The 111,315-nt window shown below is 63.8% G+C and carries 112 protein-coding genes, 1 tRNA gene and 8 pseudogenes (1 of these 121 only partly in view); 58 read left to right on the plus strand and 63 right to left on the minus strand.

All coding sequences use genetic code 11. The annotated features are described in order from the left end of the window. Nucleotides 1–299, minus strand: a pseudogene (gene rnhB, locus C486_RS14190) (ribonuclease HII); the annotation flags it as partial. A gap of 238 nt (nt 300–537) precedes the next feature. Beyond that, on the minus strand, nt 538–1,887 hold the full coding sequence (locus tag C486_RS14195; RefSeq protein WP_008457265.1) for a tRNA pseudouridine(54/55) synthase Pus10: 1,350 nt from the start codon (nt 1,885–1,887) through the stop codon (nt 538–540). A 146-nt stretch (nt 1,888–2,033) separates the two neighbouring features. Here C486_RS14195 and C486_RS14200 point away from each other — a divergent pair, with 146 nt between their 5' ends. From C486_RS14200 to C486_RS14210, 3 genes are all read left to right on the plus strand, one after another. Beyond that, nucleotides 2,034–3,149 (plus strand): S1C family serine protease, encoded by a 1,116-nt coding sequence (locus tag C486_RS14200; RefSeq protein WP_008457267.1) that lies wholly within the window; start codon nt 2,034–2,036, stop codon nt 3,147–3,149. Between the two features lie 292 nt (nt 3,150–3,441). Continuing rightward, complete coding sequence (locus C486_RS14205) at nt 3,442–3,633, plus strand: DUF7511 domain-containing protein (RefSeq protein WP_008457269.1); 192 nt, start codon at nt 3,442–3,444, stop codon at nt 3,631–3,633. A gap of 7 nt (nt 3,634–3,640) precedes the next feature. After that, entirely contained in the window at nt 3,641–3,829 is a 189-nt protein-coding gene (locus tag C486_RS14210; protein ID WP_008457271.1) for a hypothetical protein, read from the plus strand. 363 nt (nt 3,830–4,192) lie between these two features. Here C486_RS14210 and C486_RS14215 read toward each other — a convergent pair whose 3' ends face one another. Further along, complete coding sequence (locus C486_RS14215; RefSeq protein WP_008457277.1) at nt 4,193–4,378, minus strand: HVO_A0556 family zinc finger protein; 186 nt, start codon at nt 4,376–4,378, stop codon at nt 4,193–4,195. A 109-nt stretch (nt 4,379–4,487) separates the two neighbouring features. Between C486_RS14215 and C486_RS14220 the strand changes: the two genes are divergently transcribed. Further along, complete coding sequence (locus tag C486_RS14220; protein WP_049888580.1) at nt 4,488–5,039, plus strand: metal-dependent hydrolase; 552 nt, start codon at nt 4,488–4,490, stop codon at nt 5,037–5,039. 31 nt (nt 5,040–5,070) lie between these two features. On the opposite strand, the gene C486_RS14225 is transcribed toward C486_RS14220, so the two are convergent. Beyond that, complete coding sequence (locus C486_RS14225) at nt 5,071–5,388, minus strand: HalOD1 output domain-containing protein (protein WP_008457279.1); 318 nt, start codon at nt 5,386–5,388, stop codon at nt 5,071–5,073. Between the two features lie 127 nt (nt 5,389–5,515). Between C486_RS14225 and trmY the strand changes: the two genes are divergently transcribed. The 4 genes from trmY (at nt 5,516) to C486_RS14245 (ending at nt 8,381) form a co-directional block, all read left to right on the plus strand. Continuing rightward, nucleotides 5,516–6,118: a tRNA (pseudouridine(54)-N(1))-methyltransferase TrmY gene (gene trmY, locus C486_RS14230; protein WP_008457280.1), complete on the plus strand. Its 603-nt coding sequence runs from the start codon at nt 5,516–5,518 to the stop codon at nt 6,116–6,118. Between the two features lie 103 nt (nt 6,119–6,221). Continuing rightward, nucleotides 6,222–6,294, plus strand: a tRNA-Pro gene (locus C486_RS14235). A gap of 337 nt (nt 6,295–6,631) precedes the next feature. Next, on the plus strand, nt 6,632–7,879 hold the full coding sequence (locus C486_RS14240; protein WP_008457281.1) for a C39 family peptidase: 1,248 nt from the start codon (nt 6,632–6,634) through the stop codon (nt 7,877–7,879). A 55-nt stretch (nt 7,880–7,934) separates the two neighbouring features. Continuing rightward, nucleotides 7,935–8,381 (plus strand): hypothetical protein, encoded by a 447-nt coding sequence (locus tag C486_RS14245; protein ID WP_049910591.1) that lies wholly within the window; start codon nt 7,935–7,937, stop codon nt 8,379–8,381. Between the two features lie 155 nt (nt 8,382–8,536). Here the strand turns inward: C486_RS14245 and C486_RS14250 are convergent, their stop codons facing one another. The 3 genes from C486_RS14250 to C486_RS14260 form a co-directional block, all read right to left on the minus strand. Next, entirely contained in the window at nt 8,537–8,746 is a 210-nt protein-coding gene (locus C486_RS14250; protein ID WP_008457284.1) for a hypothetical protein, read from the minus strand. Between the two features lie 138 nt (nt 8,747–8,884). Continuing rightward, a complete protein-coding gene (locus C486_RS14255; protein ID WP_008457290.1) occupies nt 8,885–10,999 on the minus strand; it encodes a hypothetical protein in 2,115 nt (704 codons plus the stop codon). Between the two features lie 483 nt (nt 11,000–11,482). Beyond that, entirely contained in the window at nt 11,483–11,872 is a 390-nt protein-coding gene (locus C486_RS14260; RefSeq protein ID WP_008457291.1) for a PPOX class F420-dependent oxidoreductase, read from the minus strand. Between the two features lie 179 nt (nt 11,873–12,051). Between C486_RS14260 and C486_RS14265 the strand changes: the two genes are divergently transcribed. The 3 genes from C486_RS14265 (at nt 12,052) to C486_RS14275 (ending at nt 13,552) form a co-directional block, all read left to right on the plus strand. Next, nucleotides 12,052–12,336 (plus strand): hypothetical protein, encoded by a 285-nt coding sequence (locus C486_RS14265; RefSeq protein ID WP_049910592.1) that lies wholly within the window; start codon nt 12,052–12,054, stop codon nt 12,334–12,336. Between the two features lie 71 nt (nt 12,337–12,407). Further along, nucleotides 12,408–13,136: a hypothetical protein gene (locus tag C486_RS14270; RefSeq protein ID WP_008457293.1), complete on the plus strand. Its 729-nt coding sequence runs from the start codon at nt 12,408–12,410 to the stop codon at nt 13,134–13,136. A 161-nt stretch (nt 13,137–13,297) separates the two neighbouring features. Next, a complete protein-coding gene (locus C486_RS14275; protein ID WP_007107924.1) occupies nt 13,298–13,552 on the plus strand; it encodes a DUF7511 domain-containing protein in 255 nt (84 codons plus the stop codon). Between the two features lie 79 nt (nt 13,553–13,631). Here the strand turns inward: C486_RS14275 and C486_RS14280 are convergent, their stop codons facing one another. After that, complete coding sequence (locus tag C486_RS14280; protein WP_006187123.1) at nt 13,632–13,907, minus strand: PadR family transcriptional regulator; 276 nt, start codon at nt 13,905–13,907, stop codon at nt 13,632–13,634. Between the two features lie 186 nt (nt 13,908–14,093). Here C486_RS14280 and C486_RS14285 point away from each other — a divergent pair, with 186 nt between their 5' ends. Next, entirely contained in the window at nt 14,094–14,657 is a 564-nt protein-coding gene (locus C486_RS14285; protein WP_008457294.1) for an NUDIX hydrolase, read from the plus strand. 63 nt (nt 14,658–14,720) lie between these two features. On the opposite strand, the gene C486_RS14290 is transcribed toward C486_RS14285, so the two are convergent. After that, nucleotides 14,721–16,025, minus strand: a complete 1,305-nt coding sequence (locus C486_RS14290) for a hypothetical protein (RefSeq protein ID WP_008457295.1) — start codon at nt 16,023–16,025, stop codon at nt 14,721–14,723. A 388-nt stretch (nt 16,026–16,413) separates the two neighbouring features. Then, the gene (locus C486_RS14300) at nt 16,414–16,605 is read right to left on the minus strand and encodes an HVO_0649 family zinc finger protein (RefSeq protein ID WP_008457297.1); all 192 of its coding nucleotides are present in this window, start codon (nt 16,603–16,605) and stop codon (nt 16,414–16,416) included. Between the two features lie 104 nt (nt 16,606–16,709). Here C486_RS14300 and C486_RS14305 point away from each other — a divergent pair, with 104 nt between their 5' ends. The 4 genes from C486_RS14305 (at nt 16,710) to C486_RS14320 (ending at nt 21,883) form a co-directional block, all read left to right on the plus strand. Beyond that, nucleotides 16,710–18,602 (plus strand): bacterio-opsin activator domain-containing protein, encoded by a 1,893-nt coding sequence (locus C486_RS14305; RefSeq protein WP_008457298.1) that lies wholly within the window; start codon nt 16,710–16,712, stop codon nt 18,600–18,602. Between the two features lie 110 nt (nt 18,603–18,712). Next, nucleotides 18,713–18,898, plus strand: coding sequence for a DUF1328 family protein (locus C486_RS14310; RefSeq protein WP_008457300.1), 186 nt, complete (start codon nt 18,713–18,715; stop codon nt 18,896–18,898). 215 nt (nt 18,899–19,113) lie between these two features. After that, on the plus strand, nt 19,114–21,039 hold the full coding sequence (locus C486_RS14315; RefSeq protein WP_008457302.1) for an aldehyde ferredoxin oxidoreductase family protein: 1,926 nt from the start codon (nt 19,114–19,116) through the stop codon (nt 21,037–21,039). A gap of 247 nt (nt 21,040–21,286) precedes the next feature. Further along, nucleotides 21,287–21,883 carry a type IV pilin N-terminal domain-containing protein gene (locus tag C486_RS14320; protein ID WP_049910593.1) on the plus strand — a complete coding sequence of 199 codons (597 nt, stop codon included), beginning with the start codon at nt 21,287–21,289 and terminating at the stop codon, nt 21,881–21,883. Nucleotides 21,884–22,026: 143 nt separating this feature from the next. Here the strand turns inward: C486_RS14320 and C486_RS14325 are convergent, their stop codons facing one another. Then, nucleotides 22,027–22,413: a winged helix-turn-helix domain-containing protein gene (locus tag C486_RS14325; RefSeq protein ID WP_008457306.1), complete on the minus strand. Its 387-nt coding sequence runs from the start codon at nt 22,411–22,413 to the stop codon at nt 22,027–22,029. A 244-nt stretch (nt 22,414–22,657) separates the two neighbouring features. Here C486_RS14325 and C486_RS14330 point away from each other — a divergent pair, with 244 nt between their 5' ends. Further along, nucleotides 22,658–23,317, plus strand: a complete 660-nt coding sequence (locus C486_RS14330; protein WP_008457308.1) for a helix-turn-helix domain-containing protein — start codon at nt 22,658–22,660, stop codon at nt 23,315–23,317. 155 nt (nt 23,318–23,472) lie between these two features. Further along, complete coding sequence (locus C486_RS14335) at nt 23,473–23,622, plus strand: DUF7560 family zinc ribbon protein (RefSeq protein ID WP_008457311.1); 150 nt, start codon at nt 23,473–23,475, stop codon at nt 23,620–23,622. A 47-nt stretch (nt 23,623–23,669) separates the two neighbouring features. Here C486_RS14335 and C486_RS14340 read toward each other — a convergent pair whose 3' ends face one another. From C486_RS14340 to C486_RS20300, 8 genes and pseudogenes are all read right to left on the minus strand, one after another. After that, complete coding sequence (locus tag C486_RS14340; RefSeq protein ID WP_008457312.1) at nt 23,670–24,122, minus strand: pyridoxamine 5'-phosphate oxidase family protein; 453 nt, start codon at nt 24,120–24,122, stop codon at nt 23,670–23,672. 109 nt (nt 24,123–24,231) lie between these two features. After that, nucleotides 24,232–24,620, minus strand: a pseudogene (locus C486_RS14345) (hypothetical protein). Beyond that, complete coding sequence (locus tag C486_RS14350) at nt 24,621–24,881, minus strand: hypothetical protein (RefSeq protein WP_008457314.1); 261 nt, start codon at nt 24,879–24,881, stop codon at nt 24,621–24,623. A 61-nt stretch (nt 24,882–24,942) separates the two neighbouring features. Continuing rightward, entirely contained in the window at nt 24,943–25,263 is a 321-nt protein-coding gene (locus tag C486_RS14355) for an AzlD family protein (protein WP_014865618.1), read from the minus strand. Further along, nucleotides 25,253–26,047: an AzlC family ABC transporter permease gene (locus C486_RS14360; RefSeq protein ID WP_394295335.1), complete on the minus strand. Its 795-nt coding sequence runs from the start codon at nt 26,045–26,047 to the stop codon at nt 25,253–25,255. Before C486_RS14360 ends, C486_RS14355 begins: the two co-directional genes overlap by 11 nt. Before the next feature lie 90 nt (nt 26,048–26,137). After that, nucleotides 26,138–26,347, minus strand: a complete 210-nt coding sequence (locus C486_RS14365; RefSeq protein WP_008457317.1) for a hypothetical protein — start codon at nt 26,345–26,347, stop codon at nt 26,138–26,140. Nucleotides 26,348–26,414: 67 nt separating this feature from the next. Next, complete coding sequence (locus C486_RS14370; protein ID WP_008457318.1) at nt 26,415–26,693, minus strand: ubiquitin-like small modifier protein 1; 279 nt, start codon at nt 26,691–26,693, stop codon at nt 26,415–26,417. Nucleotides 26,694–26,856: 163 nt separating this feature from the next. Beyond that, a complete protein-coding gene (locus C486_RS20300; protein WP_081704378.1) occupies nt 26,857–27,063 on the minus strand; it encodes a hypothetical protein in 207 nt (68 codons plus the stop codon). Nucleotides 27,064–27,270: 207 nt separating this feature from the next. Here C486_RS20300 and C486_RS21375 point away from each other — a divergent pair, with 207 nt between their 5' ends. Further along, entirely contained in the window at nt 27,271–27,429 is a 159-nt protein-coding gene (locus tag C486_RS21375) for a hypothetical protein (RefSeq protein WP_155945791.1), read from the plus strand. On the opposite strand, the gene C486_RS21380 is transcribed toward C486_RS21375, so the two are convergent. The 6 genes from C486_RS21380 to C486_RS14400 form a co-directional block, all read right to left on the minus strand. Next, on the minus strand, nt 27,420–27,608 hold the full coding sequence (locus tag C486_RS21380; RefSeq protein WP_008457320.1) for a hypothetical protein: 189 nt from the start codon (nt 27,606–27,608) through the stop codon (nt 27,420–27,422). The genes C486_RS21375 and C486_RS21380 overlap by 10 nt on opposite strands. 8 nt (nt 27,609–27,616) lie before the next feature. Continuing rightward, nucleotides 27,617–28,030: a hypothetical protein gene (locus C486_RS21385; protein WP_049910594.1), complete on the minus strand. Its 414-nt coding sequence runs from the start codon at nt 28,028–28,030 to the stop codon at nt 27,617–27,619. A 65-nt stretch (nt 28,031–28,095) separates the two neighbouring features. Then, a complete protein-coding gene (locus C486_RS14385; protein WP_008457322.1) occupies nt 28,096–28,446 on the minus strand; it encodes a hypothetical protein in 351 nt (116 codons plus the stop codon). 74 nt (nt 28,447–28,520) lie between these two features. Further along, a complete protein-coding gene (locus C486_RS14390) occupies nt 28,521–28,907 on the minus strand; it encodes a hypothetical protein (RefSeq protein ID WP_008457323.1) in 387 nt (128 codons plus the stop codon). Nucleotides 28,908–29,118: 211 nt separating this feature from the next. After that, the gene (locus C486_RS14395) at nt 29,119–29,976 is read right to left on the minus strand and encodes a GNAT family N-acetyltransferase (RefSeq protein WP_008457324.1); all 858 of its coding nucleotides are present in this window, start codon (nt 29,974–29,976) and stop codon (nt 29,119–29,121) included. A gap of 240 nt (nt 29,977–30,216) precedes the next feature. Beyond that, entirely contained in the window at nt 30,217–30,651 is a 435-nt protein-coding gene (locus tag C486_RS14400; RefSeq protein WP_008457325.1) for a hypothetical protein, read from the minus strand. A gap of 211 nt (nt 30,652–30,862) precedes the next feature. Here C486_RS14400 and C486_RS22370 point away from each other — a divergent pair. Next, nucleotides 30,863–31,030, plus strand: a pseudogene (locus C486_RS22370) (cell division control protein Cdc6); the annotation flags it as partial. A gap of 84 nt (nt 31,031–31,114) precedes the next feature. On the opposite strand, the gene C486_RS14405 reads toward C486_RS22370, so the two are convergent. Beyond that, the gene (locus tag C486_RS14405; RefSeq protein ID WP_008457326.1) at nt 31,115–31,324 is read right to left on the minus strand and encodes a hypothetical protein; all 210 of its coding nucleotides are present in this window, start codon (nt 31,322–31,324) and stop codon (nt 31,115–31,117) included. Nucleotides 31,325–31,808: 484 nt separating this feature from the next. Here C486_RS14405 and C486_RS20315 point away from each other — a divergent pair. After that, nucleotides 31,809–32,349: pseudogene (locus C486_RS20315) on the plus strand (IS6 family transposase); the annotation flags it as partial. Between the two features lie 651 nt (nt 32,350–33,000). On the opposite strand, the gene C486_RS14410 reads toward C486_RS20315, so the two are convergent. From C486_RS14410 to C486_RS14420, 3 genes are all read right to left on the minus strand, one after another. Next, nucleotides 33,001–33,276, minus strand: a complete 276-nt coding sequence (locus C486_RS14410; protein ID WP_008457328.1) for a MarR family transcriptional regulator — start codon at nt 33,274–33,276, stop codon at nt 33,001–33,003. 395 nt (nt 33,277–33,671) lie between these two features. Then, complete coding sequence (locus C486_RS14415) at nt 33,672–34,643, minus strand: electron transfer flavoprotein subunit alpha/FixB family protein (protein WP_008457329.1); 972 nt, start codon at nt 34,641–34,643, stop codon at nt 33,672–33,674. Further along, nucleotides 34,640–35,440, minus strand: a complete 801-nt coding sequence (locus tag C486_RS14420) for an electron transfer flavoprotein subunit beta/FixA family protein (protein WP_008457330.1) — start codon at nt 35,438–35,440, stop codon at nt 34,640–34,642. Before C486_RS14420 ends, C486_RS14415 begins: the two co-directional genes overlap by 4 nt. Nucleotides 35,441–35,629: 189 nt before the next feature. Here C486_RS14420 and C486_RS14425 point away from each other — a divergent pair, with 189 nt between their 5' ends. Further along, a complete protein-coding gene (locus C486_RS14425; RefSeq protein ID WP_049910595.1) occupies nt 35,630–36,418 on the plus strand; it encodes a 2-amino-3,7-dideoxy-D-threo-hept-6-ulosonate synthase in 789 nt (262 codons plus the stop codon). 144 nt (nt 36,419–36,562) lie between these two features. Here C486_RS14425 and C486_RS14430 read toward each other — a convergent pair whose 3' ends face one another. Then, nucleotides 36,563–36,907 (minus strand): cupin domain-containing protein, encoded by a 345-nt coding sequence (locus C486_RS14430; protein WP_008457332.1) that lies wholly within the window; start codon nt 36,905–36,907, stop codon nt 36,563–36,565. A gap of 198 nt (nt 36,908–37,105) precedes the next feature. On the opposite strand from C486_RS14430, the gene C486_RS14435 reads away from it, so the two are divergent. Continuing rightward, nucleotides 37,106–38,260, plus strand: coding sequence for an NAD(P)/FAD-dependent oxidoreductase (locus C486_RS14435; RefSeq protein ID WP_049910596.1), 1,155 nt, complete (start codon nt 37,106–37,108; stop codon nt 38,258–38,260). 656 nt (nt 38,261–38,916) lie between these two features. Here the strand turns inward: C486_RS14435 and C486_RS14440 are convergent. Beyond that, a complete protein-coding gene (locus tag C486_RS14440; RefSeq protein ID WP_008457334.1) occupies nt 38,917–40,410 on the minus strand; it encodes a sodium/proline symporter in 1,494 nt (497 codons plus the stop codon). 338 nt (nt 40,411–40,748) lie between these two features. After that, entirely contained in the window at nt 40,749–42,431 is a 1,683-nt protein-coding gene (locus C486_RS14445; RefSeq protein ID WP_206536975.1) for an aldehyde dehydrogenase family protein, read from the minus strand. Nucleotides 42,432–42,474: 43 nt separating this feature from the next. Here C486_RS14445 and C486_RS14450 point away from each other — a divergent pair, with 43 nt between their 5' ends. From C486_RS14450 to C486_RS14460, 3 genes are all read left to right on the plus strand, one after another. After that, the gene (locus C486_RS14450) at nt 42,475–43,401 is read left to right on the plus strand and encodes a DUF1152 domain-containing protein (protein ID WP_008457336.1); all 927 of its coding nucleotides are present in this window, start codon (nt 42,475–42,477) and stop codon (nt 43,399–43,401) included. A 123-nt stretch (nt 43,402–43,524) separates the two neighbouring features. Then, the gene (locus C486_RS14455) at nt 43,525–44,658 is read left to right on the plus strand and encodes a pyridoxal phosphate-dependent aminotransferase (RefSeq protein ID WP_152419178.1); all 1,134 of its coding nucleotides are present in this window, start codon (nt 43,525–43,527) and stop codon (nt 44,656–44,658) included. 177 nt (nt 44,659–44,835) lie between these two features. Next, complete coding sequence (locus C486_RS14460; RefSeq protein ID WP_008457338.1) at nt 44,836–45,627, plus strand: SDR family oxidoreductase; 792 nt, start codon at nt 44,836–44,838, stop codon at nt 45,625–45,627. A gap of 819 nt (nt 45,628–46,446) precedes the next feature. On the opposite strand, the gene C486_RS14465 is transcribed toward C486_RS14460, so the two are convergent. Continuing rightward, the gene (locus C486_RS14465; protein WP_008457339.1) at nt 46,447–47,232 is read right to left on the minus strand and encodes an IclR family transcriptional regulator; all 786 of its coding nucleotides are present in this window, start codon (nt 47,230–47,232) and stop codon (nt 46,447–46,449) included. 127 nt (nt 47,233–47,359) lie between these two features. On the opposite strand from C486_RS14465, the pseudogene C486_RS22375 reads away from it, so the two are divergent. Beyond that, nucleotides 47,360–47,838, plus strand: a pseudogene (locus C486_RS22375) (IS6 family transposase); the annotation flags it as partial. 80 nt (nt 47,839–47,918) lie between these two features. Here C486_RS22375 and C486_RS20325 read toward each other — a convergent pair. Next, a pseudogene (locus tag C486_RS20325) lies at nt 47,919–48,453 on the minus strand (IS6 family transposase). A gap of 2,519 nt (nt 48,454–50,972) precedes the next feature. On the opposite strand from C486_RS20325, the gene C486_RS14475 reads away from it, so the two are divergent. Both C486_RS14475 and C486_RS14480 read left to right on the plus strand, forming a co-directional pair. Then, complete coding sequence (locus C486_RS14475; protein ID WP_008457342.1) at nt 50,973–51,437, plus strand: response regulator; 465 nt, start codon at nt 50,973–50,975, stop codon at nt 51,435–51,437. Then, nucleotides 51,434–53,125 (plus strand): bacterio-opsin activator domain-containing protein, encoded by a 1,692-nt coding sequence (locus C486_RS14480; protein ID WP_008457343.1) that lies wholly within the window; start codon nt 51,434–51,436, stop codon nt 53,123–53,125. The genes C486_RS14475 and C486_RS14480 overlap by 4 nt, the downstream gene beginning before the upstream one ends. Nucleotides 53,126–53,137: 12 nt before the next feature. Here the strand turns inward: C486_RS14480 and C486_RS14485 are convergent, their stop codons facing one another. Next, the gene (locus tag C486_RS14485; protein WP_008457344.1) at nt 53,138–54,157 is read right to left on the minus strand and encodes an LLM class flavin-dependent oxidoreductase; all 1,020 of its coding nucleotides are present in this window, start codon (nt 54,155–54,157) and stop codon (nt 53,138–53,140) included. Between the two features lie 145 nt (nt 54,158–54,302). Between C486_RS14485 and dpsA the strand changes: the two genes are divergently transcribed. Beyond that, on the plus strand, nt 54,303–54,848 hold the full coding sequence (dpsA, locus tag C486_RS14490; RefSeq protein WP_008457345.1) for a DNA starvation/stationary phase protection protein DpsA: 546 nt from the start codon (nt 54,303–54,305) through the stop codon (nt 54,846–54,848). Between the two features lie 39 nt (nt 54,849–54,887). Here dpsA and C486_RS14495 read toward each other — a convergent pair whose 3' ends face one another. Then, complete coding sequence (locus tag C486_RS14495) at nt 54,888–55,265, minus strand: metal-dependent transcriptional regulator (RefSeq protein WP_008457346.1); 378 nt, start codon at nt 55,263–55,265, stop codon at nt 54,888–54,890. A gap of 375 nt (nt 55,266–55,640) precedes the next feature. Next, nucleotides 55,641–56,591, minus strand: coding sequence for a formyltetrahydrofolate deformylase (locus C486_RS14500; protein ID WP_049888578.1), 951 nt, complete (start codon nt 56,589–56,591; stop codon nt 55,641–55,643). A gap of 304 nt (nt 56,592–56,895) precedes the next feature. On the opposite strand from C486_RS14500, the gene purS reads away from it, so the two are divergent. From purS to C486_RS14515, 3 genes are all read left to right on the plus strand, one after another. Next, nucleotides 56,896–57,147 (plus strand): phosphoribosylformylglycinamidine synthase subunit PurS, encoded by a 252-nt coding sequence (gene purS, locus C486_RS14505; protein WP_008457355.1) that lies wholly within the window; start codon nt 56,896–56,898, stop codon nt 57,145–57,147. Continuing rightward, entirely contained in the window at nt 57,148–57,825 is a 678-nt protein-coding gene (gene purQ / locus C486_RS14510) for a phosphoribosylformylglycinamidine synthase I (RefSeq protein WP_008457357.1), read from the plus strand. It abuts the gene before it with no gap. A 131-nt stretch (nt 57,826–57,956) separates the two neighbouring features. Further along, a complete protein-coding gene (locus tag C486_RS14515) occupies nt 57,957–61,148 on the plus strand; it encodes a PAS domain S-box protein (protein ID WP_008457359.1) in 3,192 nt (1,063 codons plus the stop codon). 238 nt (nt 61,149–61,386) lie between these two features. Here the strand turns inward: C486_RS14515 and C486_RS14520 are convergent, their stop codons facing one another. Next, nucleotides 61,387–62,487: an archaeosine biosynthesis radical SAM protein RaSEA gene (locus tag C486_RS14520; protein ID WP_008457360.1), complete on the minus strand. Its 1,101-nt coding sequence runs from the start codon at nt 62,485–62,487 to the stop codon at nt 61,387–61,389. 217 nt (nt 62,488–62,704) lie between these two features. Between C486_RS14520 and tgtA the strand changes: the two genes are divergently transcribed. After that, complete coding sequence (gene tgtA, locus C486_RS14525) at nt 62,705–64,180, plus strand: tRNA guanosine(15) transglycosylase TgtA (protein ID WP_008457362.1); 1,476 nt, start codon at nt 62,705–62,707, stop codon at nt 64,178–64,180. A 72-nt stretch (nt 64,181–64,252) separates the two neighbouring features. Here the strand turns inward: tgtA and C486_RS14530 are convergent, their stop codons facing one another. Next, the gene (locus C486_RS14530) at nt 64,253–64,525 is read right to left on the minus strand and encodes a HalOD1 output domain-containing protein (RefSeq protein ID WP_008457363.1); all 273 of its coding nucleotides are present in this window, start codon (nt 64,523–64,525) and stop codon (nt 64,253–64,255) included. A 211-nt stretch (nt 64,526–64,736) separates the two neighbouring features. Between C486_RS14530 and C486_RS14535 the strand changes: the two genes are divergently transcribed. Then, nucleotides 64,737–65,093: a TRAM domain-containing protein gene (locus C486_RS14535; protein WP_049888577.1), complete on the plus strand. Its 357-nt coding sequence runs from the start codon at nt 64,737–64,739 to the stop codon at nt 65,091–65,093. 153 nt (nt 65,094–65,246) lie between these two features. On the opposite strand, the gene C486_RS14540 is transcribed toward C486_RS14535, so the two are convergent. Further along, the gene (locus C486_RS14540; RefSeq protein WP_008457366.1) at nt 65,247–67,223 is read right to left on the minus strand and encodes a hypothetical protein; all 1,977 of its coding nucleotides are present in this window, start codon (nt 67,221–67,223) and stop codon (nt 65,247–65,249) included. 214 nt (nt 67,224–67,437) lie between these two features. Here C486_RS14540 and arcS point away from each other — a divergent pair, with 214 nt between their 5' ends. Together arcS and C486_RS14550 are read left to right on the plus strand one after the other, a co-directional pair. Then, nucleotides 67,438–69,189, plus strand: a complete 1,752-nt coding sequence (arcS, locus tag C486_RS14545) for an archaeosine synthase subunit alpha (protein ID WP_008457367.1) — start codon at nt 67,438–67,440, stop codon at nt 69,187–69,189. Nucleotides 69,190–69,508: 319 nt separating this feature from the next. Then, nucleotides 69,509–70,105, plus strand: a complete 597-nt coding sequence (locus C486_RS14550) for an HdeD family acid-resistance protein (protein WP_008457368.1) — start codon at nt 69,509–69,511, stop codon at nt 70,103–70,105. Between the two features lie 118 nt (nt 70,106–70,223). On the opposite strand, the gene C486_RS21760 is transcribed toward C486_RS14550, so the two are convergent. The 3 genes from C486_RS21760 to C486_RS14560 form a co-directional block, all read right to left on the minus strand. Next, nucleotides 70,224–70,394 (minus strand): DUF7576 family protein, encoded by a 171-nt coding sequence (locus C486_RS21760; RefSeq protein WP_008457369.1) that lies wholly within the window; start codon nt 70,392–70,394, stop codon nt 70,224–70,226. 702 nt (nt 70,395–71,096) lie between these two features. Further along, a complete protein-coding gene (locus tag C486_RS14555) occupies nt 71,097–71,303 on the minus strand; it encodes a hypothetical protein (protein WP_008457370.1) in 207 nt (68 codons plus the stop codon). Nucleotides 71,304–71,432: 129 nt separating this feature from the next. Next, nucleotides 71,433–72,452: a phosphoribosylaminoimidazolesuccinocarboxamide synthase gene (locus tag C486_RS14560; protein ID WP_008457371.1), complete on the minus strand. Its 1,020-nt coding sequence runs from the start codon at nt 72,450–72,452 to the stop codon at nt 71,433–71,435. 353 nt (nt 72,453–72,805) lie between these two features. Here C486_RS14560 and cofH point away from each other — a divergent pair, with 353 nt between their 5' ends. Further along, on the plus strand, nt 72,806–74,185 hold the full coding sequence (gene cofH, locus C486_RS14565; RefSeq protein WP_008457372.1) for a 7,8-didemethyl-8-hydroxy-5-deazariboflavin synthase subunit CofH: 1,380 nt from the start codon (nt 72,806–72,808) through the stop codon (nt 74,183–74,185). 221 nt (nt 74,186–74,406) lie between these two features. Here cofH and C486_RS14570 read toward each other — a convergent pair whose 3' ends face one another. Next, nucleotides 74,407–75,315 (minus strand): cupredoxin domain-containing protein, encoded by a 909-nt coding sequence (locus C486_RS14570; RefSeq protein WP_241432509.1) that lies wholly within the window; start codon nt 75,313–75,315, stop codon nt 74,407–74,409. A gap of 202 nt (nt 75,316–75,517) precedes the next feature. Then, nucleotides 75,518–76,159, minus strand: coding sequence for a cyclase family protein (locus C486_RS14575; RefSeq protein WP_008457375.1), 642 nt, complete (start codon nt 76,157–76,159; stop codon nt 75,518–75,520). A 245-nt stretch (nt 76,160–76,404) separates the two neighbouring features. Between C486_RS14575 and C486_RS14580 the strand changes: the two genes are divergently transcribed. The 3 genes from C486_RS14580 (at nt 76,405) to C486_RS21765 (ending at nt 77,784) form a co-directional block, all read left to right on the plus strand. Continuing rightward, nucleotides 76,405–76,740, plus strand: a complete 336-nt coding sequence (locus C486_RS14580) for a hypothetical protein (RefSeq protein WP_014865581.1) — start codon at nt 76,405–76,407, stop codon at nt 76,738–76,740. A gap of 161 nt (nt 76,741–76,901) precedes the next feature. Further along, nucleotides 76,902–77,360 carry a nucleoside deaminase gene (locus tag C486_RS14585; RefSeq protein WP_049910609.1) on the plus strand — a complete coding sequence of 153 codons (459 nt, stop codon included), beginning with the start codon at nt 76,902–76,904 and terminating at the stop codon, nt 77,358–77,360. Between the two features lie 250 nt (nt 77,361–77,610). Continuing rightward, nucleotides 77,611–77,784 carry a hypothetical protein gene (locus C486_RS21765; protein ID WP_008457386.1) on the plus strand — a complete coding sequence of 58 codons (174 nt, stop codon included), beginning with the start codon at nt 77,611–77,613 and terminating at the stop codon, nt 77,782–77,784. Nucleotides 77,785–77,877: 93 nt separating this feature from the next. Here the strand turns inward: C486_RS21765 and cofG are convergent, their stop codons facing one another. From cofG to C486_RS14605, 4 genes are all read right to left on the minus strand, one after another. Continuing rightward, on the minus strand, nt 77,878–79,056 hold the full coding sequence (cofG, locus tag C486_RS14590; RefSeq protein ID WP_049910610.1) for a 7,8-didemethyl-8-hydroxy-5-deazariboflavin synthase subunit CofG: 1,179 nt from the start codon (nt 79,054–79,056) through the stop codon (nt 77,878–77,880). A 68-nt stretch (nt 79,057–79,124) separates the two neighbouring features. Beyond that, nucleotides 79,125–79,835 carry a 2-phospho-L-lactate guanylyltransferase gene (gene cofC / locus C486_RS14595; protein ID WP_008457390.1) on the minus strand — a complete coding sequence of 237 codons (711 nt, stop codon included), beginning with the start codon at nt 79,833–79,835 and terminating at the stop codon, nt 79,125–79,127. Nucleotides 79,836–79,988: 153 nt separating this feature from the next. Next, on the minus strand, nt 79,989–81,170 hold the full coding sequence (locus C486_RS14600; RefSeq protein ID WP_006185479.1) for a tubulin/FtsZ family protein: 1,182 nt from the start codon (nt 81,168–81,170) through the stop codon (nt 79,989–79,991). A gap of 231 nt (nt 81,171–81,401) precedes the next feature. Further along, entirely contained in the window at nt 81,402–82,322 is a 921-nt protein-coding gene (locus C486_RS14605) for a complex I NDUFA9 subunit family protein (protein WP_008457393.1), read from the minus strand. Between the two features lie 110 nt (nt 82,323–82,432). On the opposite strand from C486_RS14605, the gene tmk reads away from it, so the two are divergent. From tmk to C486_RS14625, 4 genes are all read left to right on the plus strand, one after another. Next, on the plus strand, nt 82,433–83,038 hold the full coding sequence (tmk, locus tag C486_RS14610) for a dTMP kinase (protein WP_008457396.1): 606 nt from the start codon (nt 82,433–82,435) through the stop codon (nt 83,036–83,038). Between the two features lie 106 nt (nt 83,039–83,144). Continuing rightward, nucleotides 83,145–83,375, plus strand: a complete 231-nt coding sequence (locus C486_RS14615; RefSeq protein WP_008457402.1) for an Lrp/AsnC family transcriptional regulator — start codon at nt 83,145–83,147, stop codon at nt 83,373–83,375. Between the two features lie 163 nt (nt 83,376–83,538). After that, complete coding sequence (locus tag C486_RS14620) at nt 83,539–84,315, plus strand: potassium channel family protein (protein ID WP_008457404.1); 777 nt, start codon at nt 83,539–83,541, stop codon at nt 84,313–84,315. Further along, nucleotides 84,315–84,545, plus strand: a complete 231-nt coding sequence (locus tag C486_RS14625; protein WP_008457406.1) for an Lrp/AsnC family transcriptional regulator — start codon at nt 84,315–84,317, stop codon at nt 84,543–84,545. The genes C486_RS14620 and C486_RS14625 overlap by 1 nt, the downstream gene beginning before the upstream one ends. A 416-nt stretch (nt 84,546–84,961) precedes the next feature. Here C486_RS14625 and C486_RS14630 read toward each other — a convergent pair whose 3' ends face one another. Beyond that, nucleotides 84,962–85,486 carry a DUF5813 family protein gene (locus C486_RS14630; RefSeq protein WP_008457408.1) on the minus strand — a complete coding sequence of 175 codons (525 nt, stop codon included), beginning with the start codon at nt 85,484–85,486 and terminating at the stop codon, nt 84,962–84,964. A 187-nt stretch (nt 85,487–85,673) separates the two neighbouring features. Here C486_RS14630 and C486_RS14635 point away from each other — a divergent pair, with 187 nt between their 5' ends. Beyond that, nucleotides 85,674–85,853, plus strand: a complete 180-nt coding sequence (locus C486_RS14635; RefSeq protein ID WP_008457410.1) for a hypothetical protein — start codon at nt 85,674–85,676, stop codon at nt 85,851–85,853. On the opposite strand, the gene C486_RS14640 is transcribed toward C486_RS14635, so the two are convergent. From C486_RS14640 to C486_RS14680, 9 genes are all read right to left on the minus strand, one after another. After that, nucleotides 85,831–86,220: a DUF7522 family protein gene (locus C486_RS14640; RefSeq protein WP_008457412.1), complete on the minus strand. Its 390-nt coding sequence runs from the start codon at nt 86,218–86,220 to the stop codon at nt 85,831–85,833. The genes C486_RS14635 and C486_RS14640 overlap by 23 nt on opposite strands. 81 nt (nt 86,221–86,301) lie before the next feature. After that, a complete protein-coding gene (locus C486_RS14645; protein ID WP_008457413.1) occupies nt 86,302–87,594 on the minus strand; it encodes an O-acetylhomoserine aminocarboxypropyltransferase/cysteine synthase family protein in 1,293 nt (430 codons plus the stop codon). A 116-nt stretch (nt 87,595–87,710) separates the two neighbouring features. Then, complete coding sequence (locus C486_RS14650; RefSeq protein WP_008457414.1) at nt 87,711–88,718, minus strand: sodium:calcium antiporter; 1,008 nt, start codon at nt 88,716–88,718, stop codon at nt 87,711–87,713. Between the two features lie 261 nt (nt 88,719–88,979). After that, on the minus strand, nt 88,980–89,741 hold the full coding sequence (locus C486_RS14655) for a hypothetical protein (RefSeq protein ID WP_008457415.1): 762 nt from the start codon (nt 89,739–89,741) through the stop codon (nt 88,980–88,982). A 3-nt stretch (nt 89,742–89,744) separates the two neighbouring features. After that, the gene (locus tag C486_RS14660) at nt 89,745–92,363 is read right to left on the minus strand and encodes an alkaline phosphatase PhoX (RefSeq protein ID WP_049910600.1); all 2,619 of its coding nucleotides are present in this window, start codon (nt 92,361–92,363) and stop codon (nt 89,745–89,747) included. A 255-nt stretch (nt 92,364–92,618) separates the two neighbouring features. Then, nucleotides 92,619–93,041, minus strand: coding sequence for a hypothetical protein (locus tag C486_RS14665; protein WP_008457419.1), 423 nt, complete (start codon nt 93,039–93,041; stop codon nt 92,619–92,621). 129 nt (nt 93,042–93,170) lie between these two features. Next, nucleotides 93,171–94,691 carry a 2,3-bisphosphoglycerate-independent phosphoglycerate mutase gene (gene gpmI / locus C486_RS14670; protein WP_008457421.1) on the minus strand — a complete coding sequence of 507 codons (1,521 nt, stop codon included), beginning with the start codon at nt 94,689–94,691 and terminating at the stop codon, nt 93,171–93,173. A 117-nt stretch (nt 94,692–94,808) separates the two neighbouring features. Then, complete coding sequence (locus C486_RS14675) at nt 94,809–96,362, minus strand: HTTM domain-containing protein (protein WP_008457424.1); 1,554 nt, start codon at nt 96,360–96,362, stop codon at nt 94,809–94,811. A 212-nt stretch (nt 96,363–96,574) separates the two neighbouring features. Continuing rightward, nucleotides 96,575–96,853, minus strand: a complete 279-nt coding sequence (locus tag C486_RS14680) for a hypothetical protein (RefSeq protein WP_008457426.1) — start codon at nt 96,851–96,853, stop codon at nt 96,575–96,577. Nucleotides 96,854–96,978: 125 nt separating this feature from the next. Here C486_RS14680 and C486_RS14685 point away from each other — a divergent pair. Continuing rightward, a pseudogene (locus tag C486_RS14685) lies at nt 96,979–98,217 on the plus strand (DNA double-strand break repair nuclease NurA); the annotation flags it as partial. Nucleotides 98,218–98,220: 3 nt separating this feature from the next. Here C486_RS14685 and C486_RS22380 read toward each other — a convergent pair. Then, entirely contained in the window at nt 98,221–98,553 is a 333-nt protein-coding gene (locus C486_RS22380; protein WP_049888413.1) for a DUF7113 family protein, read from the minus strand. A 453-nt stretch (nt 98,554–99,006) separates the two neighbouring features. On the opposite strand from C486_RS22380, the gene C486_RS22945 reads away from it, so the two are divergent. From C486_RS22945 to C486_RS14700, 3 genes are all read left to right on the plus strand, one after another. Beyond that, on the plus strand, nt 99,007–99,597 hold the full coding sequence (locus C486_RS22945; protein WP_449289193.1) for a DUF7344 domain-containing protein: 591 nt from the start codon (nt 99,007–99,009) through the stop codon (nt 99,595–99,597). A 168-nt stretch (nt 99,598–99,765) separates the two neighbouring features. Then, a complete protein-coding gene (locus C486_RS14695) occupies nt 99,766–100,560 on the plus strand; it encodes a cohesin domain-containing protein (RefSeq protein ID WP_008457433.1) in 795 nt (264 codons plus the stop codon). A 56-nt stretch (nt 100,561–100,616) separates the two neighbouring features. Then, a complete protein-coding gene (locus C486_RS14700) occupies nt 100,617–102,500 on the plus strand; it encodes an ATP-binding protein (protein WP_008457435.1) in 1,884 nt (627 codons plus the stop codon). Between the two features lie 16 nt (nt 102,501–102,516). Here C486_RS14700 and C486_RS14705 read toward each other — a convergent pair whose 3' ends face one another. Together C486_RS14705 and C486_RS14710 are read right to left on the minus strand one after the other, a co-directional pair. Then, a complete protein-coding gene (locus C486_RS14705; RefSeq protein WP_008457437.1) occupies nt 102,517–103,131 on the minus strand; it encodes an alpha/beta hydrolase in 615 nt (204 codons plus the stop codon). Between the two features lie 153 nt (nt 103,132–103,284). Continuing rightward, on the minus strand, nt 103,285–104,799 hold the full coding sequence (locus C486_RS14710) for a hypothetical protein (protein WP_008457438.1): 1,515 nt from the start codon (nt 104,797–104,799) through the stop codon (nt 103,285–103,287). Between the two features lie 238 nt (nt 104,800–105,037). Here C486_RS14710 and C486_RS14715 point away from each other — a divergent pair, with 238 nt between their 5' ends. The 4 genes from C486_RS14715 to C486_RS14730 all read left to right on the plus strand — a co-directional run bounded on the left by C486_RS14715 (nt 105,038) and on the right by C486_RS14730 (nt 107,819). Further along, nucleotides 105,038–105,703: a hypothetical protein gene (locus C486_RS14715; RefSeq protein WP_241432510.1), complete on the plus strand. Its 666-nt coding sequence runs from the start codon at nt 105,038–105,040 to the stop codon at nt 105,701–105,703. A gap of 101 nt (nt 105,704–105,804) precedes the next feature. Continuing rightward, nucleotides 105,805–106,350, plus strand: coding sequence for a helix-turn-helix transcriptional regulator (locus C486_RS14720; RefSeq protein WP_008457440.1), 546 nt, complete (start codon nt 105,805–105,807; stop codon nt 106,348–106,350). 67 nt (nt 106,351–106,417) lie between these two features. Further along, nucleotides 106,418–107,254: a PspA/IM30 family protein gene (locus C486_RS14725; protein WP_008457441.1), complete on the plus strand. Its 837-nt coding sequence runs from the start codon at nt 106,418–106,420 to the stop codon at nt 107,252–107,254. Nucleotides 107,255–107,471: 217 nt separating this feature from the next. Further along, nucleotides 107,472–107,819: a hypothetical protein gene (locus C486_RS14730; RefSeq protein ID WP_008457443.1), complete on the plus strand. Its 348-nt coding sequence runs from the start codon at nt 107,472–107,474 to the stop codon at nt 107,817–107,819. Nucleotides 107,820–107,878: 59 nt separating this feature from the next. Here C486_RS14730 and C486_RS14735 read toward each other — a convergent pair whose 3' ends face one another. Further along, a complete protein-coding gene (locus C486_RS14735) occupies nt 107,879–108,379 on the minus strand; it encodes an FxLYD domain-containing protein (RefSeq protein WP_008457444.1) in 501 nt (166 codons plus the stop codon). 217 nt (nt 108,380–108,596) lie between these two features. On the opposite strand from C486_RS14735, the gene C486_RS14740 reads away from it, so the two are divergent. The 4 genes and pseudogenes from C486_RS14740 to C486_RS14755 all read left to right on the plus strand — a co-directional run. Continuing rightward, nucleotides 108,597–109,646 carry a hypothetical protein gene (locus tag C486_RS14740; protein WP_008457445.1) on the plus strand — a complete coding sequence of 350 codons (1,050 nt, stop codon included), beginning with the start codon at nt 108,597–108,599 and terminating at the stop codon, nt 109,644–109,646. Between the two features lie 89 nt (nt 109,647–109,735). After that, nucleotides 109,736–110,764, plus strand: a complete 1,029-nt coding sequence (locus tag C486_RS14745) for a hypothetical protein (RefSeq protein ID WP_008457447.1) — start codon at nt 109,736–109,738, stop codon at nt 110,762–110,764. Nucleotides 110,765–110,935: 171 nt separating this feature from the next. Then, nucleotides 110,936–111,152, plus strand: a pseudogene (locus tag C486_RS22665) (AAA family ATPase); the annotation flags it as partial. 145 nt (nt 111,153–111,297) lie between these two features. After that, on the plus strand, nt 111,298–111,315 hold the beginning of the coding sequence (locus C486_RS14755) for a hypothetical protein (RefSeq protein WP_008457459.1). The gene runs 264 nt beyond the window's last position; the window shows 18 of its 282 coding nt (coding positions 1–18); its start codon is at nt 111,298–111,300; its stop codon lies off the right edge, out of view.

The raw sequence follows: 111,315 nt of genomic DNA on the forward strand, positions 1-111,315 counted from the left end.
GCAGCCGACCCGAAACTTCCGATCGCGTCGTTGATCGCGGTCGCGTGCGCTTCGACCGTCAGCGAGTTCATGTCGGTCCCCGGATCATCGATCCGGACGGGCGTGATCTCGGCGACGCCGATCGCGATGCGATCGTCGGCCCGTAGCGTCGCGGCCAGTTCCTCGCGCCGGTCGGGCGTGAGCCGTTTCGAGTCCCTGATCCCGTCGGGAAGGGCGACCGGGTCCTCGAGATGGACGGCCGCGGCGAACATCGATCCCAGGGCCGGGCCTTTTCCCGCTTCGTCGACGCCGAAGGGCATACCCGTCCGCTCGAAGGGCGAAGGCAAAACGGTTGTGACTCGGCCGAGTAGCCGATCGCAGAGCTAGCGGCCGCGTGGCCGCTCGTCTCGTCGCCGACTAACCGCAGTCGGCGACGATCGCTTCGATGTCCTCCCAGTCGAACGCCGAGACCGAGCGATCGGCGTGAACCGCGAAGAACGCGGTCTCGGAGAACGGGCCGAACTCCCGCTGGGTGAGCCAGACGCCGTCCGCCCCTCGTCAGCGTTCGCTCGGCTCGTCTCTGAAGTACTCCTCGTGCTCGAACGGCTCGTCCTCGCCTTCGACGCCGGTCACGTCCAGCGCCGTCACCTCGGCGTCGGTCTCGAGCAGGCCCGCCAGACTCGGCTCCGTCCGTCCGTTGTCGCTGCTGATGAGTTCTTTCACGTAGAGGCCGCCCTCGCCGTGGAGCCGTACTTCGGCCTCGGTCGGCGACCGCAGGTCGCCGTCGATCCCGTAGACAGTCCGTTCCCGGGTGAGTCCCGCCCGCCGGTGGTCGACCCGCTCGGGGGTATACTGGTCGACGGTCGTCCCCTCGAGTTCGGCGAGCGCGGTCTCGAAGGCATCCTCATCGACCGGCTCGGCGAACTCCACGTCGGCCCGGTAGTGTTTGCTCGCGTCGTGTTCCTTGACGCGCTCGACCATCTCGTAGGTCGCCAGCCGGAGCCCCTCGACCTCGACCGCACCCTCGGCGGCCTCGTTGATCTCCGCCTCGAGCGCCTCGGGGTCGGGATCGCGAAACCGGGGGCGTTTCACTTCGAGGACGAACGGCCGGCCTCCCTCGAGCATGCGGGCGTCGACGTCCTCCCGGCCCGCGCCGTGGAACGTGCCCTCGTCGCCGTTCATGGCGTCGACGACGTACGGGCGGACGACCTGTTCGACGCTGGTCTCGTACATGTACCCCGAGCCGCCGCAGTAGTCACAGGGCTCTTCGCCGTCGTCGCTAAGTTGGCTCCCGCTGCCGCCACACTCCCGGCAGGGCCACTCGGTTTGGGGGATGTCCCGCTCGAGTTTGCGGTAGCGGCCGTAGACGAACGCGGGGTTGATCTGGACGTCGACCGCGTGACCCGTGACGGAGTCCGACTCGAGGGCCTCGAGCGGGTCGAACCCCGCGAGATCGATGACGGCGAGGACGTCGGGCCGGTCGAAGTCGACCTCGGTCTCGGTCGTCGCGCCGACGCGCCGGCCGACTTCGCGGTTCAGTTCGCGTTTCATCGACTCGCCGACATCGGGCTCGAGGCCGGCGTCCTCCCGAAGCAGGCGTTCGTTCTCCTCGACCAGCGGCGGGACGCGGGTGCCGACCTGGTAGGTGGCGAACGCGGTCCCCTCGAGTGCGTCGACGATCGTCTCGGCAACGGCATCGAACGTGCCGCAGTACCCCTCACAGACCCAGCAGTCCGCGGGGTCGGTGGACTCGAAGTCATCGTCGTCGGCGAGTGCGACCGTCGTCCGTAGCGCCCGGCCGCGCTCGGCGTTGGTCAGCCCGAAACTCCGCTCGGCGAAGGGCCGCCCCAGACAGGAGTCACAGACGGCTCCGGTCGCCAGCAACTCGCGGGCGTCTTCCGTGATCATGTCTCGAGCATCGGGGGGCCGCGGGTAACACGTTTTCCCTTCACCGGGAGCACGAGGGATCGCCGCGTTGGCTGCGATTCACCGCCCGCGTGAACGCGCCGGCCGTGAGTCCGGACGTTCAAATGGATCGGCTCCTATCTCCCCTCATGCAGGATTTCCGACTGGATCGGCGCTCCTTTCTCGCCGCCGCGAGCGCCGGACTCGCCGGTGTTGCGGCCGGTTGTGCCGAACCACAGGCCGACAGCTCGATCGAAGGGGACTCCTCGTACGATCCCAACCACGACAATCTCGCGACTGGCTCGGCGTTCACCGAACTCTACAACGCCATCATCGAATCGGTCACGCAGGTCCGTGTCTTCGGGATCGAGGACCCCGACACCGGTGTTGAGGGGCGCGGGCAGGGCTCGGGCTTCCTCTACGACGAGACCCACGTCGTCACCAACGACCACGTCATCGGCAACGGCGACGCGGCCGACATCCAGTACATCAACGGCGACTGGGCCGGTACCAGACTCGTCGGCCGCGACTACCACAGCGATCTGGCCGTCCTCGAAGTCGATCACGTTCCAAGCGGCGTGCCGCCGCTGTCCCTGAGCGAGCACCGCCCCGTCGTCGGCCAACAGGTCGCTGCGGTCGGCAACCCCTACGGGCTCGAGGGATCGATGTCCGCGGGGATCGTCAGCGGCGTCGACCGGAGACTTGACATCCCACAGCGACAGTTCTCCTTCTCGAACGTCATCCAGACCGACGCCGCAGTCAATCCCGGCAACAGCGGCGGGCCGCTCGTCGATCTCGAGGGGGAAGTTATCGGCGTGATTAACGCCGGCGGCGGCGACAATCTCGGCTTCGCCGTCTCGGCACGGCTCGCGGAGCGCGTCGTCCCCGCGCTCATCGAGTCCGGGTCGTACGACCATTCGTATCTGGGGACCCGACTCAGGTCCGTCGATCGACTCGTCGCCGAGGCGAACGACCTCCCCGAGGCGACTGGCGTTCTCGTTACCGCCATCGTCGACGGCTCGGCCGCCGCGGGCGTCCTCGAGCCGTCACGGCGGGCCATCGAGCGACGCGGCGAATCGATCCCCGTCGGCGGCGATGTCATTCTGGCGATGGACGGCGAACCGATCCCCGACCGTCATGCGCTTTCGACGCACCTCGCACTCGAGACCAGTCCCGGCGACACGCTCTCGGTTCGGCTTCGGCGGGACGACGAGACGATCACCCGTACCCTCACGCTCGGCGCTCGGCCGTCGGTCTCGCGGTAGCGGGCAGGCGACTTTCGGACGGCGCTCGGGCCGGATGCAATCGTTCGAAACATGTCGTTACGTCGTCCGGGAGCCCGTGGTCCGTCGTCTGTACGCCGTTGCGCACCCCGAGTCGGTCCGTAGCGAACGCGTACACGTCAGCACCGGTCGAATTCTTCTCCGAGCGATCGAACCGGTTGAGTCGAATCGGTCTCGACCGCTCCCGTCCGAATTCGCGCCGTTAACATCTTGATAACAATAGTAGTGGCTCCGGTAGCACTCGTCGGCGCGAGTATCCGTCGCCAGAGACACCATGACCGATGCCGACTGCCACACGCCAGACGGTGAGGAACCGACTGTCGAGTTCGATCACGTCATCGTCGAGAACGACGACGCCCCCGACGAGTGTGCACTCTTTCCGCATGCGGCCAGCGAGGACGAACTGACGACCGCCTGGATCGCGGCGTACGACGACTCGTTCGTCGCCCTCGAGTCGATGCGGTAGGCGGACGATGCACCTGAGCCGTCCCGTTACGGCTGCCGCCTTCTGGCTCGGTACCCTCCTGCCCGTCGTCTATCCTCCCGTCATCGTCGCCGGGATCGACTCGCTGAGCCGCCTCTCCCTGTTCGTCGGTCTCGTATCGATCCACGCGCTCGCCCTCGTCGTCGGCCACGACTATTCGGGATCGCGATCCCGGTAACTCCGGGCGCGTCTCCCTCTCTTTTCGACCTGTCGAACGCCGAGACCACTCGAGTCGGCAGTCCGTCCCGATTCGGGACGGGTCACTGCTGCGTAACAAAGGGCTAAATAGTGTGTTATGGTACCACTACACATGAAAACGCGGTGCCCACTCTGCCACCGAACGGTTCCCGGCGACACACAGCACTGGTGTCGCTGCGGCAAAGCAATGGATCCACGGTGTTACGACGCACACCGTGACTGGTGTGCGGTCCATGGCGACGATCGCTGGATCGGCGCGCTCGAGCGGTAGCGGCGGTTCAGTCCCGACGAATGGCGGGAGCCGGACGACGGGCTCCGCCGTCGGCCGACTGACCGCGGGACCTCAGTCGAGCGAAGCCGACCAGACCTGTACCCGCGGCGTTCCGCAGCTATCACAGACGATCGCCCTGTTGTCCTTGTACCGGCCCCGCTCGAGTTCGCCGTCCGAACAGTGGTGACAGGCTCGTCCCTCGAGGAGCGCGAGCAACTGCTGACGGCCGCCGGCGTCCGCGGACTCGGAGTTCGCCATACAGTGCTCACACACCGGATCGCGGGGAAACGGTTGGCCATGCCTATGCAGCGTCGCGAGACGGGACGAGTCGAAGCGCCTATGCCGATCACCGATGTACGACCGCGGGATGTGGCCCTGGGGACACCTCGCCGTTGCCTACCTGTTGTACACCGTCGGTAGCCACCGTCGATTCGGGCGGCCGCCACGTGCCGTCCCGGCGATCGCGCTCGCCATCGGCTCACAGACGCCGGACCTGATCGACAAACCGCTCGCGTGGAACTTCGGCATCTTGCCCGGCGGCCGGACCCTCGCACACTCGCTGTTCGTCGCCGCCCTCCTCGTCCCGGCCGTCCTCCTCGTCACGGATCGACTCGAGGGCCGCGCGGTCGGCATTGCCTTCCTTGTCGGCTACTGCTCGCACCTCCTGGCGGACGTTCCGCCGGCGGTCCTTTCGGGGGAGTTCGCCCACGCCGCCTATCTCCTGTGGCCGGTCCTCGAACAGCCCCCCGAAGTGCCGGTCGCCGGCATCCTCGACGCCATCCTCCACTACTACGCGCTGGGGCCCTACGAATGGGTCCAGTTCGGTCTCTTCGCCGTCGCCGTCCTCGTCTGGTATCGCGACGGCCTGCCCGGCCTCAGACTGCTCGACGGGCGACCCGGGCGACGATCGAGCGCGTAATGCTTCTCGTCCCGCCGTCTACCGGCACTGTCTACTCGAGCGACCGCTCGAGACCTGGCGCGCCTCGGTAGACCGAGACGGTCCCCTCGCTCGTGATAACGATCGTATGCTCGTCGATCGCGAACTCGAGAACGATGTCGCGATCGGTCGCCGCGGCGTGTTCGAACAGGGCGACCATCGCCTCGGGCTCGACCCGGTCGAAGAGCGTCGGCCGATCGTCCATCGACCGGTCGTCGACGGCGGCGATCGCGTCCACCACCGTCGGAATGATCGCCGCCGGCTCGTCGTATGTCACGCTGACTCGGGGGCCGCCGTCCGCGAGCACCGTCTCGCCGTTCGAGCGGGTCATAAAATGCAACTTATTCTCACTCAAAGATATATATTATCGATGTTTTCACCGATCGAGACGCGGAATCGATCGGGGGCCGCTCGAGGCGAACCGTGGCAGCTATTCCCCCTGTCGGCCTTGAACCCCTATGCGCCAGTTCGTACTCATTGGTCACGACATCCCCACGGAGCCCGACTTCTCGCTGGACGACCTCGCGGGCGGAGCCGGTCGCCTCGACGCGCTCTGCCGGTCGATCACCGCCGCGTTCGTCACCTCTCATGGCATCCGCGAAACCGTCCGCGTTCACCTGGTTGCACAGGACGAACTCACCGTTACTTTCGACGGGAGCGACCTCCGGCGGCTCAACCCCGACGAGCGCAGCACCGCCGCGCTGGTCCGGACGGCCCTCGAGCACCGCGACGAAGCCATCGGCGCGCTTCCCGCGGAGCCCAGTCCGGGGATCGAGGTCTACCGCCGCGGCTTCGAGGGCACGCTCGAGGAACTCGCCGCCGATGGCCCGGTCGTCCACCTCCATGAGGACGGCGAGGCGGTCGTCGACGTCGGCCCGGACGCGCTCGAGGACGGGGTTTTCGTGCTGTCGGATCATCACGACTTTACGGCCGAGGAGGCGGACCTGCTCGAGGCCGTCGCCGATCGCCGGCTTCGACTGGGTCCCGAACTCCTGCACGCCGATCAGGCGATCACTGTCGCACACCACTTCCTTGATACGGACGGGTACGAGCGGTTTTGAGCTCGATTTCGGTGGAAGACGGCTCGGGGGACCGGAGCCCCGTCGGGCGGTTCGAGGACCGATCCGGAAGCGTTAAACGATCGGACGCGTACACTTAGAATGCGGGCCGGTGGGGTAGCTTGGTATCCTTCGGCCTTCGGGTGGCCGTAACCGCGATTCGAATTCGCGCCGGCCCACTTTTCCCCACGTTCGTTCCTCCAGCCCATGGCTTTCGGCCGGTCGGACCCGCGTTCCCGTGGGCGACGCGAACGAGAACACGTGAGACGAGCGAAACGACTCTTGCGTGCGTCGAATGCACGCCGATACGCTTTCGCTCCTCCGGTGCAGACGATGTCGAGCGGGATCCGGTCCGACCGTTCAGCCGCGGTCCGTGCGAGTCGTCCGGCTGTCCGCGATACTGATGGTAGGTCCCGCTTGCTGTCGCCGGCAGCACGACGATGACCTATCGAAACCGGCGAATTGTTATTTTAGTGAAAAGACTTAAATTCCAATTCGTGGGGCGTTGTTGATGCAATGTCGAAAAACGAACCGTGGCGCTCGAGCAGGGACCGACGATCAGTTCTGAAAGGACTCGGTGCGGTCGGTGCAACTTCGGTAGCGGCAGTCACGCTGTCGGGCACCTCTACGGCGGCGTCGACCCAACGAGGCGAGACCGCAGCGATTCCCGAGTCCCTCGCACGAGCGGTTGCAAAGGCGAGAGTCGACTACAAGAGCCGACACGAGCACTTCGCGGAGTTCGATCCGAACGGCCTCGCGGACCCGGAACTGTTCTACGCTGCCGTCGATCGGAACGGAGCACGAGAGTATCTCCCGGCCGCGTGGGTGTTCCCGATCGAGACTGACGGGACGGAGGTCGGCCACATCGCAATTGGCGCGCAACCGTGGCTTCCGCCGGTGATTCGCTGTGGGACCGGAGTGGCCCCTCAGCATCGCGCGGCCGAGCTGACCATCGCCGGAAATAGTGTCGAGCGCTCGGACGCCGACGCGTCCCGATTCGTCTACAAGCACCCGATGCTGTTCGGGCTCGAGCTGCAGTCGGACGGTCACCGTCACCCGGTATTCGTCGATCTGTACAGTGGTGTCACCACTACTGTCGATGATGTCCCACCCGACGAGCCCTCGAAAATGGAGACATCGCAGGCCGAGGCACAGTGGCAGGGGATTCGACAGTCCAGGACCCGAAACGAGACGCTCTCGTATAGCGCCTCCTCGAGCGAGAGTATCAGCGGTGTCCCGAACTGGGACGGTGACGTGTGCAGTGCCGGCTGGATCGGGTGCTCGCCCGCCGCCGGGTCGATGGTCGTCGGGTACCACGAAGACATCACGGGAGTGGATTGCGATCTCATGGATGAGTTGGCCGATGAGATGGGCACGGATGACAAAGGAAGGACCAAGCCGTGGAACATTCCTGACGGCATCGAGAGCCACGATTCGTCGTACGCTGCACACAACACCTACCACGGACGACGGTCGGAGATCATGGACGAGATCGACTCGGGGCGGCCGTGTATCGTGAGCTACTGGGGCGATAAAGCGTCGACAGTTTCGGCGGAATCGGGGAACGTCGACTTGCCGGACTGGGTCCCGGAGCTAGTCGGTCACTCGGAGACCGTTGTCGGGTACGAGCAAGACGACAATTCGTGGTGGGACCCTACCGAGCCGTCGTTGCATGTGACGACACACGACACGTACGGTGACGTCAACGAACTCACGTTCACGTCGACTTCGGTGTCGTTTTTCATCACATCGATCGCTCCGTAACTCCTCGTCCAGCACCCCAAAAATAAAACCGGCCAATAAACGTAGTACAGCCAACATGAGTTCGTCACTCGTAACCACCACTACAGTCCGCCGCACGGAAGTAGCGTTGGCAGTGCTCGTACTCGGGTCCGCGGTCGTTCTTCTGGTTTTTAACGGCGGCCCAAGCGCTCTCTCCCGGAACGAAACGATACGGGACGCGTTGATCTGGACCCTGTTCTTCCTCGTTCCACTCGCTCTCGCGGGGACGACGCTGCTGGCGGTCGTGGCCGACACGGTAGGCATCGGCTCCGTGCTAGCCGGCGGAGTCGCAGTCGTGACGCTCGGTACCGTTGTGTTGGCCGTCTATACACTCCTCGCACCAACCGAAGGCGGGGTCTACTTCGGGCATTTCTTCTCGTACGGCGCGGCCCTGGCGCTCTCCGTCGTGGTGTTGGTTAGACCCATCATCGACCGACTGTCCGCGAATGTGTGGCTCCGACCGGGGCTGATCGAACTCTCATAGGCCCGAGATCACGGCCGTTGCGGACGGTCACCCCCTGCGTCTCTTTCGCATTGGCGTCCGCGGTGCCACCGCTGCGAATCGGTCGACAGCCCGGTCGGTTCTCCCATGGCCCTCGCTGAGCGATCCGCTCGGCGATCCGATCACACGTCCGGGTCCTACTCCGCGTTCGCTCCGGCGGCCTCGCTATCGTCGTCGAAGACCTCGTTCTCCTCGACGACTCGATACGACGGGTCGTCACACGAACAGGCGTTGTGGGGACTCACCGGTCGCACCGTTCCGTCCTGACACGACCACACGGTAAAGAGTTCGCTGCAGGAGTCACAGACACCGGCCGCCTTCGTCTTGTCTTCGTCCGATCGTGTCACGGCGATGGCCCCACTCGCAGTACACTGTCAATGGTTCCCAGTCGGAAAGTCTCTCGGGTCGGACTGACCGATGGCCGGCCGCTCCTGGGGCGATCCGTTCCCCGTCTCGAGTGTCGCCCGCCCCGAGAGCGACCCGCGTCACTGACCGCCGGAGAGTTTCTCGGCCCGCCGCGCCTGCTCGGTGCGCCGACTGGCCTGCTCGAGTCGCTTCCCCGTCGCGTTCGAGAGCGAGGCCGGAACGTCTGTCCGTGCCTCGGCGAGTCGCTCCTCCACCCGTTGGAGGCGTTCGAGGACGGTCTCGAGTTGCCGCTCGGTGGCCCCGCGGTCGTTGGCGCGCGCCCGCTCGGCGGCTCGCCGGGCGGCGTCGACGACGGCCGCGAGGGAGCGCTCGAGTCCGGTGACGGCGTTCGACGAACCGCTGTCCTCGTGTTCCGTCCCGTCATCGCCATCACCATCGTCATCGTCGCCGACCGTCGCGATCTCGGCTCTCGTCTCTTCGGCAACTTCGGCGACGAACGCCGCGAGGGACGCTTTGCCGGTCTCCGGGCGCTCGATGCGGACCGCCGATTCGGCGTCGGGGTCCGGATTGACCCGATAGGCACCGATTGCGTCGTCCGCGTCCCGTACCTCGGCCGTGTAGGCCCCGCCGCGGTCGACGTAGACGGCGTCGCGCCCGTCAACTGCCGACTCGTAGAGCCGCCCGGCGAAATCATCCTCGACGGCCACCTGCGAGAGGTCGCTCGTTCCGCGTTCGTCGCCGACTACTAATTTCGTCGCCCGATCGCGAGCCACCAGCGGAATCTCGCCGTCGACGCCCGCCGTCGTCGGGGCCCCGTCGTCCGAGACGGTGACGCGCTCGCTGTGTGGTTCCCGTCCCGCACCGTTGACGGTTACCCGGTGGTCGCCCGCGGGGATATCCCGTGCGACGGCGATGCCATCGAACGTCGGGACCGCTTCGGGTTCGCTCTCAAGCAGGACGACCGCCTCGAGATCGAGCTCGGTCGTGGTCAGCCCCTCGTTCGCCGGCGCGTCGTCGCTCGCGATCACGTCGGTGACGCGGCTGATGACGGTATTGACCGGGGCTGCCTCGCCGATCGCGTCGTAGCGCTCGGCCAGCGCCGTTCGGTGGTTCGGGACAGAGATGTCCGCTGCCGGGTTGTCGTACCGGGGCTGGCTCCACGGGGTCCCCGTCGATGTGAGGTGGCCGGCGACGGCGTCTTCGACCGCTGTCGGGACACGAAACTCGAAACTCAGTTGCGGGCCGGTGAAGTCCGCGATGTGCTCGAGATCACCACTCGGGACGAGGTCGTACTCGATGTCGGCATCGGCCGCGCCCGTCCGCTCGTGGTGGCGGAAGACGAGTCCCGTTTCCCGCGACGGGAGGTCCGTCGGCGGCGATGTCACCGCATCGAACGACCGCACTGTCAGTTCCTCGTCGAGCAGCGACTCGCGCGTGACCGAGGGCAGTCGTTCGTGTTCGTATATCGGCTCGCCCTCGTACTCCGGGACGAGATAGGGGAGCCGCGAGCCCTCGTCGCGGGGTAGACCGTACGCCAGCGGCACGTCGGCGAGGTCTTCGATGCCCTCGATGGCCGTGTTCGTGATGTCCGCGAGCAGGTCGCCGACGGCGACTCGCTGGAAGCGATCGGCCGCCTCGTTGACCGAGAGCGCGCTCGAGTGCGAGCCGAGTTCCGAGAGGATGCGCGGGACCATGTCGGGATCCGGGTCCAGGTACTCGTTGTTCGGCACTGTCCGCGAATGGGAGCTGGCGACGTACAGCTGGGGCTCGTCGGTCTCCGTGTCGACGAAGACGTGCAACACTTCCCAGTCGTGCCAGTGGAAGTTGGTCGTGAACTGGTCGAACGCCGAGTAACACCAGAACTGGACGACGGCCAGCGGCGACGACTCGTACTCGACGGCGTGATAGAAGACGGTCGGGTTCGGCGGGCTCCCGTCGCCGTCGTGTTTGTGGTAGCCGTCGACGGCATCGAATCCGGTGACGACCGTCTCGCCGTCCCGTTCGCTGGTGTACGGCCGTGGATCGGTCGGAAACCACGATTCGTGGCTGTCGAAGTACAGCGTCGGTGCGAACCGCGTCGCCAGCGCCCGCGCCGTCTCGTCGTCAACCGGACTCGTTCGGCCGTCGGCTTCCCGTTCGAACGCCGAACAGCCGGCGAGTGCGGCCCCGCCGGCGCTGGCGAGCGCGCCCAGAATCGTTCGCCGATCGATGTCGCCCCCCGTTTCGTCGGTCACGCTCCATCACGATCCGTCGCCGAATCGACGCCCGCAACTGCACCTGCCTCTGACATACCATCTCATGAGTCGCTCCGCTCAAGAATTCTTCCGTCCGTCTCCGAACGAAGCCGTAGACCGGCCCGCTCGAGGGGACACTCGAGCAGCGCTCACTCGTCGGGCGGCATTGCTTCCGCAAACGCCGATTCGGTCCCCGGTTCACGTGTCGGGCCGAGAGGCGTCGCTTCCGACGCGCTCGGCGACCGTCACGAGGGTCGGTGTCGTCAGTTTCGGTTCCAGCGTGTGCGCGGGTGTTCCGCCTGTTTCTCCGAGCGTAACCCGTCGTCCTCATCGTCGATTTCGTATCGCGCATTTTGGTTTATCAATGCGGAACCGATCGATAATGCGATGTCGGGATGATGACCCCCGAGCGGATCGGCCGCTCCCGATCGGGGGCGTTCAGGGGTGACCGCTGTCGACTGACACAGACCGACTCGAGACGCGTTACAGAACTCGATCCGGCCGGATTCGCAGAAGCACGCGCTCGGTTTGGATCGTCGGCTGATACTCGTCGACGCCCTGGTAGCGACGGGCGAGTTCGTCGATGTGGTCGCGAGCGCCGTCGGTGGTGACGGCGTCGACTTCGCCAATCACCGAGAGGAAGCGATAGGGGTCGTCCGGGTCGGTCATACTGACGCCGACGCCGGGGTTGTTCCGGACGTTACGCTCTTTCTGCCGGCCCCGCTCGGTGTTGATCAACAGTCGGTCGTCGGCCTCGTCGTAGTCGATCCACACCGGCGTGACGTGCGGGAGTCCGTCTGCCGTCAACGTCGCGACGTGTGCGAACGTCTTCTTCTCGAACAGATCGTGGAAATCGTCGGGTATCGAGGCCATAGCCATCGTGTTCCTTTGCCACCCCTGGCCTTGTGTTTGCTGCCGACACCCACCGACCCTGACCGGTCTCGAGGTCACCGGATCGATCGCCCGCAGACGAGGGTTGGTGCGGCCCGGCCGGCAGCGACCACGCAAGTGTCGGCTGACGGCTTATACACCTCGACGCTGACTCCCTGCGTATGACTGATCGTCAGCCGTCGACCCGTCGACGAGTGCTGAAACTAGGCGCAGCGGCCTCGACCGCGCTCATCGCCGGCTGTGGCGGACCAGGAGACGGCGGAGACGAAAACGAGACGGGGATGAACGAAACCAACGAGACTGGCATGAACGAGTCTAACGAGACGGGGATGAACGAAACCAATGAGACCGGAATGAACGAGTCTAACGAGACGGAGATGAACGAGACGAACGAAACCAACGAGACCGGGATGAACGAGTTCAACGAAAGCAACGACAGCGAATAGCGTCCGCGCTCGAGTTCGGCTCGTCGAGACGGGACGTAACCGTTACCGGTCCTCGCTGCCTTCCTCGAGTAATGACCGAGGGACTCGAGACGGCTGTCGAGGAGACGGACGCGATCGCCGAACGGCGGGACGAACTGGCGGCCCGCGTTCGGACACACGCCGGCGAGATCGCGCGGGAACTCGCCGTCTTACAGGGCGGGGACTACGGCCAGGAAACGTTCACCACCGACGCCGGCAGTTGGACGCTCAAGTACGAGGCCGGCGACGTCCAGTACCTCCGCTTCGACCCGCAATCCGGCGCGGATATCTACGTCGTCTCGAGCAAACACCCGCCCGAACCCGAGCCCCTCGAGCGGGCGATGGCCGACTACGGCGCGTTCGTCGAAGCCTACAACGAGTACGTTCGCTCGTTTGACGGCCTACTGACGGATGTCGACGACGAGTTTCCCGCCGTCGAATCGACAGCGGAGTTGGTGGCCGAACGGGACCGGATCGTCGACCGGGTTCGCGATGTCTGTGACGCGATGGCGAGCCAACTCCACCGGTACGACGGCACGTACGGGACCTATGCGACGACGATCTCGGGCACCCGCTGGGAACTGAAGTGGGAGGACGACCGCGCGTCCTATCTGCGGGTCGGCGGCTCCGACGGCGTTTACCTGCTCTCGCAGTACGGCCCGCCGGCGGCTCCGGAGGTACGCCGACTGGCCGACGACGTTCCCGCCTTCGTCGCCGACTTCAACGATCACGTCACCGCTCTCGAGGCGGATCTCGAGGGCGTCAGCTTCGCCGACGTCTAATCGCCACGGCGTGGTGGACTGTCAGAGACGCCTGTGTCGCCATCACTTCGGTCGGCATCGGCCCCGACGGTCGCGGCCGCGTTTCGCAGGGATACCGAGCGAACCCGAACGCTCTATACCGAAACTAGTAGCCGTTTTGTACCGTCTGGACCTAGTAGACGGTGGCGACGACGGTCGCCTGGATTATCATGGATGGCCCGACCCACGCCGATGAGGGAACTGCCCACGAGTACGCGGCCGAAACCGACGAAACCGATCCCGCGGGGCCGATGCTGTTCGACGCGATCGTCGTCCGCTACCAGTCCGGAAACGATCGCTGTACGCTCGTTCCCCGTAACGGCTCCACCGACGAGAAGCTGAACGCCTGGCTCACTGCGGATCTGGAGACGGTCGTCGATCTCGACGACGCTCGCTGACGGCGACTGGGTCCGCCGGAGACCCTGACGCGAAGCGATGCGCTTTGCGGTCTCGCCATCGAAAGAACACGGTCAGGAGCTACACGTCGACGTACTGGTCGACCCACTCCTGACGGCGCTGCAACGCGCGTCTGCCTTTCGGCGTCAGCGCGTAGTAGTTCGTCCGCCGGTCGAGTTCGCCTTTCTCGACGAGATCCGTCTCGACGAGCGTATCGAGGTTCGGATACAGCCGGCCGTGCGTGACCGGCTGCTCGATGTAGCTATTGATGTCGTCGAGAATCTCCTGCCCCGACGGTCGGTCTTTCCCTGCGATCACGTACAACAAATCACGCTGGAAGCCAGTTAGCTGGTCCATGGATCACCCTCTGAATGACGACGGTCACGGCTCCGTGGCTTTGTTATAGAGCTGGTACGTGGCGCTCGCGAGTCGGAACGCACCGCGTAGGCTCCCGCTGGGCCCGCGGCTCGAGGGGGGAGTCGCTCCTCTCGAGTCCGCCCGCGTGACGCGGCGTTTTTGACGGGCACCGCCGTACTGGCGGGTATGCCAACCGATCCACTCGCCTGGGAGACGCGCGAGCGACGGGTAGCCTACTCCTGTCCGGGGTTCGATGTCGTTAACGAGTCCGTTCGGTATCCCGACGGCTCCGACGGCGAGTTCGACTACCTCTCGGAGCCGGCCAGCGTCTGCATCTTGCCGTTTACCCCCGACGGCGATGTCGTCTGCATCGACGAGTGGCGACAGGCCGTCTCACGGATCAGCCACGGACTCCCCGTCGGCGGCACCGAACCGGATGACGACGATCTCGAGACGGCTGCGCGCCGGGAACTCGCCGAGGAGACCGGCCACGAGGCCGAGACGCTGGAGCAGCTCGTCACCGTCGAACCGGCCAACGGGATCGCGGACGCCGTCTTGCACGTCTTCGTCGCTCACGGCTGCCGGCCGACCGCCGAACAGCGACTCGACCACAACGAGAGCATTCGCGTGCGGACGCGGTCGCTCGCCGACCTGACCGATGCGGTGGCCGACGGCGAGATCCGTGACGGGCGGACGGTGCTTGCCCTCTCGTACTATCGGCTCTTCGACGACGGAGACGGGTCGGCGTAGCGAACGGTGTCCGGCGTTCGATACCGCCGACCGTCACTGGGTCACGCGATCGATCCGGTTCGATCAGCCGAGTATGGCTCCGTCGCTTTCGTTGCCCCCATTATCGGTTTCGTTCGTGCTTTCGTTGCCCGTTTCGGTTACCGACGCGTTGTCGTCGCCTTGCTGCTCGAGTGCCGCTTGGACGCCCTCGGTTTCACCGACCGAAACCGTACTCACGTTGCTGCTTTCGACCATCATCGAACTCGCCGAGAGCGACGAAATCGTCTCACCCTCGGTCATCTCGGCGTCGTCGACTGCGGTTTCGGTCGTCTCGTTGTCGGCCGTCTCGTTGGCTATGTCGTCCGTCTGGGTGCCGTCTTCGGACTCGTTGTCGTCGGTCTGGTTGAATATGCCATCCGTCTGGTTACCGTCTTCGGACTCGTTGTCGTCGGTCTGGTTGAATATGCTATCCGTCTGGTTACCGTCTTCGGACTCGTTGTCGTCGGTCTGGTTGAATATGCCGCCCATCTGGTTGCTCGCTTCTGACTCGTTGTCGGCCGTCTCGTTTGCTTCTTGGGCCGTCTCCCCGTCGTCAACCCGATCGAGCGTGCCGATGGTCATCGATTCGAACGTGATCTCATCGACGTCGAACTCCTCGACGGTCAGCGACTCGATCATCTCGGTGCTTTCGTTCGTCTCCCCGGTACTTTCGTTCTCGTCGGCGGTGCTTTCGTTCGTCTCGCCGCCGCCATCGCCGTCACCGCCGAACAGACCGCTGACGAAATCGGAGATGCCCGAGAGGATTCCCCCGTCGCCGTCCTCGACGGTGAGGTCCTCGATCATCAACCGATCGGCGGTCATCGACTCGATCGTCATGTTCTGAACCGCCACGGTATCGGCGTCTTCGCTGAGCACCTGTTCGATGCCGTCCGCCGATTCGTTGTCGGTCGCGGCGGCGCTCTCGTTGTCGCCCTCACTCTCGTTGGCCCCGTCGATGCCACCGTCCGTCTCGAGGTCGGTGATCGAGACGTTCTCGAGCGCGAGCGAATCGAGGGAGACGTTCGAGATCGTGACGCCGCTGGTCTCGGACTGGTTACCGGCCGCGGACTGGTTGCCCGCCGACTCGTTCAGTTCCTCGAGCTGCTCGCTGTCCTGGATGTCCAGCTGTTGGACACTGAGCTCCTCGATCGTTGCGTTTTCGACGGTTATGTTTTCGAGTTCGAGCGTGCTGACCTGTACGTTCTCGAGCGTTGCGCTCGTGTCGCTCATGTCTCCGGCGTCGTTCGCGGCTGTGTCCGTGGTCGCTCCACCGACGAGGGCGGGACCCCCCGAGAGCAGAACCAGCAGCGCGACGAACGCGACGCCGATGTGTTGCGATCGTGAAACCATGCGCGCCGGGGTAGGATCGTCGCGGGGCTAAAACGGGCAGACTGTTACGGCATTACCGACGGGAAAATCGATGTTTCGGGCACGAGATCGAGCGGGTACGGCCGACCCCGTCGTCCCTCGTTCGATCGCCACGCCCGCCGGGAGTCGAGCGGAACCGACACGCCGGTATCGCGCCGTCTCCCGTTGCACGGCCGTCCGAGACCGGATCGCACGTCGACCGATTCCACAGCGATCGGTTACCGTCCCCTCCGGATGCAAAGTATCGGTTATCGTGGTGAAACGGCACCGACTGCTGAGTTGCAGGCCCGTTCGGGCGAGACCGGCGGCTCGTCCTGCCGACCGGGTTCCGGCACGGTCGCTCGAGGCTGTGGCCAAGCGGACGGGTCCGTTACCCGAGCCGGAGCTCTCGCGTCTCGACGGCGTTGCAGGTGGGACAGACGAACTGATAGCGGACTCGCCCGCCCGAGGTGGTGACACGCCACCCACCCTCCGTGTCGACGTATCCGCAGGCCGGACAGCGGAGGTCCGACTCGTCGAACTTCTCGCGGAGCCGCTCGAACGGTGACCGATGCACCGACATATGTTAGTATACACCACGACACTATATAACATTGTTCCGCCGGATTCCCGGCTCGACCGTTGACCGATCACAACGGTTCTTAGGCAGCCATCCGTAGAGGGCATATGGACGATGTCGACACGGAGCGCGGTCGCCCCGTCGACGACGCCGCAGCGGCGGCCCGCGCCCTCGAGCACGTGGTCGATCCGGTCGTCGCAGTTACCGAGGGAACGATCACGTACGCGAACGAGGCCGCTCGCGACGCCTTCGAACTCGGCGACGCCGACCGCGAAGCGGCGACCGCGCTCGGGACGCGCTGGACCCGCCTCGCAACGGCGATCGACGAGACGACCGTCGGTACCGCCCGGCAAGTCGACCTGGCGGACCACCGAGAGCGCGTCCGTATCCACCGCGGGGCGAGCGGCGCGACGCTGACGTTCGAGCGCGAGGGGACGAGCGCCGACGCCACCGCCGAGAGCGTGGGTAACTCCCGCTCGGGCGCGAGCGATCGACTGGTGAAAGACCGCGCGCTCGAGGAGGCCCCCGTCGGGATCACCATCTCCGACCCGGACCGCGAGGACAACCCGCTGGTGTACGTCAACGAGGCCTACGAGGAGATGACCGGCTACGAATTCGACGAAGTCGTCGGCCGGAACTGTCGGTTCCTCCAGGGCGAAGACTCCGACGAGGCAGCGATCGCCGAAATGGCGGCGGCCATTGACGAGGATCGGCCCGTCACCGTCGAACTCAAGAACTACCGCAAGGACGGCACCGAGTTCTGGAACGAGGTCACGATCGCTCCCGTTCGGGACGAGGACGGCCGCGTGACCAACTACGTCGGCTTCCAGAACGACATCACAGCGCGCAAGGAGGCCGAACTCGCGCTCGAGCGACAGACCGAGGAACTCCAGTACATCCTCGATCGCGTCGAGGGGCTCATTCAGGACGTTACCGCCGTCGTCGCGGGCTCGACCGACCGCTCGGAACTCGAGCGCGAGGTCTGTGCGCGGATCGCCGCGGAGGACGCCTACGACGGGGTCTGGATCGGCGAGCGCAACCCCGCGACCGGGACGATCGACATCCGCTCGAGCGTCGGCGACGGACCCGACGGGGGGACCGTTGCAACCGATACCGGCCACCCCGCCGCCGAGGCGCTCGCGACGACCGATCCGGCCGTCGATACCGCCGACGGACTGACGCGCGCCGCGTTTCCGCTGTCGTACAACGGGATCGAGTACGGCGTGGTGACGATACGGACGGAGCGAGCGATCGACGACCGCGAAACGGTGATCCTCTCCGCGCTCGCCCGCGCGGTCGCCAGCGGCGTCAACGCCCGCGAGACGAGCCGCATGCTCGCGACCGATGCCGTCGTCGCCGTCGAGCTCGAACTGACCGACCGCACCCTTCCGCCGGTCGCCCTCTCGGCGGCGGCCGACTGTCGTCTCGAGTACAGCCGGTCGGTTCACCGAACGGACGACGAGACGGCATCGTTGTTTACCGTTACCGGCGCGAGTGCCGACGAGATCACCGCAGCCGCCGACGAACTGGCCGACGCCGACTGTCGCATCGTCGTCGAGCGCGACGAGGAGTGTCTCGTGGAGGTAACCGGCGGGGAGGACCTCGTCGGCTGGCTCTCCGAGCGCGGCGTCCGCACGAAGGCCATCGACGCCGAGGCCGGTCGCGCACGCGTCACGCTCGAGATTCCGCGCTCGGCGAACGTGCGTTCGGTCGTCGAGGCCGTCGAAGACCGCTACGACGGGACCGATGTCCTCTCGTTCCAGCAGCGCGAGCCCGACAGCGAGACCCGCCAGGAGTTCGCCGCCCGTCTCGAGGAGGCGCTGACCGATCGTCAGTTCGGCGCGCTACAGCGGGCGTATCTCGGCGGCTACTTCGAGTGGCCGCGGCCGACGACCGGGGAGGAACTGGCCCAGTCGATGGGCGTCTCCCGACCGACCTTCCACGAACACCTGCGGACGGCCGAGGCGAAACTGTGTCGAGCCTTCTTCGGGGACGCGTAGTCGCTGTCACAGTGACTGTCACGGCTCGAGACCTGTCCCCGCGCCGTAGCATCGAGACCGCTCGTGGACGGTCGCCGAGGTTTATATGGCTCGTCGTGGGAAGCGGTGCTATGTTCGCGTTCGCACCTCCGCTGCAGATGGGCGGCGGTGAGTACCTGTACTTGGCGCTCATCTTTTTGCTCCTCGTGATCGTCGCCGCCGTCGGTGCCCGCGGCGTTGCCGGGATCTCGATGGAGATCGAACGGATCTTCGTGCTGGTCTTTATCATCCTCGCAGTGATCGCGCTGTTGTTGTAACCACCCCGCTCCGAGCGAAATCGGGGTCGGCGGACCGCTCGTTCGACCAGCGGCTGGCTCGTGCGGGCGACCATTGCCGGTTACGGTTCCGCAGTACGTGCCGGCGCGGCCGACCGTCCGCCTCGAGTCGCTGTCGATCACGTAACCGGTTCCGGTTGCGAACGGCTGAGAACGACTAACACGATGGCGGCCGTATACAAGAACGAACGGTTACTATGACAGCACTCGGCGGATTTCAGGACAGGGTCGCCCGCATCGATCTCTCGGACGGGGAGATCGCGTACGAGTCGATCGACGACGAGGACGCAGCGAAGTATATCGGTGCGCGGGGGCTCGGGGTAAAGTACGTCTTCGACCAGGGACCGGGGGTCGATCCGCTCGGTCCCGACAACCTGTTGGCCTTTATGAATGGCCCGCTGTCGGGCACGCAGGTGACGATGAGCGGTCGGATCGCCGTCTGCACGAAGTCGCCGCTGACCGGGACCGTCACCGACAGTCACCACGGCGGCTGGTCGGGAGCCCGGCTCAAGTGGGCCGGCTTCGACGGACTGTGCTTCGAGGGCGAGGCCGACGACCCGGTCTACGCCTACGTCGAGGACGGGTCCGTCGAACTCCGGGACGCCTCCCATCTCTGGGGTGCGGGTGTCCACGAGACACGGGACCGACTCGAGGAGGAACTCGAGGGGTCGTACGGCAAGAACCTCTCGTTGATGGCGATCGGACCCGCCGGCGAGAACGGCGTCAAGTACGCCTGCATCATCAACGAGGACGACCGAGCCTCGGGACGGGGCGGCACCGGCTGCGTGATGGGGTCGAAGAACCTCAAAGCGGTCGTCATCAAATCGACTACGGAGATGCCCAAGCCGGCCGATCCGGAGACGTTCAAAGAAGGCCACCAGCAGGCGATGCAGGCCATCCAGGAGTCGGAGGTCACCGCGCCCAACGAGGGCGGCCTCTCGATGTACGGGACGAACGTCTTGATGAACATCGGCGAGGAGATGGACGGCCTCCCGACGAAAAACGGTCAGTATACGTCGACCGAAAGCATGCGCGACACGGAGGGCGTCGACATCGACGCCGAACGCGTCTCCGGCGAGAACGTCCGTGAGAACATCCTCGTCGACGAGCCGACCTGTCACTCCTGTCCGGTCGCCTGCAAGAAGGAAGTCGAGGTGACCGCGATGCACAAAGGCGAGGAGATGAACGTCCGGACCGAGTCCTACGAGTACGAGTCGGCGTACGCGCTCGGCCCGAACTCCGGCCACACCGACCGCGACAAGATCGCGCTCATGCTCGAGCGCTGTAACGACATGGGCATCGACACCATCGACGGGGGCAACATGATGGCGATGGCTATGGAAATGACCGACGAGGGCAAACTCGAGGGCGTCGGCGAACTCGAGTGGGGCGACACCGAGACCATGATCGAGATGATCGAGCGGATCGCCCGCCGCGAGGACGAGTTCGCGGACCTGTTGGCCGAGGGCCCGCGCCGCGTCGCCGACCGCAAGGACGCCCACGACAACTCGCTGGCAGTCAAGGGTCAGACCATCGCGGCCTACGACCCGCGCTGTATGAAGGGGATGGGCATCGGCTACGCCACCTCGAACCGCGGGGCCTGCCACCTGCGCGGGTACACTCCCGCCGCCGAAATCCTCGGGATCCCCGAGAAGGTCGACCCCTACGAGTACGAGGGGAAAGGCGAGCTCACCGCTCAGTTCCAGGACCTCCACGCCATCAGCGACTCGTTCGACATCTGCAAGTTCAACGCCTTCGCGGAGGGCATCGAGGAGTACGTCCTGCAGTACAACGGCATGACCGGCCGCGATGTCACCGAGGAGGAACTGCTCGAGGCCGGCGAACGGATCTACAACTTGGAGCGGTACTACAACAACCTCAACGGCTTCGACGGGAGCGACGACTCGCTGCCAGCGCGCTTCCTCGAGGACGGTATCCGCGGTCAGGGTGCCAGCGAGGGCGAGTACTGCGAACTCGCCGAGATGAAAGACGAGTACTACGACCACCGCGGCTGGGTCGACGGCGTCGTCCCTGACGAAAAACTCGACGAACTCGGAATCGAACTCGGGCCGGGGACGGGCGTCAGCATCGAGGGCGGTGCGGCTGCATCGAGCGACGACTGACTCGAGTCCGGGACCGTTCGGATTTCGGCGTCCATCTCGGTCTGCGTGTCACGGATGGGTGACTGCCGATCACACCACTCGAGACGACCGTCTGGGACGAAACTATCGCTCTCATGTCGACCACCTATCTAATATTGGTTATTTCTACTAGTCATACACGTTATATCGTATATGCTGGTTAGTGGCCTGATACTTGTTGAATGTAGTGTTCCGGTACATTATTATAATCCGACTCATATCTGCTCGTATGAGCCTACTGAAAGAATGGAAGGGAGTGAACAGCTACATGATCAAGGACCCGGGAACGTTCTTCTCGGCGTACAACGAAAACCACGGGATCGCCTACCCGATCGCGTTCATGCTGCTCTCGTATCTCGCCGTCATGCTGCCGATCGGGGTGCTCGCTGCGGTATTGAACATCACGTCACCGACCGATGCGGCGATCGGTCTGGTGCTCTTTCTCGGAATCGGCGTCGTGTACTGGATACAGGGACTCATCGAAGCGTTGCTCGCCCACGGGTGTGCGTACCTCTTCGGTGCGCGCGGCGTCTCGAAAACGCTCGAAGCGTACGCGTTCCCGACCGTCGTTCGGTACGGTTTGTGGTGGGTTCCCCTGGTGAACATCGCACTCGGACTGTACGGCCTCTACCTGCAGATCAAAGCCCTGTCGGCGTTTCACGACATTTCGACCGGAAAAGCTGCGATCGCCGCGCTCTTCCTTCCGGTGCTGTTCATGGTTCTGGTTACCGTCATTATCGCAGCAGTTATCGCCACATTCGTCCTTGAGTTGGGCTCACAGCCCGGCCCACGGCCGGCTATGTACCTGCTCGGGATCGTCGCGTAGGGCCCCGGCTGCCGCTCGAGCCTCGCCGCGGCTGTTGATGCGGGAACGGTGCTCGAATAGCGTCGAGTAGGCTGTCCGTCTCCCGTCCGCGACGCTCCGAACGGACCAGTGCTGGCGACGGGAGTGCACGGCGAGACAGAGAATCAGTCGTCGGCAACGGCGTAGGTCGATCCGATGTCGGCCTCGGCGTCGGGCTTGGTCAGTTCGATTGCGACGCTGCCGTCGTCGATCGAGACGAGCACGTCGTCGAAACTCTTCGAATACTCGGTCGCGTGCTTGCCGGAGGTGTTGATCCGGACCTGCTCGTCGACCAGGTCGGCCTCGGTCAGCATCTCGACCTTTCGGTAGGCCGTCGACATCGGAATGTCACACTCCTCGGAAACCTCCGTCGCCGTCAGGGACTCCTCGGTCGTCGCCTCGAGGATGGCTCGACAGGCGTCGTCGTCAAGTGCGGCGAGGACTGCCTTCGGATCGGTTGATTCGTCGGCTTGCCATCCGTGTTTCCGGGCGTCGGGGTTCGTAGCGGACATCTGTTGTATCTTCTAATATCGACCCAGCCCCCTCGTAATGACTCCCAATAAATACAGGGGCCTTTATATAGGGTCACGTATTCCGGATCAGTTGACCCTGCGTGTTTTTTCGAGGGACGATCGGACCCGACGGCCGGTCGTGAGATCCGCGGTGTGGCACTCCTCTCGCGTCCCGGCCTCGTGCTCGACCCGCTCGCGGTCACGGGCACAGGGTTTAGGGGGCCTGCCTTCCCAGCAGTGAGTAATGGTTTCGGGGATTCGTGCGGAAGTGAAGATCGACGACCCGTCCGAGTGCGTCGTCGCGCAGGTCTCGGCCGAGACGGACGGTCGGGTCAACTCCGTCTCGCGGAGTATCAACCCGTCCGCGCCCGACCGCATGACCGAGGAATTCATGCTCGAGGCCGACAGCTATCCCGACGAGTTCGACGTCGACGCGGCACTGTCACCGATCTTCTCCTACGGCTCGAGTGCGGTCTACCGATACGAGCGCGACCTCGAGTGCGGTTGCCCCTGCGAGTGTATCGAGGCACACGACTGCCCGGTAGTCGACATCCGCACGCAGGGGGCGGCGCTGTTCCTGACCTTTCACGCACCGGACATGCACGCGCTCCAGGCCGTCATCGGCGACCTGCGCGAGCGCTACGCGACCCTCGATGTTCAGCGACTGCTGCAGTCCCAACAGGATCACGACGACCGCAACCTCGTCTTCGTCGACCGGAGTACGCTGACCGACCGCCAGACCGAAGTCCTCGAGACGGCCCACCGAATGGGCTACTTCGATCACCCCAAGCGGGCCAACGCCGGCGAAGTCGCCGACGAACTCGGAATCACCGGGACGACGTTCACTGAACATCTCGCGGCAGCCCAAACGAAACTGCTCGACGCGATTCTCGATCACGAGTAGCGGTGAGTCGCCGAGCCCGGACTCGGGGCGCGATGGCTCGAGACCTATGAACGTAACGGGTCCTATAGGGAACCGGAACCGAACCGCAACCCTATATATACTGGACACACAGCTATACGGTAGACAGGCGAAGTTTCACGCGGCTCACCCCTGACATGAGTAGATACGAGTTCACGTGCCCGGAGTGCGGGCAGGAAATCGAGGTCAACGAATCGATGCGTGAGGCCACGCTGTCACACGGCTGTCCGGTCTGTGGGGCGTCGGTCACGTCATCGGCGTTCGTCGCGGAGCAGCAGACGAACTGATCTCGTTCCCCTAGCAATCGCTCCCGTTTGCGTCTCGGTCTCCGCGTTCACTCCTCGCGGTTGATTTCCGTACGCCGTCCGTTGAGCGTCGCCGGGGTGAGTCGGTAGAGTTCGATGTCCAGCGCGTCTTTTCCATCGGCCCAGATTTCGAACAGCGGCCGCTTTGCATCACCGTACTGGGCGATCTCGTCGGGCGTCAACGCCGACGGCTCGATGCTCTGGAGGGAGCCGGTCGCAATGATGCTCCGGTAGGCCGAGTCGGCCTCATCGTACACGACGAGTCGCGCTTTGGGTTCGGACTCGAGGAACTGGCGCTTCTCGCTTTCCGGCGTCGATACCATCCGCATGTAGAACGCTCGATCGTCGGCGTCGTAGCCGTACGAGATCGGAATCGCATAGGGTTCGTCCGTGCGTGCGAGCGACAACACCCCCGTCTCGTGACGACTGAGGAAGTCGTCGATCTCCGCGTCGGTCATCTCGGTTTCCTGGTCGATAGCCATCGTCTGGGTGGTTCCTAAAAGGTGAAACACGATCTTTATAGTTGTCATCGACCGCGAGGACCGCCGTTGCGGTTCCATGGCGTCCCGCGTCGGGCCGTCGCCGTTCCGGTCACTCGAAGTCGGACCCGTGTCGGTCGCTGCGTGCCTCGCTCCCGCTCGTCCCGATTACGACCGGGTCCCGGATCTCGAGGGCCGTCTCGAACTCGCTTTCCCGGCCCGTTCGGCGGCCGAGCCGCAGGCACTGCTCTTCGTGTGCGCGACGAATCGCCGACAGCTCGCGGTCGCTTCCACCGACCGCCGCGCCGATTTCCGTCCAGTGACCGTGGTCGACGAGGAACACGTCCCGGTCGGCGGTCGCGTGGAGGCGTTCGTGCTCCCGGCGGTACCGGTCGCGTTTCGGCGCGAGCACCGTCTGTGCGCGCTCGAGCAGCTCGGGCAACCGGGTGCCTTCGCGGCCATGAGCACGAGCACCTGCCCCTCGATCGGCTGGTCCACCATCTATCCACCCGCACGCATCGCCTTCTGCGCGAACCGCTCGACGAGTGGCTCGAGGGTATCCTCATCGCCCTCGAAGACGATCGTCACCTCGGTCAGCGTCAGCGAGGGGCCGACGGCGACCGACTCGGAGGAAACCGTCGCCGTCCAATCGTCGCCCACGATGGTGTCCTCGGCGATACGTTCACCGCCCAGATTCGTGAGATAGCGACCGACGAGCCGTTCAGAGATGCCGCGAAAGGAACGCTTGATACGAGCTCCCATACCAGTCGTTGGGAACCCGAACGGATAAATTCGCGTTCCTCGGGACCGCCACGCAGTGGCGTTACACGATCGCACGGAACAGGACCACGGTCCCGACGCCGCTACACAGCGACAGCAGGATGCTCTCAGTCCGCCACATGACCAGCAAGACGACGCCCGCAGCGCCCCACTCCGCCGGGCCGCCGGCCGCCAGCTCCGGCCCGAGAATCGCGATCACGATCGCACCCGGCAACACGGACAGTCCCGCCTCGAAACGTTCGCTCACCTCGATTCGGCGCAGGAGCCAGAGCCCGCCGACTTTCGTCACTGCCGTCACGAGCGCCATCGCGAGGACGACGCCGACGACCAGCGGATCGAGCTCGAGGGCCCGCTCACCCATCATGGCGGACCACCTCGACGGCGGCGGCCGCGAAGCCGCCGAGCAGGATATACCACTGGCCGGGGACCAGTGCTGCGGCGACGACGGCAGTTGCGAGCGCGACCAGCCACGGGACGAGCGTCGACCGCCCTTCCCAGAGTTCGACGGCGAGCGCGACGAAGACTGCAGCGAGGACGAAGTCGATACCGTAGCTGGCCGGATCGCCGATCGCGCCGCCGGCGGCCGCCCCGATAATCGTCGACGTGACCCAGAAGACCCACATCGCGATACCGGTTCCCAGCAGGAACGCGCCTCGGCCGCTGCCGGACTGGAATTCGCGCATCGTCAACGCCCAGTTCTCGTCGGCCATCACCAGGAGGCTGCCGTAGCTCCGCAATGGCGAGAGGCGGCCGAGCCAGGGGCCCAGCGCCGCGCCCATCAGCGAGTAGCGCAGGTTGATCGCGAGCGTCGCAACAACGATCGCTGCGACCGGGATCGGATCCGTCCAGAGCTCCACGGCGATGATCTGGGCGGCACCGGCGAGTACCGTGGCGCTCATCAACGCCGACTCGGCGACGCTCAGCCCGGCCCGACGAGCGAGCATTCCGAAGGCGATTCCGTATCCGCCGACGCCGAGCGCGATCGGGAGACAGGTCAGAAAGCCGGCCCGTATCCCCGATCGGTCGAACGTGATCGTCTCGGCCCCGTCGCTCGTCTCGGTCGAGGCCTCGCCGGCCGGCGCGTCGTCCGGATGAGCGGTGGCTCCGCCGGAGTCGTACTCCGCAGCGTCCCCGTCGGTTCCCGTCACGTTCGTGTCGAGTTGAACGAGGCCTAAAGCGTTCCCGAAATCGCCGCCGAACACCACAGAGAGCCGACCCCGAGCCCGACCGATCGTCGGTCACAGACCGATGTAGAACAGTCCGAGCGCGACGAGTCCTACCGCGATGCCGTACGCCGGCCCGCTGACGACGGCGGCAGCGACCGCCATCAACCCGAAGACAAGCCCCAAGAACAGACAAAACTGCTGGGTCAGCGTACGGCAGTCGTTGCGCTCGAGGAGCCATTCGAACCCCAACTCGGCCACCAGTTCGACGACCACATCGAGCATACCTGCGACTCGTCCTGTGCTGCTAAAAATAGCCGGGGTGTAAGCGGCACGAGCCGCGCCCCCGGCGTTACCCGCCGGCGACCGGTGGAAACACCGACACGACGTCGCCCGCTTCGAGCGGCGTGTCGACGCCCGTCATGTGGACCACGTTGCGACCGTTTTTCAACACGCTCAACTGCGCTCGGATCGCCCCGTCCTCGAGCAACTGTCCCTCGAGGCCGTCGTACTCGTGTTCGAGGGCAGCGAGGACATCGCCGACGGTCGCGTCGTCGGTGACCGTGCGCGTTCGCTCCTTCTCCCCGACGGCGTCCCGAAACGTCGCGAAGAACCGGAGATCGATTTCCATACTCGCTACTCGTGTCCGGACGACATAACAGTAGTTGAAAGCACGGTGATTCTATTCAGCACTGCACTCCGATAATCAGTCGCTCTCTGAGATGCTCCGATCGCCCCCGAGAACGAGTCCAGATACTTGTCCAATATCAGAGAGTTCGGTCGAATCCGGTCCGTCATCCCGATTTATCTTCACAGACGATTTCGCGCAACTCCTTGAGAAGCTGCGGGTGGTTTTCCCTCAATATCTCTATATCTGTTTCCATTTCCTCCGTTATTCGTGATCTGATCTCTGAGATAGCCTGATACCGACGGTTACCTCCATCCTCTTCGGCCAGCAATTCTCGGTCGCGCTCTGTGAGGAGTGCCCGCGTCCGTGCCATCTTAGTTTGCCTATCTGCACACATCTACTTCCAACTACCGTTCCATCCGCCTTTGACAATCACCTATGTGCAAACATTCACCCATATGCAAACTCTTAATGCAGAAGCACTGCATAGATATATCTGAGAAGCGCGGGACACTGGTCAGAAGGTGGCCGGGGCGTGTTGGAGCACGCCCGACCGTGCTTCGCTGGAGATCACCGAAGCATGTCAATGCAGACATTCGCCGGACTTCAGGGTTCCGGCACGGCGGTCGAATCGACCGATGAAGACACCTGTGGCGAGTGTGCGAAGTTCGACGACGGCTTCCCGTGTGCCGACTGCTGCATCTCCGGTGATGCGGAGTTCTCGGAGGACTACCGATGACCGTCAAGGGCGTCGATCCCGAGACGGCCGAATCCCTTGCCCGTGACTGGCTCGTGGAAGCGCTCCGACACTCCGGCGAGTCCACCCGGAGTGATGTCGCCCAGCTGGCTGAGCACACTGCCGCGATCAAGATCGCGTTGGAGCGCGGCGAGGCTCTCGAGATGAGCGACATCGAGCAAGCCCGGTTCTACACAGAGCAGGTCAAAAAGCGGCTTGATGAGGTGACGACACTGTTCGGCTGGAACCCATATGGGATACGGGCGCGAAGTGGGGCGAACTCACCGAAGAGCAGAAAGCCGAAATCGAGGAGCGCGACCGCAAGCAGTTCGAAGACGACACCGACGGTGACGGGGAAGGGGATGACGAAAACGTTCTCGGCGCTGACCTCGTGGTCTTGCGTACGAACCTCGAAGAGGGACTCTCGCAGGCCGAACACAAGGGAGCCGACCGCGAGGCCGTCGCGCGGATGCTCGAACTCTATGCCGAGTATGTCCGCGAGGGCTACACCTGTCCGCCGTCTCGCCGCGGGAACTGGTGGCAGGACGTCCACGACGGAGGTGAGTGCGATGTCTGAAGGCTTCGAGGTGTCGCTGACGGTCACCGATACCGGCGAGGTCGCGGGCGCAGTCGGCTACGAGGTCGAGCCGACGACCGGGCCGACTCGGTTCAGACCGCCGACGCCGTCGGCGACGACGTGTACGAGACGACGTCAACGTCGGTATCGGTGAGCGCTGCGTCGATCGCGCTCGCGCCGCTCTCGACCGCGTCGGCGGCGTCGTCGGCCGCCACGGTTACCGTCACCGAAAACTCGAGTGCGATCGTGTACGGATCGAACGGGCCCGTCGGGTGTTCGTAGACGTCCGTGTCTCCGATTTCCCAGTCGGCGATCGCTCCCTCGGCGGCGAGGGTCTCGAACGTGTCCGCGAGCATCGCCGTCGCCTCGTCACTGGCGGTCGTCTCCGAGCCGCCGTGGAGCGTGACCAGCGTCGTTCCCGTCCGGGACACAGCGAATTCCATACCTCCGCTAGTCCGGCACGGTAGTTCAACGCTTGGCTCGCGGACCGCGCGGCCGGGACGGCGGTCGGGGACGCTTACAGGTCCTGCAATCGAATTCCGTCCTCAACCAGCCGCGCGTTCCGCTCCCGGTCGAGGTGCTCGCCCAGGTCGTCGTGGGCGTGCAGTTGTGCGATCACGTCGGCGTACAGCGTCCGCCACGCGATGGCGTAGATCGGCGACTGTCCCCACGCCCGCAGTTCCGGGACGAACGCGTCGTAGGTCTCGTACCGCTCCTCGAACCGATCGATCGCCTCGAGCAGTTTCCCGGCGGCCTCGCGTTTGTCATCGGCCTCCTCGAGGATTCGATTGCACTGGGTCTCCCAGCCCGCGACTGCCTTTTGCATGTCCGCCGCGACGGTCTCGTCGTCGGCCGGCAGTCGGTCGAGTATCGGTTCCGGAACGCCGAGGGAAAGTTCCTTCATACGCGTCAGTATGGGCTAGTCCGGCAAGAAGCTGGTCCGGATTCGCTCGGGACGCCGGCGAGACACCACTCCGCAGTCGTGTCAGCAACTGGCTGACTGTCGAGACAGCAGCCCGGCAGCTTCGTGTCCCGCTCGGACCCACGACGGCATGCGGTGGCCCACCCGTGGCGGGGCGGGCGGACGGGATACCCGTTTCCCGTCGGCGCTCGAGTCAGGGCCACGTCGCTAGCATGATCTCGTCGACGAACTCGCCGTCGAGACAGTACTGCCCCTCGTGTTCGCCCTCGCGATCCCAGCCGTTCTCCTCGAGGAACTCGATCGCCGCCTCGTTGGTCGCGGGGACGTTCTGATAGAGTTTCTGGTAGCCAGCATCCGCGGCCCATTCGAGGCCGTACTCGAGCAGTTCGGAGCCGATCCCCTGTCGCCGGACGGCGGGATCGACGCCGACGGTCACCTCCGCGGTGTGGCGAAGCGACGGGTGTTCGGGCGCGTCGACGTGCAACCACCCGACCACGTCGCCGTCGTCCGAAGTCGCCTTATCGGTCGCCGTCTCGCCCGCTGCCGTCTCCTCGTCTGCCGGCCGCTCCCCGCGGACCGCGACGAAGAAAACCCGCGAGCGTTCCTCGTTGGCCCGGACGAGCGCGGACTCGCGCTCGAGTTCCGTCGCGACGTTCTCGGCGACGACATACGTCCCGTCGTCGGCGACCGTCCGCATCGTCTCGACGACGCCCTCCCGGTCCTCCTCGCGGGCCGGCCGGATGGTGACGACGCCGTCCTCGCAGTCCACGTCGGTCGTCGTCGCTTCGAGTGCGAGCCGGTATTTCCCGTCGACGTCGGTCAGATAGCCGTCGGCTTCCAGCGCCTCGAGACACGATCGGAGTTCGTCCGGCTCCGGTGCGATCGTGTCGGTGTAGGTCCCCGACCGGGCGGGCTTCGAGTGTGCGCGGCCGTCGTCGATCTCGATCGAGCGGGCCAGTTCGGCCGGCGTGACGGCACCGTTACGCTCGACGTACTCGTAGACGCGCCGCTGGATGTCGGTCTCGAACGAGTCCGTCGGATACATGCTCATACGACTTCGCCACCGACTGCCGGTATTAGTATGCGACCCGTATCGAGCGCCGCTCGTGGCCCGCCAGATCGAAGCGACCGATTGCTCGCCGCTCTCGAACCGTTTCGAACCGCATTCGTGCCCGTTGCGCCCGGGTAATCTCCGATCAATTCGGTGTGCATATTCAGTACGCCTCAGGCGGATGGTTGAGACGGTGTACCTACTTGGTCCTCGGCGCTGCTCTAGAACTTGGAACGGTGCTCAATTGCCGTTCTCTCGGTTACTCTCCCAGTCCGATACCCCTCCAGCCCACACAATATACGTGACCAGGTAGAGGAAAGTAGCTAAAAGACCCCCAGACGCGGCGTCGGCGATTTGTGCATTGGGCACGGCATCAAAACGAGATACAATGCCGACGGTGAGAGCAAACAGAACGATCACGACAACCCGACGGAGAATGCCAATGCTTCGAAACCACTGACTAACCCATCTGCCGAGCGACGAGTTGGACCCAGGACCGAGTGCGATAGTGAACACCAGAAAGCCGCTAACTGCTGCCGGCCACGATATCGTCGCGGGAGATAGTATATCTGGACCGATCTCAACACCAGTCAGGATGCCGATCAGGAGGTCTATCCACGTCGGCGAGCGATCCGGAAAATACGCTGCCAGTCTCGATTGAACGGTGGAGGACATCGTTGAATCGTGTCGGTCTGGTTCATGCTCTATACTAATCAGTTAGACGGATGATCGTCATCAAGGCGGAGAATGCGGATATCGCTGTCCTGCGTGAACCAGAACGAAGCCACCCGCCTCGAGATGACGACGTAGACGAATCGGACCCGGACAACCAAGCGATCCGCGACAATGCTGAGATTGTGTTCGTTCCCAAATACGCTAAGGCAAGATCACTACGGGCTTGTCCCAGCCTGACACGGATATCTTTCAGGAGCGAAAAATCCTTCGGGAAGATTATCAACCAGAGGAGATTGTCGGTCGCGATGAAGAGCTACAGCAGTATATTTCGGCCTTACAGCCCGTCATCAAGGGCGGTCAGCCTGCGAATATAGCTCTGTTGAACCCCTCAACTACTGATCGTTTGAGGAGGGCGTGCTGAATATAGAAGCTGTATCTAGCAGGCGATGACGGTCTATGGCTCTTACTCCTGGGCGGGGTCGACGTGGTGGACGGCATCAGGAGAAAGCAGACGACCCGACGGGAGTTCGACCCACCCGCTCATCAATAACCGGAGGGCACCGTCGTGGAGAACGACCTCCTGTTGGCGGTCGCCGTAGACGACTGCATCTTGATACTCCCGGACGCACTCCTCAGCAATCTTTCCCCACGCTGACTCGGTTGACATGACCATACCGGTTTGGTTCGAAGGCAAGTCACATAAAACGAATCAACCAGCCCCGACTCACTCGAGACGTGCCCTATATTCAGCAAGCTCGGACCCCACCTGTCCGGATTCTGGTAGCAGTCGCGTGCCGAATAGAGAGGATAGATGTAGCATATCGACTTTCTTTTAGGTTCTTTGTGTTGAATCAACTGTTCAGTAGGTCTACGAACTTATCGAAGACGCCGGATTAGTAGCACAGCCAGTATAGGACTGAGGAATACAATTAAAGTCCCTCCCATAAGAAACAGTTCCAGAGGGAGAATAAAGCTAAGCAGCAGCACAAGGTTGCTAAGCAAAAGTGCGATGATCAGATTGAGGCGTACGATGACTGATTTATTGTCCATTATGTGTGTGTTTTAACCATTCTACTATATATCTTGTCTGCTAACTACGTGCCCTGTACTGAGCCTTCTACCCTTCGCCGGGAATCCCACGGCTAGATTGACTTGGGTTTTGTGGAGCGGAGGAAACACCGCAGCTGTTGATGAGCTCAGTACTCAGCTCCATCTTGCTAAGCTATCGCCTTCAAATACTGTAGGGAATCTCGATATATTCGGTGTTGAACGGGCTCAATCGACTGTTCATCACTGGGTTCACAAGGCAGATCTCCAGCCCACTTCCTGCCGGAGTCCGGATCACGTTGCAGTTGACGAGACGGTGATCCGACTCGGCGATGAACAGTACTGGTTGTACGCAGCCGTCGATACAGTGTCTAATGAATTGCCCCATACAAAGCTTGAGCCGACAAGAAACAAGGCCATCGCTAGTGGTTCTCCACGGAATTACGCGAGAAACACGACGGCGATGATGCGGTGTTTCTCGTCGATGGAGACCAGTCACTGAACGATACCTGTCAGCGACATAGCCTCGATTTCAGATACGAACGACATGGAAACCGGAACAGTGTCGAACATATCTCCTATAATGTAGAATATCGAACTACATCTTTCTCAAACTTCTCTATCAATGCTTTCGAAGAAACTTCTAATTAGTTTCTTAGGTCGTTCGCCTTCGCATGGAATCAGCTAATCTGAACACGACTGCCGAGACGCATCATAAAAATATGAAGAACAAGTTCAAACAGATGAGACGACTCACCCATCATTATTGGTCCGTTTTCACCCTTCAACCTCTGTTGTCGATCGCAGCACAGAGAAGAAACTGATAGTCACACGGGAGACATATAGGTATATTCATATCACTGTCCATTAGAGTTACACTGACCGTTTCTGGGGCTGGAAGCACTACTGTGAAACTCTTGTGATTAACCTTCTGTGATATTCGAGACGTATAAGTTCCCCCGAGCAAGGACTATTTACAATCATACGACTGTAATTGATCGCGGATCCTCGATCGGCGTGAGGTCCCGTAGGAGCGGGATAGGCATTATCCGGTTCCGACGGGCCGGCTATTGGCCTGTAGTTCGGCGTCCGAACGGGGAATCTCCTGCGGATCGGAAACCGTGATACCAGGTATCATGGCCCTAAATATACGTACGTTTATATGTGAGAGGGTGACGAAGAGTTGCATGTGACTGATCAGACAACTGTGCGCAAAAGCCCTTCAAGCGTACCCACCGCGGTGTAACCTCTAATTGGCGACTTCAAATCCGACACGACACGTGTCACTCGGACGTTCGACTCTCACTCGTCCGTGCTTCTCCAGCAGTAGCTTTTCCGTCTGGCGTCTGTCGGGCACTGTTCGGTATCGATGAGTTCAGCTTCCTCGAGGTGCTGTAATGCGTACCGGACCGTCCGGGGTGGGAGCAGGGTGCACTGGCTGAGACCGTCTATCGTGAGATCGTCCTGCTCTTTGAGCACGTACGCAACCAACTTCGTACTGGGAGCTTCGTCTCTAAGCGTGGATTCGGTCCTCGTGGAAAAGGGACTCTGGATCGACTGCTTTTGACCTCTAACCATCGTTCATTGGGATGACCAATATAGTATAAATAATTTTTCCCAGAGGCGATATTCTCATCGGCATCGTCCCACGACGAAGTTCCCGCCTTTGACTGGCAAGTCGCGCTGCCTCGGATCTGCCTCTTTAGAGCACCAGATTCGTTGTTTCTCTTAGAACCACTCTGAATCCCATCGGGGACACTCATGCTACCATCCTGCACGTATTTCACCCACCTGCATAGATACACAATTAAGTAGGGTCGGGAGCCTGCCTCACCTCCTCAAACGTCTTCTTCTAATTACCGAGCAGCGTGTAGAAGCACGTCCAGCTGTGGAGATATAGCAGGCGCACAAACCACCAGATTCAAAATGTCCAACGACAGGACCTTGGCCACACCACAGCCAGTATCGTACGGTCAGATGTCCGGTGGAGTGCCTCCGAACTGTTCGATGAGTTCGGGGACGACGTCGAAGAGGTCGCCGACAATGCCGTAGTCGGCGATGTCGAAGATCGGTGCATTAGGGTCGGTGTTGATAGCGATGATGGTGTCGCTATTTTTCATGCCGGCGACGTGCTGGACGGCACCCGAGATGCCGATCGCGAGGTAGACATCCGGTGCCACCTGCTTACCCGATTGGCCAACCTGTCGGTTTTCCGGCAACCAGCCGTTGTCAACGACCGGCCGGGAGGAGGATAATATTGCATCGGTAACATCAACCAGCTCCTCGACGAGCTCGAGGTTCTCCTCCTCCTCGATACCGCGGCCGATGGAGACTAAGAACTCCGCCTCGCTGATGTCGACATCGCCGCCATCGGCCTCCTCGAAGCCCGTTACAGTCGAGCCAACGGTGTCCTCATCGATATCCGCGTCGAATGTTGAAACCACGGCGTCGCCGTCCCCCTCGGCGGGCGGCCACTCTGCGCCGCGGATGGACACCACGACTGGTCCATCATCGATCGCAACGGTCGTCTCAACCTTCGATCCGTACATTTCGCGTGTGATTTCGAGCGTGCCGTCCACGTAGCCGAGGTCGACTGCATCAGAGACGTACGGCCAGTCGACCCGGGAAGCAACGGCGGGCGCGTAATCGAGACCGTTCACGCTGTTTGGCACGACGAGGAAGTCCACCCCCAAGTTTTCGACGAGCGAAGTCGCCGCCTGCGCGTACACGTCGTGGTTGAACTCCTCGCCGTAGTCGACAACATGGATCGCGTCGACGCCCTCACGGTTCAGCTTGTCCGCGAACGCGTCTGTGTCTCCGGAGATGACGGCCGCATGCAGGTCGGTGCCGGCGGCGTCCGCGAGCTCGCGGCCCGCCGTCAGGAGTTCGAACGATACGTCGCGGAGATCGCCACGCCGGTGGTCGGCGACGACGAAGACTGTCATTCCGCCACCACCTCCTTGTCACGGAGGATATCGGCCAGCTGTGCGGCCTGTTTGTCGGCGTCGCCGTCGAAGTACTCCGCATCGCTTTCGCTCTCGGGTTTGTACATCGCGGTGATGTTGAGGCTGGACTCGGCAACGTCCTCGGTCAGGCCCAGATCCCCGATCGTCCATGTACTGATCTCCTTGGACTGTGCTTGTCGGATCCCGCGCAAGCTCGCGTACCGCGGCTCGTTAATCCCTGTCTGGATGGTGAGCACCGCCGGGAGGTCAATGTCAGTCAACTCCTCGACGCCGCCCTCCAACTCCCGGCGGACCGATGCGACGCCCTCCTCTAGTACGTTCCCGGTGTCGAGCGCGTTCACCACTGCCGCCCACTGGAAGCCGACTTCCTCAGCGAGTGCGACCCCGGTTGCGCCGAAGTTGTCGTCGTTAGCCTGTACGCCCGACAGCACGAGGTCGGGTTCTTCCCGTTCCACGACGGTGCCCAGCAACTGAGCTTTGGTCTCCACGTCGAGCAGTTCGGCGTCCGCAATGGCGTCGTCCCAGATGCGCACCGCGCGGTCCGCTCCCTTCGCCAGTGCGGCCCGGATCGTCTCCTCGCTGCGTTCTGGACCGATGGTGACCGCGACGACTTCTACGTCGTCGCCGGCCTCGGCCAACTGAACGGCCTCCTCGACGGCGTAGTTGTCCCATTCGTTGAGGTCGTAGCTGAGGTAGGTATCGTCAATCTCCGTGCCGGCGATCTCGAAGCCGTCCTGAACGACAGCCACCTCTTTGACTGTGACAAGAACTTTCATTTGTGACTCCATCCAGGACACTGTCGTATAGCAACTTGAATTGTACGGTCGTCACAACTGGAAGCGCAACCCTGACTGGTGAACGCCCCACTGGAGTTGGGACGAATGAACCTATCATTCACGAATAAAGGTTTGGCAATGGCTACCGAAGTCAAATGAGTTAAGTTCCTGTTGGACCGGCATAGATACATGACACTTGGTCTGACCGCACGACTGGAACGCATTTCGACAGACGGAAAGATGGTTAACATCCCGATGGATCACGGGATCACGATCGGGGCGACGAACGGCCTCAAGGACATTGAATCGACAATCAACGCGGTGACGCGCGGTGGGGCCGACAGCGTGCTGACACAGAAAGGTCTCGCCAACCGGGTGCACTCAAACAAGAACGGGAAAGGCTACGTCATCCACCTGAACGCGTCCACGACCATGGGGCCGGACGCAAACGACAAGCGGATGACCGGCACAGTACGTGAGGCGATCCGCGCTGGCGCGGACGCGGTCTCAATGCACCTAAACATCGGGAGTAACCACGAGCCTCAGCAACTGGAAGACTTGGCATCGGTCACGGAAACGGCCCACGAGTACGGGATGCCGGTACTTGCTATGACGTATGCGAGGGGCCCCGACGTTGACGAACGCGATGCTGAGAACTTGGCACATGCAGTGCGGATCGCTGAGGAAATGGGCGCGGACATCGCGAAGACCGCCTACTCCGGGGATGCAGAGACGTACGAACTTGTCTCCGATGCAGTCGGCATTCCCGTCATTATGGCTGGCGGCGACCCGCAAACCGACCGACAGATGCTACGGAATGTCCGTGGGGCGATGGACGCGGGCGCGGCGGGCGTTTCCATGGGACGGTCGGTGTTCCAGCACGACGATCCGGAGGCGATGGCTCGCGGAGTTTCAACCATCGTTCACGACGACACGACCGTCCCGAACGCGATGGACCTCGCCGGCTTATCCGAGTAACGACGGTCGGATCCCGGCGGGTGCTGTTTGACCGATTTCTCTCGAAGCGTACTGCTTGAAACCACGGCGGTCTCACGGACCGTCGAGCCCAATATCTCGGCAGTCTACAGCGTGAAAGTGGATCGCCGACTCGTTGCCGACGAGCTACTCTCTGTCAGTCCAGAAGTCGAAGCTCCGGCCAGGCGCGAACACGTCAAGTCCAATCGCTAGTTCGTCGCCGGTGTTTTCCACTCGGTGTTCCTCCCAGGATTCGAGCTGTGCGGCGTCATGTTCCATGAGCGTGACTTCGTCATCCTCCGTATAGATGGTTAACTCGCCTTTGAGCACGATGCAAACCTGTTCGTTCTCGTGGTCGTGCATTGGCGACGAGTGGCCCGGCGGCTTCTCGAACCACTCGAAGGAAAACCGGTCGCTCTCCGCCAACGATTTGCGCTGCCAGCCCTCCTCAGGTTCGTACGTTTCCGCGTTCTCTATGGTAGTGGCTTTCATCTCCGACAGTAGTAGTGTACCGTACAATAGTTATAATATTTTCGGCACAGTATGTCGTCCCACCACAGGTAACCGATGTCGGACCGGCGGCCGTCACGAGCAACTGATCTGGGTCGGTGGGCACTGAACGATCGATGGCACACTCACACACGGGAAGATCTAGCAAATATTTTTAATCCTGTAGTTCAGACATAGACTGTGCAAGTCGTAGTGATTGGTGGCGGCATTATAGGTATTGCATCCGCATACTACCTCCGCCAAAACGGGGCTGAGGTCACGCTTCTCGAGAAAGGGAATCTCGGTAACGGGAGTACGGACCGCGCCAACGGAGGGATACGTGCGCAGTTCTCCTCACCTGTAAGCGCCAGGCTCTCGATGAAAAGTATGGAGGTCTGGGAGACGTTTGAGGAGAGGTTCGACACCGACATCGCGTACCGGCGTCCGGGGTATCTGTTCTTGACGCGGGACGAAGACACGGCCGAACGGTTCGAGGAAAACGTCAGGAAACAGAACGAGGTCGGCGTCGACAGCACGTTGCTTGCTCCGGCGGAAGCGACAGAGCTCTGCCCGGAACTGTATGAAGAGGACTTCGTTGCAGCTTCGTACTCCCCGTCAGACGGCTTTGCTGACCCGCACCTCGCTCTTCAAGGGTTTTCGATGGCGGCGGACGAGTCGGGAGTCGACATCCGAACGAAGACCGAGGCGGTAGACATCGTTCGGGACGCACGCGGTCGTGTCACTGCCGTCGAGACCGGTGAGACCACGCTCGATGCGGATTACGTGGTCAATGCCGCAGGCCCTTGGGCCGCCGAAGTCGCGGAGTTGGCCGGTGTCAACCTCCCAATCTCGCCAAAGCGCCGACAACTGATGGTGGCCGACCCGGACACGGCGGTCGACGGCTCCGTGCCGTTCACGATCGACCAAGACCGTGGTGTCCATTTCCGTCCAGAGCGAAACGGATCGGTCGTCTGTGGAGGGCACTTCAACGAGGCGGACCCAGATATGAGTCCGGACGGATTCTCAAAGCAGGTGTCGCTCGACTGGTCCGCACAGGTGATCGAAGAGCTCTCCGACGTCGCGGGGTACTTCGGTCCAGAAACGGCAGTGAAAGAGGGCTGGGCCGGTCTGTATTCGGTGACCCCTGATCACCATCCGATAATCGAGGAGACGATCCCTGGGTTAGTCGTCGTAGCTGGGTTCTCTGGACACGGGTTCATGCAATCACCGGCGGCTGGACAGCTTGTCGCCGAGATCATCGTCGATGGGTCCACGTCACTCATCGACATTTCGTCGCTAACTTCCGACCGGTTCGAGCGGGGAATACGGCTCGAAGAGGGGACAGTTATTGACTGAGACAGCGGTGGCGAACTCTTTTCCCCTGTAGGTCTGTCGACGGCCGCATGCTTTGAGACGATCTATGGCCTGTGTTCGCTGCGAGTAGAGGAATCAGTCCGCAATGTCAGGTTTGAACGTTGGTCCAGTGGTGCCTGCACATGCCGACTGGTTGTCGCCCAACGCTTGCGCTGGTCCTCTGATTCCGTGAACGTCGCTCTATTCCTCGCGTCCGTCCGCGGTATCGGATGTACGGGCCGTAGATGTAACTTGATAAGCTGGTTCGCGTAGGACAAGGTTCGGTCCGCTACCCTTTGCTTTTCAGTCCGACCCGTGCTTTGGAACCAATCCACACCTCGGACACGTCAAGAACCCCTTCTCCCGGCTAAGTTCCGTCTCACAGTTCGAACAGTTGAATAGCGGTTCCTCGCTGTCAGGGCTGATTGCCCCGAGATGATCTAACTCCATCGTACACCCAGCAAAAAGCTATCATGTTATAAAAAGATACCGGGGGTACAGGCTGCAGCTCTACCGGATTCCGGGGTGTCGCTACGCGTACGGCTGTCTGGATGTGTTTGATTCAGCGATCCCGGAGAAGGGGTGCAACAGGGGCCCCATAGCTCGCAGTGTTCAGGCGAATGCTTCGGTTCGAATAGCTCGGCCCAGGAATCGGGAGTTCAATCCTGCATCGTGGCCACCCCTTCGGGCTGTGACGACGGCTGCTCTGACCGCGGCCAGATGAGCGAGACGATGATCGCCGCAGCGAAGCCGACGGGCGGGGCAACCAGACGGACGGTTACCATGTTCGTCAGCCCGAGCGTGACCCACGTAACCGTCACGATCGGTCCCGCGAGGAACGCGGCGATGAGTCCGTGCTTGGACAGGTTGTCCCCCCAAAAGAATAGCAGGGTGAACGCGGGGCCGAACGCGGAGAAGAGGCCAGTCGCCGAGTAGCTGACCAGCGTGTACACCAAGTTCTGTGAGAAGTATGCAATCGCAAGCCCGACCGACCCGACGACGAGCGTCCCGATACGGGAAATTCGGAGCTGGACCTTCTCGCTGAACTCCTTGCCCTCGTTGAGGACCTTGTTGTAGATGTCGTGAGCCGCCGCTGAGCTTGCAACGACCAGCTGTGAGTCCGCCGTCGACATCATCGCAGCGAGCGCGCCCGCAAGCAGTATCCCGCTAACCAAGTCGGGGGTATGCTTGGTGACCATGAACGAGAGAACCATCTCCCGGTTACCCTCCAGTGTGCTCGGTGCGCCGTGAAGAGTCCGCGCCAGAAGACCTAGTAGCACAGCGCCGATGGCGGTAAGGACACCCCATACGGTGGACACAACGATTGCGGTCCGGCGGTCGGACTCGCTGCGGACAGCCATCAGTCGCGCGTCGAGGTGGGGATAGCCGCCCAGTGTCGCGAAGAACCAACTGAGATTGGTCCCTACCAGCAGGAGCGCTGCGGACCCGGTCGCACCACCGAACCACGACGCACGTCCACCGCCGGAAGCTTCTAGAGAGCCCATGATCGAGAGGGAGGGGTCACTCAGAACCTGAACCAGGAGTATTCCTGGGAGAAAAATGAGGGTGAAAACCATTAGTAAGGCTTGCATCGCGTCAGTCCAGACAACTGCCAAGAAGCCGCCGGCGAACGAATAGAGAATGATCAGGATGGCGACGGTCAGCAATCCGATTGTCCTACTGACGCCGAAAACATCCTGGAATATCGTTCCGCCAGCCAGGAACTGCGATCCTACGTATCCCATAAAGAACACGAAGGTGACCAAGGCCGGCAGCGCTCTCATGATTAATGAATCTCCCGGGATTTTCTCGGCAAGGAGTCCAACGGGCGTGACCGCACCCGTTTCCTTTCGTCCTTCCATGAACGGCCGTGAGTACACCACCCACTGGAAAATCGCACCACCAGCTGCGCCGACGATCACCCAAACGGACGACAGTCCAGCGGCCCAGGCGAGACCCGGTAAGCCCAGCAGGAGCCACCCGGACATGTCAGAGCTCCGTTCCGAAAGGGCAAGCGCCCACCCTGGAAGCTTCTCCCCGCCAAGGAAGAAGTCGGACTCGTTTTCGACCTGTTTCGATCCCCAATACCCAATACCTGCAACCAGGATCAAGTAGCCGATTAGACCGAGGGCTACACTGTCAAGGCTTGCCATGTGTGTTAACCACGTCCACCGATTCTGAGCGGCCAATATTATAATTAACGGTAAATAATGTTCTTTCTTTGTATGTATTTATACATATTGGCTATCTGAGATATCCATACCACAATTCCAAACAGGCACTCGTGTTTTGTAACCAACACTACTTCAACGTTTGAGCGAACTGGCTGCCTGTCTCTAAAGCCAGTAGTAACGCATTTCACCACAACGATGAGGCGACCCACTATGGTTCGCACTCTTCCGCGAACTGAGAGCACAGCCGGCCATCGGAGAGATGGACCACAGGAACCCTTGTGTGGGTCGTTGAATGTGAATATCGGGGACGGAGTCGGTTACTCCACGCGAGTCCGGCTCTGTTCGCGCATGAACTGCTGCAGGTACCAGTACCCGCCGGCGAATTTCCCAGTTGTCCCGGAAAATTTCCAGCCACCGAACGGCTGTGCCTGCACTAAAGCCCCCGTGGTCGCGCTCTGGTTCCGGTTGACGTAGCACATTCCGGACTCTATCTCGTCGAACCAGTGGTCGATCTCCGTCTCGTCGGTGGAGAACAGGCCCGCACAGAGACCGTACTCGCTATCATTCGACTTTTCGATCCCCTCTTCGAGCCCGGAGACCGGGTGGATCGTCACAAACGGCAGGAAATGCTCCTCGCGGGCGAGTTCGTGCTCATGGGGGATATCAGTGACAACAGTCGGCTCCACAAACCGGCCCGCATCGAGATCGCCGTCCGTGACCACGTTCCCTCCGGTGTGAACGGTCCCGTCGTTCCGGGCCTGTTCCGTGATCTCCTGATAGTCCTCGAGCGCACCGTCATTGATCAGCGGTGAGACAAACGTGTCGCGATCCGTCGCCGGCCCGATAGTGAGTTCTTCCGCCTCCGTAACGAGTTTGTCCGTGAACTCATCGATGACGCTCTCGTAAACATAGACGCGGGAGGTGGCTGAACACTTCTGTCCGCTAAAGGAGAACGCGCCGTTTTTCACACCCTCGACTGCTTCGTCGATATCTGCCGTGTCGCTAACGATGACGGGGTTTTTACCGCCGAGTTCGGCGATGACCGGTCCTCGTTTACCGAGCTCCATGAAGCTCTCCTGAATATGTAGACCGACCCCACGGGAGCCGGTGAACGCGACACCGCTGACATCCTCGTGTTCCACGAGCGGCTGGCCGACATCGCTACCGCCACCCATGACGAGGTTCAGGACGCCATCCGGAAGGCCCGCCTCCTCAAGGATGTCCACGTACTTCCGTGCCACCAAGGGCGTGGTACTCGCCGGCTTGGCGACGACGGTGTTCCCAGTGATCAGCGCACCGGCACTCATCCCAACGAAAAGCGCCATCGGGAAATTAAAGGGTGAAATGACCGCGAACACTCCATACGGGCGCAAGAGGTTCGTCGTGTGTTGTCCGGGTGTCGGCTCGCCTGTGTCGAACTCGTACCCGTTCGCTCGTTCGAATTCGCTACTGTAGAAGTCGAGGAAGTCGATGGCTTCGTCGACATCTGCCATTGCCTCGGTGCGGTTCTTCCCGTTCTCCAGCGAGACGGTCGCCGCGAGTTCGTACTTCCGGTCACGCATGATGTCTGCGGCGTTCTGGAAGATCTCGACACGCGAATCGACATCGAAGGTCTCCCAGTCTGGAGCAGCCGCCTTCGCTGCACTCACAGCGGCCTCCACTTCCCGCTCGCTGCCCTCCGCGAACTCTCCGATCTCGAGGTTCTGGTTCCCCGGGCTCGTCACGGTGAAGGTATCACCTGTCTCGACCGCTTCACCATTAATCTGTAGCGGGTGTGACCCACCTAGGCTCTCCCGGACCGATTTGACGGCCTCCTCGTACGCCTGGTGGAAGGCCTCGACATTGTCTGCTTGTTGCTGTGTGAGGTACGTCAGCTCGTTATTAAATTCTCTGGGCTGCACGTTATATCGGTGTGTAGGAGGGGTATTATAGATTGGGGTTCCGTAGAATATGTCACTGGGCGTCGGCATCCTCGTTTCACCAGCGGATCTGACCTGCACCAGTGACGGGACACTTAACATCCTCCTTTGCAAGCGTAGAAATATGGACTCGTTCGAGGAAGTCTTCGACTGTTCGCGGGCGCTCGTCTTCGGAATCGGTGGTAGCGGCGATGTAGTCGGAACGCTACCGACAGTTCGGTTGCTGGAACAACACGGGATCGAAACGGTCATCGGCGGTTTGGCGTGGGAGCGGTCTATCGTCGACCCACAGCCTGGGCCGCGATCGATCGACGAACTCGACGAGGTCGACCGTGTGAGCGAGTCGCTGGCTCTCGGGTCAGGTGACACACGCACGCATGACGGAATAGCATTCGCGGAGACGGCCGTCGCGTCTTGTCTGGGCTGTGATGTCGCTTTCCTCGACGTGACGGACGGCGCGGAGGGGTTCGGTGAAGGCCTGGAGACCGCGTGCGACCGGCTGGACATCGATGTCGTGATCGGCGTTGACTCAGGCGGTGACGTCCTCGCGTCGGGGTCCGAGCCGGGAATAGTCAGCCCTCTTGCTGACGGGATCTCGCTGGCGGCTCTCGCCCAGCTCTCCTTGCCCACCTGTATTGGAATGTTCGGATATGGGAGCGATGGGGAGCTCACGCTTTCCGAGTTGCACCGGAACGTCGGCTCAGTCGCGGCCGACGGGGGGCTTCTAGGCGCGTGGGGGTTATCACCCATGGTGGGCGACGAACTTGAGCGGATCGTCGAGGAGATCCCCACGGATGCGAGCCGCCTCCCACTCCGCGTCAGCCGCGGCGATGTCGGAACGCACTCGATCCGGGACGGGAAGCGAACTGTCGAACTCACGCCAGCCAGTACGGTGACGTTCTACCTGGAGACCGCCACGGTTGCTAATCACTCAGACATGGCGTCCATCGTCTCCGGAACCTGCAGTCTCGAGGACGCCGATAGACGCCTCCGTTCGGAGGGGTTCGATACAGAGCTCTCATATGAGCGGTCTCGGGATGACGACGGCTGATCCCAAAGTTGCCCGCCGCCGTTCAGCATCGTGCCGCGTGGCCGACTGCACCCTCAAGGGAATTCTTATGAGGATCGAATTAGACATCACTGTCGTATGCTCGACCAGCTAGGAGCTGACCGAATGGCGAACGTACCGTTCTCAGGCATTAGGGAAATCTTCGAAGAGTGCGACCGCCTCGAGGATCAGGGGACGGATATCGTCCACCTCGAGATCGGGCGACCCGACTTCGATACGCCATCCCCGATCAAACAGGGCGCGATCGACGCGTTGGACCGTGGGGACGTCCACTACACCTCGAACTACGGGATCCAGCCGCTTCGGGAAGAGCTGGCCACGAAGCTCGAGGAGGAAAACGACATTCGATACGATCCGGACGACGAGATCGTGGTCACATGTGGTGCGACCGAAGCGGTGTTCGTTACCCTGCTGGGGATCGTCGAAGCAGGCGACGAGGTACTCGTTCCGGACCCCAGCTGGACCTATTCCGCCGGAATCCAGCTGGCCGGTGCCGAACCGGTAACGTATGAACTCGACCCACAAACTGGATTCCAGCCGGATATCGACTCGCTCCGGGAGGCCGTGTCGCCGGAGACGAAGCTGCTGATCGTGAACAGTCCGAACAACCCAACAGGCGGCGTTCTGGACGAAGCCCACGCGACAGAGATCCGTGACTTCGCTGTCGACAACAACCTCCTCGTGCTCTCCGACGAGATCTATGAGAAAATTCTCTACGACGACAAAACACATCAGAGCCTCGCCGCGTTGAACGCAATGCGGGACCGAACAGTGACGATAAACGGGTTCTCGAAGGCCTACTCGATGACTGGGTGGCGGCTCGGATACCTCGCAGCCCCGGCGGAACTCGTCGATCCGATCATCCGCGCGCGCCAGTACACGTCGACATGCGCGTCGTCGATCTCGCAACATGCCGGCGTTCGGGCTGTCGGAAGCGGGCTCCACGAGCCAATGGTCGAGGCGTTTGAGCGCCGGCGGAACCGCGTCTCCGAGCGCATCGAACGGATACCCGGGATGACCTGCCCGAACCCGACCGGCGCGTTTTACGCGTTTCCGACGCTCCCGGAGGGGTACACCGACGACCGGGAGTTCGTGTTCTCCCTGCTCCGTGAGAGCGGCGTTGCGCTTGTCCCCGGGAGCGTCTTCGGCGACGCCGGCAAGGGCCGCCTGCGGATCGCGTACTCGAATTCGGTCGAGCGGATCGACGAAGCGTTCGATCGGCTCGAACACTGGCTGTGATTCGGACTCCGAGTACCTCGTCCCCACACAGGGGGATGCGGAGCCCGAACGGGCTGCAATAGCTGCCTCGGCCAATTTCTTCGAAGTGCTGCAGTATCATACTGATCTTTCCGCGTCGCGACTATGCCTATCAATGACGTTAATACTATGTGTCTTGCCGACAGTGCTTCAGGTGCAATGGGACTACAGCTAGCGGACAACGTCGCTCTAGTTACGGCTTCAAGTAGCGGGCTCGGCAAGGCGTCGGCAGAAGTTTTCGCCAAGGAAGACGCGAACGTCGTCATCAACGGACGGGACAGCGCCCGGCTGGAGGATACCGCCGCTGAACTGGACGAGCTCGGCGACGGGCGGGTCATCGGCGTTCCCGGCGACCTGACCGACCCCGACGACATCGAGACGCTCGTTGACCGGACGATCGAGGAGTTCGGGCAACTGGACCACTTAGTGACGAACGCCGGCGGCCCTCCGAGTGGTCCGTTTCTCGAAACCTCGGAGGAGGATTGGTACGAGGCGTTTGACCTTCTCGTCATGAGTGTCGTTCGACTTGTCAACGAAGCGGTCGAGCCGCTTCGGGAGAGCGACTACGGGACCATCGTCAACATTACCTCCAGGAGTGTGAAGGAGGCCATCGATTCACTCGTACTGTCTAACTCCGTTCGAATGGGCGTCATCGGCCTCGAAAAGACTCTGTCCAAGGAACTCGCACCGGACGTACGTGCCAATGCGGTCCTCCCGGCCCCCCATGAGACGGCACGCATCCGGAATCTCGTTGAACAGGGCGTCGAACGTGGCGAATACGATTCGGTGGAGTCCGGGCTAGAAGCACGCGGTGCGGACAACCCGATGGAGCGGATCGGCCAACCGCAGGAGCTCGGAGAGGTCGTGGCTTTCCTCTCTTCACCGCGCTCCAGCTACGTGAACGGGACGTCGATCCCGGTGGATGGTGGCGACGGGAGTTCAAACCTCTAACTCTGCCGTAATCTCGATCCCGAATCACCGTTTTACTACATCGTCGATTCACTCCTCCGGCGGCACGGCTGTCAACCGTGTGCCCGCCATCGGTAGCTCGAAGCCATCGCGCTCGATGTAGTCATGTCACGGCCGCGAGGAAGTAAAACAAGGCCTTCCCGACTTTGCTGATGGTCCAGAAGGTCTCCCGACTGACCGTACCCTGTGCTTGGGCTACATCCACCATGCTTGATAATCTTTGAATGCGTTTAGTAAAGCCCTCGTCTTAAAAGGGAGGGAGGGGTAGGATTAATTGTCCAAGGGTACACCGGCTCCCGAACCCAGAATGATTACTACAGGCATCGGATTCGAAGAAACAATCTTACTGAAGAGTCTTGTTTTGGAGTGTGTCGGCTGAGTGTAGCTGATGTGTTCAGCTTCTATGCACAGTGTTATTCCCGTATCTAGTATGAGCATCAAGTCTATCTCCGGGAGGTTAGTATGTGTCGTATATTGCCACCTTTATATGATATGGGTACAGCTACATAGCAGACCACATGGCAGTAGGAATGGAGGATTCGAACGTAATCAACTGGACTGACGAATCGATCGCTCAAACGGAAGTCTGAACAACACAATACTTTACGCCGATACGATTGTAATATCGATGCTGTATAGATGTATAGAGTGGATTGCCAAACGCTGGGTGGAGCTACTAAATTACAGTGGTATGTCTGTAATAGATCCCCTCTATTGTAATCCCGTTTCTGCTGGTGCGGTGAGAGTGCTGAAAATATTACATTGGTACGGATGTAAGGCAGAAATCAGCAAGGATAGCGTCTAGTCCTCACTTGCTAACTCCGATGTGATGTTCGATCGGTTCGCCTCGATCGATCTTTCTATTTCATCGATCATGTCTTGGAGAGCGTCGACTAACTCGTTTTTTAGCCGATTTTCAGGGATCCGGTATATCGGCCCGCCAAGCGTGACTGCACCCAGAATGGATCCATCAATTCCGTCTACGGTTGCACCGATACCATGGTATCCGTCAAAACACTCGTTATTGTTGTACGCATAACCGCGTTTCGAGATATTCTCCAATTCCTCAAACAATTCATCCCTATCCGTAATGGTATTCTCTGTTTGCTGTGGAAGGCCGTGCTCGTCGAGTATTTCGTGTACACGTTCGTCGGGGAGATCCGCAAGGATAGCTTTCCCTGCTGCTGTGTTATGGGCATGTAGCCGTACGCGATTGTGATTGATGTTTTCGGAATGATAGAGGACATTGATTCTACCAGTTTCTTCGACGAGAAACTCCGTCTCGGCCTCAAACTCGTCTTCTAAGTTCTTTATTTCACTCTTTAAAATCTGATAGCTAGGTTTCCGGGTTTCGGCTGCGACGCTGAACTCCTTGAACCGGATCCCTACCCAGTACCGTCCGTTTTCACGGATGACAAGGCCTGAATCCGCAAGAGTATTTAAATGTGTATATAATGTGCTTCTTGAGATATCGAATTCGGAAAGCAAATCGGAGATTGTCGCACCATTTCCTCGTCTGATGGCGTCAAGAATACGGATAGCTTGCTCTGTTGTTCTATGCACATTCCCTTTGTCGTCTATGCCCATGATATCGATTACCATGTTCCTATGTGTTAAAAGTATTTCTATGCCGAACACTATTGATGTAGGGCGGTCTAAGGGCCGTGTTTAGTTAGCCGTGAAACGGGAGGTATGCTAGATTTGTAGCTGGTTCATTGCGGATATTACACGTTTCAGCGGTAGTACGGATTGGACTAATTTGGATTTCGTAGAGCGGGAACGGACACCGCGTCGGCTGATGGTGCTTGGTATTTGACTCAATCTTGTCGGATTATCGCTTTCGAATAACGTTCGGGGATTCGTGAAGTTCGGTGTCGAGCGATCGCGGAGGGCTGTTTACGATTGAATACAGAAAGCCGATCTACAGCTAGCAACTGACGTAACTCCGAATCATGTTGCGCTCGACGAAACCGTGATTCGAATCGACGAACAAAATCCACCATATACGACTGCTTCTGACGACTACGGCAGTATTAACTGCCCCTTCTGCAAGATCTAACCGAGAAACACGACGTCGAAGACGCTGTGTTTCTCGTTGATGGCACACAACATCTCCAGATGGCACTCCGCCGACATGGCCTCCGATTTCGACATGAAAAGCAGGGAAATCGGAACGTTATCGAACCCATCTTTTAAGTGATAAAACGACGCACCTTCTCGTTCTCAAACTGTTTCAGTCACGCCAGACCATCGAGAAGACAGTGTTCCGCTGATCAATTACGACGACGCCACTGATCCACAGTTTCTGCGCCTGCGTTACTGAAGCAGTTCGAGAATGAAGAGGTTCGTCGTTTTACTTCTCAAAAGATACGTTCAACACTGTTCCGGTTTCCATGGCATTCGTATCTGAAATCGAGACCATGCCGCTGACAGGCGTAGTTCAATGACTTGTCTCCATCGACGGGAAAACACCGCATCATCGACGTCGTGTTTCTCGCGTAATTCCGTGAAGAACGCACTAGCGATAACCTTTGTTCTGGTCGGTTCAAGCTTTGTGTGTAGCAGTTCGTTCGATTCTGGATCGACTGCAGCGTACAGCCAATACTATTCATCGTCAAGTCGGATCACCGTTTCGTCGACCGCGACGTAATCCGGACTTCGACCAGAATCGGGCTGTAGATCTGCTTTGTGGACCCAGTTGTGCACGGTAGAGCGAGCACGCTCAACACCAAATCTATCGAGAGGTCGAACAGTATTCGAGAGCGAAAGACAAGAAAGACGGTGCTGAATACTGAGCTGTATCAACAGTCGCGGTGTTGCTTCTCACTCCACAAAATCCAAGTCAAACTGGCCGATACGAGGGATGAGAAGTGCGTTTTCGGGTATGAATTACTTTGAAAACGTGACGCTTCAGTCCTTCAATCTTATCTGAATACCGCCAGCATGTCAGGGCCAAGTCCCTTTATAAATTGAGCTACCTTATTATTTTAAGCAGTTGTGTATGATTATAATGTATTTATATTACCTATCTGATTAAATGGTTGATGGTATCGTATAATTTCTATATATTGGTGGATGGAATACCAGCGTTCAGTTCGCAATTCTACCGAACGGCTGGGTCAACTATTTCGGTCCGGATAGGGCGTCTTCCAGACGCTGTCGAATCTGAACGTGAACTACCTGATTCCCAAGCGGACGATGCAGACAGAGGCGACCGTCCTCGAACGCATGGAAGCACACGATGAAGATGTAGCGGTAGAGACTACCTGGGTAGACGTTGAGCATGGGAGACTGTCGATCGTCTCTGACACGCCCTCAATTCACGCCAGTTCTGGGGCTTAGTGTACCAACCTCCGAAGTAGCGAGCTTCCATTCGATGGAGGATCATATCTCACTATATGATTTATTACGGAGTGCGGCGGGAGACGAGGGTCACTCCTATCCCGAACCGGGGTGGCCTCGGCTATCGGGTCCACGACACGCGGTCAGTCGCCCCGATTCACTGTCCGGCGACAACGCTCGCCCTCGTTCCGTCGCACTCGCCGCCGACCCATCGGGACCGGACCGAGTCGGACCAGCAACGAATCAAGCCACTGACTCCGAGCGATGCGACCGATCTCGAGGGTCGAATGCTTGGTTCGACTGTGCGCCAGGTAGAGTCCGCTGCCCGGCGGCTCGCCGGCAGGCGGACTGGGTACACAATGATGCTGTGTTGTCGACGACCTCCCTCGGTTGCTCGTCGTCGACGATCCTTCCCGCCGTGTACTGAGACGGTCTGCGGTACCGATCTCCCGTGCACCCACAGACGGGTCGTGGGTGCGCCGGCACTGACTGATAGCGGTCCGTCCGATTCAGTTCCGGGGCCGTGGCGTGGCAGTCATCTTCCTTTTCCGCCACACCCCCCGGAGGAACCGCCCGACTGTAGCCTCAGTTTGGACTCACCGATTGACGGTTCCGCGGGGCGCGCCGATCACCGGCGGGCCGTGATCTCTTCGCCGCAGAGCGGATCAGGTTCGGGTTCGACTCGACGACGGCGGGTCGGGGTGTCCGACGCCGGGAGCCGTCTCGCGACACTGGCAGCGACTCGAGTCGAATCGGACGATCCCCAGAACCCGGTCCGGCGTCTCACGGTACGGCCCGCGTGTCGAAGTTCCGGCTCGGTTTTGATAGCGCTCGGCTGTCGTCCCGCTTCGCTATCCGGCCGAACGGTGACCGCACCGTCGTACCGGGTGAAATGGACCTGTCCGGGGTTGATAAATCATATTCCGCGATATCGAATCCGAGGCACCGTTTCGGGGCTATCGGAACCACCCCGGCGTCGTTTAACAGCACTGAGACCGAACCGGTCCGGTGTGATCGTCGACGGCCCGTCCTGCGCGCGGACTTCATGCCAAGCGAGGGGGTCCACCGCCACGACGAGGTGTCGTCGCTCGAGGCCGCGTGAGCGTTCACCGCGGAGACGCTGGAGTTCGACATCTCGATGGCGTTCGGATCGGGGGCGTGCTTTGTCGCGGCGAGCAGCCCTCACCAGCACGCCGGAGAACACGTGGAATCGGCGGTCAACGCCGAACAGCGGACTGGGCCTCGAGCGGGTCGAACTCCTCGTGCCGGACGCGGGTGCCGTCGCTACGGTTCGGACGCGGCTGGTCGGCGACGGCGTATCGGTCACTGCGGTCGACGACGGTCTCGAGGTCACCGACCCGGAGGGATCGCGATTCGACTGCGGGCGGTTGACTGACCGCTGCGCTTCCGTTCGACTCGAGCGGGCGTGTATGACGGGTACTGGGTCGATCGACGAGCTGATAGAGCGAGCAATAGGTCGTCGGTCACGACCGTTATCGCGACGTGAGTGTTCGTTTCGATCGCATTCGGCGCTAGGTTTACACCGCCTGATCGCCTTTCGAATCGTACTATGGCCGCCGCCGATCCTTCGTCAGACCGATCGTGCTCTCGGAGCCGGTGTCAGGAGGCCGTCGACTGCGAGACCGTCCTCGAGTGGCCCCGCAGGCGACGGACACTCACGTCTATTCGTCGTCGCGGAAAACGGTGGGGAGACGTGGCTGCGTTCAGTACGCGGTCGAGGGAACGAGCGTGGGCCAGTCGGTCACGATCGCGCCCGCCGGGTGATCGATCGGCCCCACGGCCGCGTGGCGTCCGCCGGTATCGGAATCGCGCTCCGTCAGACAGCATCGAGCGCTACGACGGCACGAGTTTCTACGACTCCGCTCCCAGCGACGGGGCGACGGTCGCGGTTGAACCGCCCGCGGTCCCGGAGGCGACGACGCCGTTCGGAGCGACCGTCCCGACCGACGTGGATTACCAGACCCATGAGTGATTCGGACAGCTTTCGGGCAGAGCCGGCACAAATTCTGCTGGTCGAGGACAACCCCGGCGACGTTCGCCTGACCAAGGAAGCGTTCAAGCAGGGCCGGATCGAGAACGACCTGCACGTCGTCTCCGACGGGACCGAGGCGTTGGACTTCCTCGGACGACAGGGGCCGTACACCGACGCACCGCGCCCGGATCTCGTCCTCCTGGACCTCAATCTGCCCGGGAAAGACGGCGCAGAGGTCCTGGAAGAACTCAAGGCGGACCCGGTGCTGCGATCGATTCCGGTAATCGTCTTGACGAGTTCGCGCGCGGAAGAAGACGTCGTCAAATCCTACGAACTCCACGCGAACGCCTATCTCACGAAGCCCGTCGATCCAGACGAGTTCATCGAGACGGTCCGAGCCTTCGAGAAGTTCTGGTTTTCGGTCGTTCGGCTTCCGCCGGAGGGTGATTCGGAATGAGCGAGACGAACGCCCGGACCGAGACGGAACGGGACGGGGAGCCCGCCGACACGCTTCGTGTCCTTCTCATCGAGGACAATCCGGGCGACGCTCGGCTGATCGAGGAGATGCTCCGGGATACCGAAGAACTCGCCCAGCGAGTCAGTCCCATCGAATCGACCGGGCAGACGCCGGACCTGTCGCGGGAAACGCGTCTCGAGGACGGCCTCGAGATAGTCGACGCCGAGCCGACGGACATCGTGTTGCTCGATCTGAACCTGCCCGACAGCGAGGGGCTGGCGACCCTCGAACGGGTGCACGAGGAGACGGAGGAGACGCCGATCGTCGTCCTGACGGGCGTCCGCGACCAGCAGGTCGGCGTCGAGGCGATCCAACGCGGCGCGCAGGACTTCCTCGTCAAAGACGAGGTGACGAGCGAACTGCTGGTGCGGACGATCCACCACGCGATCGAACGCGCCCGTCAAGAGCGAGAGCGCCGCCAACAGCGCGAACATCTCGAGGCGCTCAACCGGCTCAACCGGATCGGACACGACATCACCCACGCGGTGATCACGACCGAGACGCGGGCGGAACTCGAACAGGAGGTGTGCGATCGGCTCGCCGAGTCCGACGCCTATCGGTTCGCCTGGATCGGGGGCGTCAATCCCGGGAGCGACCGCGTCGTCCCGAAGGCGGCGGCCGGCGTCGAGGACGGATACCTCGATGAAATAGATGTCTCCGTCGCCGAGGACGACGAGAGCGGACGCGGGCCGGCCGGAACGGCCATTCGGACCGAGCGGGTACAGGTTATGAACGACGCCCGGACGGACCCCGAGTTCGGACCGTGGCGAGAGCAGGCGCGTGCCCGTAACTTCCGGTCGGCGGCGGCGGTCCCGCTCATCCACGAAGACCTCGTCTACGGCGTGTTGAACGTGTACGCGTCGTCACCGCGGGCGTTCGAGGGGCTGGAGACCGGGGTGTTCGCCCGGATCGGCGACATCATCGCCCACGCGATCACGGCGATCGAACGCAGGGACGCACTGGTCAGCGACGCCGTGGTCGAACTCGAGTTCCGCGTCGAGGCGATGGCCGAACCGCTGGTCGAACTCTCGGCGACCGAGTCGTGTACGATCACGTTCGAGCAGTTGGTCAGCGGCGACGAGGCGCTGCTGGCCTACGGCTCGGCACACGGCATCTCCCAGGAGGCGTTCAGCGACGCCATCGACGACACTGACGGGATCGGCGACGTGCGGTTCCTCTCAGTCAGGCGCGACGACCTCGAGTTCGAACTGGTCGCGCCCGCGGCCGTCTCGCTGTTCGAGACGATCGCGACCCACGGCGGTCGCGTCGCCTCGGCGACGATCGCCGACGGGGAGTTTCGCTTCGTCGTCGAACTCCCGCGGGGTCGGGACACCCGTCAGATCATCGAACTCATCAGAAACCAGCGCGACGACATCACCTACCTCGCCCAGCGGACCACCGAACGCAGCGAGCGCATCGACTCCGGCTCGGCGTCGGTCCTCGAGGAGGAGCTGACCGAGAAACAGCGAGCGGCACTCGAGACGGCCTACTTCGCGGGCTACTTCGACTGGCCGCGGGGCAGCACCGGTGAGGAGATCGCCGAACGGCTCGGGATCGCGCCGGCGACGTTCAACCAGCACCTCCGGACGGCAGAACGGAAGTTCTTCAATTCCGTCTTCGGTGAGTAGCGGGGTCCCGTTTCAGAGCCCGACGCCGTCCGCCAGGAGTTCGTGCGAGCGCAACACGTCATCGTGGTCGGCGATGATATTCTGTACGATCACGTCCTCGACCCCGACACGGTCGGTCAGTTGCTCGAGCAGATCGGCCACGGTTTCCGGGCTTCCCGAGATCGAACGCGGCCAGTCGCCGTCGGGAAGCGGGTTCGGCGTCGGCTCCGGGACGCCGCCGAGTTCGTCGATCGCGGCCTCGACTGACGGGGGTGAGCCGACGACGCCGCGTCGCAGCCGCTTGTACGACGCTTCGGCGGTCGCACGCAGTCTGGCCGCTTCGTCGTCGGTGTCCGCACAGGCGACGTTCATCGCCAGCATCCCCTCGGGTTCGTCCGGCCCCGCTCCGAGCGGGGAGGGGTCGAACCGATCCCGGTAGGTTTCGAACGCACGTTCGGCGAGGGTCGGCCGGATGAACCCGGCGAAACAGTAGCGGAGACCGAGCTTCCCGGCGATTTCGGCGCTCGCGGGGCTCGATCCCAGGACCCACGGTTCGGGGACGCTGTCGGCCGAGCGAGGGAGGGTCAAGTCGCCGTACGCGTGTTCGTCCGGGAACCCGTCGTGGAGGTGGGTGACGGTCGATTCGATTTTTTCGGCGTGGTCCGCGTCGGGGTCCCCGCTCTGGCGGTCGGTTCCCAGCGCCCGGTCAGCGGCCGGGATGCCGGTCGCCCGGCCGAGTCCGAGGTCGATGCGGCCCGGAGCCAGCGCATCGAGGGACGCGAACGTTTCGGCCACCTTGAACGGCTGGTAGTGGTTGAGCAGAACCGTGCCGGAACCGACACGGATCTCGTCGGTTTCGGCTGCGAGACGCGCGATCAGGACTTCCGGGGTCGTACTCGCGATCGAGTCAGCCATGCCGTGGTGTTCGGCCATCCAGAACCGCGAGTAGCCGAGGTCCGCGGCCAGTTGCGCGAGTTCGATGGTGTTCTCGTAGGCATCAGTCGCGGTCCCATCTTCCGGGACGGGCGCGAGGTCCACGATCGAGAGATCCATACCGATCACTCCGAACCGAACGCCGAATAGCCGTTCGATCTCCCGCGCGAGGTGGGGTCCGGTGGCGAACCGATTTTAGGTCGCACGAAAAAATATTATTGAATTGAAAAGTTATATGTGTCCGAGACTCCACGGACTAGCTGTGATGAATACGCAGAAGACCGTCCAACAGGAAGCCGGCACCGTCGAGGAGAACGCGCTTAGACTCGAGCCCGAGAAGGCAGAGCAGATCGTCGAGGCGCTGAACCGCGACCTCGCGGACGCGTACGTCCTTTACCACCAGCTCCACAAGCACCACTGGAACGTCGAAGGCGCGGAGTTCCTCGACGTTCACGTCTTCCTGCAGGAGGTCTACGAGGATGTCGAGGTGGCGGCCGACGACCTCGCCGAACGCCTCCAGGCGCTCGGCGGCGTTCCGCACGCGAGCATGACGACCCTGGCGGAGCACGCCACCGTCGAGCCCGAGGACGAGGACGTTTACGACATCCGGACGTCGCTCGCGAACGACCTCGAGATGATGGGCGATATCATCGAGAGCTACCGCGAACACATCGAGCTCACGGCGGGACTGGGTGACCACGCCACCGCACAGATGCTCCGCGAGCAACTCGAGACCATCGAGGAACACACCCACCATATCGAGCACTACCTCGAAGACGATACGCTCGTCCTCGAGTCGGCGACGAACTAACGGTCGCGGTCTCTCTACTGCAGTTTTCGACGGCGGTGCTCAGACGGAGACGTCGATGTCGTCGTCCTCGAGCAGCGTTTCGGCGACCCGTTCGGTGACGAGCGAGCTAACGCTTCCCGCGAGTGCCATCGCCTCCCGGTCGGGCTCCGCGAGGTCGAGCACGTCGCGGAAGAACGCCGAGAGGACGACGTAGGTTTCGTACAAGTCGGCGGCCGTCTCCCGCCCCTGCGCGGTGAGCGTCGCCCCCTCGTACGGCTCGTAGGTGAGATACCCCCGCGTCTCGAGTCGCTGGAGCGTTTCCGTCGCGACCGCCGGCGACCGATCGAGTTCGTCCGCGACGTGTCCCGGTGCGACCGGTTCCCCACCGTCTCGAGCGGCGAGATAACAGACGAGCAAGTACTGAGACGCGTCCGTCATGCGCGCCGAGTGGGGTGATCGCGGCCGGATCGCTGGCGGTCCTCGTGAGACGCGTCGAGACGGGAGACGAGCGACGAAGCGGTGGGCGACCACGTCGGCCTGGGATCCCCTGGCAGATCGTCGTCCATGGTTTTAGGCTTGCCTAAAACAATAAAGTAGTTGCGGCTAGTCGGTTCCGCGACGGTCTCACAGCCGTCGGAACCGTTGTCGGTCTGGAGAGGTAACCGTACGCGGGCTGTCCAATCGGCGTGGCACTCGAAGCAGCCGTTACCGCGGAGTCATGAGTCGGCGGCGAGGCGGCGTCGGCCGACAGTCACACCGAGACAGTCGCCGACCGCGCCGCCGGACGGTTCACAATGGCCTTCTTCGGCGGTATTACGAGTCGTCGGCGACCACGCTGCCGATCCCGTCAATCGGCCGGTCCGGCGTGAACTCGTCGATTTCGTCGGGGAGTCCGAGCTGGTACTGGGTGCCGTTCTCCCGGACCGACGTCCGACCGCGGTGAACCGAGACATCGCCGTTCAGGTGCAGTTGGACGGCCTCGAGCAACGCGCTGGCCTCGAGGGGCTGGCCGCGGCGTTTCATCTCCGCGACATCGGCGTCGTCGGGGACGTCGAACGCGCGCTGGGTGATGATCGGTCCCTGATCGAGGTCGGTCGTGACGTAGTGGGCCGTGACACCCGCGACTCGAACGCCCTCCTCGACGGCCTGTCGATAGGCCTCCGCACCGGGGAACGCCGGGAGCAGGGAGGGATGAACGTTGATGATACGGTCCTCGTAGCGGAAGACGACGTTGGGGCTGAGGATGCGCATGTATCGCGCGAGGACGATCAGATCGACGTCGTACTCCCCGAGGAGTTCGAGCAGTTCGTCCTCGTTTTGCTGTCCGCCCTCGTCGCCGATGTCGTGGAAGGGAACGTCGTAGTGTTCGGCCAGCGGTTGCAGGTCGTCGTGGTTGCCGATGACGACGCCGATGTCCGCGCCGAGTTCGTCGTTGGCCCAGGCCTCGAACAGGGCCTCGAGACAGTGGCTCTCCTTAGTGACGAGGACGGCGATCTGCTGGGTCTCGCGGTCGGCGGGGAAACGGACCTGGACGTCGAGTCCGAGGTCGTCGCCGAGGTCGCGGAGGTCCTCCCGAAGCGTGGCCTCGGTACAGACCATTTCGGAGGTGTCGACGGCGAGATACATCCGGAAAACGCCGTCGCGGACCGCCTGATCGAGGTCCTCGATGTTGACTCCGCGCTCGAACAGGAGGCTAGTCACGTTCGCGACTAATCCGGTGTCGTCGTCCCCGATGACCGTAATTTCGGTTACGTCGGTCGTCAACGCTGCCACCTCCGCTCGAGCGAATTGCGATTCATCACGACGGACTGCAGTCTACGGGCGGCTAAAAGTCCTACTTTCCGGAGAGACGCGTGCGAATCCCCCGCATTCGGTTCGGCCTCCGCCATGGTTGTCGGAGCGGGTATACGTCGGTTGCAATGAAGGTAGTGGTCGGTTCAGGTCGGACGACCGTCCGTTCGGACTGCCCGAGTCGGACCCGACCGCCGCGTGGCCACCAGTATCCACGAACGTGTATTACGGAGTCAAGGCGAAAGCGTTTTTGAGCACGGTTACGGGGTAACAGGTAATGACCGCCTATACCGCGACGGTGACCGTTCGACTCAAACAGGGCGTGCTAGACCCCGAGGCCGAGACCACGAAGCAAGCCCTCGAGCGATTGGGCTTCGAACTCGAGGGGCTGCGGTCGGCCGACCGCTTCGAGGTCGACCTCGACGCCGACAGTGTGGCCGCTGCGCGCGAGCGCGCCGACGAGATGGCAGAACGGCTGCTGGCAAATCCGACCATCCACGACTACGATGTGGAGGTCGCCGAACGGTAGATGACCGTTGCAATCATTCGGTTCGGCGGTTCGAACTGCGATCGCGACGCCGAGCGCGCGCTGGCACACCTCGAGATCGACGCCGAGATCGTCTGGCACGAGGACGGTCTGCCCGAGGACGTGACCGGCGTCGTCCTCCCCGGCGGCTTCTCCTACGGGGACTACCTCCGTGCGGGCGCGATGGCGGCCCGCTCGCCGATCATGGCCGAGGTTCGAACGGCTGCGGCCAACGGCGTTCCCGTCCTCGGCGTCTGTAACGGGGCTCAGGTCGGCTGTGAGTCCGGGCTCACGGAGGGCGCGTTCACGACCAACGAGAGCGCGCGCTTCCAGTGTGAACACGTCTCCCTGCGCGTCGAGCGCGCGGACACGCCTTGGACCGCCGCCTACGAGGAGGGCGAGGTCATCGAGATTCCGATCGCGCACGGCGAGGGCCGCTACGAGATCGACGACGACCGATTGGCCGAACTGGAAGCCGCGGGGCGCATCCTCTTTCGATACTGCGACGAGAACGGCGACTCGACCCCCGAGGCGAACCCGAACGGGTCCAAGCACGCCGTCGCCGGTATCCTCGGCGACCGCGATTCCGTCGCGGTGTTGATGCCCCACCCCGAGCGCGCGACGCTGCCCGATGTCGGCCCGACCGACGGGCAGGGCATCCTGCGCGGCCTTGAACAGTAATTCGGTTGCGTCAGGGCTCAGAAACGATTCTTCTCCGAATTCGTGAACGATAACAACGGCGACTCAGTTCGTGAACTGAGTGGAACAGTCATATGGGATGGGTTCGTTGAAGCCGATCGGAATACAGGGGAATGGGCACGACAACCGGACCACACACTCGAGTCGTCGTCGTCGGCGAAGACGCCGCGGACGTGGCACGCGCTCTCGAAGAGCGCGACGTGTCGACCGAGTCGGTTCGGACGGCCGATGCGTGCCTCGAGCGACTCCCGAACGTCGACGGCGTCGTGATCGCAGCGAGAGCACGGTCGGACGCCGACCTCGTCGATTGCTGTCGGGTGATTCGAGACAGCCGCTCCGCGGTCCCGATCGTCGTCTTTCCCCACGACGGAAGCGAACGGCTCGCGGGTGCAGTCGTCGCGGCGGGAGCGGACGGCTACGTCCCCCGTTCGCAGGGGGTCGAGACGCTCGTCGATCGGCTGGACGCGCTCCTCGAGGCATCGACACCCGACGCCCGCTCGACGCCCGCGGACGCCCCGACGATCAACGCGGCATCGGCGGCGGACGCCGACTCGGCCCGACTCGAGTCGCTCATCGAACAGTCGCCGCTCGCGGTCATTGAGTGGACCCTCGAGTACGAAGTCCGCAACTGGAATCCGGCCGCGGCCGATCTGTTCGGATACACGGCCGCGGAGGCGATCGGCGAATCCGCTGTCGACCTGATCGTCCCGGACTCCGACCGCGACACCGTCCGAGAGTTGCGAGAGCGGATCGCCGACAACGAACCCGATAGCGGGTCGTTCTGCCGGATCGACTCGAACGTCCGCAAGGACGGGACGGCGATCACCTGCGAGTGGTTGAACACGCCGCTGGTCGACGACGAGGGAGAGATCGGCAGCGTTCTGTCGTTCGTCCGGGACGTGACCGCCGAGCGCAAGCGCACGAACGCACTCGAGGCACTCCAGGAAACGACCCGAGAGCTACTGCGGGCCGAGTCGACCGACGAAATCGCCGACATCGTGATGACGGCGGCGGAAGACGTGATCGATCGACCGCTCGGCGCGATCAGGTTCTACGACGACGACAGCGAGACCCTCGAACTCGCCGGTGTGACGCCACTACTCGACGCCAACACTGACGAGATCCCGCCGATCGAGCCGGACGGCTCGATCCTCTGGGACGCCTACACCGACAGCGAACCGACCGTCATCGAGAACGTCTCGACCGACCGGATTCCGTACGAGATCGAGACCGACGTGGGAAACTCGCTTCTCCAGCCACTCGGCGATCACGGCATGTTGTCGGTCGCGTCGGTTGGGTCGAACGAACTCAGCGATGCCGAGTTCCACCTGATCCACGTTCTCGCGACGACCGCCGAGGCCGCGCTCGATCGAGCGGCACACGATCGCGAACTCGAGCGGACGAAGACGGTCGTCGAGACGGTCGGGGACTGTGTCTACCAACTCGATCGCGACGGCCGGTTCGTCGAGGTCAACGACGGGATGAAGGATAGGACCGGATACGACCGAGACGAACTCCTCGGCGAACACGTCTCGCGGATACTCTCCGACGAGAGCGCCGAACGCGGACGGCGACGCGTCCGGGAACTGACGGCCGACGACGAGCAGCGTACCGCGACGTGTGAAGTCACGCTGACCGGGGCCGACGGCGAACGGATTCCCGCCGAAGTCAGTATGGCGCTGTTGCGGTCCGACGGCGATATCGAGGGCACCGTCGGCATCGCCCGCGACATCAGTGATCGCAAGCGAATGGAGCGGGAACTGGTCGACCGGAAGGCGAAAATCGAGGGCCTCCACACCGTTGCGTCTCGGCTCGAAGACTGTGAGAGCCGGGAAGCGATCTACGACGTGGCCGTCGAGGCGGCCGAAGATATCCTCGGCTTCGATCGCTGTTTCGTCGACAGGATCTGTGGGGGAGCCATCGTGACGGAAGCCGCGTCCTCCGGTCTCGAGATCGATCGCGGGGAGCAACGCCCGTTCGACGAGGGCATCGCCGGACGGACGTATCGGTCGCGACGACCTTCCCGTGTCGACGAGATCGATTCGGACGATGGGATCACGTCCCGTATCGACAACTGCCGGTCGGTGCTGAGCGTTTCGATCGGTAATCACGGCGTGTTTCAGGCCGTTTCGTCCGAGCCCGACGCGTTTACCGCGGCCGACGAGGAACTGACGGAACTGTTGTTATCACACGTCACCGATGCGCTCGACCGGATCGCGTTCGAGGAACGACTGCGGGCCGAACGCGACCGGTTCGCGGCGTTGTTCGAAAACGTTCCCGACGCCGTCGTCAGCGTCAGCCGACTCGAGGACGGCCCGATCGTCGAGGACGTCAACCCAGCGTTCGAACGAATTTTCGGCTACGACGAGGCGGACCTCGTCGGAACGGCCCTCGACGAGATCATCGTGCCGCCCGATCGACGGGCCGAATCCGATACCCTCAATCGCCGGGGCAACCGCGGTGAGATCGGCGAGGCAGAGGTCAAACGCCGAACTGCGGACGGCCTGCGCGATTTCCGACTGCGGGTCGTCCCGATGGAGATGGACGGGTCGTCGGATCGCGGCTTCGGGCTCTATACCGATATCACCGCCCAGAAACAGCGACAGAAACGCCTCGAGATACTCAATCGGGTCCTCCGCCATGACCTGCGCAACGGCATGAACATCATCAACGGCTGTGCGGAGATGCTCGTGGACGCGGTCGACGACGCCGACAGCGAGTACGTCGAGACCATTCAGAACCGGACGCGGGAACTCATCGGACTCGCGGAGAAAACCCGAACCGTCGAACGCGTCCTCGACCGTGAGACGGTCGCGGCCGGCCCCGTCGACCTCACCGAGGCCGTCGAAGGGGCCGTCGCCCGCCTCGAGAACACCCATCCCGACGTCGAGGTCACCTGCTCGCTGCCGGACGGAGCCTTCGCTCGCGCCGACGAATACCTCCGGACGGCCGTCTTTCAGGTGCTCGAGAACGCCGTCGAACACAACGACCAAGCGCGGCCGACCGTCGACGTGACGGTGTGTGACCGGCCGGACCAGGAGGAACTAACGTTGTCAGTCGCCGACGACGGTCCCGGTATCCCTCCCGAAGAGCGAGAACTACTCGAGGGCGACCGGGAGATCACACAACTCCGCCACGCGAGCGGGCTCGGTCTCTGGCTCGTCAACTGGGTCGTGACCCAGGCCGGCGGTCAGCTCACGTTCCATGACAACGAACCTCGAGGGACCGTGGTGACGCTTTCGATTCCGCGCGCCGACGCGGAGTCGGTCCGGTCGGCGTCGGACGAACCGGCGACCGGCGATTAGTCCGTTTTCAGTCTCCCTCTCGAGGAAGACCAGCTACCGCCCAAGGGTACGAGCGCGCACCCAGCGCGGGGTTGCGGGCTCCGGAACGACGACCACCGGGCAGTCGACACGACCGAGACGGTTGGCTCGAGGTCGTTCCAGCACCACGCTATCGACGGGCGTACCGTGAGGATCAGCGCCGGTTCGCAGTCCCGTCCGTCGCCTCGATCCCCGCGTGATCGTCGGCGGGGGTACCGGATTACCGGGTCAGCGGTTGGTTGAAGCTTCGCTCGCGCTCGATGACCGTCTCCCAGGTCAGTTCGCAGTCACAGGAGACCTGCTCGAAGACCGTCGGGTCCTGGCGCAGGTCGAAGTCCTTGATCGCCTTCTGGACGAGGTCATCACACTCCTGACAGTTGTGCGGACCGCGGTCGGAGCCGTGCCCGACGGGGTCCGAGACGACGATGGCGTCGGTGTCGGCCGTTTCCGCCAAGACGTGGGCGACTGACCAGAGCCACGGCGGCCGGTAGCCGTCCTCGAAGTAGAGATCGTCGACCATCGTGTACCGCTGGACGTTACAGGGGTTCATCGAGACGGTGTGACAGCCCTCGACAGCCGCACAGCGCTCGATCGACGAGATCATGTCGTCGACGGCTTCGGACTCCGTGAGGAAGGGGGGTTTCAGTAGCAGGTAGGCCTTGATGCCGGCCGCCGTGTCGGTGCCCGCGTCTTCGTCGGCGGCCGCGGCTTCCGCGCAGGCGGCCTCGAAGTCCGCGAAGTCGAAGTACTTGTTCACGCAGTCGTGGCGCACGCGGTCGGTCGCCGTCTCGAGGCCGATCGCGACGTCGGTGTCGAGTCCGTGCTGGGTGAAGTCGGCGATCTTCTCGCGGTCGACGAAGTCGGGGAGCGACTCGACGACCATGCGGTCGCGGTCGGCGAAAGTGTCGGCGATCGCTCGGCGACTCTCGGCGCTGACCTCGCGCTCGTCGAGGAACGATCCGGAGGTGTAGATCTTGATGAGCGCGGCGGGGTCGTCGGCGTTCTCGGCTTCGTGGGCGAGACAGACGTCGATCTGGTCCATCAAAGCCTCGTGGGAGACGGAGCCGCCGTCGACGCTTTCGGCGACGTAGCCACACATCGTACAGCCGCCGGCGCGGGCCCACCGACAGCCGCCGGTGTTGAGGATGATCGTCAGACTCGTCTTGACGCCGTCGGGGGTGTTGTCCTCGTCGAGCCAGACGCGGGTCGGCTCGTGGGGATCGTAGCTGGCTTCCTTGCGGGAGCGGATCTCCCGCATCGCCTGATTGTGGGCGTCCATGCCCTTGCCCTGCTCGTAGACATCGGGCGTGGGTTTACTCATTAGGGGACGAAAGCGGCCCGGAGCGTAAAGCGCCTTCGTCTCCCCCGTGTGGGCGGTTCCGGAACTGCGGCCGCACTGTCACCACGCCGTCTCGAGGGGCTCCGACTCGTCCAGCGCCGCGACGGGGCGGGCCTCGGATAGAACGAGCGACAGGACATCGGCGACCGGGCGGCCGAAAACCGTCACGACTTACGTCCGACGATCCAACGGAGGCGCAATGCGCGAGTCTTTCGAAATCCGGGACACCGACGCCGGCGGCCGCATCGGGGAACTCACCGTTCCGCGTGCCGGTACGACCGTCGAAACCCCGGCCTTGCTACCCGTTATCAATCCGAACCTGGATACGATCAGCCCTCGCCGACTCGCCGACGAGTTCGGCGCGGAAATCCTCATCACGAACTCCTACATCATCCACGGCGACGACACGCTCCGCGAACGCGCGCTCGAGGAGGGGCTCCACGACCTGCTCGATTTCCCGGGCGCGATCATGACCGACTCCGGCTCGTTCCAGCTCTCGGAGTACGGCGAGATCGACGTGACGACGACGGAAATCCTCGCCTTCCAGCGCGAGATCGGCTCCGACATCGCCACGCCCGTCGACATCCCGACCCCGCCGGACGTCTCCCGCGAGCGCGCGGCGGCGGATCTCGAGACCACACAGGAGCGACTCGAGGTCGCCGAGACCGCCGACACGGGCGAGATGCTCGTCAGCGCACCCGTGCAGGGATCGACGTACCCGGACCTTCGAGAGCGGGCCGGCCGCCACGCCGACGGCACCGATCTCGATGTCTTCCCGGTCGGCGCGGTCGTCCCGCTGATGAACGACTACCGGTACGACGATATGGTCGACGTCGTCGCCGCGGCCAAGCGCGGCCTAGGGGCCGACGCACCCGTCCACCTCTTCGGTGCTGGCCACCCCATGATGTTCGCCCTCGCCGTCGCGATGGGCTGTGATCTGTTCGACTCGGCTGCCTACGCGTTGTACGCCCGCGACGACCGCTACCTCACGGTTCGGGGCACCCGTGCGCTCGACGACCTCGAGTATCTCCCCTGTTCCTGTGCCGTCTGTACTGCCCACTCGCCGGCCGAACTTCGCGCCCTGCCCGACGCCGAGCGCGAATCCGAACTGGCCGCCCACAACCTCCACGTCACCTTCGCCGAGATTCGCCGGATTAAACAGGCCATCCGGACGGGCGATCTGCTCGAACTCGTCGAACAGCGCGCCCGCGCCCACCCGACGATGCTCGACGGCTACCGCACGCTGCTCGATCACGCCGCCCAACTCGAGCGACGCGATCCCGTCTCGAAAGGCTCGTTCTTCTATACCTCCCACGAGAGCGCTCGTCGCCCCGAAGTCGTCCGACACCATCAGCGCCTCGAGCGGCTGTCCGTCCCGGACACCCTCCTTCTCACGGAGGGGAACGCGCCCCGGAGCGACGAGTTCGACGACGCCTGGCGCGTCGAACCGCCGTTCGGTCCCTTCCCGCGTGCGCTGTCGAAGAGCTACCCGCTCACCGCGGAAGTCCCCGCCCGAACCGATCGAGCCGCCCTCGAAGCCGCGGCCGACGGCGTCGCCACCCTCGTCGCGACGAATCCGGAGACGACGTTCACCCTCGCCCACGAGGGATGGCCGGCTGCCGTCCTCGAGCGCGTCCCCGACGCCGTCGCGCTGGTGGACCTCACCGCGAACTGATCGGGGATCGGTTCCCGTCGAAAAATCGGTCCTCGTCGTGCGACCCAGCGAGTGCCACGGCGGAGCCGTCAGTTACGTATCGATCCGCGTCGCGCTCTCGGAGCGGACCGGTATCGACTCGCCGCTCGCCGAGCCGTCGACCGAGACCGAGACGCCGTCGGTACAGTCCACCGCGATCGTGTGCCCGTCATAGGTAAACTCGAGTCGACCGCTGCGAGGACCGCTCCGCACGGGCGTGAACAGTGCGTCCAGCGCGTCCGGATCGATCCACTCGTAGAGCGGCGGCAGTTGGGTTGGGTCCGTCTCGCGATGTGTCGCGACCGCAGCAATGACGGCACTGCTCACCGACTTGGTGCTCCCGTCAAATGACCCGCTGCATGGATGATTCACGACGTATCCCATCGGTCGGATAAGCAAAAGGCTATCGCCCGTTCTACCTCGAGTGCACCTGCAGATGTCCGTTCCGCTTTTCCCGCCCGTCTCGTCGTCACGGGCCGTCGCCGACTGTCCCGCGCGGATCGGAACATCGAAGACCCAGGCGCTGTCCGATTGCGATATGCTCGGTCCAGCAGTCGCCGGCGGTGGCGTCCTCGTCGCGCTCGTGCTTGTCTCGTGGCTCTTCAAACGCGTTCGCGGCGGCTCTGCGGACGAACAGCAGTCCCGGGCCCGTCACAGAGCTGCTCAGGAACGCGACCCGCCGGTCGACATCGGCGACGTCGAGGAAGTCGCGATCCGCGAATTCAGCGACCACCACTCCGGTGAGCGGCGGGCGGTCGGCAAGGTCGAAGGGTTCGTCGTCTTCGTCGAAGACGTCCCCGACGCCTGCGAGGTGACCGACGTGATCCGGATCAAGATCCTCTCGTACAACCGCGGCCACACGTCGGCGACGGCGACCCACCTCGAGACCGTGTAGCTGACCCGTTGCGGTCGGTCCCCATCGGCAGCCCCACTCACGATCACCGCGGACACCCGAAACGCGAGCGGGAGGCTATCCCGACTACGTCTCGATAGCAGTCAAAAAACGAGAGAGTGCAACGTCGACCGCGCGCAGTCTGATTTCGGGGCGTTACTCGCGTCGTCGAAGGACGAGCGTCGTGAGCAGTCCGGCGACTGCAGCGAGGCCGACGCCGAGCCCGAAGCCGGGAACGCTATCGGAGCCGTCCTCGTCCTCGCCTTCCGTCTGTTCGCTGTCCTCCGTGTTGAGACCGAGATAGCTACGCATGCCGTCAGTGTCGGCTTCGGGGAACGTCTTGTCCCAGTCGCCTGCCTGATGGACGGTCGTCTCGGAATCGACCACGCCGAGGTGTTCGATGTCGGACTTGGTCGCCGAGGCGGTATCGACATCACCCATGTCGTCGACATGGACGTACATGGACGTGGTGTTCCCGTTGGATTCGGTTGCGACGCCGCTAATGGAGACGGTGTCGCTGAACGTCTCGGTGACCTTGCTCATGTTGTCGAACTTCGCACCGGCTTCGACTCGCACCGAGTCACCGGTGATACTGCCGTCGATACGGGCGACCTGGAGGTCGGATTCGGAGAGCGCCGTGAGGAACTGGTCGCTCTGCGCGTTCGACGAGCTGGTGGGACCGCTCTGAGCGGACTCGGCCATCGCGTCGATCGCCTGCCCGGCGAGGTCCTTGCTCTCGACCTCGAACTGTCCGTCGACGGAGAGCTGATCGCCGTCGGTTTCGGCCGTCAGATCGAACATGACGTCGTTCGGCGTCTCGATGTCGTTCGCCTTGAGCTCGCTGATGTAGTCCTTCCAGTTTTCGGTTTCGCTCGTGAGTTCGGCGTCGAGCGTGAGTTCATTACCGGTGGTTTGCTCGACCGACGCGTTCCACTGCATCTCCCACGTGAGATCGGCCTTCTGCTGTGCGTCGATCGCTGCGCGGGCGTTGTCGATGTCTTCCTGTGGCAGCGTACTGTTCATGTCCGTCGATTCGGCCAGATCGAGCATCGCGATCGTGAGTTTGTCGTAGTTCGCGAGCGCGATCTCCCACTCGACATCGACCGTCCCGTCGCTCTGGCTCATCGTGAACTCGAAGGTCTCGATATCGAGCTCGGTGATGTTGGCCGCGATCGCTTCGGCCTCGGATTGGCTCAGATCGGACGTTTCATCGTTCGCGAGGGACGTCGCGAGCTGTTTCTCGATCCCCGCGTCGATGCCGGTGTACTCGACGGTAAAGTCGAGCGTGAGCCGGTAGTCACCGGAGGATCCCTCCGTGAACTCGTATTCGTTGATCTGGATGTCACTCGTGCCACCCAGCTGCGTCGCGATCGCACCGTACTGCTCTTGGAGGGCCTGTTTGGCCGCTTCTCGAGTCTCCCATCGCTCGGCGGTCGAGTTGAGGACACTCCGCTCTTGAGCCACGTCGAGGGTGTACCCGTCGCTCGTGTCCTTGAGGGACACGTCTATGGACGTATCGTCACCGGCGCCCATCTGCCCGGATTTGGCGGAGACGGTGCCTGCCGTTTCGAATCTGTCGGCGGTGGCAGTCATGTGTCCGCTGGTGGTGGCCTCGCCGGCGGTCGTGGAATTGCTTTCGAACGTTCCGGTAGCGGTCGCGTCGAACTGGTTCCGTTCGTCGGAGACTTCACCGGAGACATCGACGGAGAGGTCCGTGACCTCGTCCGGCTGTTGCATGACGAGGGAGCCGTTCCCGGCGAATCCCTGCTGGTCGAGGATCGCCGAGAAGTTCGCCGACTCGAACTCTTCGCTTTGCATCTCGTCGTCCATGTCGTCCGCGATCAGCATGTGGACCAGCCCTTCACTGGCGTCCATGCCTAGGTCGACCTGGTTGATGTCCGATTCGTTGTCGTCATAGCGGAGGACGGCGCTGCCGTCGTCGCGGAGGTACACCTCGTCGGCCGGACCGAGGTCCGATTCGGCCTGCGAGACCGTTTCGTACGATTTAACGGGTGATTCCGTCGCTTCGGCAGTCGTCGTCGAACCGCCGTAGATTGCCGGCAGTCCGATCGTCGCGATACCGACGGCTGCAACGAGAAGCACGACGAGGAACGCTCGCCCGCCACTCTTCAATCGCCGTCTCGAGTCTGGTCTTCTGTCCGGTTCCATAGTCGTCCTTCCAACTGCTCCCGTATAAAGATTAATTTTCCAAAACATCCCCCGATGGATCCGCTTTCGGAAATCGGGGAATACAGCACTCGACAGTCACGATCTTGGAACGGTACTGAGATCGACTGCGATCACTCGCTATCGACAACCTCTTTCGCTCGCCCCGGTCATATCGAGTATGACCGACTATTTCGAAGTACACGAGCGCGACGGGGCCGCGCGCGTGGGCGAACTTCGCCTCTCCTCGCCACTGACGACGCCCGCACTCGTCGACGATGTCCTCGAGGACGCGGGCTCGCTCTGGAGCGCGGACCGCGAACGCCCCGCAGGCGACGACTCGCAACTCACCGTCCTCCCCCACCGGGCGTTCCCCGGCGGCACACCCGAGGAGGTACGGGAATCGTTTGCCGTCGACGCTCCCGACGTCGACTACCCGAGCGTCGCGGTCGTCTCGAGCGAGACCGTCGCCTCCCAGGGGACGGACGCCTATGCCCTCTCGAACGTCCAGTCCGTGATGGGTCACGGTGCGGCGCTCGTCGAGGCCGTCGTCGACGTCCGCGAGGCGATTCCGGCCGACACCGCCTTGCTGTTCTCCGGGGTCACGACACCGCGGAACGTCGCCCTGTTGGCCTACGCCGGCGTCGACCTGTTCGACGGCACCGCGGCCGCGATAAAAGGGACCGAAGGTCGCTATCTCACGACCGACGAGGCGTACTTCCTCGAGGATCTCGACGAACTCCCCTGTTCGTGTCCGGCCTGCCAGCAACCCCGTGAGGAGTTTACGCGCGCCGATTGTGCCGAGCACAACGTCTCCGCCCTCGAATCCGAACTGGCGATCGTCCGCCGCCGGATTCGGGACGGGCGGCTCCGGGATTACGTCGAGGGGCAGGCTCGCCACGACCAGTGGCTCACCGCCGCGATGCGCGAACTCGACGACCAGTGGGGATATCTCGAGGAACGGACGCCGATTCTGCGGGACGCTCGGATCGACGCGGCGACCGCGGACACCATCCGACGGGTGGAGATCCAGCGCTTCGCCGATCGGGTGACTACGCGGTACCGGAACCGGTTCAGCAACCCGCTCGTACTCGTCCCCTGTTCGGCCGCCAAGCCGTACAGCGAGTCCCAGAGCCACCGCCAGTTCCACGACGCCATCCAGTGGCGTGCCCACCTCGTTTCGATGACCTCACCGATCGGCGTCGTCCCGCAGGAACTCGAGACGACCTATCCCGCTCAACACTACGATACCGTGGTCACGGGTCGGTGGTCCGAGGACGAAAAGCAGTTCGTAAGCGAGGTCCTCCAGCGGTACCTCGAGCGCAACGAGTATCCGGAAATCATCGCCCACGTCCCCGATGAGGGCTACCGCGACATCGTCGAGCGCGTCGAGGAGCGACTCGCCCTCGACGTTACCTACACGGTTGCCGACCACCCGACCGACGACGAATCGCTCGCGAACCTCTCGAGTGCCCTGTCCGGCGAACTGAAATACTCCAAGCGCGAGCGCGAGCACAACACCGTCCGCGCGATCGCGGACTACCTGCTCGGCGACGGGGCCGGCGACGACCTCTTCGCGGACATTCGGACGACCAGTCGCTATCCCAAGATCCAGGTCCGCGACGCCGATGAGACGCAACTCGCGACGATGGTCCCACAGTACGGGACGCTCTCGTTCACGCTCGCGGGCGCACGCCGCTGGCTCGAGAGCGACGCGCCGACGAAGCGCGTCGAGATCGACGGCTTCGTTCCTCACGGCAGCGTGCTCGCCCCGGGCGTCGTCGACGCCGACGAGGACATCCGTGTCGGCGACGAAGTCGTCGTCGAAGGACCGAAGGCCGTCGCCGTCGGTCGCGCCGAGATGTTCGGACGCGAAATGGCCGAGAGCACGCGCGGCATCGCCTGCGAGATCCGCCACGTCGAGGAGACGTAGCGCCTACTCTCCCGGACACTCCTTGAGCAGGTGCTCGCGGTACGTCGCCGCGGGCACGCGTTGGCCACAGAGTTCACACTCGCGCCGATCGCGGCGGCCCGGATTCGCTGAATTGGGCACGCCTCCCCGTCGGCGCTCGAGCTCACTCAGCGTTTCGAACGCCGATGCTATCGGTCGGCTGTGCTGCCTTCCAGTGAGCCACGTACCTCGCTCGAGACGTAGTCTGGCCGATCGCTGACCCGTCGGGCATCGATACAGACTGTCAAACCGTATACTAGTTATATGTGCTCACATGTCGTACAGTGAATCGGAGATTCCAATGACGACATCCAATCACAGCAACGAATCGGACGGCTACTCCCTCGAAAACGACTGGCGAACGCTCGCGATCGCGGGCGGGGTCGTCAGCCTGATCGGGTTGTTCGCGATGGCTGCACCGGTGGTTACCGGCCTCTCGGTCTCGCTCGTGCTCGGCGTGCTCCTCGTCGCGGGCGGCGTCGTCCACGGCGTCCACGCGTTCGCCGCGCGGGGCTGGCGTCGGTCGAGTTGGCAGTTGGCGCTCGCGTTCGTCTCGGTACTCGCCGGACTGGCCGTGCTCGCGGCACCCGTCGTCGCGCTCGTCACCCTGACCCTGGTTCTCGTGGCGTATCTGGCCGTCCACGGCGTCGCCGAACTCGCGACGGCGATGCGGATGCCCCGGTCCACCGGGCGGACCTCCGTTGCCGTCAGCGGCGGCATCGCGATCGTTCTGGCCGGACTCCTCTGGGTCGGCTTTCCGGCAACTGCGGCCTGGGCGATCGGCTTCTTGGTGGGCGCGAACCTCCTCGTGTCCGGTCTCTCGATGCTGACCGTCGCCGTGGCTGCCCGACCGATCGACGACGCGTCCCCGTCCGCAACCGAACCCCGCGGCGCGTGAGTCCTTTTTTGCGATGCCGTTCGAACCCGTTTCCGTCGGTAGTCGTCACCGTCACCGATACGGCCCGGCGTCGGCACGGTCGGCGACGATGTGACCGACGGCGGTGTGTGAGTGTCGATCAGGCGGCGTTCGACGACTCCCACTGCTCGCGGCAGTCGTCGCTACAGAAGTGGCGGTGGACGGCCGTCCCCTCTTCGACCGTCGTCACGACGCGCTGTTCGGAAGACGGTTCCACGGGGCTCCCGCACTGTCGACACTCGGGCGAATCCTCGTCCGGCGAATCAGTCATCGGATGACTGGTCGTCCGAGACCCACTTGAACGAATTCATTGCGGCGGATTCGGCCACGGCCATCCGAACCGGTTCGGATACCCGTGGATGTCGGCGTCACTGCAGTGGCGCGCGCCGTGGCGCGGTTCGCCGCTGCGGCGAACCGCGCCACGAACCTGCGCGAGGGATGAGTGAGCGCCGCGAGGCGCGAACGAATCGGCTGGGGAGGGCGTGGTAACGCAACGCCGTGTTGTCACGATCGTGACGACTCCGGTGCCCTCGTTTTCGGACCGTTCGTTCCGACAATCGTTCCCGCCTTGCAACGCTCACGGTCCTCGAGACAGCGGACAGCTCTCCGGTCGACTCACGCTCGTCGCGTTCAGTTACGAGCATCCCGTTCCGGGATGGAACGAACCTCTCTCACTCGCGCGCCCATCGTCCCGCCGATCGACGCACCGGAACCGCGTTGAACGGCCGCGCAGATCCTGCACAGCCGACCCTACCGGCATCGACACGGCGGCCGGAACCGGCTCCGCGAGCCCCGTCAGAACTCGCCGCTCGAGACGCTACCGCTCGAGGGATGGGGTTCCAACCGGTTGCGCTCCGGAGACACGGACGCCGTGACTGCCGCGTCGGCGATCGCTCGGCGGCGCGAGTGGAACACGGTCCGTCGCGTCGTCTCCGACCGCGATGAACGGGGGACGCGGGCGGGGACGGTTGGGTCAGTCGTCGTCCGACTGACTGCGGGACGCGGCGGCTGCCGTCACGTCCTGCTGGCCGATCCACGTCGACGAGAACAGCGGTGCGACGGCAAACAGGACGACCACGAGCACGAACAGCGACAGCATGACGCTCGCGACGGCTGCGATCCCGGAGGTGAGGTTGAACAGGACGATTCCCGCTGCAACTCCGCTGGTAGCGAGGCTCATTTGCGGTCGGTCGAACGTAACGAGCCCCCCAATATGAGGGTTACTTTGTCCGATCAGGGTTGCGAAACGATACCAGACAACGGATCACTGTCCGGGTTCGAGCCCATCCGTGCCCGGTTGGTCCGGTCGCTACAGCCGCTGAACCGCCCCGATCGCGCTCGAGAGCGGCGGCGCGTCGAACAGTTCCCGGCCGGTGTAGGCGTTGGCGCCGGCACAGTACAGGTCGCTGGCGGTCTCGAGGACCGACTCCGACAGCGGCTCCGGCTCCTCGTCACAAAGGGACTTCCAGTCGGCGACGTTGGCCTGTTTCGCTTCGGCCTTGGCGGCGTTGACGGCCCGGACCCAGTCGGGCTGAGTACGCTTGTGGTACTGGCGCAGCACCTCCTTCGAGAGCTGTGTTCCCTCGTAGCTGAATCGGTTCTCGTCGAAGGTACCGACGACGTCGGCGACGCGGAGTTCGCCACGATAGTAACAACACTCGATCTTGCCGTCCTGGTGGACCAGTCCGGCCGAATCCGCCTGCTCGGTCACGATCCGGTTGACCTCGCGGGCCAGCGATTCGAGGTCCTCGATCGCCGCCTTCCCGGCGATCGAATCGGCCTCCTCGCGGGTGAGGTAGCGGTCGCCTTCCTCGTACTTCGTGGAGAACTCGACGATCGGCTCGTCGAGGTCGACGGCCTCCTCGGGCCAACTCCCGAACGCGAGGCCGTGATCGGCCGGTTCGGTCCGCCGACGCAGGCTCGAGCCGACGGGGACCCGGTTGCGGAAGACGATCTCGAGGGGGATCAGGTAGTTCTCGCCGGCCGCCTCGTGGTAGCTGTCGTAATCGTACTCGCGGCCCTCGTGTGGAAGGTCGGGCACCTGCGTGAGGTCGATGGCCATCTCCCAAGGTGGGTGGGAGGCGTCCGCGAGGGCGACGACATCGCCGTTTTCCACGACGCCGCGGTAGTGTGTCGGGACGCCCTCGCTCTCGAGCAGTTCGAAGTTGAACGCGCCCATCGTACAGAGGCTCGCCCCTTTTCGGGGGATCTGGTCGGGCATCTTCCCCCAGTCGAACACCGAGTAGTCGTCGGTGAATACGAACGCGCCCCGGCCCAGTTCCTCGGCGGTCGCTTCCGTTTCGATGCGGAACTCCTTGACGCTGGTCATCGACTCCACCTCGTGTGGAGCCCGTGACGGCCGAACGGCTTCGTTGTACGTCGAGTCACGCGAGACACCTCCGGACGTATTCGCCCCCGTCGCTCATACTGCAGTTGCCGTGGCCGGAGCCTAAGAAGGTTTCAATATCCGGCCGGCGGCCGGACACCGCGACCATCCTCGCCGGCCGACGTGAGGCGACGATCGACGCGGTTGGATCGGACCGGGTCGGGTCGAGTCGACGGTAGTTGGCGACCCGCCCTTGATCGCGTCATCGGTAGCGGCAAGTCTCGACGCGGCCGATTCGGACGGGGGTGGGTCCGGATCCATCACCCTTTTCTCGCTGTACGGGCATCGTTACGTCGATGGAGCGACCGGTGACCGAGGCCGACCTCACATTCGATCACGTTCCCGAGACCGACCAGTCCTTCGAGAACGCACTGGCAAAGGCGCGCGACGGCGATCGACTCACCGTCGACGACGCCATCGAGTTATTCACGACAGGGACGGACAGTGAGGGCATCGACCGGAAACGCAAGGACCGCGTGCTCCAGGCGGCCGATCACCGCCGCGCCGAGCAGGTCGGTGAGGAGGTCACCTTCGTCGCGAACCTGAACAACAACGTCACGACGGCGTGTAACGTGGGCTGTCTCTTCTGTAACTTCAAGGACGCCGCCCATACCTTCGAGAGGGACACGGAGATCGAAACGGCTGGGTTCACGAAGACGCCCGCCGAATCCCGCGAGATCGTCGCCGACGCCGTCGATCGGGGCATCTACGAGGTCACCTCAGTATCGGGCCTGCACCCCGCGTTCGCGCTCGATGACGAGCATCGGGAGCTCCTCGACGAGCACCCGAACCCGAAGGCGGTCAACTACAAGCCACCCGAACGCTACGACACCAGCCCCGGCACCTACACGGAGCAGGTGTCGGCGATGAGCGTCGACGGGGCCCACGTCCACTCGATGACGCCCGAAGAGGCCTACCACGCCCGGCGAGGTACCGACTGGTCCTACGAGGAGGTCTATCGGCGGCTGAAGGATGCGGGACTCGACACCGTTCCCGGCACCGCGGCCGAAATCCTCGTCGAGGAGGTCCGCGACGTGATCTGTCCCGGCAAGATCAGCACGGACGGCTGGCTCGAGGCCATGGAGGCCGCCGCGAACGTCGGCCTCGGGATGACGGCGACGATCATGTACGGCCACGTCGAGAACGAGGCTCACCGCGCGATGCATCTGCAGCGAATTCGGGAGTTGCAGGACCGAACCGGCACTATCACCGAGTTCGTGCCGCTTTCCTTTATTCACCAGAACACCCCGTTGTTCGAACACGACGTCGTCTCGGGCGGTGCAAGCAGGCATGAGGACGAACTGATGATCGCCGTCTCGAGGCTGTTCCTCGATAATATCGACCACATTCAGGCCTCGTGGGTCAAGTACGGTGACGAGCAGGGGTTGAAGATGCTCTCGTGTGGGGCCGACGATTACATGGGGACGATCCTCTCCGAGGAGATCACCAAGCGCGCCGGCGGCGGCTACGGCGAGTTCCGCTCGTTCGCGGACTACGTCGAGATGATTGCTTCGATCGGCCGCGTGCCCGTCGAGCGCTCGACCGACTACGAGACGCGCCGCGTCATCGATCCCGACGAGCCGCCGTTCGGTCCCCGGCTCGGGCCGAAGGCCGACGGGACGCCGCTTTTGACCCTGGAGGAGCGCGACGCGCGCGTCACCCCGGCTGACGATTGACCGGTCGCCCCTCGCACGCGGGAGCCGTCGCCGCCGATCGACGCAGGAGAGCGGATGGTCCGCGGGTCCGAGGCCCACCGACTGTCGGTACCGACGGGGCCTCGAGCGTCGGTCGGCGTCTCGTTCCGTGGCAGGCGGTCGAACGACCGTCCGAGAGCAGTCATCCGCGCTCTGGGTGTCCCGATCGCACAGCAGTCGTGCGATCGGGCGTCCGGTGACGGTCAGTGACTACTCTCGTCGGCCGATGCCGCGTCATCGGTGTCGTCGTGGAGTGGCCACACCTCAGCGAAGCGGTCGATATCGGCGAGTACGTCCCCGAATGACACGGTGCCACGCTTTTGAATCCGCATCGGGTCGAGGGCTGGGGCGTCGAGGACCTCCTGTGGTGTTAGCCAGGGCCAGTCACAGTCCTCGTTGGTAGCGCTGATCGTGTTGAGTTCGTGCTCGAGGAACGCCGGACTGAACGGGGGGAGGAGGGGCGGGTCGTCGCTACCCTCGAACGTCTCCTCGTAGTCCGGGACGCTCTCGGCAGGGAGATCGCCGACGACGAGGCGCATACTCATTCCGAACACGTGGTGTGAGGCACAGTAAACGTCGTAAATGCCCGGCTTGGGAAACGCGTAGAGCCAGGCCCCGCCGACGTTGAGTACCGGCGACGAAAACGGCGGCACCCCGTCGGGGACCCGGCGCTGGAATCCTTGAGCGGGGTGATAGGCCGTAATCGTGTGGTCGGGTGCCGTGGCCGTGAACTGGACGACATCGCCAGGGTCGACGTGAATGCCACTCGGTTCGAAGTGGAAGAACGGCGGGCGGTCGGGGTCTTCCGGGTCTGCGGGCATATCGGTGTGGAGGGCGACGATATGATCGGGGGCGAGCCCCTCGGGAACGGTGTCGGCGTCCGGCGTCGCAAAGCCATACTGCGGATCGAGCGCTGCTGCGTCCGACCCGGTATCGACGGCTCCGCTCGAGTCGGCTGTAGCATCGCTCCGCGCGGCTGCGATGCCGCTGCCAACGGAGACCGTCACGCCCGCCCCCAGCGCTTTCAGTAGTGGTCGCCGCTCGGCGTCGAGCAAGTCGTCCATCGGTTCGTCGATCGATTCCTCCGGTTTCTCTTCGTCGGGTTGTGTCATCGTCGTACACCTCGAGTGGGTCGACTGCATCGACTCCCTCACTCGAGGACGGCATATAGCGCCGCGATCGTTTCGTTCCACTACGAGGACAGATCCGGTACCTCGTGGCGTGAACGGCGTCGAGGTGAGGCCTGCCGTTCAGCGTCCGGTAACGACAGCCTATTTCGCCGGGACCGCGAGACCTCGCGCCGGAGCGACGGCGCTACTCCGACTCCTCGACCGCGACGGCCCGGACCGGTGCGCCGTCGCTTCCGAGGGCCAGTGGATAGGCCCGGAGTTCGAACCGGTCCCCCGCTGCGGCGAGGCCTGTCAGGTTCTCGAGGATCAATAGCTCGTTGCCGAGCAGCGCGTGGTGTGCTTGGAACCCCGTGGGCTCGTCCTCGGCGGCGTTGTCCGTCGGCGTCGGATCGGGATTGAGCGTGTCGACGGCCACGTCGAACCCTCGGTCGACGCAGGTCGCGGCCGCCGCCGGCGAGAGGTAGGGGTGTTCGAGGTACCGCTCGGTCCCCCAGTGGGCGTCCCACCCGGTCCAGAACACCGCGAGGTCGGCGTCGACGGCCGGTACTCGAGCGGCGGGGATCGGCTCACGGGCCGCGAGATCGCGGCAATCGATCCGGACGGCGTCGAAGACGAACCGCTCGAGCGGGTATGCGTCGAGGGAGGCCCCGTCCGGGTCAACGTGGACGGGTGCATCGACGTGGGTGCCGGTGTGACTGCCGCACTCGAGGGCGTCGACGCGGACGCCGTGGTCGTCGTGGGTCGCGTGTCGCCGGACGGTGACCGCGGGATCGTCGGGATACGTTTGCATCCTGGTCTCGATCGGCTGGCTGAGGTCGACGTGCATACGCGATATCCGTCGCTCGAGGCGGATAACGCTGTGTGCTCTCGCGGCGCTGCCCGCGCTCGATTGCTGTGCCGGTCGGTGTGGCCGACGGCCGACTGCGGCCACCAGCCGGTTGCGGGTTCCCATCGCCGTGGCAACGAGCGAGTGATCCCGCGCCACAGGTGTGAGAGCCGTCCCACCGATGCCTGAATCACTACACAATTAGTGTGAAATTTTATTACTCGAATTGTTGGATTATCGAATACATGACGGACGGCCAACCATCTATGTCCCGTCGCAAAGCCCTGCAAGCAACCGCCGGTGCTGCTGCCGCGACCGTCGCAATGACCGGGACTGCGGCGGCCGAACGGGCCTCGCCCGCGGACGTGTCGGTCGGTGACTGTCTGCGACTGCCGAGTCGAGTCACCGTTTATGAGTCCTGTACCAGTGACTCGGGGTTCATCGTCCCCGCGAGTACGGCCGGGACGATCGAGGCGCTCTGTCTCGACGAGGGTCGCGTCCTGGTCGACTGGCGGGACCCCTCTCTCAAGGACGGCTACGTCGACGTTCGTGAGGTTATTTCGGGCATCGAGCCCTGCTGAGGCAACCGGAACTCGCGGAGCGGACGCCACCTGGCACACCTGTTGATTTATTTTCGCCGGCGTATCGATACGGGAGACGCCGCGCCGCTCGCCGGGAGACGAAACGGGATCGCGCTCGAGCGAGGGGAAGCGTTTCGGTGCCGGCGACGGAAGCGGTCGGTATGGCGACCGACGACGCCTACGTTCGACGCGCGATCGACCTCGCCGAATCAGCGGTCGAGGCCAGCAACACGCCCTTTGGCTCCCTACTCGTCGTCGACGACGAGATCGTCCGGACGGCCGAGAACACCACGCTCACCGACGACGATGTCTCGGCGCATCCGGAGTTCAAGCTGGCCCGGTGGGCCGCCAGCGAACTCGAGTCGAGCGAGCGCGCGGCGTGTACGCTGTACACCAGCACTGAGCCGTGCCCCATGTGCGCGAGCGCGATCGTCTACGCGGGGCTCGGCCGGGTCGTCTACAGCGTGCCCGTCGATTCGCTCGCGGCCCACCGGGACGACGGCGTGATCGAAATTCCCTGCGAGGAGGTCGTCGACCGGGCCGGCGGCGAGACGACGGTCGAGGGACCGGTGCTCGAGGATGCGGGACTGGCGGTCCACGAGGCGTACTGGTCGCCGTAACGGCGAGGCAGAGCGTCGAACGGCCCAGTCGGACCGGCGAGTGGGGCAAATAGTTCACCGCACACTCTAGTAGGTATTTCCGTCCCGCCCGACAGTCTCGAGCGCAGGTAGCTAACTCGAGGCAAGTCGGCCGGTCGTGTCGCAGGCGCCAGTATCAGCAGCCGATCTCTCCGGAGACGAGTTCAGCCTGCCTGTGGAGTAATTGCTCGCTATCCGATCGTTTTTATACCTCTGAGCTGAGGATTAGTTAATGGCAGACGATGGAGTAATCCGCCGCCTCAACGCCATCATCGGACTCCTGATTTGCATCCTCGTACTCCTGGTATTATCCATGTTACCGCCGGAGTTCATTTCGCTCGGTCTCATCGCGCTTTTCATCCTCTCATCGCTGCTCATTCCGATCCTCATCTTCCTCTACAACTGAGTTCCGCAGCGATACGCGGGTTCGGTCGGCGGTCCTCGCGGGCCGTCGGCTCTCGAGACCAGTCCGTTCGGTATCCGACCGGGCGCGGACTGCTCAGTGTGTGGCCGTCACCGTCCCGTCCCGAAGCACTGCCCGATAGCGGTCGCCCGCCGAATCGGCGGCCGCGAGTGCGTCCCGAATCGTCGGCGAGATCCAGTCACGACCCCCGTCCGACCCGCCACTCCCCGCACCGTCGGCGACCCGCCCGTTGAAGCCGTCCGGACGCACCGCGGGCGGCAGGAATCGTTCGTAGACCGGGAGCCGTTCCTCGAGCGGGAGAGCCGCCGACGCGGCGATCTCCTCGAGTTCCCTGAGTGCGGGCCACGTGTAGTCGGGGTTGATGTGGTCGTCGGTGACGGGCGAGACGCCACCCAGATCGTCGACACCGCAGTCGATCAGCTCTGTCGCGGGGGTGAGGTTCGGCGGCACCTGCACCGAGACCTCTGCCGGCAGGGCGGCGCGGGCCATCGACGTCACCTGCCGCAGTGTCGCGAGATCGGGCGAGCCGTCCGACCAGCGGTCGTTCTCCACGACGGGCTGGACGATCACTTCCTGAATGTGGTCGTAGCGCTCGTGCAGTTCGCGGATCGCCAGCAGGCTCTCCGCGCGGTCGCGCCAGTTCTCGCCGATCCCCACCAGAATTCCGGTCGTGAAGGCCACGTCCAGTTCGCCCGCGTTTTGCAACGTCCGGAGCCGCTGGCCGGGGACCTTCCGCCGCGGCCCGGCGTGGGCCCCGACCTCCGCGGTCGTCTCGAGCATCACGCCCATGCTGGCGTTGACGTCCGCGACGGCGGCCATCTGCTCGCGGGTCTGGTCGCCCGGGTTCGCGTGAGGGAGCAACCCCTCCTCGAGCGCGACCTCGTAGGCCTCGCGCAGGTAGGTGTGAATCGAGTCGTGGCCCCACTCTTCGAGCTGGGCGTGAATCTCGGTGTAGCGCTCGTCGGGGTCGTCACCGAACGTAAACAGCGCCTCCGTACAGCCCGCGTCGGCCCCGCGCCGACAGATCTCGCGGACCTCCTTGAGCGAGAGTAGGGAGGCCTGTCCCGGCGGGTCGAAGTAGGTACAGTAGGTACAGGTGTAGCGACAGGCCGTGGTGAGCGGGATGAACACGTTACGCGAAAACGTCAGCGCCGACGGTGCGTCGACATCGCTCGGGCTGACCGCCAGGAGGTCCTCGACGGCCGCGTCGTCGACTGCGATATCGACGCCGTACTCGCTCGCCCCGGGAAACATTACCTCCCAGTGTCGTCGCTCGGCACATAAGGCCTTCACTTCGCGGTGGTCGTCGCCCCGAGCGGCCGTCACTCCGACGCGCGATCGGTCTCACGAGCGACGCCGACCCGCCCGTCCCGATCGTCGAGGGCGAATCCGAACTCGCGGAGACGGGCGAGCGCGCGGTCGCTCGTTCGCCCGTGAACGAGCACTTCGACCAGATCTGCCGGCTCGTCGATGTCGGTTCCCAGCCGGAACGAGTCGACCGTCTCGAGGTCGGCGCCGACCGACCGGGCGATCTCGCAGTGGTCGAGGTAGGAGGTGCCGTGGTAGTCCACGCGGAACGCGGGGTGGCGAACGACGAGCGCGTTCGTCCCGCCGCCACGCCCCGGTGCGATCGCGACGTCGGCCGCCGTCGTCAGGAGCCCCTCGAGCGCGTCGGGGGTCGCCAGCGCGAGGTCGGCCATCACGACGGCCACAGGATCATGGTCGGGATCGCCGGTCGCGCCGCTCTCGTCGGCTGCTCCGTCGCCACCCGGCAGCCACGCGTTGACCGCGTCGGTCAGCGGCCGCTCGTCGACCGCGACCGACGTGACCGCGGCGACCGCCTCCGGCAACTCGAGGTCGGCGACCGCAAGCGGCGCGGTCGAGACGACCGTCGGCTTGTGGCCGGTTTCGGCGATCGCACGGAGCACGTCGGCAAGCATCGCGCTGGCAAACCGCGAGCGCTCGTCCGGGGAGAAGACGGACTCGAGGCGAGTCTTCGGCGTCTCGGCGGCGAACGGGACGACGACGCGCATCTGAATCTGGTTGCGGTAATTCGGGCGCGCTCAAAAGCACGTCGGAGTGGGCCGGGCGTCCGCGAGCGAGCCGCTCGCCGAACCGTGGCCGATGTCGTGCCCCCCTGACACGAGTGCGTCGCTCGCGCCGTCGAATATCAAAAGAACGGCGGCCTAGAACAGCGGCTCGAGTTCGTCCTCGTCGTCCTCGACGAGTTCCTCGAGGTTCTCCTCGCTCTCCTGTTGGATGTCGTCGATGTTGTCCTGTGCCTCGATGGCGACCTGCTGCAGTCGCTTGATCCGGGGGACGTTGGTCACGCCGGAAAGCAGGATCGCCGCGGCCACTTCGGGCTCCTCTCGGGGGAAGTCGCCACCGCGGACTTCCATGCTGCCCGTTTCCTCCTCGAGCCACTTGCGGCCGCGTTCGATGCCTTTCCGGTTCAGGTATTCCGGCGGCCCGGAGAGCACGAGCAGGGCGCGCTCGGTGCCTTCGATCTCACAGGGGAGGGTGAGACGGCCGAGCGCGGCCTTGCGGACGAGGCTGGTGATACGGTTGGTCGTGTTCGCGGCGTCTAAGTCGTCGTCCGACCCGCCGTCGTCGCCGGTGAACCGCGAAAGCAATCCGCCGCCCGAACTCAGTTCGACTTCCTCGGAGGCGTAGCCGACGGTGGAGACGCCGCCGCCGGAGAGCGTATTGATGATCTCCGAGGAGTCGACGACGCTCTCGGCGACTTCCTGACCGTCGCCGACCTCGCCGGCACCGAAAAGGATACCGAAGCGGCGGACGATTTCCTCGTTGATCTGTTCGTAGCCGCCCTCGACGGACTCGCCAGTCTGTCGCCAGGAGTCGTTGTCGAAGACGAGCAGGTTGTCGACTTCGCGGACGAACGTCTGGAAGGACCGCGCCGCGTTGAGCGTGTAGATTCCGCCTTCGTCGGTCCCCGGCAGGACGCCGAGCCCGTAGACGGGGATCGTGTAGATTCGCTTGAGGTGTTTCGCGAGGACCGGCGCACCGCCCGATCCGGTACCGCCGCCCATTCCGGATACGATCAGGAAGGCGTCGACCTCGTGGGTCGGGATCTGATCGATCGCGTTCTGGACCTCGTCGATGTCTTCCTCGGCGACTTCCGCGCCGAGTTCGTTGTCAGCACCCACGCCGTGGCCCTTGACCCGGGCCTGGCCGATGAGTACGCGATTCTCCTGTGGAATGTTGTCCAGACCCATGAGGTCCGCTTTCGCGGAGTTGACAGCGATCGCTGCCCGGACGATTCCGCTACCCGTCCGATCGTCGTAATCGAGGAACCGATCGACGATTTTGCCACCGGCCTGTCCGAATCCGATCATCGCCAGCTTCATTGTTTGTCAGGGGGCTCCGTTGGATTGGAAACAGTGCAATGGAGGATATAAATCTTGTGCAAATCTGACTGTCTCTATTATTGCACTATTGGGGCGATCTGGCCGGATTGAAGCGGTTACGCGCCGGTTTTATCCTCGAGTAAACGAAACGTACTCGGTCAGTGCCGATTAGTCGCAGTTATCTCCCACCTGAACAGTCGATTCGGCCGACCGGAAGAGCGAGCCGCGAACTCACGCCGTCTCCGACCGTGTCCGCCGGTGATCGGTTCCGTCGAGGCCGAGATACGAACCGAGCGTTCGCAGGTCAGCCGGATCGCGGCCGAACGCGGTCACGTCGTTGTCAGCAACCGTGTTGTCGAACTCGAGCGAGCGGGCCTGATCGGGGCCGAACGGAACGAACGGCAGCGAATCGACCGCCGCGAGGCCGATTTTCGCTAGCCCCATCGGGATCGGGACGATCGTGACGTCTTTCCCCTCGGCCGCGTAGACCAGTTTTGTCACGTCCGCGAGCGTGGTGATCTGCGGCCCGGCGAGGTCGTAGGTTTCGCCGACGTGCGCGTCGTCCTCAAGCGCGTCGGCCAGCATGGGGACGAGATCGCCGACCCAGATCGGCTGGAAGCGCGTCTTCCCGCCGCCAGGTAACCCCGTTACGTACGGCGTCGTCAGGGTTTTCGTGAACGCGACGAACTCGCCGCCGTCGCCGAAGACGACCGACGGGCGGACGATCGTCCACTCGAGGTCGGACTCCCTGACCACTGCCTCGGCCCGTCCCTTGGCGCGGATGTACGCCGTGTCACCGTTCGGGTCGGCACCGAGCGCGCTCATCTGGAGGAACCGAGAGACGCCGCCGGCGTCGGCGGCACGAACGAGGTTCTCGGTGCCCCCGAGGTGGCTCTCCTCGTGGCTCGGTCCGCCGCGGGGGTCGTAGAGCGGCGAGAGCGAGACGAGGTTGACGACGGCGTCGTGGCCCGCCACCGTGTCGGCGATCGACTCGTAGGCGCTGACGTCGCCGATCGCCGGCGCGACGCCGTCGGGGAGTCCCGCATCGTCCGGAGAACGAGAGAGCGCCGTCACCGCGTGGCCGCGCTCGACCAGTTCCGCACACAGGGTCGTCCCGATGAAGCCGCTGCCGCCGGCAACGAGAACGTTCATACGAGGGATATGACCCTGTAGCGATAAATAGTGGGCGGCTACGTAGGAAGGTGTGGCGGGGCCGGGCCGATTGTGCTACATCTAAATAGCACTCTCCACGAGGTGGGACCATGCTGGTCACGCTCGAGGGACTGGACGGCAGCGGCAAGACGACGGTCTGGGAGTCCCTGCAGGACCGGTTCCCCGACGCCGTGTTCACGCGCGAGCCCACGGACGATTCCTGGTACGGCGACGCCGTCTACCGCTCGATCGAGGACGACGATGCCGACCCGCTGGCGGAACTGTTCCTCTACACCGCCGACCACGCCGCTCACCTCTCGCGGGTGATCGAACCTGCCCTCGAGCGCGGTGATCTCGTGCTCTCCGATCGCTATTCGGACTCCCGGTTCGCCTATCAGGGCGCGACGCTCGCAGCGGCCGACGGTCACGACCTCGACGATCCGCTCGAGTACGTCGTCGACATCCACCGGCCGTTCTCGATCGACCCGGAGCTGACGATTTACCTTGACCTCGATTCCGAGACCGCCGCCGAGCGAGCGGGGACGACGAACAAGTTCGAGCGAGCGGCGTACCTCGAGTCGGTCCGCGAGAACTACGAGCGACTGATCGAGCGCGACCCTGACCGCTTCGTTCGCGTCGACGCGACGCAGTCGCCGGACGCGGTGCTTGAGGACGTGTCGGACGCACTCGCGGCGGCAGCGGAAGCGTTCGAATAATCGCCTAGCTCGACGCTTCCATCCCGACTCCCCGCGTTTTCGATCCGAATTCCGGTGCTCGATTTGGGCAAAGGCTTTAGTCATGATAGGGTGTACCACACCGCCGATGGTCCACGCGTTCATCATGGTGAAGACGGCCGCCGGAAAGTCCGAGGGGCTGCTCGCGGAGATCGACGACCTCGAGTCGGTCGCCGATGCCCACATCGTCGCGGGCAACTACGACATCATCGCGGAGGCCGACGCCCCGGAGGTCTACGACGTATTACAGACCGTTTCCTCGGACATTCAGGGCCTTGGCGGCGTCACTGACACGAAAACGTACATCGCGATGGGGTAGGGGACGGCAATCGATCCGTCGGAACGAGTCGTCACGGCCGTCGGCACGGGTATCGAACCCGCCTCGCCGTCGCACTCCCTCGCTCGAGTCGCTCGGTCTGGCCGAACACGGACCATGGTAGACGGGGGCAAACTTATTCACCGGGGCCGGTGTACCCTCGTGCATGCGGTTCGTGATTATCGGGGCTGGACGGGTCGGTCTGCGCACAGCACGCGTCTTGCGTGACGAGGGCCACGAGGTGACGATGGTCGAACGCGACGAGCAGACGCGCAGGCGCGCCCGCGACCAGGGGTTCGCCGTCGTCGACGGTGATGGCTCCCGGGAAGCCGTCCTCGAGGAGGCCGGTATCACGGCAGCCAACGCTCTCGGGGCGCTGACCGGCGACCTCAACGTCAACTTTACCGCCTGTATGATCGGGAACCACTACGAGTGTCGGACCGTCATGCGGATCGACGAGGCCTACCGCGAGGGGATCTATCGCAAGTACGCCGACCAGGTCGACGAAATTATCTATCCCGAACGGCTCGGGGCGATCGGCGCGAAAAACGCCCTGCTCGGCGGGACGATCCGCGCGATCGCCGATATCGCACCGCATCTGCAGGTCGTCGAACTCACGATCACCGACGCGGCTCCCGTCAACGGCTACACGATCAGTGAGTTGCAGCTGCCCGCCGACGCGACCGTCCTCGCCTTCGGCAAGGGCGAGGCGCCCCTCGAGATCCCCACTGAGGACCTCTCGCTCGAGGACGGCGACCGGCTCGTCGTCCTCGCGGATTTCGATGTCCTGAGCGATGTCCGCCAGCTGTTGGTCGGCGAAACCGCGGGTCGAGCGGCCGCCAACGCGGGCTCGGGCTCGAGTTCGGCGGCCACGGAACTGCTCTCGGAGACCGAGACGGATTCCGACTCCGAGACGGACTCTGATACCGGAGGTGTCAACTAATGGTCACAGCGTTCGTCATGATCAAGGCGAACACGGGCGAGGCGGATCGGCTCAGAGACAGCATCGAATCCATCGGCGGCGTTCAGTCGGCCCACATCGTGGCCGGCGATGTCGACCTCATCGCGAAAGCGATCGTCGAGACGCCGGCCGAAGTCAAGGAGATCGCGGCCACCCACGTCCAGTCGATCGACGGCATCGAGGACACGCAGACGTACATCGCGATGGACTAAGAACGAAGTGTTGCGCTGTCGTTCGAGAGAGCTTTGCTCTCTCGTGACTGAGCGAATCGAAGGTTCGCGAGGTCCGCGAGAACGACGGTCTCGCTTGATGACGAAAGACGCCAAAGGCGTCTTTCGAACCACGAGTGCGCCGGAAGGCGCAGCCTCGGCACAAATTCGATTCAAAGCACGCCTCCTTCCCCGGCAGCCACGCTCGCGCGGCTGCCGGGTCAGTCGCCGGCCCGCTCGCTCACCCCGTCTCACGGCCGTCGGCCGTTCGACTGTTCGCGGCGCTACGCGCCGCGCACGGCTTCGCTCGCGGTCAGTATCGGGTAGCGGCCTGCCCTTCCCCGGGTCGTGTGGCTCTCGCCGTCGCTCGAGCCACGCTCCCGGCCATGGCAGCACGGTTCCGTTCCGAAGGCGGTGCGCTACATCGGCATTCCGCCGCTGTCGCCGTCCGCGGCCTGCTGGCCCCTGTTCTGGGCGTTCTCGAGCAGGGTCGCCGCTTTGCCCTGATACTCGTAGCCGGGGATGATCCCCTGGGCGAAGGTGCCTTCGACGAACTCGATTAACGCTTTGGCGTCGGCGACGCCCTCGCCGGCGTCCCAGGCGGTGTACGCGAGGCGAACCCGGACTGCCTCGCCGTCGCGTTCGACGACCGGGTCGTCGTGGGTACTCGTGTGCGCAACGGTAAAGACGTCCTGTAGGCGTCGCTCCAGGGTCTCGAACCAGCCGTCTTCGACGGGGCTCGCGACCACCTCCTCGGCCACGGCGGCGTCGAGAGTGGGGAGGGTGACGGTCACGCGAACGCGGCCGTCGCGGTTCCCGTCGGCGTCGTCGGTCGTGATCGTCGTCTCGAAGACGGTCGTCGCGAGGTCGTAGCCGTCGTCGGTCCGGGCGAACGCCTCGTGGGACTCGAGTTCGCTGGCGATGGGGGTCTGGCGGTCGGTCATTGGAGACACCCACGGGCGTGGCGGAAAAGGGTGTTACGCTGTGTCGACGCCGCGTCGCTCGGCGCGTCTGATACCGTTTCCCGGCCGGACTCGCGGGACCGCGTCGGATCGTTTCGCGAGGGAAATGACGCGTTTCGACCGGACACGGCCCGCATTACTACAAGGGGACTCGTCCTCTATCGGTGGCATGAGTCTCGACAGACACGCCGCGGAACGTCGTCGCTTCGCTCGCCTCCTCGGAACGGACGGCGCTCACGGCTCCGGATTGCCGATCGGTGAGGCGGGTGCCGACAAGGAGGCCGATCGAAACGCGGCCGACGATGACGGCTCGAGCGACGACCCCGTTACGACAGGCCCCGATCGCTGAGGAACGCATCGAGCGCCGTCGCGACTTCTTCGAAGTCCTTGACGGTCAACCCGTCGGTGGTGACGAACACGCCCTCGCTGTCGTTGGTCACGCGGATCAAAAACCCGTTCTCGAAGACCCGGATCGTGTAGTCGTACGCGCCGAGTTCCGACCCCTCGTAGGCGGCCTGCGTGGTTTTGAAGCCGCGCCACTCGTGTCCGATGAACGTCGAGAGGTCGGCGTCCCGTTCCAAGTCCTCACGGAGGTAGACCTGTTCGTAGTCGTCGCGCGTAAAGTACGTGACCGAACGGAGGCTGTCGCCGATAGCGGTCCGACAGGTGGTGACGATCCGGTCTGCCGTCTCGTCCGTGAGTATCCCGGTTGCCATATCGGAGCGGTCGAACGCCGATCCCTTAACCGCGGGGGCTAGTCACGGCACAGTGAAAATCCGGCCGCGGGTGACGATCGTTCAGGCCTGTTCGATCGCGCGATCGAGGTCCGCGATCACGTCGTCGACGTCCTCGATCCCCACCGAGAGGCGCACGAGGTCGTCGGTGACGCCGCTGGCCAGTTTCTCCTCCTCAGTGAGTTGTTGGTGGGTCGTGCTTGCGGGGTGGATGATCAGCGTCTTCGCGTCGCCGACGTTTGCCAGCAGGCTCGCGAGGGAGACCTCGTTACAGACCGTCTCGGCCGCATCGTAGCCACCCTCGAGTCCGAAGGTGATCATACCGCCGTAACCGCCTTCGAGGTACTTGCTGGCCTCCTCGTGGGTCTCGTGGCTCTCGAGGCCGGGGTAGTTGACCCACGCCACTTTCGGGTGGTCCGCGAGGTACTCGGCGACGGCCATGGCGTTCTCGCAGTGTTTCTCCATGCGCAGCGGCAGCGACTCGAGTTTCTGGAGGGTGACCCAGGCGTCGAAGGGTGCCTGCTGATTGCCCAGATCTCGTAGCCCGCGGGTGCGCGCGACGACGGCAAACGCCATGTTGCCGAACGTCTCGCGGAAGTTGATCCCGTGGTAGGCCGGGTTCGGTTCGGTGATCTCGGGGTAGTCGCCGTCCTCCCAGGGGAAGGACCCGCCGTCGACGAGGATCCCGCCGACGGTCGAGCCCGCGCCGTGGAGCCACTTGGTCGTGGAGTTCCAGACCAGATCCGCGCCGTGTGCGAGCGGTCGGCAGAGATACGGCGTCGCGAAGGTGTTGTCGACGAACAGCGGCACGTCGTGGTCGTGGGCGATGTCGGCGACGCGCTCGATATCCGGGGTGACGAGCGCGGGGTTGCCGATCGTCTCGAGGTGGACGAAAGCGGTGTCGTCGTCGATGGCCTCGGCGTAGGCCTCGTAGTCCAGCGTGTCGACGAACGTGGTCTCGATGCCGCGCTTCTCGACGGTGTGTGTGAGGTAGGTATAGGTACCGCCGTACAGCGACGACGAGGAGACGATGTTGTCGCCGGCCTCCGCGAGGATGAACGTCGCGAGGTCGAACGCGGCCATTCCTGACGAGGTGGCGAGCGCGCCGACGCCCCCCTCAAGCGTCGCGATGCGCTCCTCTAACATCGCGTTCGTCGGGTTCATGATCCGCGAGTAGATGTTCCCCGTCTCCTCGAGGCCGAACAGGGCGGCGGCGTGGTCGGTGTCCTCGAACTCGTAGGAGGTGGTTTGATACAGGGGCGGCGCGCGAGCCCCCGTTGCCGAATCGGGGTCGTGCCCGGCGTGGATGCTGTTCGTGGCGAACCGATTCTCGCGTGAATCCGGATCGTCGCTCATACAGGGGGTATGAAACGGTGTACCGTAAAACTACTAGGCGAACATATACGACGCGGTCGTTAGTTCAACCTGCGACGACTCTCGTCGGAAGAGTCCGGACGCCAGTTCTATCGCCCTTAGAGTACGCTGACGATGCCGAGACTCTCGAGTAACAGCCAGCAAACGAACGCCGTGTACAGTCCCAGTAACACCCACGCTTCCGGTCGGGAAAGCGTCATTCCGGTTCGGGAAATCGCGAAGAACGAGACGGTCGCCAGGACGAGAAAGCCCATCATCGGGACGATGTTGGCGAAGTTGATCGTCAGCGAGCCGGCTACGAGGACGCCGACCGGGACGGCGACGAGCAGATCGAAGGTGTTGCTTCCGAGGACGTTCGCCAGCGTCACCGTCGGCCGATCGGCCCGCGCGGCCGTCAGACTGACGACCGTATCGGGAAGACTCGAGCCGGCGGCGACGACGGTCATCCCCCAGAGGAACGACGGCGTTCCGAAGGCGTCGCCGAGACCGATCGCCGACCGGACGAGCGCCTCGACGCCGACGACGATGAGTACCAGCCCGACGATGAACCGAATCCACGTCCGGGCGAGCGCGATCGACGTATCGGCCGTCTCGTCGGCGTCGGCGGCGTCAAGGTACTGCGTAAACAGGTAGAGGCCGTACAGGGCAAGCGGGAACAGGGCAAGCGGTCTCGAGACGTCTCCCCGTATGGGTCTGCCGCTCGGATCGACGGGATTGTAGATCACCGCGAGCGAAAACGTCAACAGCAACGATGCGACCGCGAGCATGTAGAACAGCGACTCCTTGTAGACCAGTTCGCGCGTCGTGTCGATCCCGCCGCCGACGAGTACCGCGAGCCCGGGAATCACGAGGAGGTTGAACGTCGCCGAGCCGACGATAGAACCCACGCCGAGTTCGAACTCCTGGTGTAACAGCGTCGCAAGCAACACGCTCGCCAGTTCCGGAGCACTCGAGCCCACGGCGGCGATCACGGCCCCCTGAACGACCGCCGGCAATCCGTACGCGATCGCGAGCCCGTTCGCCGAGTCCTCGAGCCAGGTGCTTCCTTTCCAGACGACTCCCGTTCCGATGGCTGCCATGAGAAGCAGCGTGAGGACCTCGAGCACGACCGCCCGTTCTCACGGGGATCGAATAAAACGCCCGACAGGAGTCCGGTCGCGTCCCGGCGACGGTCCGGGTTCCTGCGGGTCCGTTACGCTGCGATTATCGTGCGGTCCGTGGCGGTTCCTCCGGTTTCATCGGTGATCGTGAGGACTACATCGTACCCGTCGTCGGCTCGAGTGGTGGCGACCGACTACCATTGCCATGGACTGCGACCGAAACGAACGGCACGTCGAAAGTCGTGGCGATCCAACCACGCTGGACGGTCAGCGGGATCGTGCGAGCAGGGCCACAGCGGCGGCGATCGCGACGAGTGTGGTCCCACCCGCGAAGCCGGGAACCGAGTCCGAACTCGAATCGGCGTCCGAATCACCGGCGTCGGTGCCGTCGCCTCCCGCGGTCGCTGATTGGGAGCCCGCCGTCCCGTCGTCGACGGTGAGCGTCCCCGCTTCAAGCGCCGGTTCGATGCGGGACCCGCCGTCGGCGTCGAGTTGCAGGTCGGTTATCTCGAGGGTCGTCGAGCCGGTATCCGGCCCAGTCACTGCGACCGTCGCGAGCGTGACGTCGGTCGCCCCGGGCGTCACCGCGTCGGTGAGATCGGCGGCTTCGACGGTCACCGACTGCCCGTCGTCGCTCACGATCGGCTCGGACGTCTTCCCGTACGTGTCGGGGTAGCTGGCGTTCGAGATCGTCGCGCCGTCGGTCGATAGCTCGAGGGTGACCTCGAAGCCGGCGAGCCCGTTCGGGGCGTCGGTGAGCGCGAGGCGATGGGTCGCGGTCCCCCCAGGTTCGACGGTCGCGTCAGCGACGACGAGGCTACTGTCGGCCGCCGAGGTGGTCGTGGCCCCGGTTACGAGGGGCGATCCGCCACCCGCAGTTGCCACCGCGATCGTCGGGCTGGCCGCCGCACCGATTGCGATGGCGATGACGACCGCGACGATCGCCCGCCGCCACGGTCGCCCCCACCGATTCACCTCGTTCGTCCGCGTTCGCGCCACGGGGTCCGGATCGGTGTCAGAGCGGTCCATCGGTTACTGCTCGTCGTACAGTTCGTCGATATCGTCGTAGTCGATGCGACCGTTGTCGTTGAAGTCGTAGGCGTCGGCGTTGAGCGTGACCGAGTCGTCCTCGATGTGTTCGAAGAGGAGGGTCACGTCGTCGTAGTCCAGCCGACCGTTCCCGTTGAGGTCCTCGAAGTTTCCGTCGCCGTCGGGGTCGGTCGGTGCCCCGCCGCCGGAGCCGCCGCCGATCGGCGGCGGGCCAGTGACGACCACGCCGGGCCGCGGGTGGGCTTCGATCGCGGTTCCCCCGTCGTCGTCCAAGGCTTGCACGTCGGTCACGATGTCGGTCGTCCCGCTACCCACGCCCTCGATCTCGACGGTCGCCAGCGTGACATCCATCGCGCCGGGTTCGATCTCGTCTTCGATATCGGCGAACTGGAACGCGACCGTCGATCCGTCGTCGCTGATCGTCGGGTCCGCGGTGAGTTCGAGCGCGTCGTGATAGCTCGCGCCCGTGATCTCGGCGACGTCGGTGTGCTCAAGGGTGACGGAGATGTGCCCGCCGGCGAGGCCGTCCGGAACCGACGAGAGCGTCAGCTCGGCTTCGCCGGTCGCCTCCTGGCTGACCGCGACGGAGTCCACGTGCAGCGACGTCGGCGGTTCGTAGACCCACAGCGCGTCGTTGGTGTACGACCGGCCGAAGTTGCCCTTGTCCTCACAGAGGAGGACCCGGCCGTCCTTGAGGACCAGCACGTTGTCCACGTTGATCGGTGCGGCGTCGACGATCGATTCGCGGTCGGTCGCGTCAGGGCCGACGACCACCGGCTCGAGCGTCGAGATGTCGTACTCTCCCTCGAGTTCGGCGCGGTAGACGACGCCGCCGTCGACCCGCTCCATTCGCACAGCGCCCTCGTCGTCGGCCATCCCGTCGTTGAGTTCCGAAATACCGATGTAGAGGAAATCGCCCGGCTCGGCGTCGTCGAGCGAGTCGGTCCCCTCCGCCTTGCGGAACTCGATGCTGGCACCGATCTCCTTTGCCGCGGCGCGCGTCTCGAGGAACGGGACCCGGCGCAGGTCCTCGTCGACGCCGTCGGGACCGTGTTGCTCGTACTGCTCGGCCCACGCGAGGATCTCCTCGTCGGTGATGTAGTCCTGATTGCCGTTGATCGCGACTTCCTCGTCGGCCTCCGCCAGTGCGGTCTCGAGGTCCGCCTGCCAGTCAGTTTCGGCGTGGGTCTCGAGGTACTCGACCTGCGTCACGTCGTCGTACTCGGCGATCCAGGACGCGACCTCGGCGTTGCTCGCGCTGCCGAGTGCCAGCCACTCGATCTCGAGATCGACCTCGGCCGGCGGGTTGTTCTTCGCGGCCTCGTCGTTCGTGACGCGGGCGACGTACAGGGTCCCGCGGACGTCCATCCGGTCGTCGTAGCTCGGGATCGGCTCCTCGGCGACGAACTTGTAGAACCCCTTGTTCGAGCCGTCCGAGGTGAGGTAGACGGTCCGCTCGTCGGGCATGAACTCGGGACACTCGAAGGCGGCCCGGCCCATGACGTAGTGTTTGACCGGGATCGGCTCCGCACTGGTCGGCTCGGTGATCTCGACGATATGGCCGTACCGGTAGCGGTTGGGATACCCATCGCCGAGCGGCTCCGTCGTGTTGGTGGTGCCGTCCTGATCGACCGGCTCCGCGCCGAGGTAGTAGGCCTGCATCTCGACGCCGCCCAGGGCCCACGTCCCCTGGGGATACCAGCTCTCCTCGAACAGGTCGCCGAGTGCACCCTCGATCGCGGTCGGATTCGGCCGGTTCCAGAACGCCGCCCCGCCGCGGAGCCCGACGCCGCTTTCCGCGTCGACCATGTCGCTTACCGTCGCCGATCCCGACACGCGCGGGTGGCTGTAGTCCTCCTCCGAGGACATCGGCGTCTCCCAGGGACTCAGATCGCCGTAACAGTTGATCCGCGTGCCGCCGAGTTCGCGAAACGTCGATTGATTCTCGAGGTTCATCGCGGCCTCGTGGTCGGCGGTCCAGCCGTCCGCACCGCGGCTGAGGGGCGTGCGCGTGATGCTTCCGGGGCTCGTCTCGTTGTTCGTGAACAGATACCCCTCGCGTCCCTCGTCGTCGGTCGGGACGAAGAAATTCATGTCCGGGTTGGTGCCGACATCGCCGTATCGGCTCCCGGCGAACTCGGCGATGTCGGTCCCGTCGGGCGTCTCGGGGTGGCCCCACTTCGCGTCGCCACCGTCGATCGGATCGCCCTCCTGGACGAGAATATCGTACTCGCCGCCGGCGACCTGGACGCGTCCCTGTGCCGCCTTCGACCGCGGGGCCTCGAGTTCGTCGAACTCGTCGTTTTGGCCGTTGAAGTCGAACCGATGGCCGGCGAGAACGCCGACCGCGGCCGTGTCGTAGGGTGCCGGATTGTCCCGACTCGGATGCTGGAGGCTGAACAGCACTTCGCCGTTCTCGAACACGAACGGCCCGGTGACCTCGGCCCCGCGAGCCGTGGTCGCGAGCCGTTTGAGGTCCCCACGTACTGTCGGTGCCCCCGGCGTGTCGGTGTCCGCCGCACTCGCCGTCCCGAGCGCTCCCATCCCGATCGCGGCCGCCGCCGACGATGCCATCAGCTTCCGCCTGGTGAATTCGACCATTGCGGACGGTTCAACCCACCGTTATATGGTTAGATTTTATAATATACGTACTGAGTAGAAAGAGTCAGCTAGAGGGGTACCGAAGGCTCATAGGAAACCGAACGATATGTGCGATATATACACAGCTGTTGTTCTCCCGAACGGCTCGCGACGACGGCGACACGACATCCCCGAGCCTGAGTCGAAACGCGTCTCCTGCCGATCGGTCGTCGAGAAAAGCAAGGGCGGTTCAAGAGCGAGCCGACGCGTCGCGGCCTACTCGAGGTTGCGTTCTGCGGCTCGGGTCCGGACCTCCGCGGCGCGGTCGCGAACCCACGTACAGTATCGCTCGATGTCTTCCGGCGTCGTCCCGTAGAACGAAGCGACCCAGTTGACGTCCGCCCACGGGCAGGTCACGAGGTAGGCGGCGAGGGTGTCTTTGCCGGCCTGAACGACCTCCGGTGGGACGCCGCGGCTGCCCGTGTTCTCCTCGACGAAGCCGTTGACGTCGAAGTAGACGTCCGCGTAGAGGCGAGCGTCCTCGAGTTCGTCGAACGCGATTTCGGTGTGGTTCGGTGCCTCGAATCGGTAGCGGGACTCGTTGCCGTCGCCCGCGCCGCTCTCGACGATCCGGACGCCGAGGACGTACCCGTCGACGACCGAGCCATCCGTATCGGGGGTGGGAGTGGATTGGGACATGACGAAGTGTCGCGTAAATCCACTCGTATCGGTCTCTTGAACGTTCGTATGTGGTGTATATAGCGCTCTGGAACCGACCGGACCGGTACCGAGGCACACCGGCTCACCCGGCCTCGATCGCTCCCGGCCCTACTCGAGCAGCGATTCCCCGGTCATTTCGGGGGGCTGTTCGAGGTCGATCACCTCGAGGATCGTCGGCGCGATGTCCGCGAGGGTTCCGCCCTCGCGGACCGTCCGGTCGCCGCTGGTTCCGGTCGGGTCCGAATAGACCAGCGGGACCTCGTTGTACGTGTGCGCCGTGTGGGGGTGCTCCTCGGTCCCCATGTCGTCGGCGTTGCCGTGATCAGCCGTAATGAGGACGTGCGCGCCGGCGGCCTCGAGCGCGTCGACGAGCCGACCGAGTTGGGCGTCGACGGCTTCGACAGCTTCGATCGCGGCCTCGTAGTCACCGGTGTGGCCGACCATGTCCGGATTGGCGTAGTTGAGCACGAGCACGTCGGGGTCGTCCGACTCGATCGTCTCGATTGCCGTGTCGGTCACCTCGGGCGCGCTCATCTCGGGTTGCAGGTCGTAGGTCGGCACGTCCGGGCTCTCGACGATCTTTCGGATCTCGCCGTCGAACTCGACCTCGCGGCCGCCGTTCAAGAAGTAGGTGACGTGGGCGTACTTTTCGGACTCGGCGATCCGGAGCTGCGTTCGACCGGCGTCGGCGAGTACCTCCCCGAGCACCTGTTCGGGCTGGTTCGGCGGGTAGGCGACGGGGAGGTCGAACGTCTTGTTGTACTGCGTCATCATCACGACCTCGGCGTCGGGCGGGCTGGTCGCGAACTCGTCGGCCCAGTCTTCGGGTCGAATATCCGCGAGCAGCCGGGTTAGCTGGCGGGCCCGATCGGAGCGGAAGTTGAACCAAACGACCGCATCGCCGTCCTCGAGTGCGGATCCATCCCGGACCAGGGTCGGTTCGACGAACTCGTCGGTAGTGTCGCGGTCGTATGATTGTTCGACCGCCTCGACCGCGGTGTCGGCGGTCCACTCGGCCTCGCGGTTCACGATGGCGTCGTAGGCCCGCTTCGTCCGCTCCCAGTTCTGGTCGCGGTCCATGGCGTAGTACCGGCCCGAGACCGTCGCCACGTCGCCGGTGCCGTGGTCCGCGACGACGTCCGCGAGCGTCGAGAGATACTCCCGGCCGCCGGTCGGGGACGTATCGCGACCGTCAGTGATCGCATGGGTGACGGCCTCGACGTCGCGATCGGCCGCCAGTTCGATCAGCGCGTGCAGATGTTCCTGATCCGAGTGGACCCCGCCGTCGCTGACGAGGCCGACGAAGTGGACGCGCCCGTCGTTCTCGTTGGCCCGATCGAAGGCGGCGTTGATCGCGTCGTTGTCCCGGAACGAGCCGTCCGCGATCGAATCCGAGATGCGCGTATACTCCTGGTAGACCACCCGCCCGGCACCGATGTTGAGGTGGCCGACCTCGCTGTTGCCCATCTGGCCGTCCGGCAGGCCGACGCGCCGGCCCGCGACCTCGAGTCGACCGTCCGCGCCCGCGTCGGCGAGTCGGTCGAAGACCGGCGTGTCGGCTGCCTGAACCGCATCTCTGCCGCCGTCACCGAGTCCCCAGCCGTCGAGGACGATCAGCGCAGCTTCCATACGTACTCGGTTTCCAGCGCGGCCTAACTAGCTGTCGTTGTTCGTAGACCGGACCCCCACTTTCGGGCCACATCACTCGGCTCGAGGACGGAGACCAGGCGGGGCTCCCGACTGTCGTCACTCGCGTTGGATGAACTCGCCCGAGCAGTCGTACTCGTGCAGTTCGTACACGGCAATTCTGGCCTCCTCGTACGGGGCCGCCCGGTCGGTCAGACCGTGGATCGTGACCTGCTCGACGCCGGTCTCGTGAGTCCTATTCCAGCGGTTACACAGGTAGTTGCCGAAGTACGAGAGGTGGTTCTCGTTGTCGGCGTACCGCGTGTTCAACGCGTACTTTCGCCACCGCATGGTCTCGTATGAGTCCTCGACCGACGGCGGTCTGTCCCAACTGACCGCCGACCCGTGGAAGACATCGGCTCTCGTTCCATTCTCGAGTTTGCCTGGCACCACGAGCCAGCGTGCGTCGGACGTCGGGTCCGGCGCGAACATCCGCCAGCCCTGGTCGGCATCAGCCGTATCGAGGACGTTTTCGCCGGGGTCGGGAACCTCGGTGTAATCGACCGCACTGGCGTTCGAGAGCACGACCAGGACGAGCAAGAGCCACGGGACGGCGGTCGAGAACAGGACGCGGCTGCGTGCCCTCACGGTAGGCAGGACGGGACGGGCTACGTGGGTCGCCGAGAGGTCCCGGATCGAACGCCGTGGCACGCCCCGTTGCAGTCGGTCCAGCCCCCGGCGGAGCGGGGTCGCGATCCCGATTCGGGTCGCTAGCGCCGTCACTCGGTCCCAGACGACCGGAGGGTAGAACAACACCAGTCCGGCGACGGTGATAAGCGGAAAGAGCCCGATCTTGAGCGTGACGAACATGCCGAGGTGCATGCCGACGAACAGGGTCGTGATGATCGCCCGTCGGTAGTCGGTCAGAACGATGAGAAGGGGCGAGAGCAGGATGAGCGTCATCCAGACGTACGAAAAGGTACGCAACAGGAAAAACTGCTCCGCCAGCACGTTACCGAGCAAGTACGTGAGGTGATCGGCCTGAAAGATTTCGACGACTGCGTCGCCGCTCATCCACACGTCGCTTCTGGTCTTGTGGATGGCGTTGGTCACGTACATGAGCAACACCTGCAAGAGGACGGCCATCGTTCCGACCGACGCCACCGTCGTACGGTCTCGGTCAGTTCGGCGGGCATCGATCGCCCAGCGTTCTCCGAGAGGGAGGAAGATCGCCCAGAGGAACAGCATTCGAAAGAGGGCGTCGCCCCCGTTGAGGACCATCGGATTCCGGGCATGCAACGAGAGCAACAGCAGCCACGAGACCACCGTCGCTAGCCGAGTTCGATAGCCGACGACCATCGCGACGGCGAAACAGCCGGCGACGAAAAAGAGGAGCGCCTGTACCCACGCCTCGCCGGAGAGTGCGTGGAGGGAGTAGACCGACGAATAGTCCGAGAACAGCGCCTCGAGCGGGAGGACCCCGTCGTCAGTGTAGAACGCCGTGAGGTTTCGTGACCGGAGCAGGAGATCGACGATCACCAGCGTTCCGAGCGCGATACGGAACGCGGCGAGCGCTCGCAGGTCGATTTCGAATCGGCGGATGAACGACTCCGAGGCGGTATCGAGTGCGGTCAGTAATCGATTCCGTCCGTTCGTGGGGAGGGCTCGAGTCATCGTACACTCTATATTGATGCGCTTCTCCCGGTTTCGTATCAAACGCCATAAGCTTGTTGTAAGCTGAAGTGTTTATTTTACCGACTCCCTCAGGTCCGGACCGAAACCGGAAAACGACCGATCGGCGACCGGTGCGGTCGTAGCAGTGTGTACGGACGAAAATCACTCCAAAACCCGTGGCTTACCCCGTCTCCCACCGGTCCCTCGATAGCTCAGTGCGACGGCTGGGTTGCGTCCTCGTCGTATTCGAAGGTCGCCCCGCAGTCGCCACAGACCGTTTCTTTCCCGGGTTTGACTCGCTGTGCAAACACCGCACCGCAGTCATCACAGATCATAAAGAGCCGATGTTCCGGCGCGGTGCCGGCCTCGAACTCGGCGTGGATCCAGGCGTCGGTACAGCCCTCCTCGTAGAGGGTCACTCCGGAACTGGTCCGTCGCCAATTGATCGCACGGTCGTCGCGGGCGGATACGGCCGATTCTCGCTCGGACATCGAGATAGTCCGATTCTCGGCCCGACTATACATACGCTTTCTGATAGTAATTTACCCGCCCTCGAGTTAATCGCGTCGTTCCGGCGACCACTGGCTTTTTGCGGGTCGGGTCGGTGGCCCCAGGTATGACCCTCGATCCGGTCCACTTCGACGGGATTGCGCGGCTCGCGAGACGGATCGACCACGGGACCGACGAGCGGGACCGGCGCGCGTTCGCCGAAACCGTCTGGGAGACGTTTCTCGATCCCTTGCTCTACGACGGGCGACCGGTCCTCGAGCCGCTCGACGAGCAGGCACGACGGCTCGTCGACTGCGAGGGAGTCGCCCTGCGCGACCGCGAGTTCTTGAGCGAACACGGCCTGGACGCGGGGACGATCAATCCGACGACGTTCAAAAACGGGCTGGTCGTCGACATCGCACAGGCGGCCATGAGCGCGACCCCGACCGATCTGGACCTCCACCGGTCGCGGACGACCGTGATGACGGTCCACTCGAACGACGAGACGATGACCGTCGACGAGTCGTGGGGGCAGTTCGACGCGGGCTACAGCAAGAGCCGGGCGGTCAAGGTGCCGCCGCTGCCGCGGTTCGCCGAGGGCGTCGTCCACGCGCTGGCACTCTATCTCGCCGAGAGCAAACACGCCCGCGACCACGCCGACGCGGTCTCGGACCTGCTCGTCCTCGACGGCCCGCTCTATCCGCGAGGACTGCTGCGCTGGGCCGACCAACATCCCGACCTCGCCGATTTCCTGCTCGAGGACCCCCGGCCGACGACGGTGCTGGAGAACTACGTCCGGTTGGTCGAGGACTTCGTCGACCGCGACGTTCCGCTCGTCGGCTTCGTCAAAAACCCCGCGACGCGCGTACTCACGCGGACGTTGAAGTCGAAACGGGACGTGGACATCAGCGTGCCCTGGAGCGACGACTCGGCGCTGTTCACCCGCCTGCTCGAGCGTGGCGAGTACGTCGACGATGTCGACGGCGAACGCTGGGAGCGGGACACGTCGTCGCTCTCCTATACGAACTGGTTCCGCTCGCGGGGCGGCGTCGATCGACCGCTGTCGGCCGAGGGCGACGCACTCGGCGTCGAGCGTCGCCTCGAGCGCGAGGCCTACGAGGTCACCTTCTTCGTTATCTACGACCCCCGTGACGACCTGCTGTACCGGATCGAGGCCCCGTACGCGTTCACCAGGGACCCCGACCGCCGCGAGCGACTCACGATGCAACTGTTACAGGACGTCGCTATCGCCCACGGTCCGCCGACCATCGTCGCGAAAGCCGACGAACTCGCCCGGATCAGTAACTCCGAGAAGGCGTCGCTCCTGTCTCTTATACACATCTCTNAGATGTGTATAAGAGACAGGCCCCTAGCCGTCACTTTTCTCGACCTCGAGCGAAACGTCGTCGCGATCGATGCCGATCCGCGCGAACTGCGTTCGGACGTGCTCTTTGGCACCCTCGAGAGCCTGTTCGCGGGTGTCGAAACCGCGTGGCATGGGGGACTCGAACGCGAGGTTGACCTCGCGACCGTCGACGAGTTGCGTCGTCCCGCCGCTGTCGACTTCGTAAAACTCGTCGCAGACCCAGACGTACGCGGCGTCTTCGTCGGGTGCACCGCTGAACGTGGGGGCTCGCTCACCCCGTTCGTACAGCGTCCCAGTGAGTTCCGTCCCGCCCGCACGACCGCGTACCATAAGCATACGCTATCGTACGTCTCGCGGACGCAAAAATGCCGTGGCATCGGTCAGCGAACGGCAATACCGGACTCGATCAGTGCCGACGGGTGTGTCCTCTACCCACCCCGTCTCTCTATCGGCCGCGGGGCTATCGATCAGCCACACGAACGGGTTGTCCTCGTGCACTATCTCGCCGTCGAACGTGACATTCAACCACTCTGCACTGCGGAAGACGACAACAGACACGATCTTGCTGGTCTCGCTCGGTCATTATCAACTGGCGGGAAAGTGCGATTTCTTGTTGCTATTTCCAATACTAACCCTCCTTCTTTGTCGATTACAAGCACGTCAGCGCGTTACGAAGTGATTATCGGAGTCACGATTTCGTTTCCCGCCCAAATCGTTTTGGAACCGATCTTATCCCCATTGCAGAGGTTGGTCTGTGTAATGAGTTCGGACGCTCATCTCGGCGGCAGCATGCCCGACCCACTCGAAACCGTTCCGACGGAGTGTTACGAGATTCTTCGCCATCCTCGTCGCCTTCGCGTTCTCGAGGTGCTCGGTTGTCGACAGACGCGACTTGCCCTGTCTGAACTGACGACGGCACTGATCGAGGACTCGACGGGCTCGAACGGCCGGACACGACATGACGTTCGGACTACGCTCGTTCACAATCACCTCCCACGACTCGAGGACTACGGCATCGTCGACTGGACCGACGACGGCGTCGCATTGGTCGACGAACCGCCGGTCCACCCCGCCGATCTCTCCGTGCTGCTCGACCTCTGTGAGAGCGAGAACGCCCAAACCCTGCTCGAGACGCTCGTCGACCCCGTTCGGATGCGACTGCTCTCCGTTCTCGAGGCGGGCGATCGACCGCTCTCGCTCGAGCACCTCGCCGAGCGACTCAGTGCTTGCGAGAGCGGGCCGTTCGCCGACGTCGAGCGCGCGACGGTAGCGCTCCACCACTCCCACCTGCCCGCGATGGCCGACATCGGCGTCATCAGCTACGAGCAGGAGTCCCGTCTCGTCACGCGCTACGATCAGGTCGTCTCGATCGACGAGTAGCCATCGACCACATCCGGCCGCCGTCCGCCGATGCGATCCGCGCTCAGTGCACCACCGTCCGGTTCGGCTGTCCCCACTGGCGGCCATCGCGCGACCGGCGGCTGGTGAGCGTCCGCCACATCGACAAACGGTAAGAGCGTCCCGTCCGTCAGTGGGAGACAGCACGACATGGCCGCCGCAAGACCCGACGACGACACTCGCCTCCGCGCCGAGTCAGCGTCCGACAGCTACCGCACCGTCGTTCGCGGCGGTCTCGCCGTCTTGCTCGGTTTCGTCCTTTCAATCGCGCTCATCGCAGGGACGGCCGCTGCGATCGATCAGGTCGCGATCGTCTCGCCGGACCGAACGCAGATCGAGGCCGCACCCGGCGAGACGGTCGAGATCGACGTGACCCTCCGGAGCCAGGGTGGTCACGGCGGGAGCGGCATCGACGCGGTGACGCTGGTCGCCCAGTACCATCCCGACTATCTCGAGATCGAGGGCGTCGACCGCGGGTCGTGGCTCGACGGGTCCGATACGACGATTCGCACCGCCGAGGCGCTCGCGGACGAGCGGGGCACCGCGATCCTCGAGCAGCGTCGCGAGCCGGCCGGCGACGGTGCGACCGGCGCGGGGACGATCGCGACGCTGACCGTCCGGGTCGCCGAGGACGCGCCAGCCGGGACGACGACGCTCTCGTTCGACGAGACCGAGGTCGAGACCACCGGGGACTGGCCGATCGCCGTCGTCGACGACGCCGCGACGATCGCGATCGACGGCGGCACCGACCCACTCGAGTCGTTCGATCATCCCGATCCCGACGAACTGGCGCGGGAGCCACCCTCTTCGAACGAGAGCGGGAACGAATCGGCGGCGACCGACGGCAGCGAGCCGGTACCGGGATTTACGGCCGGGCTCGCGATCGCAGCCGTCACGCTGGGGACAGCGCTTTTGGCAGTCGCTGCTGACCGTCGCGGGCGATAAACAGTCCGTCCGACCGGAGGGAAACGCGTTTGTGGGATGGGCCGGATGGAGTTGGTATGAGCGATCTGGGCGATTTCGGCGATTTCGATGCCGACGCCGGCACTGAAGACGGCTCGGCGGCCGACGCGGCGGGCTCGTCGCCGTCGTCTTCGGGTTCCGAGGGGACGACGACCGACGGGGTAACGGATGATTTCGACGCGACGACTGTCGAGCCCAGCGGCGAGGACGCCGGTATCGGAACGATCTGTGTCTCTCAGGGGCTGCGGGTCGCCGAGGACGGGGACGAGACCACCCTCCGGGCCTACGTCACCCGCGGCAACCGGTCGTCGGTCCGTATCGGGAGCTACCTGCTCGCGCCCTATCCCGACGGCGAGACGCTGTTCTGTCGCATCACCGGCCTCGAGTACGCCCAGCAGTATCACGCCGACGACGCGACGGAGATTCACGCTCGACGGGCGATGCGAACCGACGAGATCGACGAGGCCGATTACAAGTTCGTCGCCGAACTCGAGCCCGTGGCCGTTCTCTACGAGGACAGCGCGGAGCGAAACGCCGCGAGCGACCGGACGCAGTCCGACGACGGCGGCGAGTTGAAACGGCGGATGACCGACCGCGTGCCGAAACCGCAGACGGTGATCCGGCAGGCCGACGACACCGAGGAGATCAAGACCGGACTGAAGATTCCGGACGACGGGGTCTTTCTGGGCCATCTCTCGGTCGGCGGCGAGAAGGTCCGGACCGCCGCGTCGCCGCCGACGATCGATTACCGGCTAAAAGACGACTACGACGCGGGCGATCCACTCGTCTTCCGCCACTCGCTGATCGCCGGCGGGACGGGGTCGGGGAAGACCCACGGCGCGAAGAACATCCTCCGTCAGTATCTCGCCACGGAGCGAACCTATCCGATGGCCGACGGCCGCGAGGTCAGCCCCGCTGTCGTCCAGTTCGACCCGCAGGACGAGTACGCCCAGATGCACGACGACAACCCCGACCTGGACGGGGAGTTCGCGCGCCGCCTCGAGCGCGAGGGGATCGCCTACGGCGGCCACGACGATACGACCGCCTTCATCCCGAAAGTGGGGTCAGCGTCGTACGCTGCGGGCCATCACCGCGCGGAACAGGTCGAGTTCACGATCCCCTTCTCGATGGTCCACGACAACCCGTGGCTGGTCGCGGGCAGCGGGTTGAACGACAACCAGTACGGCGCGCTCACGACTGTGCTCCTGCCGCGGTTCCGAAAGCAGTACGGCAACGGTGGAACGTACGAGGAGTTCACGACGTTTCTCGACGATCCGGCCCTGCGCGAGGAACTCGACGAGTCGGGGCGGGTCCACGAGGCGACCTTCGACGCCGTTCGGCGGCGCGTGCTCGGCTTCGGCCACGTCTTCGACCAGGACGCGCGCCCGATCACCGACCTCGTCCACGACTTCGTCCGCCCCGGCGGGCTGACAGTGGTACCGACCTATCACATCACCGATAGCAGAGCGACCGAGACGATCGTCCTCGCGGTCTCCTCGCTGCTCATCGATCAGAAACTCTCGAACGATCCGGACTACGACCGCATCAAGGAGACGCCGCTCGTGCTGGGGATGGACGAGGCCCACAACTTCCTGACCGACGCCGATTCGGTTCAGGCCGGGAAGGTCATCACGAAATTCACCGAGGCCGCCAAGCAGGGCCGCAAGGAACGGCTCGGCCTCTTTCTCATCACGCAGGACCCACAGGACATCCACGACGCCGTCTTCAAACAAATCAACACCACCGTCGTCCTCAACCTCGGCGACGAGGACGCCATCAAGAGCGTGAACATCCCCAGCAACCTCGAGTCCAAAGTTCCCTACATGGAGAAAGGACAGATGGTCGTCTACTCGCCCGACAACTCCGAGCCGGTCGAACTGATCGGTCTGCCGACGTGTCTGACTCGCCACGGGCGGGACTGAGCCCCGATTCCATCCGTCAGGTTGCCTCGCACAGCGCCCGCTCGAAGAACGAGCGCACCGTCGCCGCGATCTCGTCGTGTTTCCCGAGGAAGAAGTGATCGCCGGCCAGTGCGGTCGTCTCGTCGCCGCGGTCTCGCGCGCGGTCGACCACCGGTTCCCAGTCGGCAGTCGTATCGCGCTCGCCGTAGAGGACGCACACCGGGACCTCGAGAGCAGCGAGCGCCGCGGCGGCGTCGAGGTCACCCTCGAGCCGTGCCGTCGGAGCGAGGGCGGCGACGGCGTCGGGGGGTGTCGCTGCCGACGCGAGCAGGCTCTCGGACGCGCCGAAACTGTAGCCGAAGACGCCGACCGGAAGCGAATCGGTTCCGTCGTACTCGTCGCGAGCCCACCGGATGGCGTTGCGAACGTCCGCCCGTTCGCCGTGGCCCTCGTCCCACGATCCGTAATCGAAGCGCAGGCAGGCGATATCGGCCGCGACCAGGGCGTCGCTGACGGCAACGAGTCGGGGATCGCTTCTCGAGCCGCCGTGTTGGGGATGCGGCGGGCAGGCGACGACGACGGCCGCTGGGTCACCGTCCGGTTCCGAGAGCGTCCCGCGAACGTCGCGTCCGCCGGGGAGGAGCACTGTCATAGCGGACGTTGCCGACGGCCGATAATGAAAGTCCGCGTGTGACGGGCCGTTCGAACCGGCAGCGATCCCACCTCGGCGGCGAAACGGAGGGCGGCTGCGTCAGCGGGGATGTTGACGGCAGTGGGACGGGCGGTCGAAGCGGTGAGTGCAGGTCTAGTCGGCGACGCTGACCGTGAAGCCGTCGTCACCGTCGCTGACTGTGACGTTCCTGCTCACGACGAACGAGCGCGTGACCGTCTCGGTCTCGAGATCGACGGTCAGCGTCACCGAGGTCGTCTCGGCCGTCGGCGGGGCCACCTCGATGGTCGCCGTCGCCGGGCCGTCACCGGTCGCGTCCGTGACGGTGGCGGCCAGTTCGTCGGGTTCGTCGAACTGGGTTTGGACGGTGTAACTCGCCGCGTCGTCGCTGACGACGAGGTCCGCGATCAGTTCGCGATCGGCGGCGGACAACGAGTCAGTCTCATCGGTCACAGTGACATCGACGCCGTCTATCTCCGGGAGGCGACGGGTGACCGTGACCGACTCCGCGTCGAGATCGACCACCGCGACCACGTGGGGCAGTCGGCCGTCGGTCGGCGTGACGCGAACGGTCGCGGTGTCAGCGGGTGTGAACGTATCGGTGTCCGTGTCGAACTCCCGATCCCGGCTGACGCGCATCTCGACCGCGTCGAACCCGTCGAAGTGTGTGCTGATTTCGTCGGTCGCCCAGACGCGTTGGGCGACCGTCTCGAGGTCGCGTTCCGAGAGCGAATCGCGGTCCCCGCGGAGGGAGACGGTCACATCGTCGAGTTCAACGGTCGTTTCGGTCTCGGTTACCGGCTGGGTCTCGATCCCGACTTTGTCCGTCGAATCGTCGGCCATCGTCACGTTGTCGACCGAAATCGATTCGCTTTGGTTTCCGTGGAGCACGTACGTGCCGTTCCGGTCGGGGTCCGCGTTGCCGGAGACGGAGCCGCTCTCGTGGACCGTGAGTGCGCCGGAAACGCGCCGGTCGGCGACGGTTTCGGTCGCGAGATCGACGGTCGCGCGGGCCGCGGGCGAGTCGCCGTCGGGCCCGGTGAGGGCGACCGTAACGCGGTCGCCCTCGCGGTCAACGACGGACGCGTCGACGGTAGCCGGTTCGTCGAGCAGCGTCTTGATCTCCCACTCGAGATCGGGGTCGTCGAGGAGGATCGTCCCGAGCCGGTCGCGTTCGTCGTCGGTCAGCCGATGGGACTCGTCGTCGAACTCGAGATCGACATCGTCGATCGAGTGCAACCCCTTCTCGAGCGTGACCGTTTCCGCGTCTAGGTCGACCGTCACGAACGCGTACGGGAGCCGCTCGTCGGCGGGCGAGACCTGGACTCGAACCGCATCGTCGGCGGGGACGAACTCGTCGGCGTCCTCGTCGTAGACCGTGCGCTCGGAGACCCCGAACGTCAGGGCGTCGGGCTCGTCGAAGTAGCTGCGCACGTTCTCGTTTTCCCAAATGAGGTGTGGGAGTCGCTCGCGTTCGTCGGCGGTCAGCGCGTCTTGGTCGCCGAGTAGTTCGACGTCAGTATCGTCGAGCTGTGCATGTCGTGTGTCGTCCGTGCCCGGCTCACCCGTGACGACGAGGACCCCCGCTGCGAGGGCCACGGTCGTCGCGAGTGCGAGCACGTACATCGCGTACTTGTAATCTCGTTTCATAGGGACCACGTTCGTGGGCGGCGATCCGAGCACCCCGATCGGGGCCGCACATCCGTCTCGGCCCGGGGCATCGGATCGCTCCGGTCGACCGTTAGGAGAAAGCCCCTTTCAAACCCCGTTGGAAACGGCCGCGAAACGCGTTCCGAACGCGTTTCACGCGTGTTTCAGTCTCGTTTCAGTCGTTCCAAACGATCTCGAACCGGAGTCTTCATACTTCGGTACACGTGTCACCGGGACGATGGTCGCCGTCGATCCGGCTCGAGTCGTCCTGGTCTCGTCCCTGCTCGTCCTCGGACTCAGCGTCGCCGCGTTCGCGAACGTCGCCGGCATCACGTCGGCGGTGACGACCGACACTGCCGGGACGTTCGCGGTCGACGACGGAGCGCTGACGTTTGCGCGGAGCGACGGGACGGAGACGACGATCGTGACCGACGTCCGCGACCTCGAGCGCATCGAGATCGCCGACGGGAACGGCGGGATCTCCGTGACGACGACGCCCCGTGACACCCCGACGTTGAGCGAGCATCACCGGCAACTCGCGAAGCGAACCGTCCTCTCGAACGAGACGATCGCCGATCGCTTGGAAACGACCGGTGGGGCGACCCTCACCGTACTGCCGATTCGGGCGGGCGAACTCCCACGCGATCGGGCCGCATTGGCCGCGATCGATCCCGAACGGGACCGGCGAGCGCGGACGGGCGGCGTCGGTGAACCCGCGTTCGAGACGCGGTCGAACGGCTCGAACGGCGCGGTCATGGTCGCTCGGAACGCGTCGGCGATCCGCACCGATCGTGCGCTCGTGATCGTCGAGCCCGTCGGGACAAACGCGGCGTATCGGACCGTGATCGATCTCGAGTCGGAGTCCGTCGACCGCATGCTCCGGCTGGAGGTCGTCGCGGAGTGAGACGCCTCGAGACGCGTCCGAGGCGACCACGCACCGTCTCCGGGCGGTCCGCGCGACGACAAACCGATGATACTTAAATGCAGACACCTCGTCGTTGATCCATGTTCCCCCGAGCCCTCCGCGATACGCGATTCATCACGGCGACCGTCCTCGTCGCGGCGACGGTCGTCCTCGTCGGACAGCTCCTGAACCCGCCACAGCTCGTGGTCGCTGCGAGCGGCCCCGGTGGCGACGTGACCACGGTCGGCAGCTACTTCACGTATCGGGACGTTGGCATCATCGCCGTGGCCGCGTGTCTCCTCGGCGCGAGCGGGACGGCCCTGCTACTGGACCGCCGATCCGACTCGAGTGCCGATCCCGACCGGTCGCGGGTCGCGACCGACGGGAGTTCGGACGGCCGGGGAAGCGACGACCTCCTCGAGACACGGCGACAGGAGTGGGAGGAGCAAGCCGACGAGTTGGGGACCACGGAACGCGTCGTCTACGAGGCGGTCCTCGACGCCGACGGCGTCCGACCGCAACGGGAGATCGTCGACGAAACCGACCTCTCGAAAGCGACCGTCAGCAGGACCCTCGATAGCCTCGAGAGCAAGGCGCTCGTCGAACGGAAGCGACGCGGAACCGGGAACGTCGTCATGCTCCTGTGAGCGACGCGGGGAGCCCGACTGTTGCCGAAGTGATGTTTTTAAGGCCGGGGAACGATACGTAGCGAGTATGGGCATCCTCTCTCGGGCCTCCTACGTTATCCGATCGAAGCTCAACTCGGTGCTCAACCGGGCCGAGGATCCGACCGAAACGCTGGACTACTCCTACGAGCAGATGCGCGACCAACTCCAGCAGGTCAAGCGGGGTATCGCCGATCTCACGACGCAAAAAAAACGTCTCGAGATGCAGAAACGGCGGCTCGAGGAGAACGTCGAGAAACACAACGATCAGGCACGAACTGCCGTCCAACAGGACCGCGAGGACCTGGCGCGACGCGCCTTAGAGAAGAAGAAGACGAAGATGAACCAGATCGACGACCTCGAGCGCCAGATTTCGGACCTCCAGAACCAGCAAGACCGGCTGATCGAACAGAAGAACGAACTCCAGAGCCGCATCGAGGAGTTCCGGACCAAAAAGGAGACGATGAAAGCCCGCCACGAGGCGGCGAAGGCCAGTTCCACCGTTTCGGAGGCGATGACGGCGACCGGCGAGGAGTTCGAGGACGTCGGCCGCGCCATCGAGCGCGCCGAGGAACAGACCGAGGACATGGAGGCTCGCGCCGCCGCCATGGACGAACTCCACGAGTCCGGCGCGTTCGACGACGTGCTCTCGGACAAGGACAACATCGATCGCGAACTCGAGCAGCTCTCGACCGACAGCGGCGTCGAGGCCGAACTCGAGACGCTCAAGTCCGATGTCGGGGCCGACACGGAGGCGGCGTCCGGCGGGGACGCCGAGGCCGACGCGACGGCCGAGGTCGACGAGGACGAACTTACCGACCTCGAGAACGGCGATCAGGACGAAGTCGAGGCCGAACTGGCGGAGCTACAGGACGAAGAGAACTAACTCGAGCGGAGCCGAACTGCTGGGAGAGCGAACGCCCGATCTAGCAGTGGCTGCAGGACGGACGGGAGCGCGACGGCGGCCGGACTATTGTCATTCGTCCCTCAGTTCAATCGCAGTCGGAGGCCCGTGTACTGACGCGGGGGGAACGACACGCCCGCCGGTAAGCGGTCCGAATGGAGGAGAAACGGTTACCACCGTTCATGATGAAGTATCCGGTATGAGTGACGAGTCACCGGTCGCGTCCATCTCGTTGACCGCCCAGGTCGTCCTGCTCGGCGTCGCCGAACTCACCCGCGAGGGCGAGACGCCGGTCCAGACCCACGACCTCCGCCGGCATTGCCAGCAGCAACTGCCCGCGGTCGACACGGAGGTCGTCGGAACGCTCACCGAAGCCGACGTGATTCGGTCGCTCTACCGACTCGAGGACGAGGACTTCGTCGAGGAGATCGATCCGGCCGAGACGTCGCCGACCGGCAAGGGACGACCAGCGTACACGCTCGCCATGAGCGTCGAGACCGTCTACGACGAGGTCGCGGATGAACTCCGCGACGAGGCGGCCGACTGACCGCCCTCTCCGGCCGGCGCTCACGCCGTCCGTAGTCGGACGGCCGGCGCTTGCACCGCTCACGACGGGGTTCCCAGCACGGTGATATCGTAGCCGGCGATGTTCGATGGCGACTCGAGGACGATGACCTGAAACGCCCACGCCGAGTCCCCGTCGAGGTCGCCGGTGCTGGCGAGGTAGCGCCCGAGGAGGGTGCCGGCGTCGTCGTAGACGCGCGTTCGTACTTCGACGAATTGGAGTCGATCGGCTCCCGTATTCGCAACCGTTCCTTGGATCGTCGAGCCCAGATAGCCGTCCTCGACGACGAACTCGTGGGTGCGTAGCTCGAGGGGATCGAGCGACGTCACCGAGTTGGTGGGTTGTTGCTGTGCGAGTGCCGCCGCCGTTGACATCTGGGTCGCGTTCCTGCTGGTGGCGTTACTGACGGTGACGCGTCCCTCCTCGTAGGTCGGCTGGCCGCCGAGGCCGTCGCTGCCGAGACAGCCGGCAGCCGCGGCCGTGAGTCCGGTCCCGAGCGATGCGAGTACCCGCCGTCGGCCCGTCGGGTCCGATCGGGTCATCGCCGGCGGACGGTCGGCCGTACGTCGATTCCTTCACTAACCATATCCCGGATCGACACCGCGGATACATTTCAGTGTAGGCCTTGAAACGACCGTTCGTCCCTGACGGATCGCTCGAGTCAGTCGCGTCGGTGGGGGCGGCGTCGATCGCTCCGTGCCGCTGGGAACGGTGTGTGCAACGCAGGCCCTTATTGTCGGGTCGGTGGACGGTACCGCCATGGGTTCCGCCGAGACCGACGACACGCTCGAGTCCTATGGGGCCGACGTGGGCGGGCAGACAGGGCCATTGGCACGGTTCCACGAGTGGTTCCTAGTTCGGGGCAACCGATTGGCCGTCACGGCACTGCTCTCAACTGGCATCCTCGCGTTGCTCGTCGCCCTCCACGAACTCGGCGTCATCGAGTTCGTCGATCCGAGCCCCGTCACGCGCGTCGCAAGCGGCATGATCGCGGGCACGTTCTCGCTCGTGACGCTGGTCGTCTCCGTCAACCAACTCATCCTCTCCCAGGAGTTCGGTGCGGTGGGGAAAGCAGGCGACCGGTTCGAAAGCGTCGTGGCGTTTCGCGAGGCCGTGGCGGACGAGGCGGCCGTGCCCGCGACACCGACCGCGCCCACGAGGGTGCTCGAGCTGATCATCGAATCGATCCGGCACGACGCCGTCGAACTCGCGGCCATCGTCGCCGATCACGATGCCGAGGTCCGCGACCCGGTCGTCAGGTACACCAACGACGTCCAGGAGCGGGCCGACCGAGTCGACAACACGCTCGAGAAGTCGGCGTTCGGGACGTTCTCGGCCGTGTCGGCGGCGATCAACTACGACGAGGCCTGGCAGCTGTACGTCGCGACCCATCTGCGCAACGCCCACGACGATTCGCTGTCGCCGGCTGCAACGGACCAGTTCGACGAACTGATCGACGATCTGAAACTGTTCAGCGTGGCCCGGGAGCAGTTCAAGACGACGTACCTGCAGCGGGAGCTCACCCGGTTCTCACAGCTCACGATCTACTGTGGGGTGCCGTCGATCCTGTCGGCGATCCTCGTCGGGCTCCTCTACGCCGACGTCGCCGGCCCGAACGTCAGTGCGGCCGCGCTCCCCTACGTCGTGAGCGCGTTGATCGTCGTCGTCCTCTTGCCGCTGGCGCTGCTCGTCTCCTACATCCTCCGGACCGCGACCGTCACGCGCCGCACCGTGTCGGTCGGTCCGATGATTCCGCAAAAGGACCCCGACAAAGGCCCCTTCGACGTGACCTACGGGGAGGAACGGTAGCCGCTCCCGGTCGGCGAGTCTCACCTTTCGGTCTGCCCGCACCCCGCGTGGGTATTTTACCCGTCGTTGTCATCCGTGTTTCACACGCAATGAGCGAATCGGACTCGAGCGGCGTGTTGAGTCAACGGCCCGGCGTCGGCGGGCTGCGGCTGTGGGTGTTGCTCCGGATGGGGCGGTGGCTGTTCACGGCGGTCGTGTTGGTGGCCGTCTTCGCCGTGCTGGTCCTCGCCAGTCGACTTGGACTGACGCCCCTGCGCATCATCGTCGTGCAACACAACGGTACGTTCTGGATCTTCTCGGCGTTCATCGGCGCGATCATCACGGGGACATCGATCGTCGTCACGATCAACCAACTGGTGCTGTCCCAGGAACTCGGCGCGGTCGGCGACCAGCGAGAACGCATGCAGGCTGCCATGGCGTTTCGCAGCGATACCGAGACCGCCCTTGACGACGAGGAGATCACCCCGCCGGAACCCGCGGCCTTCCTCTACGAACTCGTCGACGGTATCGAACGGGAAGCAAACGAGTTCGAGTCGACGGTGGCGGCCGATCACGGCGACGAGATTCAGGCGACCGTCGCCGACTACGTGGCGGACGTCACCGAAAACGCACGGGTCGTCAAGGGCGACCTCGAGAACGCACAGTTCGGTTCGTTCGACGTGGTCTGGAACGCGCTCAACTTCAACTACTCCCGGAAGATCCACGACGCGCGGACGATCCGCGCCGACTACAGCGACGAACTGTCGGACGAGGCCGACGACGAGATCGACGACATAATCGAGGTACTGACGTTGTTCGGGCCGGCCCGCGAGCACTTCAAGACGCTGTACTTCCAGTGGGAACTGATCAACCTCTCGCGGGCGCTCCTCTATATTTCCGTGCCCGCGCTGGCGGTGATGGGAGTCCTGATGATGTACATCGACGGCAGCACGTTCTCCGGGACGGTGCTGGGTATCGACACCCTCGTCTGGTTGACGAGCGCGGGGTTCGTCGTCGGCCTCGCGCCTTTCGTCGTCTTCATGGCTTTTATCCTCCGGATTGCGACCGTCGCCAAGCGGACCCTCGCCATGGGACCCTTTATCCTCCGGGAGTCCGAACGCGACGAGGATCTCGGCTGAGTCGGCCGCCGTCGCCGGCGTCCGGTCGCTTCCTGCAGTGGCTGTTTCCGAGGCAGTGTGGACTCGTCCAGTCGGCCGACGAACACGACGATTCTGACTCGCTCGAGCGGCCGTCGGGACGACGATCGGCGATCCCCGCCATTGGTCTGCCTGCGGCGGCTACCGACGGCCGTGATCGTCGTCATCTGCGGACCGCCGGGTGCGGGCAAGACCACGATTACGGCCCGCGTCCGCGCTCGACTCGCGGAACGCGGCGTTCGAGTCCGGACGGGTCACTCGGACGACTTCTCGAGGCGGATCTACGAGCGACTGGCAGAGCGGGTCGCCGACGCGCCCGACCGCGGTCACGCTGGCCGACGGGACGTTTTACCGGCGGAAGTGGCGGACGACGGGACCTGCACAGCCGTCAGCGACACAGGAACACCACCCCGACGGAGCAAACGGCATCAGCCGTGAGCGAGTAGGGTCGAGAGGAAGGTACGGGGAGAGTGCGCTACGTTTAGGTACCTTGAGGGGCCGTATTCGACTACTAGATGCCAATTCAGCGTCGG

Source organism: Natrinema gari JCM 14663 (assembly GCF_000337175.1).
In the GTDB taxonomy this organism is placed as follows: Archaea; Halobacteriota; Halobacteria; order Halobacteriales; family Natrialbaceae; genus Natrinema; species Natrinema gari.

Excerpts from the sequence above, each read along its gene's own strand:
- C486_RS14740 (WP_008457445.1), top strand. The coding sequence starts at position 108,597 with ATGGGTTCCGCCGAGACCGACGACACGCTCGAGTCCTATGGGGCCGAC.
- C486_RS14730 (WP_008457443.1), top strand. The coding sequence starts at position 107,472 with ATGAGTGACGAGTCACCGGTCGCGTCCATCTCGTTGACCGCCCAGGTC.
- C486_RS14620 (WP_008457404.1), top strand. The coding sequence starts at position 83,539 with ATGCGGTTCGTGATTATCGGGGCTGGACGGGTCGGTCTGCGCACAGCA.
- C486_RS14370 (WP_008457318.1), bottom strand. The coding sequence starts at position 26,693 with ATGGAAATCGATCTCCGGTTCTTCGCGACGTTTCGGGACGCCGTCGGG.
- C486_RS22945 (WP_449289193.1), top strand. The coding sequence starts at position 99,007 with ATGCCCGACCCACTCGAAACCGTTCCGACGGAGTGTTACGAGATTCTT.
- C486_RS14315 (WP_008457302.1), top strand. The coding sequence starts at position 19,114 with ATGACAGCACTCGGCGGATTTCAGGACAGGGTCGCCCGCATCGATCTC.
- C486_RS14735 (WP_008457444.1), bottom strand. The coding sequence starts at position 108,379 with ATGACCCGATCGGACCCGACGGGCCGACGGCGGGTACTCGCATCGCTC.
- tmk (WP_008457396.1), top strand. The coding sequence starts at position 82,433 with ATGCTGGTCACGCTCGAGGGACTGGACGGCAGCGGCAAGACGACGGTC.
- C486_RS14220 (WP_049888580.1), top strand. The coding sequence starts at position 4,488 with ATGTGGCCCTGGGGACACCTCGCCGTTGCCTACCTGTTGTACACCGTC.
- C486_RS14425 (WP_049910595.1), top strand. The coding sequence starts at position 35,630 with ATGACACTTGGTCTGACCGCACGACTGGAACGCATTTCGACAGACGGA.
- C486_RS14570 (WP_241432509.1), bottom strand. The coding sequence starts at position 75,315 with ATGACACAACCCGACGAAGAGAAACCGGAGGAATCGATCGACGAACCG.
- C486_RS14550 (WP_008457368.1), top strand. The coding sequence starts at position 69,509 with ATGACGACATCCAATCACAGCAACGAATCGGACGGCTACTCCCTCGAA.
- C486_RS14365 (WP_008457317.1), bottom strand. The coding sequence starts at position 26,347 with ATGCTCGATGTGGTCGTCGAACTGGTGGCCGAGTTGGGGTTCGAATGG.
- C486_RS14245 (WP_049910591.1), top strand. The coding sequence starts at position 7,935 with ATGAGTTCGTCACTCGTAACCACCACTACAGTCCGCCGCACGGAAGTA.
- C486_RS14725 (WP_008457441.1), top strand. The coding sequence starts at position 106,418 with ATGGGCATCCTCTCTCGGGCCTCCTACGTTATCCGATCGAAGCTCAAC.
- C486_RS14205 (WP_008457269.1), top strand. The coding sequence starts at position 3,442 with ATGACCGATGCCGACTGCCACACGCCAGACGGTGAGGAACCGACTGTC.
- C486_RS20300 (WP_081704378.1), bottom strand. The coding sequence starts at position 27,063 with ATGGCACGGACGCGGGCACTCCTCACAGAGCGCGACCGAGAATTGCTG.
- C486_RS14430 (WP_008457332.1), bottom strand. The coding sequence starts at position 36,907 with ATGAAAGCCACTACCATAGAGAACGCGGAAACGTACGAACCTGAGGAG.
- C486_RS14640 (WP_008457412.1), bottom strand. The coding sequence starts at position 86,220 with ATGGCAACCGGGATACTCACGGACGAGACGGCAGACCGGATCGTCACC.
- C486_RS14290 (WP_008457295.1), bottom strand. The coding sequence starts at position 16,025 with ATGGTTTCACGATCGCAACACATCGGCGTCGCGTTCGTCGCGCTGCTG.
- C486_RS21375 (WP_155945791.1), top strand. The coding sequence starts at position 27,271 with ATGTCAATGCAGACATTCGCCGGACTTCAGGGTTCCGGCACGGCGGTC.
- C486_RS21760 (WP_008457369.1), bottom strand. The coding sequence starts at position 70,394 with ATGACTGATTCGCCGGACGAGGATTCGCCCGAGTGTCGACAGTGCGGG.
- C486_RS14535 (WP_049888577.1), top strand. The coding sequence starts at position 64,737 with ATGCTCGGTCCAGCAGTCGCCGGCGGTGGCGTCCTCGTCGCGCTCGTG.
- C486_RS14320 (WP_049910593.1), top strand. The coding sequence starts at position 21,287 with ATGAGCCTACTGAAAGAATGGAAGGGAGTGAACAGCTACATGATCAAG.
- C486_RS14680 (WP_008457426.1), bottom strand. The coding sequence starts at position 96,853 with ATGTCCGAGCGAGAATCGGCCGTATCCGCCCGCGACGACCGTGCGATC.
- C486_RS14615 (WP_008457402.1), top strand. The coding sequence starts at position 83,145 with ATGGTCCACGCGTTCATCATGGTGAAGACGGCCGCCGGAAAGTCCGAG.
- C486_RS14215 (WP_008457277.1), bottom strand. The coding sequence starts at position 4,378 with ATGGCGAACTCCGAGTCCGCGGACGCCGGCGGCCGTCAGCAGTTGCTC.
- C486_RS21765 (WP_008457386.1), top strand. The coding sequence starts at position 77,611 with ATGGCAGACGATGGAGTAATCCGCCGCCTCAACGCCATCATCGGACTC.
- C486_RS14455 (WP_152419178.1), top strand. The coding sequence starts at position 43,525 with ATGGCGAACGTACCGTTCTCAGGCATTAGGGAAATCTTCGAAGAGTGC.
- dpsA (WP_008457345.1), top strand. The coding sequence starts at position 54,303 with ATGAATACGCAGAAGACCGTCCAACAGGAAGCCGGCACCGTCGAGGAG.
- C486_RS14645 (WP_008457413.1), bottom strand. The coding sequence starts at position 87,594 with ATGAGCGACGATCCGGATTCACGCGAGAATCGGTTCGCCACGAACAGC.
- C486_RS14450 (WP_008457336.1), top strand. The coding sequence starts at position 42,475 with ATGGACTCGTTCGAGGAAGTCTTCGACTGTTCGCGGGCGCTCGTCTTC.
- C486_RS14575 (WP_008457375.1), bottom strand. The coding sequence starts at position 76,159 with ATGCACGTCGACCTCAGCCAGCCGATCGAGACCAGGATGCAAACGTAT.
- C486_RS14355 (WP_014865618.1), bottom strand. The coding sequence starts at position 25,263 with ATGATGGGTGAGCGGGCCCTCGAGCTCGATCCGCTGGTCGTCGGCGTC.
- C486_RS14630 (WP_008457408.1), bottom strand. The coding sequence starts at position 85,486 with ATGACCGACCGCCAGACCCCCATCGCCAGCGAACTCGAGTCCCACGAG.
- C486_RS14705 (WP_008457437.1), bottom strand. The coding sequence starts at position 103,131 with ATGACAGTGCTCCTCCCCGGCGGACGCGACGTTCGCGGGACGCTCTCG.
- C486_RS14710 (WP_008457438.1), bottom strand. The coding sequence starts at position 104,799 with ATGAAACGAGATTACAAGTACGCGATGTACGTGCTCGCACTCGCGACG.
- C486_RS14660 (WP_049910600.1), bottom strand. The coding sequence starts at position 92,363 with ATGGTCGAATTCACCAGGCGGAAGCTGATGGCATCGTCGGCGGCGGCC.
- C486_RS14195 (WP_008457265.1), bottom strand. The coding sequence starts at position 1,887 with ATGATCACGGAAGACGCCCGCGAGTTGCTGGCGACCGGAGCCGTCTGT.
- C486_RS14515 (WP_008457359.1), top strand. The coding sequence starts at position 57,957 with ATGGGCACGACAACCGGACCACACACTCGAGTCGTCGTCGTCGGCGAA.
- C486_RS14675 (WP_008457424.1), bottom strand. The coding sequence starts at position 96,362 with ATGACTCGAGCCCTCCCCACGAACGGACGGAATCGATTACTGACCGCA.
- C486_RS14655 (WP_008457415.1), bottom strand. The coding sequence starts at position 89,741 with ATGGACCGCTCTGACACCGATCCGGACCCCGTGGCGCGAACGCGGACG.
- arcS (WP_008457367.1), top strand. The coding sequence starts at position 67,438 with ATGACCGACTATTTCGAAGTACACGAGCGCGACGGGGCCGCGCGCGTG.
- C486_RS14440 (WP_008457334.1), bottom strand. The coding sequence starts at position 40,410 with ATGGCAAGCCTTGACAGTGTAGCCCTCGGTCTAATCGGCTACTTGATC.
- purS (WP_008457355.1), top strand. The coding sequence starts at position 56,896 with ATGACCGCCTATACCGCGACGGTGACCGTTCGACTCAAACAGGGCGTG.
- C486_RS14635 (WP_008457410.1), top strand. The coding sequence starts at position 85,674 with ATGAGTCTCGACAGACACGCCGCGGAACGTCGTCGCTTCGCTCGCCTC.
- C486_RS14495 (WP_008457346.1), bottom strand. The coding sequence starts at position 55,265 with ATGACGGACGCGTCTCAGTACTTGCTCGTCTGTTATCTCGCCGCTCGA.
- C486_RS14335 (WP_008457311.1), top strand. The coding sequence starts at position 23,473 with ATGAGTAGATACGAGTTCACGTGCCCGGAGTGCGGGCAGGAAATCGAG.
- C486_RS14325 (WP_008457306.1), bottom strand. The coding sequence starts at position 22,413 with ATGTCCGCTACGAACCCCGACGCCCGGAAACACGGATGGCAAGCCGAC.
- C486_RS14420 (WP_008457330.1), bottom strand. The coding sequence starts at position 35,440 with ATGAAAGTTCTTGTCACAGTCAAAGAGGTGGCTGTCGTTCAGGACGGC.
- C486_RS14350 (WP_008457314.1), bottom strand. The coding sequence starts at position 24,881 with ATGGGAGCTCGTATCAAGCGTTCCTTTCGCGGCATCTCTGAACGGCTC.
- C486_RS14265 (WP_049910592.1), top strand. The coding sequence starts at position 12,052 with ATGACTGATCGTCAGCCGTCGACCCGTCGACGAGTGCTGAAACTAGGC.
- C486_RS22380 (WP_049888413.1), bottom strand. The coding sequence starts at position 98,553 with ATGCTTATGGTACGCGGTCGTGCGGGCGGGACGGAACTCACTGGGACG.
- C486_RS14580 (WP_014865581.1), top strand. The coding sequence starts at position 76,405 with ATGACGGACGGCCAACCATCTATGTCCCGTCGCAAAGCCCTGCAAGCA.
- cofH (WP_008457372.1), top strand. The coding sequence starts at position 72,806 with ATGGAGCGACCGGTGACCGAGGCCGACCTCACATTCGATCACGTTCCC.
- C486_RS14395 (WP_008457324.1), bottom strand. The coding sequence starts at position 29,976 with ATGAGCATGTATCCGACGGACTCGTTCGAGACCGACATCCAGCGGCGC.
- C486_RS14600 (WP_006185479.1), bottom strand. The coding sequence starts at position 81,170 with ATGAAGCTGGCGATGATCGGATTCGGACAGGCCGGTGGCAAAATCGTC.
- C486_RS14560 (WP_008457371.1), bottom strand. The coding sequence starts at position 72,452 with ATGACCAGCGTCAAGGAGTTCCGCATCGAAACGGAAGCGACCGCCGAG.
- C486_RS14305 (WP_008457298.1), top strand. The coding sequence starts at position 16,710 with ATGGACGATGTCGACACGGAGCGCGGTCGCCCCGTCGACGACGCCGCA.
- C486_RS14240 (WP_008457281.1), top strand. The coding sequence starts at position 6,632 with ATGTCGAAAAACGAACCGTGGCGCTCGAGCAGGGACCGACGATCAGTT.
- trmY (WP_008457280.1), top strand. The coding sequence starts at position 5,516 with ATGCGCCAGTTCGTACTCATTGGTCACGACATCCCCACGGAGCCCGAC.
- C486_RS14415 (WP_008457329.1), bottom strand. The coding sequence starts at position 34,643 with ATGACAGTCTTCGTCGTCGCCGACCACCGGCGTGGCGATCTCCGCGAC.
- cofC (WP_008457390.1), bottom strand. The coding sequence starts at position 79,835 with ATGCGCGTCGTCGTCCCGTTCGCCGCCGAGACGCCGAAGACTCGCCTC.
- purQ (WP_008457357.1), top strand. The coding sequence starts at position 57,148 with ATGACCGTTGCAATCATTCGGTTCGGCGGTTCGAACTGCGATCGCGAC.
- C486_RS14340 (WP_008457312.1), bottom strand. The coding sequence starts at position 24,122 with ATGGCTATCGACCAGGAAACCGAGATGACCGACGCGGAGATCGACGAC.
- C486_RS14485 (WP_008457344.1), bottom strand. The coding sequence starts at position 54,157 with ATGGATCTCTCGATCGTGGACCTCGCGCCCGTCCCGGAAGATGGGACC.
- C486_RS14410 (WP_008457328.1), bottom strand. The coding sequence starts at position 33,276 with ATGGTTAGAGGTCAAAAGCAGTCGATCCAGAGTCCCTTTTCCACGAGG.
- C486_RS14745 (WP_008457447.1), top strand. The coding sequence starts at position 109,736 with ATGAGCGAATCGGACTCGAGCGGCGTGTTGAGTCAACGGCCCGGCGTC.
- C486_RS14280 (WP_006187123.1), bottom strand. The coding sequence starts at position 13,907 with ATGGACCAGCTAACTGGCTTCCAGCGTGATTTGTTGTACGTGATCGCA.
- C486_RS14700 (WP_008457435.1), top strand. The coding sequence starts at position 100,617 with ATGAGCGATCTGGGCGATTTCGGCGATTTCGATGCCGACGCCGGCACT.
- C486_RS14625 (WP_008457406.1), top strand. The coding sequence starts at position 84,315 with ATGGTCACAGCGTTCGTCATGATCAAGGCGAACACGGGCGAGGCGGAT.
- C486_RS14585 (WP_049910609.1), top strand. The coding sequence starts at position 76,902 with ATGGCGACCGACGACGCCTACGTTCGACGCGCGATCGACCTCGCCGAA.
- C486_RS14330 (WP_008457308.1), top strand. The coding sequence starts at position 22,658 with ATGGTTTCGGGGATTCGTGCGGAAGTGAAGATCGACGACCCGTCCGAG.
- C486_RS14475 (WP_008457342.1), top strand. The coding sequence starts at position 50,973 with ATGAGTGATTCGGACAGCTTTCGGGCAGAGCCGGCACAAATTCTGCTG.
- C486_RS14465 (WP_008457339.1), bottom strand. The coding sequence starts at position 47,232 with ATGGGCATAGACGACAAAGGGAATGTGCATAGAACAACAGAGCAAGCT.
- C486_RS14480 (WP_008457343.1), top strand. The coding sequence starts at position 51,434 with ATGAGCGAGACGAACGCCCGGACCGAGACGGAACGGGACGGGGAGCCC.
- C486_RS14390 (WP_008457323.1), bottom strand. The coding sequence starts at position 28,907 with ATGAAGGAACTTTCCCTCGGCGTTCCGGAACCGATACTCGACCGACTG.
- C486_RS14460 (WP_008457338.1), top strand. The coding sequence starts at position 44,836 with ATGGGACTACAGCTAGCGGACAACGTCGCTCTAGTTACGGCTTCAAGT.
- tgtA (WP_008457362.1), top strand. The coding sequence starts at position 62,705 with ATGCGCGAGTCTTTCGAAATCCGGGACACCGACGCCGGCGGCCGCATC.
- C486_RS14300 (WP_008457297.1), bottom strand. The coding sequence starts at position 16,605 with ATGTCGGTGCATCGGTCACCGTTCGAGCGGCTCCGCGAGAAGTTCGAC.
- cofG (WP_049910610.1), bottom strand. The coding sequence starts at position 79,056 with ATGTTTCCCGGGGCGAGCGAGTACGGCGTCGATATCGCAGTCGACGAC.
- C486_RS14665 (WP_008457419.1), bottom strand. The coding sequence starts at position 93,041 with ATGTCCCAATCCACTCCCACCCCCGATACGGATGGCTCGGTCGTCGAC.
- C486_RS14405 (WP_008457326.1), bottom strand. The coding sequence starts at position 31,324 with ATGGTCATGTCAACCGAGTCAGCGTGGGGAAAGATTGCTGAGGAGTGC.
- C486_RS14260 (WP_008457291.1), bottom strand. The coding sequence starts at position 11,872 with ATGGCCTCGATACCCGACGATTTCCACGATCTGTTCGAGAAGAAGACG.
- C486_RS14605 (WP_008457393.1), bottom strand. The coding sequence starts at position 82,322 with ATGAACGTTCTCGTTGCCGGCGGCAGCGGCTTCATCGGGACGACCCTG.
- gpmI (WP_008457421.1), bottom strand. The coding sequence starts at position 94,691 with ATGGAAGCTGCGCTGATCGTCCTCGACGGCTGGGGACTCGGTGACGGC.
- C486_RS14400 (WP_008457325.1), bottom strand. The coding sequence starts at position 30,651 with ATGTCCTCCACCGTTCAATCGAGACTGGCAGCGTATTTTCCGGATCGC.
- C486_RS14520 (WP_008457360.1), bottom strand. The coding sequence starts at position 62,487 with ATGAGTAAACCCACGCCCGATGTCTACGAGCAGGGCAAGGGCATGGAC.
- C486_RS14270 (WP_008457293.1), top strand. The coding sequence starts at position 12,408 with ATGACCGAGGGACTCGAGACGGCTGTCGAGGAGACGGACGCGATCGCC.
- C486_RS14285 (WP_008457294.1), top strand. The coding sequence starts at position 14,094 with ATGCCAACCGATCCACTCGCCTGGGAGACGCGCGAGCGACGGGTAGCC.
- C486_RS14715 (WP_241432510.1), top strand. The coding sequence starts at position 105,038 with ATGGTCGCCGTCGATCCGGCTCGAGTCGTCCTGGTCTCGTCCCTGCTC.
- C486_RS14310 (WP_008457300.1), top strand. The coding sequence starts at position 18,713 with ATGTTCGCGTTCGCACCTCCGCTGCAGATGGGCGGCGGTGAGTACCTG.
- C486_RS14225 (WP_008457279.1), bottom strand. The coding sequence starts at position 5,388 with ATGACCCGCTCGAACGGCGAGACGGTGCTCGCGGACGGCGGCCCCCGA.
- C486_RS14200 (WP_008457267.1), top strand. The coding sequence starts at position 2,034 with ATGCAGGATTTCCGACTGGATCGGCGCTCCTTTCTCGCCGCCGCGAGC.
- C486_RS14555 (WP_008457370.1), bottom strand. The coding sequence starts at position 71,303 with ATGAGCCTCGCTACCAGCGGAGTTGCAGCGGGAATCGTCCTGTTCAAC.
- C486_RS14210 (WP_008457271.1), top strand. The coding sequence starts at position 3,641 with ATGCACCTGAGCCGTCCCGTTACGGCTGCCGCCTTCTGGCTCGGTACC.
- C486_RS14695 (WP_008457433.1), top strand. The coding sequence starts at position 99,766 with ATGGCCGCCGCAAGACCCGACGACGACACTCGCCTCCGCGCCGAGTCA.
- C486_RS14385 (WP_008457322.1), bottom strand. The coding sequence starts at position 28,446 with ATGGAATTCGCTGTGTCCCGGACGGGAACGACGCTGGTCACGCTCCAC.
- C486_RS14720 (WP_008457440.1), top strand. The coding sequence starts at position 105,805 with ATGTTCCCCCGAGCCCTCCGCGATACGCGATTCATCACGGCGACCGTC.